The sequence below is a fragment of the Streptomyces sp. NPDC002701 genome (assembly GCF_042889045.1).
Classification (GTDB): Bacteria; Actinomycetota; Actinomycetes; order Streptomycetales; family Streptomycetaceae; genus Streptomyces.
This window is the reverse complement of record NZ_JBIAQL010000004.1, coordinates 582,025-697,367: the sequence shown is the minus strand read 5'-3', so window position 1 is coordinate 697,367 and position 115,343 is coordinate 582,025. Positions and strand designations below refer to the sequence as shown.

Below are 115,343 nucleotides of genomic sequence, written 5' to 3'. Positions count from 1 at the left end.
ACGTTCAGCTCGCGCCAATTCCTGAGCTGGCGGTCCAGCGGGATTCCGCGTTGCTCCAGGGGGTTGAAGGTCATCCGTGCCTCCAGGGCAGTTGATGGTGAGTACGCAGTCCCCCCGGATACGGAGATCAGTCTCCGAAAACAGCGGGGGAATGAGCGCCCGCCATGTTTGCCCTCGTGGCCGCCGGACGGCGGCTCCCGCGCCGCACCGGGACGCCGGTGGTCACCCGCCCGGCGGCACCTTTCCGGGGATCGTCACGCCGACCCCCGCCCGGTCGTTTGCGGTTGGCCCTGATGGGGACCCGGCGGCCCATGAGCACAGCAGTCGGGCACGGCCTCGCGGGACGTCTGAACGGTTTCCTCCGGGGCACGAAGCAGAACTATTCGGCGGGACACGAACGGCCTCTGGGCGGCTATCTGACCGCCATGGCCGGGTTCGGGGCGTACACGGCGGCCTGGGCGACGCTGGTACGGCTGCGTGGGCGTCCGCTGCCCGAGCGGCCCGCGCCCGAGGACGTCGTGCTGACGGCGGTGGCCGCCTTCCGGCTCAGCCGGCTGCTCAGCAAGGCCGCGGTGACCAGTCCGCTTCGGGCCCCCTTCACGCGGTACATCGGTCCGCAGGGCCCGGCGGAGCTGCACGAGGAGGCACGTACCGACGAGGGCAAGGACACGGTGGGGGAGCTGGTCACCTGCCCGTTCTGTACGAGCGTGTGGATGGTGTCGACCCTGACCGCCGGCCAGCTGCTCTGGCCCCGGGCCACCCGCACCGCCATGGGTGCGCTCGCCGCCCTGGCCGGGGCCGACGCGCTGCAGCTGACCTACGCGGCGCTGGTGGACAAGACCACGGGATGACCGGACACCCGGTGGGTGAGCACGGGGGCGACGGGTACCCGCCCGGCATGATGAAGCGAGCACTGTGGCAGGGCCTGGTCGCCGGTACCGCCGGAGGGGTCGTCATGACCCTCGGCGAGAAGATCGAGCAGGCCGTCACCGGCAGGCCCGACTCCCATGTACCCGCGCGGGTCCTCCAGCGCCTCACCGGCCTGCCCGAACGTCCCGGAACGCAGCCGCTGCCGGTGAACTGGCTCATGCACCACGGACAGGCCGCGCTCCTCGGCGTCCTGCGGTCGGTCATGGCCCAGGCCGGACTGCGCGGGCCGGTCGCGTCCGCCAAGTTCGCCGTCGTGCGTCTCACCAACGACCAGATCCTCGAGAACGCGACCGGCGTCGGCGCCCCGCCCGCCACCTGGCCCCGCCGGGAACTCGTCGTGGACGTCCTGCACAAGGCGGTGTACGCCTTCACCACCGGGCTCGTCGCCGACGCTCTCGCCGCCCGCGGCGGGCCCGGCCCCGGACAGCGCCACGCCGCCCTCCGCCCCGGCCGCCACTCCGGTGTGGGCCCCCTGCCGCGCGGGGACGCCCACGGCCGGTAGACACGCCCTCACGCGCGCGGGGGGTTCACGCGCCGCGGGAATCCGCGCAGGTGGTGGGGACCCGCTCAGTGGGCCCGGCCCGGTCCGTGGCGGCCCGCGCGGGAGCCCCGGTACGCGGCTCGCCGGGTCGCCTCCAGGGCACTGCCCGGACGGAACCCGGGAACGCTGTGCGCGTAGATGTCGAAGCCCGGACTCTTCTCCTGCTCCACGGGCAGCGCGCCGCCCACCGTCAGCACCGCGAACGCCCGCCACGCCCCGCCGGAGGTCTCGGCGCACAGGTCGAAGACGAGCGGGCCGGTGTCCAGTGCCGCGCGCAGTCCCGGCAGGTCGCCGCGCACCCGCCCCGGCCGGGTACGGCGGGGGAAGGCGGCCAGCGTGCGGTGGCGGCCGCCGACGCGGTACCGCAGGAGAGACGAGTACGGGCCGCCCAGCGCGTCCGCGCGCGGCTGCGGCACGTGCCGGGCGGTCCGGCCCCGCCCGCTGCTGGTGAGCAGCAGGTCGAGGGGCCGGCCCGGGCCGGCCGCCTCCTCCACCCGCACGGCAAGACCCAGTCCGTCGGGCAGCCGGCCGGGCAGACCGGCCGCCCGGGAGAGGCGGACCGTCGCGGCGTACCGGCCGGGCGTGTCCAGCCACGGCACACCCCACGGTTCACCCCCGGCGCCCACGACCTCCAGACCGGCCGTGCAGGTCAGCCCGTGCGGATGCAGGGCCGGGGCGCGGCGCAGCCGGGCCAGCAGCCGGAAACCGGCCTCGACGGCGGCGACCGCCCGGGTTGCCGCCGCCGTCCGCGGCGAGCCGGCGGCCGGGACGGCCGGGGCGCCGGCGCTCATGGACCGCGACAGCCGCTCTCCCACGTCGCACCCACTCCTCTTCTCGACCCTGTACGGGAACGTGCTCCTGCCTCCGGTCCCGTTCTCCGCGGGCCGGGCCGGGCCGAGTACCCCGGCCGGGTGCGGTCACTCGGCGTGGCGCCGCGCCGGACGGTTCCCAATGGCATCGGGGGCGATCCGGACGGAGCCTGGAGAGGTGGTGCGTCGCCCGGTACCGGGGTACTCGCGGCCGGTCCGGGCCTCGGCGGTGCGACGAGAGCCGGCGGCCGAACCGAGGCCGGGCCGACCTCGCGTCGGCCGGAAGGGAGTGGTCCATGCCTGGGACCATCGCAGAGCAGACCGTCGGGCAACTGGGCGGCGACAAGAGTGTCCTCGTACGGCAGCGCCGTGATCACGCCGAGATGGACCGGCTGATGAACCGGTACCAGACCCTCGACGACGGGGCGGAGCGCGACCGGATCCTCAAGCGGACCATCCAGCTCGTCTTCAGTCACGCCTTCGCCGAGGAGTCCGTGCTGTGGCCCGCCGTGCGGCGCTCCGTCGCGGAGGGGGAGGAGCTGACCTCCCTCGTCGAGGAGGAGCATCAGCAGATCAACGACCTCGTCTCCGTCATCGAGCGCCTCGCGCCCGGCGACCCTGAGCGCGAGGAACTGGTCGGGCGGGTCTTCGCCCTCGTCCGGCAGGACATCAGGGACGAGGAGGACCTCCTGCTGCCCCGGTTGCAGGACGCCATGGACGCGGCTCAGCTGCGCCGGCTCGGCGCCGCGTGGGAGGCGGTACGGCTGAGCGCGCCCACGCACCCCCACCCGGCCGTCCCACGCCGCCCGCCGGGCAACGCCCTCCTGGGGGTGCCGCTGAGCCTCTACGACCGCACGCGCGACGCACTCGGCCCCGGCGCGTCCGGAGCCCGGGGCAAGAAGGCGGCCGTCGGACTGGCGGGCGTGCTGCTCTGCGCCGCCCTGGCCGCGGGGCTGCTCCGCGGACGGCGGTGAACGGTCTCCGCAGATCATGCGACGCGAGGTCCTGGCGCGACAGTGACCACGGCGGGGTCGAAATACGACTGCCGTTGTCCGAAAGGGACTGATCCCACGGCTAGACTTGCAGCAACCGAACGGCCCTTGCCTGGCGTGTAGTTGATAGCAACGGGTGATCGCCCCGGCGGTGGACGACGACGGGGCGTCCGACGCGGTGTTCTCACCGCTGTCGGGCGCCTTCGCATGCGACAGGAGCACCGGCGTGGCGGGCGGCTCCGATCGTGTGGGCGGCGTCCGGGCGCTCATGTTCATGCTTCGAAGACAAGGGAGAACCGCCCCGATGGACCACCAGGACACAACGTCCCCGGACGTGAGCCCTGAGCGGCTGGTCGCCGATCGCTACCGTCTGCTGTCCCCCCTCGGCGAGGGCGGCATGGGAACCGTGTGGCGCGCCCGGGACGAGGTGCTGCGCCGCGAGGTCGCCATCAAGGAGGTGCGCGCTCCCTCCGGGCTCTCCGCCGAGAAGATCGAGCGCATGTACACCCGTCTCGAGCGGGAGGCATGGGCCGCGGCCCGGATCTCCGCCCGCAACGTGATCACCGTGCACGACGTGGTCACCGACGGCGGCCGTCCGTGGATCGTGATGGAACTCGTCCGCGGCCGCTCGCTCGCCGAACATCTGAGGGCGCAGGGCGCGTTGACCCCGCAGGAGGCCGCGAGGATCGGCGCCGAGGTGCTGAGCGCGCTGCGTGCCGCCCACGACGCCGACGTACTGCACCGTGACGTCAAACCGGCCAATGTCCTGCTCGCCGACGACGACAGGGTGATCCTCACCGACTTCGGCATCGCCATGGTGCAGGGCGACACCGCGCTCACCATGACCGGCGAGGTCGTCGGCTCTCCCGAATACCTCGCGCCCGAACAGGCGTTGGGCCGCTCCCTGGGCCCGGCGACAGACCTGTGGTCCCTCGGCGTCCTGCTCCACACGGCCGTCCAGGGCCGCTCACCCTTCCGGCAGGACAGCGCCCTGGGCACGCTGCGCGCCGTCGTCGACGACGAACCGCCCCTCCCGACCCGCGCCGGCCCGTTGACCGCCGTCATCGAGGGGCTCCTGCGCAAGGACCCCGCCGAGCGGACCTCCGCCGAGCAGACGGCGCGGGACCTGCGGCTCATAGCCGCCGGCGCCGCGCCCGACGCCGACACCACCGAGACGGGCACCACGCCGACGACCGTCGCCGCGCCGGCCGGTGACGTACGGCCGGAGCCGGACCTCACCTCGGCGGACACCTTCGCCGACACCACCGCCGACACCTTTGCCGACACGACCGCGGACACCTCGGCGGCGACCGCCGTCGACGCGCCCGCCGAGCGGGCGACCCCCGCACCGCCGACCGCTCCGCCCCACGACACGACGGCGGCCGGGGCCACGGCGATCGGGGCCACGGCTCCGCGCACCACCGACACACCCACCGTCCAGGTGCGGACCTCCGGACCCGCCGCCGCTCCCCCCGGCCACACGACGCCCGCCGCCGCGAGCGCTCCGTACACCGCGGAGGGACGCGCCTCGCCCCGGCCGCCGCGCAGCCGGCGTACGGGATACCTGCTGGTGGCGCTGGCGACGGTGTCCGCCCTGCTCCTGGGCGGCCTGGGGTACACCCTGCTGAACGACGGGGACGACGGCGGGGCGGACGCCAAGGACCCCGCCGCGAACACGGCGGACCAGGGCCCCTCCTCGCAGCAGGCACAGAACGGCGCTCCTTCCGCGGGTGACGGTTCCGCCGGGGAGGGCGACGGATCGGACGCCGGGGTACCGCCGGTGACGGTGTCGGTCGCCGGGACGAACACGACGTACTCGGGAGCCTGCCCGCCGTCGAAGGAGGAGGCGCCGGCGTTCACGGCCACCTTCACGGTGACGGAGCTGCCCGTGCGGTTCACCTACCGGTGGGTGTCGGCCGAGGGCGAGGTGGTCGACCGGACCTGGCGGGCCCTGTTCCTTCTCGGAGGGCGGCCCCCGCACCCACCGGCAGACGATCCGTGTGACGACGTACGCGCAGACGGGAACGCTGGCCGGCGCCATGGGCGTGGAGATCAAGTCCTCGGAGCAGACGATCTCCGACACGGTGCCCTTCACCCTGACGTGTGAGTGACGGACCCGGCGGCGTGGCCGCCGCCGGGTCCCTGAGTGTGCTGGTCCGGTTCGCGTCGGTGCCGGGACGACCGTGTGGTGCGGTCCCCCGGCACCGGGGCATGTCATCGAGGAGTTTGTGGTGTCGTCGGTCATCGTGGGACGCACGGGTCCCTTCAGTGGTCAGAGCGTGGTGCTGGGCACCGCGGCCCCCCTGCGGTTCGGACGCAAGAGCGACAACGATGTGATCATCGTCAGTACCAGTGCCTCCCGGCTGCACGCCGAGATCGTCGTGGAGAACGACGCGTTCGTCCTCCACGACCGCGACAGCAGGAACGGGACGTACGTCAACGACCGGCGCGTCACCCGGCATGTGCTGGAGCACGGCGACGTCATACGGATCGGTGACGAGACCTTCGCGTTCGAGACGCAGGAAGCCCTGGAGACGGTCATGGACCTCTCCCAGCTCGACATGCCGCGCACCGCGGTCGCCGCGAACCCGGGCACGCTCCGCGTCACCGTCGCCGGCGGCGGCCCGGTCGGCCTCGCCTTCGCCCTGATGATCGAGGACGCGCTGCCCGGGCGGGTGGCCGTCACCGTCTACGAGGGACGCTGGATCAAGTCCGGTTCAAAGGTGGCCTGGAAGGACGAGACACACGGCAACGTCCGCCGCCAGCAGGTCGTGACCATCCAGAGCCGGCAGTACCTCGCGCTCACCGAGGAGATGCGGTCCGCGCTGTTCTCCGACCCGGACCACTTCTCCGAGATGTGGCCCGTCGGACCGGACTCCGTCGACGGGAAACCTCCCCGGAACATCCGGATCGCCTACGTCGAGGACCAGCTGCTGGAGCTGGCCAACGCCAAGGCCGCCATCCGGCTCGTACCCAAGCGCTTCGATCCCGCGGAGCACGAGGGCCGGCTCGCCCAGGAACACGTCCTCGTGATCGGTGACGGCGGCCGGTCCCGCACCCGCGAGTACTACGGGGACCGCTTCGGCGCGGCCGACGCCTCCATCTACTCCCTCGACGGCGAGCACCTCCAGGACGTGGTGCTGGGACTGCGCGTCAAGTCGCCGCTCACGGACGAGATGAGCGTCCTGCTGACCGTGTCGCAGAACAGGTTCCTGCTCAACTCGCTGCGCGGCGAGGGCTTCCTGAACATGCGGCTCACCCGCGACGAGGCCAAGGCCGTGATCGGCATCGATCCCGTCCGGCAGGTCTTCGAGGAGTGCATCGCCGCGCGCCCGTGCGTCATGAGCCGCCAGGGGGAGGACAACGAGTTCGTCTGTCCCACCCACGGCACCCTCTTCCTGCCCGCCCTGCTGCGCGGGTCGGCCCTGTGGAAGCGGATCCGGGAGGGCCTCAAGCTGTTCGGCGTCGCCGAGGACGACCTCACCGCCATCACCTCGTTCCGGCTGGACATGGTGCAGCGCCCCCGGTTCACGGCGCAGCTCCACCGTTCCACCGCGACGACCCCGGGAACGTACGGCTTCCTGCTGGGCGACGCCGCCAACGCCATCCACTTCTGGCCCGGGCGCGGTCTCAACAGCGGCCTCGCCTCCGCCGTGTCCCTGGCCCGTTCGCTCAGCCGCGGATGGCAGGGCAGGCCGTTGCGCGACGCCGACTTCATCCGGCACGAGGCGGCGATGTCGATGCTGCAGTACCGGCACAAGAGCCGCGCCTGGAACGCCATGGTCACCACCGACGAACGGGGCGTCACCCGCGCCATCAAGGACATCATCGCCCGCAGCATGGAGCAGACGCCGCCCCCGGCGCGTACCGCCGAACCGGAGGACGCACGGCCCGATCTGGACGCGCTGCTGGAGCGCATGCTGGAGATACGCTCGCGCCTAGCGACCCGTCTGCCCGGCATGCCCACCGACGGGGAACTGCGCGACCACCTCGCCACGCTCGACCCGTCGACCCTGCGGACACTGCAGGAGAGCGGCGCGTGGGACACGCTGATCGTCGGTGGTGAGGAGGCCGACATCGACCTCTTCTACCAGTCGGACGCCCCCGTCTACGTGGCCCGCCCCACCGACCCACGGGTGCTCGGCGGTGAGGCCGGCCCGCAGGACCCCGCGGCCCTCAACCGGGCCTGACACGGCGAACCGGTCCGGCTGCGGACCCGGGCTGATCCCGGAGGAACGCCCTAGCCGGGGATCGGAGCCCGCCGCAGCAGGGCGAGGAGCGGCGCCGCCGGCAGGGGGTGGCGGGTGTGGCCGTACGGTCCCGTGGTCGTGGTGGCGGTGAGCAGCGCATTGAGCACCGCCTCCTCCACGGCGTCGAGGACGGCGACGAACAGCGGGTCAAGACGGTCGTCGGGCAGCACGGCGGGTCCCGCCGGGGTGCCCAGAGGGCGGGTGCCGAAGGCGATGCCGTAGTCGCCGCTTCCGTGGCCGTACGCCGCGCCGGCCCTGGCGAGTCCGTAGACGGCCCGTCGCGCCACGCGGGTCAACTGGCGGGCGTCCAACGGCGCGTCGGTGGCGGCCACGATCATGCAGGAACCGGCCTCCGGGCCCTGCCCCGGGTGCGGGTTCGGGCGCGGGTCCGCGTGGGACGGCCGCGGGTCCGTCGTCGGGACGCCTACGTCGGCGGCGTCACCGTACGGCCCGACACCCGGAGCGTGCCGCCGAAGTTGGCCTGGACGAGCACCCCGAGCGTCACCTCCCGGCCGGCCAGCGGCACCCGCCGCGACGAGGTGCCGACGCCGGCCTTGAACCCGAGCGCGGTCGTCCCGGTCCCCGCCCCGACGCAGCCCTCGGGGACGGGACCGCCGCACGCGGTGTCCAGTGCGGCCCGGACGTGCTCCGCACGGACCGGACGCGAGCGGATGTCGGACAGGAGCCCGTCGTTGCACTCCCCGACGACCGGGTTGAGGCTCTGTGCGCCGGCCCCCTCGGGCCGCTCCAGGACCCAGCCCACCAGGGCGTCCGCCACGCGGAAGGCGGACAGGGTCGAGGTGAGCAGGACCGGCGTCTCCAGCGCGCCGAGTTCGGCGAGCTGCGTGGTGCCGAGCAGTTTGCCGTAGCCGTTCCCCGTGAACACCCCGGCCGGCAGCGGACTTCCGGGGCCCACCCCGTCCGGCACGATCGCGGTGACACCGCTGTGCACGCGCGGCGGGTGGACCAGTGTGGTGTGTCCGACACGGACACCGGGCACGTCGGTCAGGGCGTTGTGCGCTCCCGTGGGGAGATCTCCGACGGCGAGACCCAGCTCACGGGCTCTGCGAGCGGCGGCGGGCGGGGGCGGGGGCGGCGCGGGCAGGGACTCGCTCATGACGGCACGCTATCGGGACCACGTACGCCCCTCGTCACCCACGTCGTTCCAGTCACTTACGTCACCTCGGTCACCCACGTCACCCCGGCCACTCACGTCACCCCGGCCACCTACGCCACCCACGTCATCCCGGCCATTCCGCTTCAGGTGCGTCCGAATGCCCCACGAGTGCGGAATCCTCTGTGTGCAGCGCGCCCGCACACAGACCGCCCGCCGCCAGAAGGACACGACGCCCATGAGAGCGACCGGACCACCCTGCGTCGACGGACTGCGCAAACGCCTCGGCAGCGAACTCTTCGCCCGGGTCGCGGGACCCGACGGCCCCCGCAACCGTGCCCGCATCCACGGCACGCCGGGCCCGCGCTGGTTCGGACCGGAGCGCCCCGTCCGCCGGGTGCACGGGGACGCGTCGATGTTCATCGGCGGCCTGTCGGCCCTGCTGCTGCAGTCGCTCCATCCGCTCGCGATGGCCGCCGTGGCCGCCCACTCCGGCTTCCGGGGCGACCCGTGGGGCAGGCTCCAGCGCACCAGCACGTTCCTGGCGACGACGACGTACGGTACCGCCGACAGCGCCCGGCTGGCCTGCGCACAGGTGCGCGCGGTCCACGAACGGGTGTCCGGGGTGACTCCGGAGGGCGCCTCCTACCGGGCCGGCGACCCCCATCTGCTGGGCTGGGTCCACGTCGCCGAAGTGGACAGCTTCCTGCGCGCCCACCAGCGCTACGGACGCCGCCCGCTGACGGCAGCGGAGTGCGACGGATACGTGACGGACATGGCGCGCGTCGCCGCCGCGCTGGGCGTCACCGATCCGCCGCGTGACCGGGCGCAACTCGCCGAACGGCTCGACGCCTACCGCCCGGAACTGCGGGCCACCCCGCAGGCGCGCGACGCCGCACGCTTCCTGCTGCTGAACCCGCCCGTGCCGCTGCCGGCCCGGCTGCCCTACGGGATACTCGCCGCGAACGCGGTGTCCCTGCTGCCCGCCTGGGCCGCCAGAGAACTCCGGCTGCCCCGGCTGCCGCTGGTCGAGGACCTGTGCGTACGGCCGCTCGGCTCCGCCATGACCTCGGCGGTCCGGTGGGCGATGACACCGCCGCCGCCCGCCGCCGGCTGAAGGCTTCCCCCGGAGCTGCCGCCGCGTGCACCGCCGCGCGACGGTTCCTACCGACGCGGTACGGGCGGATGTCACGAACGACGGCCGGGGAGGGGCGGTCCGCGGTCATGGGTGGTGTACTGCTCGCCGGCTCGGTGCTGGGGGACGTGCGACGCGGCGCGCACCGCAGGGACATGAGCCGGCATGCCCTGTCCGAGTGGGCCGCCCGCAACGAGGGGTTCTCGGGCACCACCTCGGCGGCGTTCACCGAAGAGGCAGCGGGGTGGGAACTGCGCGCGAGTCCCTGGTTCCGCGGTGAGCTGCTCGCCGTGGGCCGCCGGGAAGGCGTCGAGGTGGGCGTCGTCTGCTCCGTCGAGGACATGGGTGAGGCGGGCACGGCACTCACCGCGGTCCTGGTCCTGCTGCCCGAGCGACGGCCGGCCGAACGGCTGCGCCGGCACCGGGACATCCGCCGGCTGGACCTGCCGTACGACGTGGACTCGGTGGAGACGAGTGGCCGGGTGCTGCGCGTGTGGTACGAGGGCTGGCCGGTGTCGTACGCGGTGCTGGACAGGATGGCCGAGGCGGCCGTCCGCCTGGCACTGGACACGCACGACGTGTGACGCGGGCGCCGGCGGGCGGTGCCAGGAGTGTCCCGGTGCGCGTTCTCCGCGGTCAGGCCAGGGGCCGGGTCCCGTCGATGGCGATGCGCTGCCCGTGGCGCGAGTGCGGGAAGTAGTCCCAGGTGGCGTGGTGCTGGACACACCGGTTGTCCCAGAAGGTCAGGGTGTTCGCCTGCCAGCGGACCCGGCAGTGCAGCAGGTTCGTCCGGGCGATGTGGTCGTACAGCATGGTGAGGACAGCCGTGCTCTCGGCGGCGGAGAGCTGGGTGATGCGCGAGGTGTACGGGCCGTTGACGAAGAGGAGCTTGCGACCGGTGTCGGGGTGGCGCACCACGACCGGGTGTTCGTTGCGCGGCACGTCGTACTCGGCCGGGGGCAGTTGGCCCTCCGCGAGCCAGGGCCGGGCCCCGTCGTGGACGGCGGTCAGCCCGTCGAGGAACGTCTTCATCGCCGGTGACAGCATGTCGTAGGCGAGGTGCATGTTGGCGAAGAGCGTGTCGCCGCCGCTGCCGATCTCAGGGATCTCGGTGATGTAGAGCATCGAGCCGAGGGAGGGCTCGGCGTCGGCGGTCCCGTCGGCGTGCCAGCCGTTGCCGGCGACGGCGCGGGAGTCCTTGTTCGCACTGATCTTCAGGATGTACGGGTCGGAGCCGTCCTCGGGCAGCGCGACCGGGTGCAGCGGGCCGAAGAGGCCCGCGAACCGCTTGTGGTCGTCCGGGGTGAGGTGCTGGTCGCGGAAGACGAGGACGTGGTGGGTGAGGAAGGCGGTCCTGATCTCCTTCTGCTGGACGGGTGTCAGTTCCCCGGAGAGGTCGAGGCCGGATATCTCCGCGCCGAGGAGCGGCGTCAGCGGGTCGACGGTGAAGCTGCCGTAGGTCTCACGGGGTGCCGTCGTGATGCGTTCGACGGCGTCCAGGGTGAACTGGTCCACGGGGATCTCCGATGTGAGGGATGGCCGAGCGGGTGTTCCTGCTCCCGGGACCGGCGCCGAGGCCGCCCGGGGCGCCGCCCGGACGGTCGGCGTCGATCGTCCGCGCGATGCGCTGGACGTGCGGTCCGGTGACGATGTCGTAGTGCGTGGCGGACACGTGGTGCACACGGGCGGGGGCGGGGAGGAGCGCCGCCCACTCCTCGGCCGTGGTCGGGGCGGGCGGGGCGAGGGGCAGGCCGGCGGTGATCTCGGTGGCCAGCCACAGCACACTGGGTGTACGGGTCACGCGGGGCGCGGTGTGGCCGGTCATCGCGGCCATGTTCGCCCGGCAGCAGTGGGCGAGCCGCTCGGCGTAATCCTGCCCTGTTGCTGTTGCTGTTGCTGTTCCCGGTCCCGGTGGTGCCGACTGGCGGCCGTTGCCGAGCAGTTCGCGCTCGAAGACTGCGCGCAGGGTGTCCTCGTCCGGACCCGCCGGTCCGGCCGGTCCGACGACGCCGTCCAGGCGGTCCGGCAGCGGCGGGGCGTGCGGCGCGGGCGGATCCAGCAGATAGAGCCCCTCGAAGGGGCGCCCCTCCGCTTCGGCGGTCGCGGCCATGGCGTGGGCGACCAGCGCGCCGAACGACCAGCCCGCGAGCCGTAGCCGGGTCTGCGGGCTCGGGAAACGGGCGCGCAGCGCGGCGAGGTAGCGGCCGGCCCGCTCGGTCACCGACCAGTGCGGGAGGCCGGGGTCGCGCAGGGCGGGGTCGGGGATCAGACAGATCGTGGTGCGCCCGTCCAGCGCGGAGACCAGGGGCCTGTACGCCTGGATGTCGCCGCCGACCGGGTGGATCACACACAGGACGTCCCGGCCGTCACCGGTCTGCCAGGTCTCGATGGTCACCGGGTCGCCGCCGGCGGAGGGCTCCTCCTTCCGCGCGGGCCGGCCGAGGTGGGCGAGGAGGTCGTCGACGCTCACCCGGTGGCCGAGGCGCGACAGGTCGAGGTCGACCCCGTACAGCCGCTTCACCTCCGAGAGCAGGTCGAGCAGGGTGAGGGAGTCCGCGCCCAGGTCGTACAGGGATGCCGCCGGGTCGAGGGTGTCCGTACCGAGCAACTCCCGCGCAGCGGCCATGAGTTCGGCGGCGCTCGACGTCGCCGCGGCGCCGGCGGGTTCCCGCGCGGTCCGCGGACCGGGCTCGTAGAAGTACCGGGATGCCTCCCAAGGCGTGGTGGACACGAGCAGATGGGGCAACTGGAGGTCCACGGCGTCGGCGAAGACGCGCAGTCCGTCGTCCGTCGACAGCCCGGTCCGCAGGTGCGCCCGGTGACGCGGGTCGGCGCCGAGGGCGTCGCGCGCCATACCGGTCTCCCGCCACACGTCCCAGCCGACGCTCAGCCGCACGGTCGCCGGGGAGGTGTCACCGCCGTGGTGGGCGAAGGCGTCCAGCACTCCGTTCGCGGCCGTGTAGTCGAACTGGCCGACTCCGCCGAAGTGGGCCGACAGGGACGAGCAGTAGGCGGCGTACCGCGGCCGGTGACGGGTGATCAGCCGTTCGGTGAGCAGCGCGGCGCGCAGCTTCGCCAGGGTCGCGCCGCGCATGCTCTCGCTGTCCCGGCGGACCAGGAGGGCGCCGGCCGCGCTGCCCACGGCGTGCACGATGCCCTGCAGGCGGCCGGTGTGGGGCGCGAGGCGCTCCACGAGGTCGTCGAGGACTTCCTCGGCGAGGTCGGCCGCCACGAGGGTGACCCGCTCGGACCAGCGGTCGAGCCCGGGCGGCAGGTGGGGGTGTCGGGAGACCAGCACGACCCGTCCCCCGGTCCGTTCGAGCAGCCAGGTGGCGATGGCGGTGCCGATACCGCCGGTACCGCCGAGGACGAGATGCGTGCCGTTCCCCTCCATGAGCCAGGAGGAGGCCCCGGGTCCGGGGGACGCGAGGGGACCGGGGGACGCCAAGGGGTCGGCGCCGGTCGGGGAATCGGCGGAGACGTGCGGGAGAGGGCGCGGGACGGGGCGGACGACCGGCCGCCACCAGTAGCCACGGCGCAGGGCGAGCCGGCGCTCCGGGCCGCGGTCGGACCCCGTGTGCCGGTCGGCGAGGACGAGCGGCAGCAGGTGGGCCCAGCCGACCGGGTCGGCGTCGGGCAGGTCGATCCAGCGGGTGTCCAGGCCGAGTTCCTGCCGTGGCACCTCCACGGCGGCGCCCAGCAGCGCGAGTTCGGGACGCCCCACATCTCCCGTCACCGGCTGCGCGTCGTGGGAGAGCCACCAGATGCGTGGACGGGCGTCGGGCGGCAGGGGCGCCACCGCCTGGCACAGGGCGGCCGTGTGGTCGAGGCAGACGCGGCGCGCGTCCTCCGACGAGGCTTCGCCGACCGGTCCCTCGACGCCGAGGGGCAGCGCGTGCAGCCACTCGAAGCCGCCCGGGGCGTCCCGCCCGACGTCCTGGAGCAGGAGGGTCAGTGCGGCGGGGTCGGCGGGGTCGACCTCGTACCGGTCGGCGCCGAGCTGTGCGTAGGCCGGCCCGGCCGTGACGTGGACGACGCGGCTGTGGGCGCAGTGCAGGGCCTTCCAGTCGACCGGTGTCGAGGTGCCGTCGGTGACGACGACGACCGGCCGCCCGGACATGGAGCCGGTGTGGGGGACGGCCCGTCGCAACCGCGCCCACTCGCTCTGATACAGCCACTCCTCCTCGGGCGTCCTGGCGGGCGCCGTGTCGGCGACGGTGCCGGACGCCGGGGCCGGGGCAGTGCCGGCCGGGTCCTGCCGCTCGGCGCGGGGGAAGTCGTGCTCGGTGAGGGCGAAGGCGGGCGGCGGGAAGTCCCAGGGCGGGGGAGCGCTGCGGGGGCCCGGCGTGCGCGGATCACCGGTCGCCCCGGTCGCCCCGGTCGCCCCGGCCGTAGCGGTGGCGACGGGCTCCGTACCGTCCGCCACCGTCCGCAGCCATGCCACCGCGGCCGCGGCGTCCGGGCAGACGGCCGCGACACGGTGCGTGCGGGCCGGACGGCCGTCCTGGAGATGGCGCAGGACCTGCGCGTACGTCCGCGGAGCGGCGGCCAGGTGGTCGGCGATGCGCCGGGCGTCCGTACGCAGGGCGTGCTCGCTGCTGCCGGACAGCACCAGCTGATCCGTGCTCGCCGGTGTCCCCACCGGTCCTCGCGGCGCCGGTGCGGTGGCCGTGTACCGCTCCAGGATCAGGTGGGCGTTGGTGCCGCCGATGCCGAAACTGCTGACGGCGGCGACGCGCGGACGCCCGGGCGGCCAGGGCTGTGCGGTCGTGGGGATGCGGAAGGGGGCGGGATCGGCGCCGATCTCCGGGTTGAGGCGCCGGAAGTCGACGTTCGGCGGGATCACCCCGTGGTGGACGGCGAGGGCGGCCCGGACGAGGCCGACGACTCCCGCCGCCGCGCCGAGGTGACCGATCTGGCTCTTCACGGACGACAGGGCGCAGGAGGCGGAGTCGGGCAGGTCGAACGCCTGGCGCAGCGCGGCGACCTCCACCGGGTCGCCGAGCCGGGTGCCGGTGCCGTGCGCCTCGACGTATCCGATGTCGGCGCCGGTGCGGCCGCCGCGGCGCAGCGCGGTGCGGATGACCTCCCGCTGCCCGGACACGGAGGGCGCGCTGTAACCGAGCTTCGCCGCACCGTCGTTGTTGAGGGCGGACCCGGTGATGACCGCGTAGACGGTGTCGCCGTCGTGCTCGGCGAGGCTCAGCGGCTTGAGCACCACCACACCGACGCCGCTCGCTCCGACGGTGCCGGCGGCGTCGTCGCTGAAGGGCCGGCAGTGGCCGTCGGGCGAGAAGATGTGCTGCGGCCGGTAGGTGTACCCGTCCGTGAGCAGGGTGTCGACCAGGACCCCGCCGGCGAGCATGACGTCGGCCTCGCCCTGCCGCAGCAGTCCGGCCGCGACGTGCACCCCCACCAGCGAACTGGCGCAGGCGGCCTGCACGGTGAAGGCCGGACCGGTCAGGCCCAGGTGGTACGCCGCCTTGGTGGCGAGGAAGTCCTTGTCGTGGTGGAGGGCCAGGCGGAAGCCGTCCGGGAGGGCGGCCGGGTCGGCCTCCCGCAGCATGGACTGGAAGTACGTGTTCTCGCCGCAGCCCGCGATCAGGCCGACGCGCCGCTCCGCCGGGTCCGCGATGCCCGCGTGGGCGAGCGCCTCGACACAGCTCATCAGCAGGTGCCGCTGCTGCGGGTCCGTCAGTCGTGCTTCCTGCGGGCTGATGCCGAAGTGGCCGGGATCGAAGGAGAGGAGGCCGTCCATCTGGCTGCGGGCGCCCACGCGGCCGTCCGGCGCCGGGAAGTGCTCGATGCCGCGCCCGCCCGACTCGACCATGCGCCAGAACGACGCCAGGTCGGGGGCGCCGGGCAGCCGCACGGCCATCCCGATCACGGCGACGGGCTCGTCCGCGGGACCTTCCCGCCCGGCCGTGACAGGCGCCGCTCGCCGGTCCGGGGAGGACGTGTCGAGGAACCGGCTCAGGCTGCGCACGGTGACGTGCTCGAAGAGGTCGGCGACCGTGAAGGACAGGCCCAGGTCGACCCCGCAGCGCAGCTGGAACCGCATCAGGTCCAGACTGCCGGCGCCCGCGTCGGAGAACCGCTGGTCCGGCCGCACCGTCTTGCCCGTGATGGTGGCGAACAGCTCGCACAGCCGGTGTTCCTGCGCGGACCCGGTGGCATCGGTGGTGTCCGGAGCCCGCAGTTCGCGCCCCTGGGCGGTCACCGCACGGCGGTCGAGTTTGCCGCTCGGAGTGCGCGGCAGCGCGTCCACCCGGCGGAAGGACCGGACCCGGGCGAAGGGCGGCAGCTGACCGGTGAGGTGCGCGGCGAGATCCCGCGGGTCGGGGTCGTCGCCGCGGCACTGCACCAGGGCCACGAGGGAGTCGCCGTCCCGGGCCACCACGGCACCCATGACGGCGGGATGGCGCACGAGCGCGGCTTCGACGTGGCCCAGCTCCAGCCGGTGCCCGCTGAGCTTGATCTGGTCGTCGTCGCGGCCGTCGTGGTGCAGCAGCCCGTCGCCGTCGAAGTGCGCCAGGTCGCCGCTGCGGTAGAACGTCCCGTGGCCGGGCACGTCGGTGAACCTGGTGCGGTTGAGCTCCGTGTCGCCGAGGTAGCAGGGCGCGGCCATCGGACCGCCGATCAGCAGCTGCCCGACGGCCCCCGGCGGGAGCGGTGTGTCGTGGTCGTCGACCACCCGCAGGACCGCGCCGGCGACGGGGTGGCCGATGGCCGGGCGGGTGGGCCACAGCATCGGGTCGCCGTCGAGGCACAGGCCGCTGACCACATGGGTCTCGGTGGGCCCGTAGTGGTTGAACAGGCGGGCCCGCGTCAGGCCCGCGAACCAGCGGCGGATGGCGTCGGTGCACACGAGCTGCTCGCCTGCGGTGATCACCTCGCGCAGCCGGGACGGGAAGCGGCCCAGCCGGACGGCGTGCTCGGCCAGCAGCTGAAGCGCCACGCAGGGCAGGAAGAGCCGCTCGATGCCGGCCTGCTCCAACTGGTCGAGCAGGGCCGGCAGATCCTGCCGCCAGTCGGGGCGTACGAGGTGCAGGCGCCCGCCCGAGCACAGCGTCGTGAAGATCTCCTGGAAGGAGACGTCGAAGGACAGCATGGAGAACTGCTGGGTGACCGCGGCCCCGCGGAGTCCGCCCGCCTCGTCCTGCCAGTGCAGCAGGTTGCACAGGGTGAGGTCCGGTACGTCGACACCCTTGGGCGTGCCGGTCGAGCCCGAGGTGAACAGGGTGTAGAGCGGCCTCGCTCCCGTCTGAGGAACGGGGGCCGGTGTGGGCGGCGGGGCGGCGGACAGACCGATGACGTGGCGGGGCAGTTCGGGGGGCGCGATCGCGTCCACGTCCGCCTCGGCGCCGGGTGCGATCAGGACGCACAGGGGAGCGGCCGTGCGCAGGACGTGGCGCAGCAGGGCCGGCGGATAGGCGGGATCGAGGGGGACGACGGTGAGGCCGAGCCGCGCGGCGGCGAGGAGGGCCACCACGTGTTCGGCCGAGGGTGGGAGATGCAGTGCCACCCGGGCCGGCTCCTCCGGATCGGACGGCAACGGACGCAGGGCGGCCAGCTCGGCTGCCAACGCCCCGGCCCGGGCGTCCAGTTGGGTGTACGTGAGGGTGTGGTCGCCCGTCGTCAGCGCGGGTGCGTGCGGAGTTCGGCGTACCTGACGTGCGAAGCCCTCCGCCACGGTGGTGAACGCGGGCGCGCTCCGCGGGCCCCGCCCCGGCTCGGGGAGCGAGCGCCGGTAGGGCGCCACGAGGTCCGCCAGCGTGCCCCCGCCCTCGATCTTGTCCCCGTCCCCGTGCCCGTCCTCGGCTTCGGGCCCGTTGGGGGCCTCGGCGGTGAGCAGGTCGATCGCCCGGCGGAAGAGCTGGTGCGCCGACGCGACCAGTTCGGTGTCGAACCGCCCTGTCGCGTACTCCCACAGGCAGTCCAACCCGGTGTCCCGCTCGACGACGGAGAGCGTGAGCGCGCACTTGGTGCCGCTCGGCTGCACCCAGAGGGGACGCACCCGGCATCCCGGCAGGGACAGCGCGCCGAAGTCCGTGTTCTCCAGGACGAACATGTAGTCGAAGAGAGGGCCACCGCTGCCGAAGTCGTGGTTGGTCAGCACGTCCGTCAGCGTCACGTCCTGCCGGTCCAGGACCTGCTGGACGTCCGAGGCATGCCGGACGAGCTGCTGTCGCAGGTTCTCGCCCGGCTGGAGGCGCAGGGGCAGCAGCACGGTGTTGGCGAACATGCCGACGGTGGAGGCGAACTCGGTCACCGGCCGCCCCGCGACGGGACTGGCGACGAGGGGACGGGTCTGTCCCGTCACGCCGTACAGACTCCAGGAGAACGCGGCCAGCAGCAGCTGGAACCGGGTGAGCCCGAGTTCCGCACCGAGGCGGTCGAGGCGGGAGCGCCGGCCGGGGTCGAGCGACGCGGTCAGCAGCCGCGCCCCGCTGTCGGCGGAGCCCGTTCCGGCGGGCGGTGACACGGAGGGGCCGAGGTCCGCGTAGTGCCGGCGCAGGGCGGACCGCTGCTCCTCGTAGGAGGGCTCCAGGTGGCGGCGCCGCTGCCAGTGGGCGAAGTCGAGCGGGGTGTGTCCCGCGCCTTCCCCGGGTCCCTTGCCTTCCTCGGGGCCCTTGTCTTTCTCGGGTCCCTGGCCGGAGACCGGCGTGACGAAGAAGGTGAGGTCGCGGAAGAGGACGTTCAGGGACCAGCCGTCGACGGCGATGTGGTGCAGGTGCAGCAGGAGGACCGCGCCGCCCGCCGTGTGCAGCAGGGTCGCCCGCAGCATCCGCGCCTCGGCGAGGTCGAAGGGGGCGGCGAAGAACCGACGCGCCGCCGGCTCCCAGGCGTCGCCGGAGTCCTCGTCGTCGAGGGCGGGGGCGGGTTCCCACGGATCGAAGGGGGCCCCGACCTCCTGGAGAAGCCCCTCCGGGGTGGACCGGAAAGCCGTGCGCAACGCGGGGTGCTCGGCGACCAGCCGCGCGAGCGCATCGCGCAGGGCGTCCTCGTCGACGGTTCCCTCCAGGCGGAAGGCGAGCGGGACGTCGTAGGCGCGGCTGCGCGGGTCGCTCTGCTGCAGGAGCCACAGGCGCTGCTGCTCGGAGGTGGCCGGCGCGGAGCGGTCCCCGCTCGGGCCGGGCACCGGCGGTTGCTGCGCCGACGACCGCCGCGCCGGCGACTGCCGGGCGGCGGCGACGGTCTCCGTCAGCGCGGCGAAGTCCTCCCGCAGCACCAGTGACTGGGGAACGTCGACGCTCCAGCGGCGCCGGATCGCGAAGCGCAGGCGCAGCGCCTTGAGGGAGTCACCGCCGTTGGCGATCCAGCGGTCGTCGGGCCGCAGTCCGGGCACCCCGAGGACGCTCCCGGCCATCTCCAGCAGCTCGCGCTGGGCGTCGGTCGCATCGACGGCCGCGGCCGGGGGACGGCGCCACACGGGGGCCGCGGAGTCCAGCAGGGCGTCGTCGTCCACCTTGCCGTTGGCGTTGAGCGGCAGGGCGTCCACGAGATGGGTGCGGTGCGGGCGCATGTACGGCGGCAGACCGGCGGCCAGATGGCGTTCGTACTCGTCGTACGCCAGCTCGTCACCCAGTACCAGGTAGGCCAGCAGCTCGTGGGCGCCGTCCACGTCGTGCCGGGTGCGGACCCGGGCCTGGCGGACGGCGGGGTGCGCGGCCAGCCGCTGCTCGACCTCGCCGGGTTCGACGCGGAAACCGCGTACCTTCACCTGGCGGTCCGCCCGCCCGGCGAAGGTGAACAGCCCTTCGGCGTCACGGCGCGCGAGGTCGCCGGTGCGGTACCAGACGGCGCGGCCCGCGTCGTGCCAGGGCAGGGGCGCGAAGCGTCGTGCCGTCTCCTCGGGGAGCGCGCGGTAGCCCGTCGCCAGCCCGGTCCCGGACAGGTACAGCTCACCGATCTCGCCGACGTCCGCGACGCGTGAGCCGTCGGCGACCAGCAGGGCGTCCGTCGCGGGCAGGGGCCGGCCCACGGGAACGGTGTCGCCGTCGAAGTCGCGCGGCACGGGGTGGAACAGGGCGAAGGTCGAGGACTCGGTGGGTCCGTAGGCGTTGACGAGGCGGGTCGGGGTGCCGGGGTTGTCCCGGTACCAGCTCTTGATGCGGGTGGCGTTGAGCTGCTCGCCGCCTATCAGGACCTGCCCGACGGAGTCGAAGCAGTGCGGCGCGGTGTCGGTGACGGCGTTGAAGAGGGCCGTCGTGACGAAGAGGACGTCGATCCGAAGGTCCCGCAGGGAGGCGGCGAGCAGGTGAGGGCTCTGGACCTGTTCGTCGCTCAGGACGACACAGGTTCCGCCGGTCAGCAGCGGCACCCAGACCTCGAAGCTCAGGGCGTCGAAGGCCGGGTTCGACAGGCTCGCGAACCGCGCGCCCGCGGTGGGGGAGAGGAAACCGGGGTCGGCCAGGCGCATGATCCCCGCGTCCTTGACCTCGACCCCCTTGGGGCGGCCCGTGGTGCCCGAGGTGTAGAAGAGGAACGAGGTGGCCGCGTCCGTCGCGGGGGTGACCTCGTCGAGGGGTCCGACGTCCGTGCCGAGGAGGTCGGCGGCGTCCAGGACGCGACCGGGGGCCGCGCCGAACGCACCGCTCGTGCCGCGCGAGTCACTTGTGCCACTCGTGCCGTCGTGGACGAGGACGGCGGCCCCGGAGTCGTCGAGGATGTGGCGGCGGCGCCCGGCGGGACTCTGCGCGTCCACGGGCACCACGGTGGCACCGGCCCGGCGGATGCCGAGCATCACGCACACCAGCTGCCAGGAGCGCGGCAGGCAGACGGCGACGGCCTGCCCCGGACGGATTCCGTGCGCCCGCAGACCTCGTGCCACACGGAGAGAGGCACGCCCGAGTTCGGCGTAGTCGAGGGTGCGGTCCCCGTCCACCACGGCGGGGGCGGCGGGAGTGCGGCGGGCCCGGTCGAGGACGGCGGCGGCCAGCAGGACGCCAGAGGCGGGGGAGCCGGACATCATGCCTCCCCCGTGACGGCCGACGGGGAGTCGGCGGCGGTGACGGCCGACGTGTCGGTGGGCGCGGAGCGGGGTGCGGTGGCGAGCGCGGTGAGTTCGGCGCTGAGGACGGCGGCCACCCGTGGCGCGGTGCTGCTCTCCAGCACCTCCCAGTGGTCGCAGTCCAGTGGTTCGACGCGGAAGCCGCCCTCCGCGCGACGCCGCCAGAAGGCGCGCACCTCGGGCAGGGAGGCAGGGTCGGTGGTGGTGCCTCCCGTCGCCTGGACCAGGACGAGACGGGCCGGTGAAGGCGCCGGGAGGTGGTCCCGGGCCGTCATGCGGTTGTGGTTGTAGATCCGGAAGTACTGCTCGATCTGCTCGTCGTCGATCCCCGGATACATGCCGTTGAAGCGCACGAGCTTGTCCCGGAACTCGGACCTGTCGACGGGAGCGACGGCGGCGCGTACGTCCGCGTCCTCGGTGGCCTGGGTGTCCAGGAGCACGACACTCACGTCGGTGCGGCCGGCCCGTGCCAGACGCCGGCCCATCTCGTGCGCGACCAGTCCGCCGTAGGAGAGACCGGTGAGGACGAGCGGCCCGTCGTCGAACGGTGCCACGAGCCGCAGGTAGTCCTCGGCCATCGCCTTGACGCTGGGCAGGGGGTCCTCGCCGGGATTGACTCCGGGGGACTGGATCCCGTACAGGCCGACGTCCTCGGGCAGTGTCCTGGCCAGGGGGAGGTAGCAGAACGCGGTGCCGCCGGCGGGATGGACGCACACGACGTTCCCGCCGGCGCCGCCCTCGCGGAACTCGATGAGGTTGCTGGGAGGCCGTCCGGACCTGCCCCGGCGGATGAGGCCGCCCAGGTCCTCGATCGTCGGGTGGAGGATGACGTCGCGGACGGGAAGGGTGGTGCCGAACGCCTCGCGGATGCCGTGCGCCATCTTGATGGCCGACAGGCTGGTGCCGCCGACGTCGAAGAAGCCGTCGCGGATGCCGAAGTCCGGGTTCAGGAGGATGCCCCGCCATATCCGGTGCAGCGTCAACTCGATCTGGTCGCGGGGGTTCTCCGTGTTGACCTGGCCGGAGCCGGCCCCGGCCGCCGCGCGGAGCAGGGCGGCACGGTCCAGTTTCCCGTTCCGGCTCAGCGGCAGGACGGCCAGTTCGACGACGACCGCGGGAATCATGTAGTCGGGCAGCCGGTCCGCCAGGGCCGCGCGCCACTCGTGCGCAGGGCGAGCGGGCGAGTCGCCGCGCCCCACCGCCGCCACCAGCCGGGGTTCGGCATCGGTGTCCCGGTCGACCACCACGGCCGCCTCGCGTACCCCCGGCTGCGCGAGCAGCGCGGCTTCGATCTCGGCGGGTTCGATGCGGAAGCCGCGCAGCTTCACCTGGTCGTCGACGCGCCCCGCGTAGACGGCGTTGCCGTCGGGCAGGCGTCTGGCGAGATCGCCCGTACGGTAGACGCGCTCGCCCGGCAGGAACGGGTCGGGCAGGAACCTTTCGGCGGTCAGGTCGGGGCGGTGCAGGTAACCGGCCGCGAGACTCGCACCGCCGAGGTAGACCTCTCCGGCGACACCGACCGGCACCGGCTCCATGTGCTCGTCGAGGAGGTACATCCGGGTCCCGGCGAGCGGGCGCCCGATGGGGCACTGCCGGTCGAGCGGCTGAGGGTCGTGGTACGCGGTGCTGTAGAGCGTCGCCTCGGTGGGCCCGTAGCCGAAGCAGACCTTGAGGTCCGTGAGGTGCTCCCGCATACGGTGCAGCGCCGCCTCCGGCAAGGACTCCACGCCGGTCAGCAGCTGGCGCAGCGCGAGCCCGTCGAGCCGTTCGCCCGGCTTCTCGTCGATCCACCGGACGTAGGAGGGCGGCAGGAACGCCTGCACGATGCGGTGTTCCCGCATCCACCGCACGAGTTCCTCGGGGTCGCCGCGCAACTCCTCGGGTATGACGTGCAGTTCGGCGCCGGTCGTCAGCGGCAGCAACAGCTCGTGCACCGAGGCGTCGAAGCCGGTGCTCGACCACGCGGAGGTCGCCTCGCCCGGTGTCGCGCCCATCCGGGCCAGCCAGTTGTCGAACAGGTTGAGGACACTGCCCTGAGTGACGGCCACACCCTTGGGGCGGCCGGTCGAGCCGGACGTGTAGAGCACGTACGCCACCCGCTCCTCTTCCGGCGCCGTCGAAGGCGGGCCGGCCACCGGCCGCGCGGTGACGTCCGGCGGCGGGGTGATGTCCGGTGGCGTACCGGGGTCCGGTGGGAGGGCCGCGCCGGGCGGAAGGACCACGTCCGGCGGTGCGACGGCGTCGTCCGCCGATGCCTCGACCGTCGCCAGGTCCTGCCACGCGGCCGGCCTCCCGGCGGCGGGGAGGTCACTGAGCACCAGGACGGGAGCCGCGTCCTCGACCATCGCGGCGAGCCGGGCGGCCGGCTGGGCCGGGTCGAGCGGCAGATAGGCGGCACCCGTCCGCAGGATGCCCAGGACGCCCACGACAAGCTCGACGGAACGCCCGGTGTGCAACCCGACGACGGCCCCGGGGCGCGCACCCCGGCCGGCCAGGGCACGAGCGAGGCGCCCGGCCCGCGCGGCGAGTGTGGCGTAGTCGAGCCGCTCGTCGCCGCACACCAGCGCGGTCTGCGTGGGGCGGCACGCGACCTGCTCGTCGAACCGGGCCAGGAGCCCGCCCGGGCGGGACGGGGGCGCACCGGTGAGGGGTTCCCCGTTGGCGAGGTCCGTGAGGAGCAGGAGCCGTTCGCGGTCGTCCATCAGCCTCAGCGTGCCGACGGGCGCCTCGGGCCGGGCCGCCAGGTCGGTCAGCAGGTGCCGCAGCTGACGTACGAACCGCCGCGCGGTGTCCTCGTCGAACAACGCCGTCGCGTAGTCCAGGTGGCCCACGACACGCCCTCGCGACTCGGTCAGCGACAGCGCGAGGTCGAACTTCGCGGGCGCGTGCGGGATGTCGAGCGGAACCACGTCCAGGCCGGGCAGTTCCAGCAGTCCGCCCCGCTCGGGGACCCAGGCGCACATCGTCTGGAACAACGGGGTGTGCGCCGCGCTGCGTACCGGGTTGACGAGTTCGACGATGCGCTCGAAGGGCAGGTCCTGGTGGTCGAGCGCGTCGCGCAGCACACCGCGCACGTGCCCCAGGGCGTCCCCCGCCGTCACCGTGCGGGAGAAGTCGGCGCGCAGCGGCAGCGTGTTGACGAAGAAGCCGATGAGTCCTGCCACGTCCTTGTGCCGCCGGTTCGCCGTGGGAGTGCCCACCACCACGTCCGTACGGCCGCTGAGCCTGGACATCAGCAGGGCCCAGCCGGTCAGGACGGCGACGAACAGCGTGCCTCCGTGCCGCCGGGCCGACGCCCGCAGGGCCGCTGTCAGTTCGGCGTCCAGGGCGAACTCCACCCGGGCGCCGCGCAGATCCTGCCGGGCGGGGCGCGGCCGGTCGGTGAGCGGGCCGGAGAGCGGCGGGGCGCCGGTCAGCCGCTGCTGCCAGAAGGCGGCCTGTTCGGCGAGGTCACCCGCGAGGACACGCTCCTGCTGGGCGCGGGCGTGGTCGGCGTACTGCAGCGGGAGGGGCGGCAGCGGCGAGGGCCGACCCCGCAGCAACGCCGGGTACAGAGCGCTGAGTTCGCGCATCATCACGTTCATCGACCGACCGTCGAAGACCGTGTGGTGCATCGTCAGCAGCAGGACGTGGTGGTCGGCGGCCAGGGTGACGAGACGGCCCCGGGCGAGAGGGCCGCGCGCCAGGTCGAACGGGGCCGACGCCTCCCGCAGACGCAGGTCCGCGAGGTGCGCGGCCGCGTCCGGCAGCCCGCTGAGGTCGTCCGCGGCGAGGGCGAATCCGGTCTCCGGCGGATCGACGTGCTGGTGGATCTCCCCCTCGACGGCCACCAGGCGGGTGCGCAGGGTCTGGTGTCTGACGACGAGCGCGTCCAGGGCGCGGCGCAGGACGGCCACGTCCAGCGGGCTGCGGAGCGTGAAGGCGATGGACTCGTTGTACGCCTCGTTCCCGCCCGGGAGTTGGGCGAGGAACCACAGCCGTTGCTGGGCGAAGGAGGCCGGGACGAGTTCCGAGGTGGCCGGGTGGGCCCGTTCGGGGAAACCGGCGGCGGGGTGCCGGTGGTGTGCGGCGGCGTGGGGGGTGCGGTGCACGGACAAGACTGGTTCTTCCCGTCGTCAGGGTTACTGGTTCCGAGAGTCACGGTGGGAGCGCGGCCGACCGAGCGGTGCCGCGCCGGGCTGCTCTACGCCCGGATGCCGGGCGGAGTCGCGGCGCGCGAAACGGTCGGCGCAGGAAACGCGGCCGCTGAATCCGATGACGCGGAGAGAGCCGGCGGCGGAAAGGAGGACGAGACGGGGAGTACGCGGGGATCGGCGAGCGGGGCGCCTGTTGCGACAACGTTGCCAGGGGATAACGGCGACGTGGTCACTCCGTCGTGGTGCGGCAATCTTGCCACCAGCTTTCTGGCTCACGGCGCCCCACGGATGCGGAGACGTCGTCCGACCGGTGTGCCGGTCGGGCACATCGGGACGCACGGCGATAATTGATCAGCCGACCAGAACCTGTCAACGGCCTCCCGGTGGCCCGCTCCGATTTTGCGTCGTTCCTCCGCATTCCTGGGAGAGGGGCGATGGACAATCCAATGGAGTTCAATGGGGTCCAATGGATAAGAGAAGTCGGTAATCCATAAACCAGGAAGCGAATGTCTTTACTGGATTTTGACGGGCGAGAGGTGATTGTTTCCACAATGGTCACTGCAAGGGTTTCGACGGCGTGTCACCCGGTGCCCAGTGCGGACAGCGCCTCGCTCACCCCCGCGGCGCGCGGCGAGCCCAGGGCGCTGTAGAGGGCCAGCGCGTCCTGCCAGTGGCGGCGTGCCGCCGGCAGGTCGGCGCGGTCCTGGTGGATGCGGGCCAGCCCGATGTGCGCGCGGGCCTGCTCCTCCTTCTCCTCGATCTCGGTGGCCAGGGCGAGAGCGGCGCGATGGGCCGCGGCGGCCTCGTCCGGCCGGCCCGAACCGTGCAGGGCCTCACCGAGACCGTTGAGGCTGCCGGCCTCGCCGTAGCGCTCACCGGTTCGCTGGAACACGGCGAGGGCCGCCCTCTGGTGGCCGGCCGCCCGCTGGTGGTGGCCGAGACGGTGGTGCGCGTCGCCCAGGTTGCTGAGGGCGTGCGCCTCGCCCCCACGGTGGCCGAGCCGCCGGAACAGGGCGAGGGCCTGCTCGAAGTGGTCGGCCGCCGTGGCGTGCCGGTCGAGCCGCGACAGCACGATCCCGAGGTTGCCCAGGGCGCTCGCCTCGCCGAAGGTGTTCCCGAGGGTGCGGTACAGGGCGAGGGCCTGCCGGTGCTGTACCGCGGCGGTCTCGTAGTCGTCGAGCAACTCGTGCACGATGCCGAGGTTGTTGAGCGTGTCGGCCTCGCCGCCGACGTCGCCGACCTTGCGGAAGAGCACGACCGCCTCGCCGTGCCGGTCGGCGGCCTCGCGGTAGTGCCCCCGCAGTTCGTGCAGGACACCGAGGTTGGTGAGGTTGCGGGCCTCGGTCACCGGCAGCCCGACCTGCCGGCAGAGGTCGAGCGCCTCCGTGTGGTGCCTGACCGCCTCGTCGTACTGCGCCAGCCGCCGGTGGGTCGCACCGACACAGGTGCGCACCTCGGCCTCGCCGCGCCGGTCACCCGCGGCACGGGCGGCACGCAGGGCGTTGCCGTGCACGACGAGCGCGTCGGTGAAGAGCCCGCGGGTGTCGAAGTGCCGGTGCAGGGCGGTCGCGAGGCCCACGGCGTACTCGGCCCGGCCGCGCGCCGCCTCGGCGGCGGTGACGGCCGCGAGCACGCTGCGCTCGGCCGCCAGCCACTCCTGGGCGAGGTCCGCGGTGGAGAACGGCGGCAGCTCCGTCGAAGGGGCCCCCACCCGGGGCCGCAGGTGTCCCTCGGCCGGGAACAGCACGTCCATGGCGGCGCAGGACGCCGCGAGATAGTGGGTCAGCAGACGGTCGAGCGCGGCCTCGCGGTGGGTCCCCCCGTCATGCCGTTCGGCCTGCCAGGCCGCGTACACCCGCAGCAGGTCGTGCATGCCGTAGCGGCCGCGCCGGGTGGGCTGGATCAGATGGCCGCGGGCGAGCAGGTCGAGTGCCTGCCGGGTGTCGGCGACGGGGCGTCCGCACAGGGCGGCCGCCGCGTACACGTCCACGTCGGGTCCCGGGTGCAGCCCGAGGAGACGGAAGGTGGCGGCGGCTTCGGCGGGGAGGCGGTCGTAGGACCACGAGAAGACGGCGCGTACGGCCGCGCGGGGATCGTCGTCCGAGTCCAGCAGCTCCAACCGCGCCCGCTGGTCGTCGAGTTCGGCGGTGAGGTCGCTCAGCGGGGACGCCGGACGGGAGAGCGCCAGCTCCGCGGCGATGCGCAGGGCCAGGGGCAGCCGGCCGCAGCGCTCGGCGAGGACGGCGGCGGCCTGTGGTTCGGACGCGGCCCGGGCCCCGATCAGCGTGTGCAGCAGCCGTACGGCGTCCGCGGGCGGCAGCACGTCCAGGACGAGCCGGTGCGCGCCGTGCAGGGACACCAGGGAGCTGAGGGTGTCCCGGCTCGTCACGACGGTCCTGCACAGGGCCGCGCCGGGCAGCAGCGGGCGTATCTGCTCGCTGGACGAGGCGTTGTCGAGCACGACGAGCATGCGGCGCTCGCTCAGCTCGGTGCGGTAGCGGGCGGCCCGGTCGTCCAGGCGCAGGGGGATCTCGGGGCCCGGCACACCGAGGGCCACGAGGAAGCCGGTGAGGACGTCGGCTGCGGGCACCGGTTCGTCCGCGTCGTAACCCCGCAGGTCCGCGTAGAGCTGGCCGTCCGGGAACCGTTCGCGTGTGCGGTGGGACCAGTGGACGGCCAGGGCCGTCTTGCCGACTCCGGCGGTGCCGGACACGGCGGACACCACGACCGTGGTGGTGGGGCCGCCTTCGTCCTCGCCGGCGAGCAGGTGCCGGGAGAGTTCGTCCAGTTGCTCCTCACGTCCCGTGAACGCGCGGACGTCGGTGGGCAGTTGCGCGGGCCGGACGGGCGAGGTGCCTGTGCCGTCCGGGGGCGGGGCGGGTTCCGCGCCGTGAGCCGTCACGGGGCGGTCGCGCAGGGTGTCCTCGTAGGCCGCGCGGAGCTCCGCCCCCGGAACGGCGCCCAGTTCGTCGGCCAGCCGGCGGCGGACCTCGGCGTAGTGGTCCAGGGCCTCGGCGGTCCTGCCCGTCCGGGCCAGGGACCTGACGAGCAGGGCGGCGAGGGGTTCCGCCAGCGGGTACTCGTCCGCGAGGGACCGCATGCGGCCGATCGCCTGCGCGGTGCGTCCGGCGGCCGACTCGGCGCGGGCCCACAGGAGGGCGGCTTCGAGCCGCTCGTTCAGCCAGGCGGTCCGGGTCCGCTCGGCCCAGGCACCCGGCAGGTCGGCCAGCGGGGAGCCCCGCCACAGATCCAGGGCGTCCCGCAGGATCCGGCCGCACTCGGTGTCACCAGGACGCAGCAGGCGTGCCTGAGCGACGAGCGCACGGAAACGCAGCAGGTCGATGCTGTCGTCCGCCGCCTTGAGGAGGTAGCCGCCCGACACCCGCACCAGTTGCAGCGGCGGCTGCCCCGCCGTCGCGCCCGTGCGTCGCGCCGCCTCCTCCAAAACCCGCCGGATCCGGCTGACATGGGAGTACAGCGTCGAGCGGGCCGCGTCGGGCGGGGCGTCGTCCCAGACCCGGTCCACCAGGGAGCTCACGGTCAGCAGCCGCCCCGCGTCGGCGGCGAGCACCGCCAGGACCAGGCGCTGTCTGGGCTGTCCGAGGTCGACGGGGCGGTCGCCGGCCCACAGTTCCGACGGGCCCAGTAGTCGAAGCTCCACGTCCCCACCCACGATCGGCCGTTCTGCCTGCACGACCCCCCCCCGATCATGCCCAGGATTCCACACATACGGCGTCGGCGGTGCCGCGACCGTGATCGTTCCGTGCCGTGGGGCGCCGCGGCCCGACAAGGTTTCCGCAAGGTTCCTCCTGCAGTCTGTGCACAGCCGGTCGATCGGCCGGGCGGGTGGTTCCCCCTTCACGCCCGTGCCGGTCGGCCGGGCGCCGACGGGCCCGACGCAGCGTCAGGCCGGTCCAGGGTCTCCGCACGCCGCCGCTGAACGGGGGTCAGCGGCGGCGGAGCGGCCCAACTCCGCCGACCGCCCGCGCCGGCAGGTGCTCGTGCCGACCGCCGACTGCCCCGCCTGCCGCCCGTGCCGGCAGGTGCCCGTGCCGACCGCCGACTGCCCCGCCTGCCGCCCGTGCCGGCAGGTGCCCGTGCCGACCGCCGACTGCGCTGCCCGCCGCCCGCGTCGGCAGGTGCTTGTGTCGGCTGCCGACCGCCCCGGCAGGCGCCCCGTGCCGACCGTGACCGCGCTGGTAGGCGCACGTGCCGATCGCCGACCGTGCCGGCAGGCGCACGTGCCGATCGCCGCCCGTGCCGACAGGTGCTCGTGCCGATCGCCGCCCGTGCCGATAGGGGACCCGGCGGGCCGCCGACTGAGCCAACACACGACCGTGCCGATCGCCGACCATGCTGGCAGGTGTTCATGCCGGCTGCGTCGACACACGACTGTGTCGGCAGGCGATCGGGCCGGCACGCGATCGTGCTGGCAAGCGATCGGGCCGGCACACGACGGACCGGCACGCGATCGGGCTGGCAGGTACCCGTGCCGACGTGCGATCGTGCCGACGTGCGATCGTGCCGACCGCCGACCGCCGACCGCCGACCGCCGACCGCCGACCGCCGACCGCCGACCGCCGACCGCCGGCAGGCGACGGTGTCGACACACGCCCCTGTCGGCAGGTGCCCGTGCCGGTAAGCGGGCGTGCCTGCAGGTGCCCGTTGGCGTCGCAGACCGTCTGCCGGTGACGACCCCGACGCCGGCGACGATCCCGGCGCCGGTGACGATCCCGGTCGGGATCCCTTCGCCCGCCTGCTCTGCCGGTCGCCGGTGTGCGGCCCGCCCGGGGGCCCCTCCTGCGTGTTCCGCCGATGCGCGGCGGCCCCCGCACGCAGGCTCCGGGGTACGCGGCCCACCGATGCGCGGCTCCTCGTCGGTGGGCCGCGCCGCGTGACCCGTACCGTGGCCATCCGTCGCGCGGCGGCCCACCGGTCGGCCTCCCCGCGGCCCCACCTCGTCCCGCGTCGGCGCGTACCCGTGGGCAGGACGCAATAGTCCACACACGGCACGTCATTGTCCACATCCGTCGCTCTAGTCTCGCAGCGAGCCGACCGCGCGGCCCCGGCACAGCACCCCCACAGGTACGTCACTTCTCCAAAACCCCACGGACGGAGATCCACATGCGCAGGACGAGCGCACGGTTCACCCTGACCGGAGCCGCGGCGGCGAGTGCCGTCGCCATCGCCGTGATCGGAGCCACCACGGCGAGCGGCTCCACCACCGCGCCGTCGGAGCCGGCGGCTGCCGCTGCCGCCGCCCCCGTCGGATTCGGAGCCGGCACCACCGGCGGAGCGGGCGGAGCCACGGTGACCGTCACCGACGCCACCGCCTTCAAGACCGCCGTGCAGAGCAGCGCGGCCCAGATCGTCCGCGTCAACGGCACCATCGCGCTGAGCTCGATGACGAAGGTCGCCTCGAACAAGACGATCGTCGGCGTCGGCACCGCGGGCAAGATCACCGGAAGCGGGCTCAACGTCGCGAACGCGAACAACGTGATCATCCAGAACCTCTCGTTCTCCGGGTCCAACGACGACGCCATCAACGTCCAGTACTCGACGAAGGTCTGGATCGACCACAACAGCATCACCGGCGCGAAGGACGGGGCCGTCGACATCAAGCGCGCCTCGACGAACATCACGGTCTCCTGGAACCGTACCTACGGCCAGGACAAGAACATGCTGCTCGGCCACTCCGACGACAACAGCGGCGAGGACACCGGCAAGCTGAAGGTGACCTACGACCACAACTGGTTCGACGGCACCAACCAGCGCAACCCGCGCGTCCGCTTCGGCAACCCGGTGCACGTCCTGAACAACTACTTCAGCAACATCGGCTCCTACGGTGTGGCGTCCACCGAGAACGCGGGCGTCCTCGTGGAGGCGAACTACTTCGAGAACACCGAGGACACGTACCACCTCGGTGAGGGCGACTCCGGCCCGGGCTCGCTCGTGGCGAGGAACAACCACCTGGTGAACTCCACCGCGGGACAGACCGGTGGCTCCGTGGCGTCGATCCCGTACAGCTACACCGCGGAGTCGGCGTCCAGCGTCAAGGCGAGCGTCACCGCCGGTGCGGGCGTCGGCAAGATCTGACCGAGCCCTCCGCACAGCAGCACAGCAAGCACAGCAAGCATGGCACGACAGCACGGCACGGCACGGGACAGCCGACACGGCACAGCACAGCACGGGGCAGGACCGGTGACCGACGTGTCACCGGTCTTGCCCCGCGCCGGGACCTCCCTTACGTTGCCCTGGGCCTCGTCGGCACCGCAGCTCTCGGGGCCTCCCCGACGGAGGCCGGACGAAGGGGCGCCGATGGACCCGGCTCCACGCACCGCGGACGGTACGCCGCACGGGCCGAACCGGTCTCTGACCGTCGGCCTGCTCACCGCCAACATCCACTTGGGCGTCGGGGCGACGCTCTGGTCCGGGGCCTGTGCCGCCGCCGAACGCAACGACGTCAACCTGATCTGCTTCCCCGGCGGGAACCTCCGCCACGGGGACGTGGCCCGCAGCGAGTTGTACGACCTCGTCGGTCCGGCCCGGCTCGACGGCGTCGTCTGCTGGAGTTCCACCCTGGGCCTGCCTTCGGCGGGGCCTCGGACGCGGCGCCTGCTGCGGCGACTCGCCCATGTGCCGCTGATCAGCCTCAACCAGCCGCTCAGCGACCAGACCGACGTCCTGTCGATCGACTCCCACGCGGGCATGCGCAAGCTGGTCGGGCACCTCGTCGTCCAGCACGGCCGCCGGAAGCCGGCCTGCATCCACGGCCCCCTCGCCAACCCGGTCTCCGAGGAGCGCTACCGCGCCTGTGTCGACGCCCTGCGCCACCACGGCATCCGGAACGAACACGTGGGCGCCGCCGTCGACTTCGCCGCGGCGGCCGGCGCCTCGGCGATGCGGGTGCTGCTCGAGGCCCGCGGTCTGACCCCGGGCGTCGACTTCGACGTGGTGCTGGCCTGCAGCGACGTGCTCGCCGCGGGAGCACTGCGCTACCTCACCGAACGCGGCATCCGGGTCCCGGAGGACGTGGCGGTGGTCGGCTTCAACGACTCGCCCGAAGCCCGCCTCGGGGACCCGCCGCTCACCTCCGTGGCCCTGCCCTTCGCCGAACTGGGCGCGCTCGCCGTGGACACCCTCGTCGCCCGGCTGCGCGGCACCCGTCCGCCCGACCGCACCACCATCCCCGCCACGCTGGTGCCGCGCCGCTCCTGCGGCTGCCCCTACCCGACGTCGTACCGGCCCTCGCCCGTCCCTCCGGCGCCGGCCACCGCGCGACGGCCGGCGCCGGAGGGATGGGACGCCGTGGACGGCGTGCTGCCCTCCGCGGGCACCCGCCTGGCCGCGGCCTTCCGCACCGAACTCACCCGCGCCGGCGGTGACCAGCGCACCCCGGCGAACGGTGACGTACAGCTCGGCGAATTCCTCCCCCTGGTCGAGCAGTTGCTGCGCAGCAGTGCCGCGACACAGACCGAGGTCGACCGGTGGCACCAGGCGCTGGAGAGCGCTCGCCGCGGCGTCGTCGACATGCTGCCGGACGCCCTGCGCCGGTCCGGTGAGGTCCTCTTCGGGCAGGCCCGGCTCGTCGTGGCGGAGCGGTCGCGCGCCCTCCTCGAGTACGAACGCTGGTCGCAGACCCAACGGGCGCGCCGGCTGCGGGAGTTCGGGACGGCGCTGACCACGGTCGTGGACCTGGAGGGACTCTCGGACGTACTGGAGCGTCATCTGGGCCAGTCCGGCATACCGCACTGCCGGATCGTGCTGTACGAGCGCGGCGCCGACGCCACCGGTCCGGCCGCCGTGGGCATGGCGCGCCCCCTGCTCGCCCGTGCCGAGGCCCGTCGGGAATCCGGGCCGGCGGGTCCGCTCGGCGGCCCCGCGTTCTCGTCGGCCCTGCTGCTGCCCGACTCCCTGCTGCCCCGCGACGGACGGTTCACGCTGGTGCTCGAACCCCTGCACATCGGGGAGGAACACCTGGGGGTCGCCGTGTTCGAGGCGACGTCCACGCAGGCCGCGTACCACGACGGGGCGCTCTACCGGGAACTGGGCGACCAGATCAGTGCCGCGCTGAAGGGCATCGGGCTCTTCGACGAGGTGCGGCGCGCACGGGACGCCGCGGAGCAGGCGAGCAGGTTCCAGACACGGCTGCTGACCCATGTCACCGACGAGTTGCGTACTCCGGTGGAGGCCATGCTGCACCGCTCCGGTGACCCCGGGGCGGCCCTCATGGAGGTCCGGCGGGACGCCGTGAGCGTGCTGCACCTCATGGAGAACCTCCTCGACCTCGCGCGTTCGGAGGCCGGCGACCTCCTGCTGACCAGGCGGCTCCTGGATCCGCTGCCGGCCCTCGCGCGGGCGTGCGCGACGGCGGCCCCCGCCCTGCCCGCGGGCCTCACCTGGCGGCTCGACCTGCCCGCGCGGCTGCCCTCGGTGTGGGTGGACGAGCCTCGGTTCCGGCAGATCCTGCACAACGTGCTGATCTCGGCGGCGGCCCGTACGAAGGCCGCGCCGCCCTGCGTGACGGCGGCCCTCGGCCCGGCCGGCGTGCGGATCACGGTCGCGGTCCCGGACGCCTGCGCACCGTTCCCGCGCCCGGGGCAGCTCCTGGACGTCGGGGTGACGACGGCCCGGCGGCTGACCATGATGCACGGGGGAGCGCTGACCGTCGCCGACAGCATGGGCCGGGCCCGGTACGTCCTGGAGCTGCCTCTGCCGTCCCCGGACGGGCAGGCGCACCTGGCCGGCGTCGGCGAGGCCCCCCTGCTCGTCGTCACCCCCGGGGAACTCGGCGCGGACGTACGCGAGCACGCCGCCCGCCACGGCCTGGAGGTGGTACGGACCGACGCCGCGCACGACCCCATGCCGTCGGTGGCGCGCCGGACGCCCGGAGCCGTCGTGTGGGACGCCCAGCCCGACCGGCCGCAGGAGTGGCGTGCGGTGCAACGGCTGTACGACCATCCGGCGCTGCGCCACACGCCGTTCGTGCTGTTCGGCGCCGAGGGCACCGATCTGCCGCAGGCCCTGCGCGCGCTGCGGCCCGACGGATTCGCCGAACCGGTGATCGTCGCGGGCGGCTCGCAGGAGTCCCGGGAGACGCTGCGGCGGCTGGCCGAGACGGCCCTGCCGGACCATCCGGTGCGGGTCTCCACGGACGCGACGACGCTGCTGGCACTGGTCGCGGACGAGACCCCGCGGCTGGTGCTGCTGGAGCGGGCCCTGCCCGACATGCAGGGACTGGACGTGGTGGACCGGCTGCACGACGGCTCGGGCCGGGCGGTGTGCCCCGTCGTCATCGCCGACCACGAGGGCATGACGGCGGCGGACGCGCGGCGCGGCCGCCAGCACCCGGCGCTGCTCATGCTCGACATGGACGTCTTCGCGCCGCCCGAGGCGGCCGCGCTCGTCCGTGAACTGGCGGGCCACGACTGCCGGTTGCCGCCGCGCACCAGGGACGTCCTCGACGAGGCCCTGGTCTTCCTGCACGAGCACTGGCGGCGGCCGATCTCCCGCTGGCAGGTCGCGCAGGCCGCGGGTGTCAGCCCCGACCACCTGGGCAAGCTCTTCCAGCAGCGGTACGGCCTGACGGTGTGGGAGTACCTCACCCGCCTGCGCATCCGGCGAGCGGCCGAGCGCCTGCGGTCGAGCAACGACAGCGTGCAGAGCGTCGCCCGCGCGGTGGGCTTCCGCGACCGCGCGTACTTCAGCCGGGTGTTCCGCAGGGTCACGGGCGCGGCCCCCCACCACTACCGGGAGAAGCCCCCCACTGCGGAGGCCCCCCGGGACACCCTCACCGGACCGGGCCGCCGCTGACCTGCTCCGGCCCCATACGTGGCCCGGTGGGTGACACCGCCGGCGAGTGCACCCGAATCGCCCGTATGGGAACGGGCCGCCCGCGGTAGGCATGGTGCGTGCAGACCTTTCTCCCGTATCCCGATTTCACCCGGTCCGCCGCGGTCCTGGACCAGGCCCGCCTGGGCAAGCAGCGGGTCGAGGCCCTGCAGGTGCTGCGCGGTCTGACCGTGCCCGGCTACGGATGGCGGCACCATCCCGCGGTCCGCATGTGGATCGGCTACGAGGAGGCGCTGGTCCGCTACGGTCTCGACATGTGCGCCATGTGGGTGGCCGAGGGACGTGCCGACACCTGCGCCGCCACGCTCGTCACCGACTTCACCAAGTACCGTCCCGGTGCCACGGTACGGGTCCAGGAGCAGCTCGCCGAGGATGGGGAACTGCCGCCCTGGCTGGGAGAGCCGGCCTTCCACCGCAGCCACCGGTCGGCACTCGTGCGCAAGGCACCGGAGTTCTACGCCCCGCTCTTCCCGGACGCCCCCGACGACCTGCCCTACTTCTGGCCGGCCTCGGACCGGGTCGCGCCGTAGCCCCGCGGCCGGCCCGCCGACGCGGGGGCACTGTCGGCTCCCCATTGTCTCCGCAGGTGTCCCCGCGCCGGTTCGTCCTCCCTCGCCGGAGCGCGCGGGAGTCGCTCCAGGACGGTGGGAGGGCGTCTGCGCCGGGGCCCCTGTGTCCGCTGCGAGGATCCGGGGGCACCGAGGCGTGTCTGCACCCGTTCATGGTGGCCGCGTTCGCGCAGATGAAGGCGCTGTCGCGGCAGGAGGGCGACCCGGCCGCGGTGTCCCGGCCGTTCGACGCCGCCCGCTCGGGGTTCGTGATGGCCGAGGGCGCGGCCGTCCTGGTCCTGGAACGTGCCGGATTCGCCCGGGCGAGGGGCGCCCGCGTGCACGGCGCGGTGGCCGGCGCCTCCGTCACCTCCAGCGCCGGGCACATCTCGGCGTCCGACACCGAGGGGCAGGTGGCGGCGGTGCGGGCGGCCCTGCGGGACGCGGAACTGGGACCGCGCGACATCGGCCACGTGCACGCCCACGCCACCTCGACGCCGGGCGGCGACCTCGCGGAGGCCGACGCGATCGCGAAGGCCCTCGGCGAGCACCCCGTGGTGACCGCGACCAAGTCCATGACCGGGCACATGCTCGGCGCCTCGGGCGCCTTCGGGGCCATGTCCGCGCTGCTGTCGCTGCGGCACGGGGTCGTTCCGGCGACCCGGAACCTCGACGAACTCGACCCGCGCGTCCGGCTGGACGTGGTCAGCGGCGAGAACCGTACGAGGTCGTTCCGGCGTTCACGGCGGCCGGCCCGGGCACAGCGGAAGACCCGAGGCGCGCCTACCTGACGCGGGTGTCCAGGCGTTCCACCTCCCGTGCGGCGCCGTGGGCCGCCCGTTCGGCCTCGGCCACGGCGTCGGCCGCCGCCCGGCCGCTCTCCTCGGCCTCCCACTGTGCCCCCTCGGCCGCCTGCAACTCCTCGTTGGCCTCCCGCAGTTGCTCCTCGGCGGCGGACACCCGCTCGCGTGCCCGGTCGTGCCGGTCATGTGCCCGGTCCAGGACCGCGTCCGCGTCCTCCTGTGCCCTGTGCCGCTCACGAAGCAGCCGGTCGGCGGCCTCGGCCGCGCTGCGGGCCCGGGCGAGTTGTTCCTGCCGGCGGCGGCGCCGCTCGGCGAGTTCGTCCTCCGTCCGCTTCCGGGCGGCCTGCTGGGCCGTCCGCTGCACCGCCTTCTGTGCCGCCTTGCGTCCGGTCGGGGCCGGGGCCGGCCTCCGTCGGGTGCCGGTGGCCTTGGCGTCCGTGGACGGGAAGGCCGCCGGGGGTGTGAGGGCGCCCGTGAGGCAGCCGGCGGCCCACCGGTCCGCCGCGTCCTGGTCCGCGAGCACGGCGTGCAGGGTGGCGGCGACGTCCTGCCGCGCCGTGTCCGACAGGGGGTGCCCGGCGTCCCGGGCGAGCGCGGCGGCCTGTCGGGACAGGGCCGAGACGATACGGCCGCGCTGCCCGGACAGCTCCTTGATGCCGTCGGCGTCCAGGGTCCCGTAGGCGTCGCGCAGCGCCTGGCCCAGCTCCAGGAACCGCCGGCTCTCCGCCGGGTCGGACCGCAGCAGCAGGTTGGCGGCATAGGCCGCGAGGGTGGGACGCCGGGCGGCGTGGATCAGGCGGGCATCCTCCGCGCGCCCGTCCGTCCTGGCGGCGACAGCCAGCTCTTCACGACGGGACACGAAAGCGGGCGGCGGCGTGGCGTAGAGCTCGTACAGGAGTGCCTGTACGTCGTGCTCCTCGCGGCCCCGCGCGTTCTTGCGCTGCATGGTCCTCAGACTCCGACGAGCCGGGCCGCAGCGCACCTCGGACGGCGGGCGCTCGGTGGAGGCAGGTGTCAGATCCGCCAGGAGCGGAGCACGTCGGCGACCTCGTAGATGCTCAGCCGGGTCTCGCGGACCTTGCGGATCAGGTCGGACAGGGCCCCGTAGGGAGGGTCGATGCCTTCCCCGGACTGGTCCATGTACTGGCCGCTGACGAAGGCCGCGAAGAGGCTGTTGCGGTGGGGGAGCGGCTCGAGACGCACGATGGTGTGCAGGAGCGCGGCCGCGCGCCACGCCGTGTCCGGATTGGACGTGGCGAGGGTCGGCATACGCGTCTTGTGGCGCGCCACGGCCGCGACGAGGGCCGAGTAGTCGGTGACCGACACATCGTCGTCGTCGAGGGCGGCGTCCTGGACGTCCAGGAGCCAGGGGACATCGATGTACAGGATCTCGCTCATCAGGCGGCGGTGGCTCCCTCGCCGCGCTGCGACGGGGGAATCTCGTCGGGGAACGCCTCGTCGAACTCGGCGCGCAGCCGGTCCGCCCACGAGGCGGCGCCGGCGACGAACCGCTTGCGCTGCATCTCACGGACACCGAGGTCGTGCATGTACTGCTTGAGGCTCTTGCCCTCGGCTGCGGCCGCCGCGCGCACGCCTTCCATTTCTTCCTCGGTGAAGGTCACATTCAGTGATGGCATGCCGCCATGGTACCTACTCGGTACCTTCTTGTCGCCGCCGGGGTGCGTGGTCCGGTCCGTCCGCGTCGAGCTCGGCGAGGTGCTGTTCCCATCGCCGGCGGCGCTCGTCCTGGGACTGGTCCCACCATGGTGTGCCGCGTTCCCCCAGCGCGATCTTCGCGTGGTTCACGCGCGCGCGTGCCAGTCGCTCGGCCTGGGCGTCGCCGGCGGTGGTCGCCGAGCGTACTGCGCGGCGGGCCGCCATGAGGTGGTGTCGCAGCCGGGACGCGATCTCCTCGGGGAGGGAGGGGTCCGTGGCCCGCCACTTCCGTCCCTTGATGACGACGTGATGTCCGTCGGGAGTCTTCTCCGGCATGCCGTGCGCGTTCACAGACCGATTGTGTCCGCTCGTGGGTCTCCCCGCGCGAGGTGGGTCTCGGACGTCCGCGCCCTCGGTCTGGCGCACTACGCCGCCCGTGGCGTGCTGGAGCACGTCCTGGCACGGCACGGCGCCACGTTCCAGCAGCAGCTCACCCTGCGCGCCGCCGTGGCCGCCGACGCCGGAAGACCTCGTGAAGCAGGTCCGTCACGCACTCAAGGCCGATCCGGCCGACATCCAGGTCACTGTCGAAGAGCTGCTGGCCAGGGAACTGCTCGTCGCGGACGGCACGCACCTTCGTCCCACGGACGCGGGACGCGAACTGATCGCCGCCGTCGGCCCGGAGACGGCCCCGCTCAGCGCCGGCATCTGGGGCGGCATACCCGCCGAGGACCTGGCTGCCACCGGCCGCGTCCTCGCCCTCGTCACCGAATGCGCCAACGCGAACTCGCGGCGCTGACCGCGTGACGTCCCCGCCGGTGCCCCTTTAAGGCGCGGGCTGGGGCGGAGCCCCGTCTTTTAAGGGGCGCGGGGAACTGCGCGGGCAACCCCCACCGGGCCCGCACCCTTCCGCGGCATCACCGTGGCGCGGCAGCCCTCGGCGAACCTTCGGCGCGACGCGCATGCAGCCGCGGCGCAGACGGTGGTGGCTGCGCCGCGGCCGGGGGGCGGGAGGCGGGAGGCGGTCACGAGGACCGCGGGGGTTACGCGCCGGCCGGTGGCGTCTGCTGCACGACCTCGAAGGACCACAGCGTGGACCCGCTCGCCGCGGGCCTGGGACGCTCGCCGCCCTCCGTGCCGCCACCCTCCGTACCGCCGCCGCCCGCGCCGCCGCCCTGGTGGGCCGCCTTCATGGGGCCCTCCATCCACGCCTTGAAGGACTCCTCGTCACGCCACCGCGTGTAGACGAGGTAGCTGTCGGTGCCCTCGACCGGGCGGAGGAGCTCGAACCACTCGAAGCCGTCGGAGTGCTCGACGGTGCCCGCGCGGGACGCGAAGCGCTTCTCGAGGGTCTCCCGCTGCTCGGCCGGGACGGTCAGGACGTTGATCTTGACTACGCTCATGGATCCATCCTGCCGCAGACCCGCCCGGAGCCGGACGATCGGGTCCCCTCCGGGCGGGCGTCCGGCCTGCCGGTCCGGTGTCAGTGCCCGCCTATACGGTGTGAGCAGTGGGACTCGCCGGGAAGAGCGCGGGCCCGCCCTGGGGAGGGGTCTGTCATGTCTACCGGGTCCGTGTCGACGACGTATCTGGAGCTGTCGCAGGAAGACGGCACCGCGCACAAGTTCTACGAAGTGGTCGTCGACGGCGTCGTAGTGACGGTCCGGTACGGGCGCATCGGTGCCTCCGGGCAGACGCAGACGACGACGTTCCCGACGGCGGACAAGGCGCGGTCCGCCGCCGCGAAGAAGGTGGGGGAGAAGGTCCGCAAGGGGTACGCCCCGGCGGTCGCCGGACAGCGCGCGCCGCGCGCGGTGACCCGGCGTCAGGTGACCTCGGCGCCCTCCACCGCGCGCGCCGTGGCCCCCGTGCTGTGGCGGTTCCGCACCGGCTCGTCGGCGTTCGGCATCCATGTCGACGACGACCGCTGCTGGGTCGGCAATCAGGCGGGCGACGTCTTCACCCTGGACCACGACGGCGGCGTCCTGGCGCGCTTCAGTCTGCCGGACGGTGTGAAGTGCCTGGTCGCCGACGACTTCTGGATCTACGCGGGATGTGACGACGGGCGGGTCTACGACCTGTCGTCCAAGCTGCCGTTCGCGGCGTACGACGTCGCGGCGGACGTCGACATCTTCTGGCTGGACATCCACGAGGGCGTCCTGAACGTCTCGGACCGCGAGGGCCGGCTCACCGTCATCGACCACGAGGACGAGCACCAGTGGGCCCGCCGCAGCCAGGGCGAGCACGCCTGGATGGTCCGCGCCGACGACCGCGCCGTCTACCACGGCCACCAGCGCGGGGTGAGCGCCTACGCGCCCGACGGGAGCGGCGAGTTGTGGCACACACGGACCCGCGGCGGCGTCCTGTTCGGCTGGCAGGAACAGGACGCCGTGTTCGCGGGAACCGCCCACCACGTGGTCCAGCGGCTGTCGAAGGCGACCGGCACGGTCGAGGCCACCTACGGCTGCGACAGCGCGGTCTACTCGTGCGCGACCTCGCCCGGCGGGCGGTTCGTCTTCGCCGGTGACGCGGCCTCGTCGGTCTACTGCTTCGACCGGGACGGCACCCGTCTGTGGAAGCTCGGCACGGGCGGCGGTTCGGCGCTGTCGATGCAGTACCGCGACGAGCGGCTGTACCTGGTGACCACGGACGGCTCCCTCGTGTGCGTGGACGCGAGCGAGGCGGCCATCTCGGCGGCCCAGCAGGGCACGGTGCCGGTGGCGCGGGACGTCAAGCTCGCCGCGGCCCTGCCGACCTACGCGCCGGCCACGGCCGCCGCCGCGATGCCGAGTGTCTCCCGGGCGCCCGCCGGGGCGATCGTCGTCGAGTGTGTCCAGACGACCGGCCGGCTGCGCGTCCACGTGGTGTCGGAGGGCTACGACCCGTCGTGGAACGTCCAGTTCCCGCGCACGATACGAGAGCCCGGCGCCCGCTACGTCGTGGACGCCCTGCACCCGGCGGCCGGTGGCTTCTACCGCGTCCGCGGTGAGATCCGCCGCCTGCTCTGACCGCAACCGCCCCGCGCACAGCGGCCGTCGGCGCGGGAAACCGACTTTGTCCCGAGTGGGGAAAAAGTGCCGAGATCTTGTGCGTAATGGGTTACGGAGTTCAACAAAGCTCGCTAACTTCCTTGAAATGAACCGGTCACACACCTGTGGCCGGTGAGGACGGCGCGACGGCGCGCGCCTGTGCACCGCTGGCAGCCCGGCGAGGGCTGCTGTCATCCCACCCCACTCTGGGAGAGCTCTGTGCGCATGAAACCGCTCAGACACAGACGTGTCCGCTATCTGCTGACCGCCATGGCCTGCGCCGTCGGCTGTCTGCTGCCCATGTCCCCGGCCGCCGCCGCCCGGCCCGCGGATCCGGCCGCCGGAACCGAGGCGGCCGCCGTCGAGTACCAGCAGGTCACGCTCGCCAAGGGCGTGGCCGAGACGGGCGAGCCCATGACGCTCGCGGTGCTGCCGGACCGCTCGGTCCTGCACACCTCCCGGGACGGCACGCTCCGGCTGACGAACGCGGCGGGGACCACCTCCGTCGCGGGCAGGCTGGACGTGTACAGCCATGACGAGGAAGGTCTGCAGGGCGTCGCCGTGGACCCCGGCTTCGCCTCCAACCGGTACATCTACCTCTACTACGCGCCCAAGCTCAGTACGCCGGCCGGTGACGCGCCGGCCGACGGCACGGCCGCCGACTTCGCCCCGTTCGACGGGGTCAACCGGCTCTCCCGGTTCGTCCTGAAGACCGACGGCACGCTGGACCTGGCCGCAGAGAAGAAGATCCTCGACGTGCCCGCCTCCCGCGGTCTCTGCTGCCACGTGGGCGGCGACATCGACTTCGACGCGGCCGGGAACCTGTACCTGTCCACCGGCGACGACACCAACCCGTTCGCCTCGGACAGTTACACCCCGATCGACGAGCGCGCCACCCGCAATCCCGCCTTCGACGCCCAGCGTTCCTCGGGCAACACCAACGACCTGCGCGGCAAGGTCCTGCGCATCAAGGTCAACGCCGACGGGTCGTACGCGATCCCGAGCGGCAACCTCTTCGCGCCGGGCACCGCGAAGACCCGTCCCGAGATCTACGCGATGGGCTTCCGCAACCCCTTCCGGATGAGCGTCGACAAACCCACGGGCATCGTCTACCTCGGCGACTACGGCCCCGACGCCGGCACCGCCAGCCCCACCCGCGGCCCCGGCGGACAGGTGGAGTTCAACCGCATCACCAAGGCGGGCAACTACGGCTGGCCCTACTGCACCGGCAAGAACGACGCCTACGTCGACTACAACTTCGCCACCGGTGCCTCCGGCTCCGCCTTCAACTGCGCGGCGCCCACCAACAACTCACCGAACAACACCGGCCTCACCACCCTGCCGCCCGTCCAGCCCGCCTGGATCCCCTACGACGGCGGGTCCGTCCCGGAGTTCGGCAACGGCTCGGAGTCCCCGATGGGCGGTCCGGTCTACCGCTACGACGCCGCCTCCACCTCCGCGGTGAAGTTCCCGCAGGAGTTCGACGGCGACTACTTCGCCGGCGAGTTCGGCCGCCGCTGGATCAAGCGCATCGAGGCCGGCGGCGACGGCACCGTGCAGTCCATCAACTCCTTCCCCTGGAGCGGCACCCAGGTGATGGACATGGCCTTCGGCCCCGACGGCGCCCTGTACGTCCTCGACTACGGCACCGGCTACTTCAGCGGCGACGCGAACTCCGCGCTGTACCGCATCGAGCACGTCACCGACGGGCTCGCCCCGACCGCACAGGCGAAGGCGAACATCACCTCGGGCAAGGCACCGCTGGCCGTGTCGTTCTCCTCGGCCGGCAGCGCCGACCCGGACGGCGGCGCCCTCACCTACGCCTGGACCTTCGGCGACGGCGGCACCTCCACCGCCGCCAACCCCTCCCACACCTACACGGCCAACGGCCAGTACACGGCCACCCTGAAGGTCACGGACGCCACCGGCAAGTCCGCGACCGCGTCCGTGCAGGTCACGGTGGGCAACACCGCGCCCACCGTGCGGCTCGACCTGCCCCTGGACGGCAGCATCCACGACTTCGGTGACGCCATCCCGTTCAAGGTGACGGTGACCGACCCCGAGGACGGCACGATCGACTGCACCAAGGTGAAGGTCACCTTCATCGTCGGACACGACAGCCACGGCCATCCGCAGACCTCGGCCACCGGATGCACCGGCACGCTCCAGACCCTCGCGGACGGCGAGCACGACCCCAACGCCAACATCTTCGGCGTGCTCGACGCCGAGTACACCGACAAGGGCGCAGGCGGCCAGCCCGCGCTGACCACCCACGACCAGCACGTCGTCCAGCCCAGTCACCGGCAGGGCGAGCACTACGGCGGGTCCTCCGGTGTCGACGTCGTCTCCCACGGCCCCGCACACGGCGGGAAGACCGTCGGCAACATCGACAACGGCGACTGGATCTCCTTCCAGCCGTACGCCCTCGGCAACGCGACGCGGTTCACGGCCCGGGTCTCCTCCGCGGGCGCGGGCGGCACCATCGAGGTCCGCGCCGGTTCCACCACCGGCACCCTGCTCGGCACGGCGACCGTGCCGGTGACCGGCGGGTGGGAGACCTTCCAGGACGTGACGGCCGGCCTGAGCAACCAGCCCGCCGGCTCCACCTCCCTGTACCTCGTCTTCAAGGGCGGCAGCGGCGCGCTGTTCGACGTGGACGAGTTCTCCTTCACCACCTCCGGGGGCGCCACCCGCTCGGGTGAGGTGAAGGGCGTGAACGGCAAGTGCCTGGACATCGACAACGCCCAGACGGCCGACGGCACCAAGGTGCAGATCTGGACGTGCAACGGCTCGGAGGCACAGAAGTGGACGAGTCCGTCCGACGGCACGCTGCGGGTACTGGGCAAGTGCCTGGACGTGTCCGGCGGGGCGTCGGCCGACGGTACGAAGATCCAGCTGTGGACGTGCAACGGCTCGGGTGCGCAGACCTGGGCGGCCCAGTCGGACGGCACGGTCCGCAATCCGCAGTCCGGCAAGTGCCTGGACGCCTCGGGCGGTACCTGGAACGACGGAACAGCGGTCCATCTGTGGACCTGTCACACAGCCGCCAACCAGAAGTGGACCCTGCCGTAGGAGGGAGGAGACCCATCATGCGTACCTATCTGAAAGCGGCCCTCGGCCTGTTCGCCGCCGCCACGCTCTGCCTGACCCCGCAGGCGACGGCGCTGCCCGGCACGGTGACACAGTCCGTCACCGGTTCCGCCCCGGGTTCCGTCACCGAGTCCGTCTCCGGTGCCGGCACCGCGCAGACACGCGCGGCGGCCGACCCGGCGTACAGGATTCTCGTCTTCTCGAAGACGGCGGGCTTCCGCCACGACTCGATCGACGAGGGCATCGCGGCCCTGCGCGGCCTCGGCACCGCGAACAACTTCACCGTCGACGCGACCGAGGACGCGGCGGCCTTCACGACGGGCAACCTCGCCCAGTACAAGAGCGTCGTCTTCCTGTCGACGACGGGCGACGTGCTCAACGCCGCCCAGCAGACGGCCTTCGAGGGATACGTCAAGGGCGGCGGCGGGTACGTCGGCATCCACGCCGCCGCCGACACCGAGTACGACTGGCCCTTCTACGAGGGCCTGGCGGGCGCCCTGTTCCACTCGCACCCGGCCATCCAGTCCGCCACCGTGGACGTGGAGGACAGGGCCCACGACGCCACCGCCCACCTGGGCAGCACCTGGCAGCGCACCGACGAGTGGTACAACTACCGCACCAACCCCCGCACCACGGCCCGTGTCCTGGCCTCGCTCGACGAGTCCAGCTACTCCGGCGGGAACATGTCGGGCGACCATCCGATCGCCTGGTGCAAGGACTATCAGGGCGGCCGGGCCTTCTACACCGGCGGTGGGCACACCGACACGTCGTACGCCGAGCCCGCCTTCCGGCGGCACCTCCTCGGCGGCATCCGCTGGGCCTCCGGGATGACCGACGCCGACTGCCGTCCGGAGACCGGCTACACGTCCCTGTTCGACGGTTCCTCCACCAGCGGCTGGCGGCAGGCCGGTCCGGGACAGTTCAGTCTCGCGGACGGCACCCTCACCTCCGTGGGCGGGATGGGGCTGTTCTGGCACTCCGCCCGGGAGTTCACCGGCGACTACTCCCTCAAGCTCGACTGGCGGATGGCCGGAGACGACAACTCCGGTGTCTTCATCGGCTTCCCGGCCTCCGACGACCCGTGGACGGCGGTGGACAACGGCTACGAGATCCAGATCGACGCCACCGACTCCGCCGACCGCACCACGGGCTCCGTCTACGGCTTCAAGTCCGCCGACCTGGCCGCACGGGACGCGGCGCTGAATCCGCCCGGGGAGTGGAACACGTACGAACTCCGGGTCACCGGCGAGCGGTTGGAGATCTTCCTCAACGGCCGCAAGATCAACGACTTCACCAACACCGACCCCGCGCGGAGTCTTCGGCAGGGGCACATCGGTCTCCAGAACCACGGGGACGGCGACGACGTGTCCTTCCGCAACATCCGCGTCAAGCAGGGCGGTGGCCAGGACCCCGGCCCCCGCTCGGGTGAGGTGAAGGGCGTGAACGGCAAGTGCCTGGACATCGACAACGCCCAGACGGCCGACGGCACCAAGGTCCAGATCTGGACGTGCAACCAGTCCGGTGCCCAGAAGTGGACCGTTCCCGGTGACGGCACGCTGCGGGCGCTGGGCAAGTGCCTGGACGTGTCCGGCGGGGCGTCGGCCGACGGTACGAAGGTCCAGTTGTGGACGTGCAACGGTTCGGGTGCGCAGACCTGGGCGGCCCAGTCGGACGGCACGGTCCGCAATCCGCAGTCCGGCAAGTGCCTGGACGCCTCGGGCGGTACCTGGAACGACGGGACGGCGGTCCATCTGTGGACCTGCCACACAGCCGCCAACCAGAAGTGGACCCTGCCCTGACCGACTGACCGACTGACCGACTGACCGACTGACCGACTGACCGACTGACCGACTGACCGACGCGGACAGCCCGCCCCGCTCACCGAGGTGAGCGGGGCGGGCTGTCCGTCGAGCCACGGGGTCCCGCGCGCGTCTCAGGGACGGGGGCGGGTGGCGGTGTCGAGGTAGAAGGCGTCGATGCTCTGGACGGCCTGCTCGAACTCCTCCAGATTGACGGGCTTGGTCACGTAGGCGTTGGCATGACTGCTGTACGCGCCGGTGACGTCGTCCGGAGCGGTGGACGTGGTGAGCACGACCACGGGGATCGACTGCAGGTCGTCGTCGGACTTCAGGACCTTGAGCAGGTCGCGGCCGTTCATCCGGGGCATGTTCAGGTCGAGGACGATGAGGTCGGGCCGCGGGGTGCCCGGGGTCCGCAGGTGTTCCAGTGCCGCGACTCCGTCGGTGACCTGGACCAGGTTGCGGGCCCCACGCTCGGAGAGGGCTTCCTCGATGAGCATCGCGTCGGCAACGTCGTCTTCGACGAGCAGGACGTCGAAGGGGCGGATGGGGCTGGTCATTGTCGGATGCTCCGTGGGTTTCTCGTGGGAGTGGTGAAAAAGCCCCGGCCAGCGGCGCCGGGCGCCCTGCCGGGTCATGCCGCAGGCGGCGCCGATCTGCGGGTAGCCGGCACCCGCTCGGGCGGCGGCCACGGCCGCTTCCTGCTGCAGCCGTTCGGTGGCCTGCTTGAGGTGATCCAGCACATGAAGCAGGGCCAGGGCCTGCGCCGGGTCGTCCGGTGTCGGGGGTGACGGGGCGTCCAGGAGCCGGCGGGCAAGGCGCTGCGCGAGATGGCCGACCGCCGCGTCCGTGAGGGCGGCCGTCTCCCGCGGAGTGATCCGCGACACGAAGTCCTTGCCAGGCATACCCGGCACTCTAGGTCCCACAGGAGCGCCGCGACAACAAGGGTTGTCGCGCTCTAAAGTGTGCTGCCCCAACTTTCACGGCCACTGTCACAGCGAGGAGCCCACAGAATGACCGGCGATGAACGGCAATCGCGTACGCGAGGGCTCTCCGCGTGGACGACCAGGCGGTGGCTTCGCGTGGGGGTGGCCGCGTCCTTGGTGGTTCTGGCCCTGCTCGGAGCGGCGGGCGCATGGGTTCTGCAGCGGACCCAGTCGATCAGCGAGGAGCTGGTCGACGTGCGCTCTCCCGCGCTGACCGTCGCGATCCGCCTGGAGGCGGCCGTCCTCAACCAGGAGACGGGCATCCGCGGCTACGGGCTCACCGGCACGACGGACTTCATCACCCCCTACCGGCAGGGACTCGCCGAGCAGAAGGCGAACCGCGCGGAGCTCGCCGAGCTGCTGCGCGACGACTCCGCGGGCCTGGCGGACCTGAAGGCCGTGCAGGACGCCGTGACCACCTGGCAGGAGAGGATCGCCCGGCCCGTCGCGGCCGAGCCGCCCGGCTCCCCGTCGCCGCTGGCGAGTGAACGGGCAGCGGAGGGCAAGGCGACCTTCGACGTCGTACGGGCCGCCCTGAGCGACCAGCAGGAGCGGCTGCGCGCGGACAGCGCCCGCGCGAGGGACGACCTGCTGTCCACGATGACCCTGCGGAACTGGGTGTTCAGCGCCATCGCGGTGCTCATCGTCGTCCTCACGGCCCTGATCTTCGAAGGGCTGCGGCGCGGCATCAACAGGCCGCTGGAGCGGCTCGGCGCGGACGCCCGGGCGATCTCCGGCGGTGACTTCGAGCACCCCATCACCCCGACCGGTCCTGCGGACCTGCGGCGCCTCAGCGTCGAGATCGACTTCATGCGGCGGCGTCTCGTACGGGAACTGGCCGTCAGTGAGGAGACCCGGCTGCGGCTGGACGCGCAGGCCGCCGACCTCCAGCGCTCCAACGCGGAGCTGGAGCAGTTCGCGTACGTGGCCTCCCACGATCTCCAGGAGCCGCTGCGCAAGGTCTCGAGCTTCACCCAGCTCCTCCAGCGGCGCTACGGAGGCCAGCTCGACAGCCGGGCCGACCAGTACATCGACTTCGCGGTCGACGGCGCGAACCGCATGCAGGTTCTCATCAACGACCTGCTCGACTTCTCGCGGGTCGGGCGGCTGCACAACGCCCATCAGAGCGTCGATCTGGACAAGGTGCTGGAGAGGACCCTGTCCGCGCTCAGCGTCGGCATCGAGGAGGCCGGGGCGGTGATCACCCACGACCCGCTGCCGACCCTGGTCGCGGACCCCACCCAGCTGGGCATGCTCTGGCAGAACCTCATCGGCAACGCCGTCAAGTTCCGCCGCCCGGGCGTGGCCCCGAAGATCCACATAACGGCGGCCGAAGAGGACGACCTGTGGCGGTTCACGGTCACCGACAACGGCATCGGCATCGCCCCGGAGTACACGGACAAGATCTTCGTGATCTTCCAGCGGCTGCACACCAAGGACGCCTACGCCGGCAGCGGCATCGGCCTCGCGATGTGCAAGAAGATCGTCGAGTTCCACGGCGGGACCATCGCCGTCGACCCGACGTACCACGACGGGGCACGCTTCACGTTCACCCTCGCCCCCCAGCCGCCGGAGAACGGCGACCTCGTCACCCTGCCGGAGGCCGTCCGCTCCGACGCGGAGCCGGCCCGATGACCTCGGCCACGACCGCCGCCCCGGAGTCGGCCCCGGGCGAGCCGATGTACCGGATCCTCCTGATGGAGGACGACCTGGGCGACGCCCTGCTCGTGGAGGAACTCCTGCACGACACGGGACTGCGCTTCGCGCTGACCACCCGGACCACCCTGGCGGAGGCGCGCCTCGAACTGGTCGGCACCCCGATCGACTGCGTGCTCCTCGATCTGCACCTGCCCGACGTGTCGGGCATCGACGCGGTCCGTGCCGTCCGGGCCCTGGCCCCGCACACCGCGGTCATCGTCCTGACCGGGCTCTCCGAGGACCGCGCGGGCACCGACGCGATGGCCGCCGGGGCCCAGGACTATCTCGTCAAGGGGAAGGTCGAGGCGGACCTGCTGCAGCGGACGCTGCGCTACGCCGTCTACCGGAGCCAGACCGAGCGGGCGAGCGCCGAGGCCCAGGCCATCCGGCTGCGGGCGGAGGAGAACGCCCGTCTGGAACGCGGTCTGCTGCCCCAGCCGATCCTCGACACCTCCACGGTGCGGGTGACGTCCCGCTACCTGCCCGGTGCCACCATGGCCCTGCTCGGCGGGGACTTCCTCGACGTGGTGGAGGGGGACGACGGACTGCTGCACGCCGTGGTCGGCGATGTCAGCGGCCACGGCCCCGACGCCGCCGCGCTCGGTGTCTGCCTGCGCATCGCCTGGCGCTCCCTCGTACTCGGCGGACACCGCGGGGACGAGCTGCTGCACCTGATGGAACGCATCCTGGTCGCCGAGCGCGGTGACCAGCAGCTGTTCGCCACCTGCACCCTGCTCACCCTCGACCAGGACGCCGGCACCGCGACCCTCCATCTCGCGGGCCACCACGAACCCCTCCTCACCACGGCCGAGGGGACGTTGGAGCTGACCGCCGCGCACGGCATCGCGCTGGGCATCGTTCCCGGGGTCCGCAGCTGGCCCTCCACGGTCATCCCGCTGCCGAGCGCCGGGGCACTGACCCTCTACACCGACGGCCTCACCGAGGGCCACAACGGGACGAAGGGGGAGCGGCTGGGGGTCGAGGGACTGCTCACGCTGATCGAGGACCTGCCGTCGGCGGACCCGGCGGACCCGGCAGCTCTCGTGGACCTTCTCATCAGGGAGACCCATGCGCTGAACGCCGGACGGCACTCCGACGACCTGGCCGTGCTCCGGCTCGACTGGGGGAGCCGGCCCACCCGGTCCTGACAGCAGCCGGCCCCCGGGGGCGACCGGTTCCCGAGGTCTACCCGCCCCGGAGGACCTTGTCGCCTATGTCGTCGAGGTCGGTCGCCACGGGGATGCAGCCCAGCGCGGTGACGTGCAGGAGGTGCCGGATGCGCGGCTGGTCGACGATCAGCCGGACACTGCCGCCGCGGGAGCGCGCGCGGCAGTGGGCGCGGTGCAGGAGGTTCAGCCCGCTGGAGTCGATGAAGGTCACCGGCCGCAGGTCCACGAGGACGTGCGGGGCCTGTTCGCCGGTGGCGGCGTCCAGGTCGGCGGTGATCCGGGCGGCGCTGTGCAGGTCGATCTCCCCGTGCACCTCCACCACCGTGGCCGCGCCGAGCCGGAAGCGTCGTGCGTGGGCGCCGGGCACGTTCGTGACCGGGAGGGGACAGCAGTCGTGCAACGGCATGAGGGCCTCATCGTGGATGTCATCCTGGCCGCCATCCGCTGCGTCACGGCCGTGCGGAGGCGGCGCCTTCCGGTTGTTGCAGGCCGACGGGGGCAAGGTCGCCGCACTCGCAGCGTAGGACGCACCGGCCGCGCAGAAACGATGCATCCATGCGAAATGTCACCCGATCGGGTGAGTGACCATCGGATCACGCGACATATGTCGCCCAGCGCCGTATAAGCGTGGCGAACGTGTTCGTTACGATCGGGCCGTGACTGTGAGCAGAGAGCCGATGAGCCGCCGGGAGCGTCCTGCCAAGCCCGCGCTGTCCCGGCAGTGGATCGTGGACACCGCCGTGCGGATCATGCGCGCCGACGGGCTGGAGAAGGTCACCATGCGCAGACTGGCGCAGGAGCTGGACACCGGTCCGGCCTCGCTCTACGTCTATGTGGCCAACACCGCCGAACTGCACGCGGCCGTGCTGGACGCCCTGTTGGGCGAGGTCGACCTCGGGCGGGAGGGGGAGGACGGCGACTGGCGCGAACAGCTGGTGGCCGTGCTGACGTCCTACACCCTGGTGCTGTTCCGGCATCCGCAGCTCGCCCGGTCGGCCCTCGTGGCGCGTCCCAGCGGCGAGAACTACCTCCGCCTGGTGGACCGCGTCCTGGGCCTGCTCGCGCGCGGCGGAGCCCCCGTCGAGCAGGTGGCCTGGGGTGTCGACCTGCTGCTGCAGACCGCCACCGCCACCGCCGCCGAGCACTCGACCCAGGAGCAGGATCCCGCCGCGCGGGACGACTGGGACGCGCTCACCCGGGCGCTGCACGCCGCGGACGGGTCCACCCATCCGGCGATCAAGGCCCACATGCCCGCTCTCATCAGTGGTGCCGGTGGGCGGCTGGCCTGGGGCTTCGACGTACTGATCAACGGCATCACGTGCACACCCGTTCCCCGTACCGACGGCTGATCCGCCGCTGAGCCGCTCTTCGTAGACGCCGCCTCCCGCCCGTACCGGGCCGCACTCTCTGCCACCCATGGGCGAACTTGTTCGTGACGAACATGTTCGTTACGGTGGGAGTGTCCGGCCGAGCGGCAGCGGGATCCGCCCCTGCGCGCCCGGACCCACACTCCAGGAGGCCACAATGCGCAGCCATCACCCCATCGCGATCATCGGCGCGGGCCTGGGCGGTCTCACCACCGCCCGGGTCCTGCACGCCCACGGCATCGAGGCGGCCGTCTTCGACCTCGAACCCTCGGCGCAGGCCCGCACCCAGGGCGGCATGCTCGACATCCACGAGGAGAACGGCCAGCGGGCGCTGCATGCCGCGGGCCTCTTCGAGGACTTCCGGAAGCTCATACACGAGGGCGGCGAGGCGATGCGCCTGCTCGGCCCGGACGGCACCGTCCACGTGGACGAGAGCGGCGACGAGAGCCGGGGCCGCCCCGAGGTGGACCGCGGAGACCTGCGGGAACTCCTGCTGAACTCCCTTCCCCACGACACGATCCACTGGAACAGGAAGGTCACCCGTGCCCGCCCCTTGGACGGCGGACGGCACGAGGTGACCTTCGCCGACGGCTCGGTCGTCACCACCGACCTCCTGGTCGGCGCCGACGGGGCCTGGTCGCGCGTCCGGCCGCTGCTCTCGGACGCCCGGCCCGCCTACACCGGGATCTCCTTCGTCGAGACCGACCTGCTGGAGGCCGACGTCCGCCACCCGCGCAGCGCCGCGGTCGTCGGCCGCGGGTCCTTCTTCTGCCTCGGTGACCGGCGTGCCCTGCTCGCACACCGCGAGACCGACGGCAGCCTGCACGTCTACACCGCACTGCGGGCCGACGAAGGCTGGCTCGACACCATCGACTTCGGTGACACCGCCGCCGCCAAGGCCGCGGTCCTCACCCACTTCGAGGGCTGGGACGAGAGTCTGCGCGCTCTCGTCGCCGACGCCGACGGCACGCCGGTGCCCCGCCGCATCCACGCCCTGCCGGTCGGGCACCGCTGGGACCGCGTCCCGGGGGTGACGCTGCTCGGTGACGCCGCCCACCTGATGTCCCCCTTCGCCGGGGAGGGCGCCAACCTGGCCATGCTCGACGGAGCCGAACTCGGTCTGGCGCTGGCCGCCCACCCGGGCGACACCGAGGCCGCGCTCACCGCGTACGAGGAGGCGCTCTTCCCGCGCGGCGAGGCGTCCGCCACCGACTCCGCCACCAGCCTGGAGACCATGTTCGGCGAGCACGCACTGGAGCGTATGACCGAGTTCTTCCGCCGGCACGCGAGCTGACCGGGACTCCAGAAGTCATGGACGCGCGGCCAGGGGGAAACCGGCCGGGCATGGACGCAACGACAACGACGCGCGTACGGCGCCTGGTTGCCCTCGCGGCGGTCGTTCCGCTCGTCGGGGCCTGCGGCGGAGGCCACCAGGGCGGCAACGGGAAGGACGGCGCCTGGGCGGTCGGGGCCCGGCCGGTCCTCGCCGGGGGTGCCGACCTCGTCATCAGCACCGACAACGGGGTGCGGCTGAGGCCCGCCGACGGCGACCGGGCCGGCGTCGACCGGCACATCCGGCACACGTGGTCCCACCGGAACGACACCTGGGTGCTCGACCTGTCCTGCCCGCCACGGGACACGCACGGCCGGGAGTGTCCCCGTATGCCCGAGGTCGACGTCCCGGCGGGCACGTCCGTCACCGTCTCCGCCCGCAACGCCGGGATCGACGCGGCCGGTGTGTCCGCCGCACTGGACCTCACGACCGTCAACGGCGATGTGACCGTGACCAGGTCCGGGCACGAGGACGCCGCCGTGCGGCTGACGACCCGTAACGGATCCGTGCGCGCGGGCACCCTGCGGGCCGGCACGCTGCACGCCGAGACCGTGAACGGCGACGTGACGCTCGACTGCGCTACGGCCCCGGGCGGGGTCGGCGCCCTCTCCACCAACGGCTCGGTCCGGATCACCGTGCCACGCGACGCGCCCGCCTACCGCGTGGCGGCGACCACCGACAACGGCCGCCCGTCGGTCGGCGTCCCCACCGCCGGCGGGGACGAGCACCACAGCATGACGCTCACCACCGTCAACGGAGACGTGACCGCCGCCCTCCGGTGAAGCCGCCCTGTCCCCCCGCTCCGGGGCTCGGCCGAGCCTAGGGGTGGGTACACCTGTGGTCAGGGGTCCGCAACCGGTGCCGGGGCGGGGGCCGGGAGTGCGAAAGTGGTGGCTGCCACGTGGCGGGTGCCGCGGTGTGCACAGGTGACGCGGTACGGGAAAGGGGCGTTGAGCGAGATGGACGTGCAGGCCGGTGTGGTGGCCGCGGTGAGGGGCCTGGGCCTGGCGCTGTTGTCGATGGTGTGTTCGCTGGTGCTGTTCTGCCTGACGGTGGTCTCGCTCGCGCTGCTGCCGCTGGGGGTGGGGGTCCTCACCACACCGTGGCTGACGGACCTGGTGCGGGCCAACGCCGACTTACGGCGGCGGCTGGCCGGGACGTGGTGCGGGGTGGACATCGACGTGCCCTACCGGCCGATGCCGCCGGTGGAGAGCGGACTGGTCGGGCAGGTGCAGCGCTGCCGCTGGCTGCTGAAGGACCCGGCGACCTGGCGGGACCTGGCGTGGATGATCTTCGACCCGATCGTGGGGTTCACGCTGGGCGTCCTCGCGGTGGGGCTGGTGGGGTACGGGCTGCTGGGGTTCGTGCTGGCGGCCGGACTGTGGCGGCCGCTGAGCGGTGTGGGCTACTGGTACGGGTTCATCCCGGTGAACGACCAGCTCGACGGACTGGCGGCGGCGGGACTCGGAGCGGTGCTGATGGCGACGGGGGTGCGCTACAACCCGGCGATCCTGCGCGCGCACGGTCTGCTCACCCGGGCGTTCCTCGCGCCGGACCACGAACGCGAACTGCAGATACGCATCGAGCGGCTCCAGGAGTCCAGGGCGGACGCGGTGGACGTGTCCGCGGCCGAACTGCGGCGCATCGAGCGCGACCTGCACGACGGGGCGCAGGCCCGGCTGGTCGCGGTGGGGATGAGCCTCGGCACCATCGAGCACCTGCTGCGCACGAACCCGGAGAAGGCCGCGCAGTTGGTGGCCGAGACCCGTAAGTCGTCGGTGGAGGCGCTGGAGGAACTGCGGCAGCTGGTGCGGGGCATCCACCCGCCGGTGCTGGCCGAACGGGGACTGGGGGACGCGGTGCGGGCGCTGGCCCTGCGCAGCCCGGTGCGGTGCGAGGTCGGCATCGAGCCCATCGGGCGGATGGCCGCGCCGGTGGAGGCCGCCGCGTACTTCTCGGTGTCGGAGATGCTGACCAATGTGGCCAAGCACGCCCAGGCGGACCGGATCTGGATCGACATGCGCCACGAGGAGGGCATGCTGCGGATCACGGTGACCGACGACGGCAGGGGCGGCGCGGACCCGGCGGGAGGCACTGGGCTCACGGGCCTCGAACGCAGGCTCGCCGCCTTCGACGGGATCCTCGCCCTGAACAGCCCTCCGGGTGGCCCGACCACCGCGACGATCGAGCTGCCCTGCGAGGTGCTCGCCCGGCCGTCCTGACCGGCCCCGACGCGCCCTGGCCGGCCTCTGTACGGAGCAGAGGCCGGCCAGGCGGGTCAGGCGGGCGACTCAGTCGGACAGGATGAGGCGGGAGATCTCGGCGATGACCTCGCCGGCCCGCGGCGTCAGATAGAAGTGGTTGCCCTGGAACACCTTCAGGGCGAACTCGCCTTCGGTGTGGGCGCGCCAGTCCTCGGCCTCGTCCACCGTGGTCAGCGGGTCGGCATCGCCCATGAAGGCGAAGATCGGACAGGTCACACGCGGAGTGCCGGCCGGATGGTAGGTCTCGATGGCCTGGTAGTCGGCCCGCAGGGTCGGCAGGACCAGGCGGCGGGTCTCGGGATCGGCGAAGACGGCCGGGTCGGTGCCGTTGAGCGCCTTGACGGAGGCGATGAGTGCCTCGTCGTCCTGACGGTGGACCGTCTCACCGCGGAACCGGGACGGTGCGCGCCGGCCGGAGACGATGATCCCCGCGGGGGACCGGCCCAGCTCACTCTCCATCAGCCGGCCCACCTCGAACGCGATCGCGGCGCCCATGCTGTGGCCGAAGAGCCAGGTCTGCTCCAGCCCGTCACGCGGCAGCTCGCGGAAGACACGCGCGGCCAGGGTGCGGATGTCGGTGACGGGCGGTTCCGTGTGGCGGTCCTGGCGCCCGGGGTACTGGACGGCGAGGACCTCGACCTTCCCGGCGAGCGCCCGTGAGACGGGGAAGTAGTAGCTCGCCGCACCGCCCGCGTGCGGGAAGCAGATCATCCTGGGGACCGCCTGGTCCGCCGGATGGAAGTCGCGAATCCAGATCGAGGCGCTGTAGGGGGAAGTGACAGACATCGAGCAGTCCTCGTTCTCGGATAGGTCCGACTGAAGCCTCCGCCTCAGAGCTGCCCCCAGCCTTCACGCCCCACAGGACGGGCGGAAGCCCTTAATCGCCCCTATACGCCGAGTGGCGGCGCCCGGACCCGGGGCGCCGGCACAGCCGGCGCGGTCCGTAAAGAGCGGCGTCGGGACAGGTGGAAACGGCCGGACACGATAGGGGCGAGCAGGGGTTGGGGCCCTACATCACCCTGCGTAGCGTTCCCGGCAAGCACGCGTCGAGGCGAATCGACGCCTTTCGACCCGGGGTGGCTTTGTGGGTGACCAGGAAAAGCTTCTTGACTACCTCAAGCGCGCGACTACGGACTTGCGTGCAGCCCGTAGGCGCATCGCTGAGATCGAGCACCGTGAGCGGGAACCCATCGCCGTCGTCGCGATGGCATGCCGCTATCCGGGCGGCGTGACCTCGCCCGAGGGCCTGTGGGACCTCGTGGACAAGGGCGTCGACGCGGTGTCGGCGTTCCCGTCCGACCGCGGCTGGGACGTCGAGGACCTCTACGACCCCGAACCCGGCAAACCGGGGAAGTCGGCGGCCCGCGAGGGCGGATTCCTCTACGACGCGGGCGACTTCGACGCCGAGCTCTTCGGTATCAGCCCGCGCGAGGCCACCGAGATCGACGCCCAGCAGCGGCTGCTTCTCGAAGTGTCCTGGGAGGTGCTGGAGCGCGCCGGCATCGACCCCACCACGCTCAAGGGCAGCCCGACCGGCGTGTTCGCCGGGGTCATGTACCACGACTACGCGGGCGGCAGCAACGGCGGAAGCCTCGTCTCCGGCCGTGTCGCCTACACCCTGGGCCTGGAGGGCCCCGCGGTGACCCTCGACACCGCCTGCTCCTCCTCGCTGGTCGCCCTGCACATGGCGATCCAGTCGCTGCGTTCGGGAGACAGCTCCCTCGCGCTCGCCGGCGGCGTGACGGTGATGTCGACCCCCGAGATGTTCGTCTACTTCAGCGAGCAGCGCGGCATGGCCGCGGACGGCCGTTGCAAGTCCTTCGACGCCTCCGCCAACGGCATCGGCTGCTCCGAAGGCGCCGGAATGCTCCTCCTGGAGCGGCTGTCCGACGCGCGCCGCAACGGTCACCCCGTACTCGCGGTGATCCGCGGCACCGCGGTCAACCAGGACGGCGCGAGCAACGGCCTCACCGCTCCCAACGGCCCCGCCCAGCAGCGCGTGATCAGGCAGGCCCTGACCAACGCGGGCCTGTCGGCGGCCGACGTGGACGTCATCGAGGCACACGGCACGGGAACGACGCTGGGTGACCCGATCGAGGCACAGGCCCTGCTGGCGACGTACGGGCAGGGGCGTACGGAGTCGCTGTGGCTCGGGTCCATCAAGTCGAACATGGGTCACACGCAGGCCGCGGCCGGGGTGGCGGGCATCATCAAGATGGTGCAGGCCATGCGGCACGACACCATGCCCAGGACGCTGCACGTGGACGAGCCGACGCCCCAGGTGGACTGGGAGGCGGGCGACGTCCGGCTGCTGACCGAGGCACGGGCGTGGCCGCCCGGTGAACGTCCCCGCCGCGCCGGCGTGTCGTCCTTCGGGATCAGCGGCACCAACGCCCACGTCATCGTCGAAGAGGCGCCCGCGGCCGAGGAGGAACCGGTGGAACGCCGGGAGCTGCCGGCCGTACCGCTGGTGATGTCCGCCAGGACACCCGCCGCGCTGCAGGCACTGCTCGACCGCATGGCCGCCGTCGACCAGGACGCGCTCGACGTGGCCTACTCGGCGGCGACGGGCCGGGCCGCCCTCGAACACCGCGCCGTACGGGTCGGGTCCGAGACCGTCATCGGCTCGGTCAGCGAGGGCAAACTGGCCTTCCTGTTCACCGGCCAGGGCAGCCAGTGGGTCGGCATGGGCCGCGAACTGTACGAGACGTTCCCGGTGTTCGCGGCGGCGTTCGACGAGGTCTGCGCCCTGCTCGACGTGCGCGAGGTGATGTGGAACGACGAAGAGGCCCTCGGCCGCACGGAGTTCACCCAGCCCGCGATCTTCGCCCTCGAAGTGGCGCTGTTCCGGCTCGTGCAGTCGTGGGGCATCAGGCCCGACCTGCTGGCCGGGCACTCCATCGGGGAGCTCGCGGCCGCACACGTCGGCGGCGTGCTCACCCTGGAGGACGCCGCCCGGCTGATCGAGGCACGGGGCCGGCTGATGCAGCAACTGCCGCCCGGCGGGGCCATGGTGGCCGTGCAGGCGGCGGAGGAGGAGGTCGTACCCCTCCTCGGTGACCGCGTGGGCATCGCGGCCGTCAACACACCGGACTCCGTGGTCATCTCCGGCGCGGAGGAGGCGGTGTCCGCGGTCGTCGAGCTGTTCACCGGCCGCAGGACGAGCCGGCTCAAGGTCTCGCACGCGTTCCACTCCCCACTGATGGACCCGATGCTGGACGACTTCCGGAAGGTCGCCGAGAGCGTCACCTACCACGAGCCGGTCATCCCGCTCACCAAGGACGTGGGATCGGCCGAGTACTGGCTGCGGCACGTGCGGGACACGGTGCGGTTCGCCGACGACGTCCGCGACCTCAAGGACCGGGGCGTCACACGGTTCCTCGAGATCGGACCGGACAGCGTGCTCACGGCGATGGCGGGACAGAACGCCGACGGCACGATGGCGGCCACGCTGCGCCGCGACCGCCCCAGCACGGAGAGCCTCTTCACCGGCGTCGGAAGACTGTTCACCGCCGGAGTCCCGGTCGACTGGAACGCCGTGTTCGAAGGACGCGGAGCACGGCGCGTCGACCTGCCGACCTACCCCTTCCAGCACAAGCGCTACTGGCGCACGACGGAGACGAGTCTCGCCTCCGCGGGACTGGAATCCGTCGAGCATCCGCTGCTGGGCGCGGGCGTCGCCCTGCCCGACGGCGGCGGGGTCGTGTTCACCGGACGGCTCTCCCCGGCCTCCCAGCCCCGGCTCGCCGACCACGACGCCCTCGGCGTCATCGTGGTGCCCGGTGAGGTCTTCCTGGAACTGGCGCTGTTCGCCGGAGAGCGGACGGGCCGCGGCCGGATCGAGGAACTCGACGTCCACGCGCCGCTGGTCCTCGCCGACACCGAGGACACCGTGACGCTGCGCGTGCTGGCCGACGAGGCCGGAACCGTCAGCGTGCACGCGCGCCGCGACGACCACGCTCCCTGGATCAGGCACGCCACCGGCACCCTGGCCACCGAGGCCGGCGAAGCCCTCTGGCCGCGCGACGACGAGACGTACACCGCACTGCTCGACGACGCCGCACAGACCGCCGGCCTCGCCCTGGACGGCGGGCGGACCCTGGCCCACGCGTGGCGCGGAGCGTCGGTGCGCCTCGACGAGCAGGGCACCCCGGTCCTGTCGGTGGAGTCCGTCGAGACCCGCCCGGTCACCACGGACGAGGTACGGGCACACACCGCCGGCCGCGAACCCCTCTTCCACCTCGACTGGGTCACCGCCCCGGCGCCCGCCGCCGAGACCGGCAGCCACACGCTCTACGAGTGCCCGCCGCTGGACGAGGCCGCGCCGGAAGGCTTCCGTACGCTCACCGCCGGGGTCCTCGCCGTCATCCAGCAGTACCTCGCCGACGGGGAGTCCGCACCCGAGAAGCTCGTGGTCGTCACCCGCGGCGCCGTCGACGGCGACGACCTCGCACACGCGGCCGTATGGGGCCTGGTGCGCGCGGCGGAATCGGAACACCCCGGCAGGTTCGTCCTGGTGGACCTGGACGCCGACGCCGAACTCCCCGAGGAGGCGCTGCGCCTCGACGAGCCCGAGATCTCCGTCCGCGGCGGCGAGATCCGGGTCGCGAGGCTGGCCCGCGTCACCGCGACGGGCGGCGGAACCCCGGAGTGGGGCGCGCACGGCACGGTCCTCGTCACCGGTGGACTCAACGGACTCGGCGCCCTGACCGCCAGGCACCTCACCGCCGAGCACGGCGTCAAGAAGCTCCTGCTGACCAGCCGGCGCGGCATGGACACACCCGGCGCCGCCGAACTGGTCGCGGACCTGACCGGGTCGGGCGCCGAGGTGGAGGTGGCCGCCTGCGACGTCACCGACCGGGACGCCCTGGCCGCACTGCTCGCCGAACACCCCCTGACGGCCGTCGTGCACTCGGCCGGTGTACTGGACGACGCGCTCATCGGCGCGCTCACGCCCGACCGGCTGGACGCGGTCATGCGGCCGAAGGTCGACGCGGCCTGGCACCTGCACGAACTCACCCGCGACCACGACCTCTCGGCGTTCGTGATCTTCTCGTCCGTGGCCGGCACGCTCGGCGGCGCCGGACAGGGCAACTACGCCGCCGCCAACGCCTGGCTGGACGCCCTCGCCCGGCACCGGACCGCCAGGGGACTGCCCGCGCTGACCCTGGGCTGGGGTCCCTGGACCGAGGTCGGCGGCATGGCCGACCGTCTGGACGACGCCGAACTGCAGCGGCTCACCCGCACGGGCATGCCGCCGCTGTCCCCGGCCGAGGGACTGGCGCTGCTGGACACCGCGCTCCTGCCCGGTCTCCCCGCGGCGATGCTCCCGGTCCGCTTCGACCTGGCGACGATGCGGTCGCTGGCCGAGTCGGGAACGCTCTCCGCCGTCTTCGGCGGTCTGGTACGCGTCCAGGCCCGCCGGGCCTCCGCCGGCAGGGCGTCGTGGGAGCGACTGGCCCAACTGGACGAGGCGGAGCGCAAGAAGTTCCTCCTGGAGCTGGTGCGCGAGCACGTCGCCCGGGTCCTCGGACACGGCGGAGCCGACGAGGTGGAACCGCACCGCGCGCTCAACGAGCTCGGCCTCACCTCGCTGGGAGCGGTCGAGCTGCGCAACGGCCTCAACGCCGACAGCGGGCTGTCACTGCCTCCGACGCTGGCCTACGACCACCCGACCTGCCTCGCGATCGCCGAGCTCGTGTACGACGGCCTGCGTCCGGCGGAGACCGACCTGGCGGCACCGCTGCTGGCCGAGCTCAACCGGCTGGAGGCCGCCGTGGCCGAACTCGCCTCGGACGACGAGGCCCACGCCAAGGTCACGGCGCGGCTGGAGGCGCTGTCGCGGCGGGCCAGGGACGCGCGGAGCGGGACGGAAGAGCCGGCCGCCGAGCTGGTGCCCGACTCGGACGACGAACTGTTCGCGGTGCTGAACAAGGAACTGGGCCTGTCCTGACGGACCTCGCCTCTGCTTGTGGACTTTCACGGATGGGTTGATGACGATGTCGAAGGACTCCAACGACGACAGGCTTCGCGAGTATCTGCGGCTTGCCACCGGTGAGTTGCAGCAGACTCGGCGCCGTCTGCGCGAGGTGGAGGACCGCGAGCGGGAGCCGATCGCGATCGTGGGGATGGCGTGCCGCTTCCCCGGTGGCGCGGTCTCGCCGGAGGGCCTGTGGGACCTGGTCGCCGACGGCCGGGACACGGTGGGCGAGTTCCCCACCGACCGGGGCTGGGACCTGGAGCGGCTCTACGACCCGGACGGCACCGGCGAGAACACCAGCTACGTCAACCGGGGCAGCTTCCTCCCCGACGCGGGTGACTTCGACCCGGAGTTCTTCGGGATCAGCCCGCTCGAGGCCGCGGTCATGGACCCGCAGCAGCGGCTGCTCCTGGAGGCGTCCTGGGAGGCGGTGGAGCGGGCCGGCATCGACCCCTCCTCGCTGAAGGGCAGCGCCACCGGCGTGTACGCGGGGCTGGTCTACCACGACTACCCGAGCAGCGCCGTCACCGGAGCGCTGGTCTCCGGCCGGGTCGCCTACACCCTGGGCCTGGAGGGCCCCGCGGTGACGGTCGACACCGCCTGCTCGTCCTCGCTGGTCGCGCTGGACCTGGCCGTCAAGGCCCTGCGGTCCGGCGAGTGCTCCCTCGCGCTGGCCGGCGGCGTCGCGGTCATGTCGTCACCCATCACGTTCGTGGAGTTCAGCAGGCAGCGCGGCCTGTCGCTGGACGGGCGCTGCAAGGCGTTCGCCGCGGCGGCCGACGGCACCGGCTGGGGCGAGGGCGTCGGCATGCTGGTGCTGGAGCGCCTGTCGGAGGCCCGGCGCAACGGCCACCAGGTGCTGGCGGTGGTACGGGGCACGGCCACCAACCAGGACGGTGCCAGCAACGGCATCACCGCGCCCAACGGCCCGTCCCAGCGCCGCGTGATCCAGCAGGCGCTGGCGAACGCCGGCCTGTCGACGGCCGACGTGGACGTGGTGGAGGCACACGGCACGGGCACCACGCTGGGTGACCCCATCGAGGCGCAGGCACTGCTCGCCACCTACGGGCAGGACCGTCCCGACGGAAAGCCGCTGTGGCTGGGATCGGTCAAGTCGAACATCGGCCACACGCAGGCCGCCGCCGGCGTCGCGGGCATCATCAAGATGGTCCAGGCGATGCGGCACGGCCTCATGCCGAGGACCCTGCACGTGGACGAGCCGTCACCGAAGGTGGACTGGACGGCGGGCGAGGTCCGGCTGCTGACCGAGGCCCGCCCCTGGCCGGCCGGCGAGGAACCGCGCCGCGCCGCCGTGTCGTCGTTCGGGGCCAGCGGCACGAACGCCCACATCATCCTGGAGGAGGCCAAGCCCGTCGAGGACGCGGCGGAGCCGGAGGAGCGCCGGGACCTCCCCGCCGTACCCGTCGTGGTGTCGGCCAGGACCCCCGAAGCCCTCCAGGCACAGATCGAGCGCGTCACCGCGGTCGAGCGGAGCGCACTCGACGTGGCGTTCTCCGCGGTGACCGGCCGGGCCACCTTCGAACACCGCGCCGTCCTGATCGGCTCCCAGCACATCGTCGACGTGGCCCGTGAAGGCCGCCTGGCGTTCCTGTTCACCGGACAGGGCAGCCAGCGCCTGGGCATGGGCCGGGAGCTGTACGAGACGTTCCCGGTGTTCGCGGACGCCTTCGACGAGGTGTGCGGTGCCCTGGACCTGCCGCTGAAGCACGTCGTGTGGAGCGACGAAGAGGCCCTGCACCGTACGGAGTTCACGCAGCCGGCGATCTTCGCCGTCGAGGTGGCGCTGTTCCGCCTGGTCGAGACGTGGGGGATCACGCCGGACCTCCTGGCCGGTCACTCGATCGGTGAGGTGGCGGCGGCGCATGTCGCGGGTGTGCTGAGCCTCGGGGACGCTGCGCGGCTGATCGTGGCGCGGGGCCGGCTGATGCAGGCACTGCCCTCGGGCGGAGCCATGGTGGCGATCCAGGCCACCGAGGAGGAAGTCACCCCGCATCTCACCGACGAAGTGAGCGTCGCGGCCATCAACACCCCGACGTCCGTGGTCGTTTCGGGTGCCGAGGACGCGGTCGCGGCCGTGGTCGGGCACTTCGCCGACCGCAAGACGTCCCGCCTGAAGGTCTCGCACGCGTTCCATTCCCCGTTGATGGAGCCGATGCTGGAGGAGTTCCGGCAGGTCGCCGAGTCGGTGACGTATCAGCAGCCGAAGATCCGCCTCACCAAGGACATGGGGTCCGCGGAGTTCTGGGTGCGGCACGTCCGCGACGCGGTGCGGTTCGCCGACGACGTGACCCGCCTGCGGGACGAGGGCGTGGACCGGTTCCTGGAGATCGGCCCCGACGGCGTACTGACGACGATGGTCGACGGAGCGGTGGCCGCGGCCACCCTCCGTCGCGAACGCCCCGAGACCGCCACGCTTCTTGAGGCCGTGGGACGGCTGTACGCGGTCGGCGTTCCGGTGGACTGGAAGGCGGTGCTCGCCGGCCGCGGCGCCCGCCAGGTGGAACTGCCCACCTACCCGTTCCAGCGCCGGCGCTTCTGGCTGGTCGACGAGGCGACGAACACCGATCCGGCCTCCATGGGCCTGGGCGCCGCACGGCATCCGCTGCTGGGCGCGACGGTCATGATGGCGGACTCCGACCAACTGGTGTTCACCGGACGCCTGTCGACCGCCTCGCAGCCGTGGCTCGCCGACCACGTCGTCGGCGACACGGTCGTCTTCCCGGGCACCGGGTTCGTGGAACTGGCGGTGCGCGCGGGCGACGAGGTCGGCTGCGGGCGCGTCGAGGAACTGGCCGTCGAGACGCCACTGGTGCTCCCGGAGCGCGGCGGTGTGGCCGTCCAGGTCGTCGTCGGGGCCGCGGACGCCTCCGGCTGCCGTGCCGTGACGGTCTACTCCCGCGACGAGAACGCCATCGACACGCCCTGGACGCGGCACGCGGTCGGGCTGCTGGCCGCGAGCGTGACCGGCGGGACCGCGCTGACCCAGTGGCCGCCGGCCGACGCCGAGCCGGTCGACCTGGACGGCTTCTACGGCCGGCTCACCGACGCGGGCCTGTCCTACGGGCCCGCCTTCCAGGGGCTCAAGGCTGCCTGGCGACGCGGCGACGAGGTGTTCGCCGAGGCCGGCGTGCCGGAGAGCGTGGAGGCGGGCGCCTTCGGGCTGCACCCTGCCGTCTTCGACGCGGCGGTGCGCGCGTTCGCGCTGTCCGGGGCGGCCGGGAACGACACGGCTCTCCTGCCGTCCTCCTGGCGAGGAGTGGAACTGCACGCGTCCGGTGCGGGCACGGTGCGGGTCCACGTCACCCGCCTCCCCGACGGCGACGTCACCCTGGCGATCGCCGACGCGACCGGCGAACCCGTCGCGACCGTCGAGTCCCTGACACTGCGCCCGCTCTCGGCACTGGCGACGCCGCACACCGACTCGCTCTACCGCGTCACCTGGACGCCGGCGGAGTCGGGCGGTTCCGTGCTTGCGGACGAAGAGGTGTCCGCCGGCGCGTCTGCCGATGTGGAGGTGCTGCGCGTCGGTGGTGCCGGTGGCGTCGGCGGGGTTTCCGAGGGTTCCGTGGCTCTGGCTGTCGGGGAGGCCCTTGGGGCGTTGCAGTCGGCGGTGTCGCGTCTGGTGGTGGTCACGCGGGGTGCGGTGTCGGTGGCGGGTGAGGATGTCACCGGTTTGGCCGGGGCCGCGGTGTGGGGTCTGGTGCGCAGTGCGCAGTCGGAGGATCCGGGGCGGTTCGTGCTGCTGGACCTGCCCGGCGGCGACACCGGTGCGGCCATGGACGCCGATGCCGAGCGGGTCGCGGTGGAGCGGGCGCTGGCGACCGGTGAGCCGCAGGTGGTGATGCGCGACGGCGTGGCGTACGTGCCGCGGCTGGCCCGCGTGTCGCACGCGGCTGCGACTGCGGGTACGGACGCGGAGTCGGTGCCGTCGTCGGTGTTCGGTGACTCCGTGCTGGTGACGGGTGCGTCGGGTGCGCTCGGCGGCCTGGTCGCGCGGCATCTGGTGACCGAGCACGGTGTGGGCCGACTGCTGTTGGTGAGCCGTCGTGGCGCGGACGCGCCGGGTGCGGCCGAACTGGCCGGGGAGTTGACCGGTCTGGGCGCCGAGGTCGAGTTCGCCGCGTGTGACGTGGCGGACCGCGCAGCCGTGGCGGGACTGCTGGAGAGGCGTTCGCTCAGTGGTGTCGTCCACGCGGCGGGTGTCCTGGACGACGGACTGATCGGGTCCCTGACCCCGGAGCGTGTGGAGCGCGTGCTGCGTCCGAAGGCGGACGCGGCCTGGCATCTGCACGAGCTGACGCGCGAGATGGACCTGTCGGCGTTCGTGCTGTTCTCCTCCGCGTCCGGAGTTCTCGGCGTGGCGGGCCAGGGCAACTACGCGGCGGCCAACGCCTTCCTGGACGGCCTCGCCGCGCACCGGCGTGCCCAGGGCCTGACCGCCCAGTCCCTCGCCTGGGGACCCTGGAGCCAGGCAGCAGGCATGCTCGGCACCCTGAACGAGGCCGACCGGTCCCGGATGGAGCGGGGCGGCATCCTTCCCCTGTCCAACCGCGAGGGCCTCACGCTCCTCGATGCCGCGGCGCGGACGGCCGAGCCCACCGCGCTGCCGTTGAAACTGAACCTCGCGGCGGTCCGCGCCAGCGGCTCGGTACCGGAGGTGCTGCGCGGTCTGATCCCCGTGGTCACGCGCGGTACCGCGCGCACCCGCTCCGACGCGGACGGCATCCGCCGACAGCTCATGGGCCTCGCCGAGGACCGGCGACTCGACATGCTGCTCACCCTGGTCCGTACGCAGTCCGCCCTGACCCTCGGCTACGCCGGACCGGAGGCGGTCGGCCCGGAACGTACGTTCCGGGACCTGGGGGTCGACTCGCTGGCGGCCATGGAGCTGCGCAACGGGCTGGGCCGGGCGACGGGCCTGAAGCTGCCCTCGACGCTCGTGTTCGACTACCCCACCCCCGCCGTCCTCGCGCGCCATCTGCTGGACGAGATCTCGGGAACCGTGCACACGGGACACGTCACGGCGGCCGTGACCGTGGCCGACGACGACCCGATCGTCATCATCGGCATGGCGTGCCGCTACCCCGGCGGGGTGTCCTCGCCGGAGGACCTGTGGCGGCTGGTGGCCGACGGCACGGACGTGGTCTCGGGCTTCCCCACCGACCGTGGCTGGAACCTGGAGCGGCTCTACGACCCCACCGGCACCCGGCCGCACACCAGCTACGTCGACCAGGGCGGGTTCCTGTACGACGCGGCGCAGTTCGACCCCGGCTTCTTCGGGATCGCGCCGAACGAGGCGCTCATGATGGACCCGCAGCAGCGTCTGCTGCTGGAGGCGTCCTGGGAGGCGCTGGAGCGTGCGGGCATCGACCCGACGACACTCAAGGGCAGCGCGACCGGTGTGTTCACCGGAATGACCTACCACGACTACGCCCACAACAGTGCCACCGGCGCCATCGCCTCGGGCCGCGTGTCCTACGTCCTCGGGCTCGAGGGCCCGGCGGTGACGATCGACACCGCGTGCTCCTCCTCGCTCGTCGCGCTGCACTGGGCCGCCCAGGCGCTGCGGTCGGGAGAGTGCTCGCTCGCCCTCGCCAGCGGGATCGCCGTGATGGCGACGCCGGAGAACTTCATCGAGTTCAGCGAGCAGCGCGGACTGGCCTCGGACGGACGCTGCAAGTCGTACGCGGCGGCGGCCGACGGCACCGGCTGGGGCGAAGGCGTGGGCATGCTGCTGGTCGAGCGCCTCTCCGACGCCCGGCGCAACGGCCACCCGGTGCTGGCGGTCGTGCGGAGCACGGCGGTCAACCAGGACGGCGCAAGCAACGGCCTGACCGCTCCCAACGGCCCCGCCCAGCAGCGGGTGATCCGGCAGGCCCTCGCCAACGCGGGCCTGTCGGGCGCCGACGTGGACGTGGTCGAGGGCCATGGCACGGGCACCACCCTTGGCGACCCGATCGAGGCGCAGGCGCTGCTGGCCACGTACGGCCAGGAACGTGCCGAGGGCCGGCCGTTGTGGCTGGGGTCGATCAAGTCGAACATGGGCCATACGCAGGCCGCGGCCGGCGCCGCAAGCATCATCAAGGTCATCGAGGCGATGCGCCACGGCGTGATGCCGAAGACGCTGCATGTGGACGAGCCGACTCCGCAGGTGGACTGGGAGGCTGGCGAGGTCCGGCTGCTGGCGGAGGCGCGGGAGTGGCCGTCCGAGGGCCGTCCGCGTCGTGCGGCGGTGTCGTCGTTCGGGATCAGCGGCACCAACGCCCACGTCATCATCGAGGAGGCGCCGCCCGTCGAGGAGCAGGCGCCGCCGGTGGTCACCGTCACGGGGCCCGTCGCCTGGCCGCTGTCGGCCGACGGCCCGGAGGCACTGCGCGAGCAGGCCGGGCGGCTCCTCGCCCACCTGGAGGGCCTGCCGGACGCGGCTGCCGCGGACGTGGGCCTGTCGTTGGCGACGGAGCGAGCGGCCCTCGGCCACCGTGCGGTGATCGTCGGGGACGACCGCCCGGCACTCCTCGCGGGCCTCACCGCACTCGCCGACGGAAGCCCTTCGCCTGCGGTGGTGACCGGCGAGCGGCGAGAAGGCCAGTTCGCGTTCCTGTTCACCGGGCAGGGCAGTCAGCGCCTGGGCATGGGCCGGGAGTTGTACGAGACGTTCCCGGTGTTCGCGGCGGCGTTCGACGCGGTGTGTGACGCGCTCGACCTGCCGCTGAAGGACGTGGCGTGGGGCGACGAGGAAGCGCTCAACCGTACGGAGTTCACGCAGCCGGCGATCTTCGCCGTCGAGGTGGCGTTGTTCCGCCTGGTCGAAGCGTGGGGTCTGAAGGCGGACTTCCTGGCCGGTCACTCGATCGGTGAGGTGGCGGCGGCTCATGTCGCGGGTGTGCTGAGTCTGGAGGACGCTGCGCGGCTGATCGTGGCGCGGGGCCGGCTGATGCAGGCACTGCCCTCGGGCGGAGCCATGGTGGCGATCCAGGCCACCGAGGCGGAGATCACCCCGCATCTCACCGACGAAGTGAGCGTCGCGGCGGTCAACACCCCGACGTCCGTGGTCGTTTCGGGCGCCGAGGACGCGGTCGCGGCCGTGGTCGGGCACTTCGCCGACCGCAAGACGTCCCGGCTGAAGGTGTCGCACGCGTTCCACTCGCCGCTGATGGAGCCGGTGCTGGAGGAGTTCCGGCAGGTCGCCGAGTCGGTGACGTATCAGCAGCCGAAGATCCGCCTCACCAAGGACATGGGGTCCGCGGACTTCTGGGTGCGGCACATCCGTGACGCGGTGCGCTTCGCCGACGACGTGACCCGCCTGCGGGACGAGGGCGTCAGCCGGTTCCTGGAGATCGGGCCGGACGGGATCCTCGCCGGGATGGCCCGGCAGACCATGCCGGACGCCGTCGTGGCGGCCACGCTGCGCCGTGAGCGGTCCGAGGCCACGACCCTGCTGTCCGCTGTCGGACAGCTGCACGTGAGCGGCGCGTCGCCCGACTGGAGCGCCGTGTTCGCCGGACGCGGGGCGCGGCGGGTCGACCTGCCCACCTACGCCTTCCAGCGGCAGTCGTTCTGGCTGGAGTCGGGACGCGGCGCGGAGGAGTCCGGCCATCCGTTGCTGGACGGTGTCGTGGTCGTCGCGGGCGCGGACCAGGTGGTGCTGTCCGGACGCCTGTCGGTGGGCTCGCAGCCCTGGCTGGCCGACCACGTGGTGGCCGAAGCAGTGGTCTTCCCCGGCGCCGGATATGTGGAGCTGGCGGTCCGCGCGGGCGACGAGGTCGGCTGCGGCCGGGTCGAGGAGCTGACGATCGAGGCACCGCTGGTGCTCGACCGGCGGACGGCGACGGCCGTACAGCTGGTGGTCGGCGCGGACGACGGTTCGGGCCGCCGGTCCATCGAGGTGTACGCCCGCGGCGAGGACGAGCTGTACGCGTCCTGGGTGCGGCACGCTGCCGGAACGCTGGCCGCCGCGACCGGCGCCCTCACCGAGGACCTGTCCCAGTGGCCCCCGGCCGAGGCGGTCCCGGTGGACGTGTCGGGCCTGTACGCGGGCCTGGCCGAAGCCGGAGTGGAGTACGGGCCGGTCTTCCAGGGGCTGAAGGCCGCCTGGCGGCGCGGTGACGAGGTGTTCGCCGAGGTGGCGTTGCCGGCGGCGGTGGACCGGTTCGGTCTGCATCCGGCACTGCTCGACGCGGCACTGCACGCGATTCCGCTGCTGCTGGACGGCGACCGTGTGGTGCTGCCGTTCTCGTGGGCGGGAGTGGAGCTGCACGCCACGGGGGCCGACACCCTGCGGGTACGGGTGGCGTCGACGGGTGCGGACCAGGTGCGGCTGGACGCGGCGGACGGCGCGGGCCGGCCGGTGGTGTCCGTGGACACCCTGATGCTGCGGGAGCTGTCCGCGCAGTCACTGGCGCGGGTCGACTCGCTGTACCAGGTCGAGTGGACGCCGATGGCCTCGGGCGGCGGTGTGGTCACCGGCGCGAAGGTCTGGCGTGCCGAGGACGACGACGTACTGTCCGCACTGAGTTCCCTGCTGGAGGTGCTGCAGACGGAGAGCGGCAGCCTGGTGGTGGTGACCCGGGGTGCCGTGTCGGTGGCGGGCGAGGACATCACCGACCTGACCGGCGCCGCGGTGTGGGGCCTCGCACGCAGCGCGCAGTCCGAGGATCCCGGACGTGTCGTCCTGCTCGACCTGCCCGATGCCGCCGACGCCGCGGAGATCGAGGCGGGCGTCGCACTGGCCCTGGCGACCGGAGAGCCCCAGGTGGCGGTCCGGGACGGCAAGTGCCTCGTGCCGCGCCTGCGGGCGGTGACCGGTTCCGGCGCGGGAGCGGAGACGGTGCCGTCGACGGTGTTCGGCGACGCGGTGCTGGTGACGGGTGCGTCGGGTGCGCTCGGCGGCCTGGTCGCCCGGCACCTGGTGACCGAACACGGGGTCAAGCACCTGCTGTTGGTCAGCCGCCGTGGTGCGGACGCACCGGGTGGGGCCGAACTGGCCGGGGAGTTGACCGGTCTGGGCGCCGAGGTCGAGTTCGCCGCCTGTGACGTGGCGGACCGCGAGGCGGTGGCGGGGCTGTTGGAGGGGCGTTCGCTCAGTGGTGTCGTCCACGCGGCGGGTGTGCTGGACGACGGGCTGATCGGCTCGCTGACGCCGGAGCGCCTGGCGCGCGTGCTGCGGCCCAAGGCGGACGCGGCCCGCTACCTGCACGAGCTGACGCGCGAGATGGACCTCTCCGCGTTCGTCATGTTCTCCTCCGTCGCCGGTGTGCTGGGCGGACCGGGGCAGGGCAACTACGCCGCCGCCAACGCCTACCTGGACGCGCTCGCGGTGCACCGGCGGGCGCAGGGCCTGGCCGCCCAGTCGCTGGCCTGGGGCCTGTGGGCGACCGAGGCAGGCATGGGCGGCGACATGCTGGAGGAGGACCGGGAGCGGTTGAACCGGGCCGGCATGGTGGGCATCACGCCCGGCCAGGGCCTCGAACTCCTCGACGTGGCCGGCTCGCTGGACGCCTCGGTGCTGGTCCCCATCAACCTGGACGCCCGGACCCTGGAGGCCAACGAGCTGCCGCCGCTGCTGCGCGGCCTGGTGCGCGGTGCCTCCACACGGCGTGCCGTGTCGGCCGCCGGAGCGGGCGGCGCCGACGCGCTGCGGCAGCAGCTGGCCGGGCTGTCCGCCGACGAGCAGCAGGAGGAGCTGCTGACGCTCGTACGTACGCACGCCGCCGCCGTGCTGGGACACGCGGGCCCGGAAGCGGTCGAGCCGGAGCGGGCCTTCAAGGACCTGGGCTTCGACTCGCTCGGAGCGGTGGAGTTCCGCAACACGCTCAACTCCGCCACCGGTCTGCGACTGCCTCCCACGCTCATCTTCGACTACCCCAACGCCCGGGTCCTGGCCGAACACCTGGTCACGGAAGTGGCACCCGACCAGGGCGACGACACCGCGGGCCACGAGGACCGGATCCGCCGCCTGCTGGGGACGATCCCGCTCACCCGGCTCCGTGACGCGGGGCTGATGGACACCCTGCTCGAACTCGCCGGTGCCGCCCCCGCGACCGCCACCACCACGGACGAGCCCGAGTCGGAGCAGGACTCGATCGACGAGATGGACACCGATGCCCTGATCAGCATGGCCCTGCAAGACACCGATCTCGACGACGCCGCGCGACAAGCCTGAGGACACAATGCCCGACAACGATCAGAAGCTCGTGGCGGCGCTGCGCGCGTCGCTCAAAGAGACCGAGAACCTCCGTACCCGCAACCGTGCTCTGCAGGCCGCCGCCAGCGAGCCGATCGCGATCGTCGCTGTGAGCTGTCGTTACCCCGGTGCGGATTCGCCGGAGGCGTTGTGGCAGCTGGTGGCCGACGGCGAGGACGCCGTCTCCTGGTTCCCCACCAACCGTGGCTGGGACGAGGCGGCGATCTACGACCCGGAGCCCGGGCTGCCCGGCAAGACGTACACCCGTGAAGGCGGATTCCTGTACGACGCCGGGGAGTTCGACCCCACCTTCTTCGGCATCGCGCCCAACGAGGCCCTGGTCATCGACCCGCAACAGCGGTTGCTGCTGGAGGCGTCCTGGGAGGTGCTGGAGCGCGCGGGCATCGACCCGACCTCGCTCAAGGGCACCGCGACCGGTGTGTTCGCGGGGATGATGTACCACGACTACACCTACAACAGCAGTACCGGTGCGATCGCCTCGGGCCGAGTGGCGTACACGCTGGGCCTCGAAGGTCCGGCGGTCACGGTCGACACCGCGTGCTCGTCCTCGCTGATCGCCCTGAACCAGGCCATCCAGGCCCTGCGGTCGGGGGAGTGCACCCTCGCCCTCGCGGGTGGTGTGACCGTCATGGCGACCCCCGAGACGCTCGTCGAGATGAGCCTCCAGCGCGGCTTGTCGGCGGACGGGCGCTGCCGGTCGTACGCGGCGGCGGCCGACGGCACGGGCTGGGCCGAGGGTGTGGGCATGCTGCTCGTCGAGCGGCTCTCCGACGCCCGCCGCAACGGGCACCCGGTGCTGGCGGTGGTGCGGGGCATGGCCACCAACCAGGACGGCGCCAGCAACGGCCTCACGGCCCCCAACGGCCCGTCCCAGCGCCGGGTGATCCGGCAGGCACTGGCCAACGCCCGGCTGTCCGCGGACCAGATCGACATGGTCGAGGGACACGGCACGGGCACCACGCTGGGTGACCCGATCGAGGCGCAGGCGCTGCTCGCCACCTACGGCCAGGACCGTCCTGACGGAAAGCCGTTGTGGCTGGGGTCGATCAAGTCGAACATCGGGCACACGCAGGCGGCGGCCGGTGTGGCGGCCATCGTCAAGGTCATCGAGGCGATGCGGCACGGTGTGATGCCGAAGACGCTGCACGTGGACGAGCCGACTCCGCAGGTGGACTGGGAGGCGGGTGACGTCCGGCTGCTGACGGAGGCGCGGGAGTGGCCCTCCGAGGGCCGTCCGCGTCGTGCGGCGGTGTCGTCGTTCGGGATCAGCGGCACCAACGCCCACGTCATCATCGAGGAGGCGCCGCCCGTCGAGGAGACGCCCGCCGAACGACACGAGCTGCCTGCCGTTCCGCTGGTCGTGTCGGCCCGGACGCGCGAGGCGCTGCAGGCGCAGATCGAGCAGCTCACCTCCCTCGACGGGGACGAACTGGACGTGGCGTACTCCGCCGCCACGGGGCGGGCCGCCCTTGAGCACCGCGCGGTGCTGGTCGGATCCGAGACGGTGACCGGCACGGTCACCGAGGGCAAGCTGGCGTTCCTGTTCACCGGGCAGGGCAGTCAGCGCCTGGGCATGGGCCGGGAGCTGTACGAGACGTTCCCGGTGTTCGCGGACGCCTTCGACGAGGTGTGCGGTGCCCTGGACCTGCCGCTGAAGGACGTGGTCTGGGACGACGAAGAGGCCCTGCACCGTACGGAGTTCACCCAGCCGGCGATCTTCGCCGTCGAGGTGGCGCTGTTCCGGCTGGTCGAGGCATGGGGCCTGAAGGCGGACTTCCTGGCCGGTCACTCGATCGGTGAGGTGGCGGCGGCTCATGTCGCCGGTGTGCTGAGTCTGGAGGACGCTGCGCGGCTGATCGTGGCGCGGGGCCGGCTGATGCAGGCACTGCCGTCCGGTGGGGCGATGGTGGCGATCCAGGCCACGGAGGAAGAGGTCACCCCGCATCTCACCGACGAGGTGGGGATCGCGGCGGTCAACACCCCGACGTCCGTGGTCGTTTCGGGTGCCGAGGAGGCGGTGGCGGCCGTGGTCGGGCACTTCGCCGACCGCAAGACGTCGCGGCTGAAGGTGTCGCACGCGTTCCACTCGCCGCTGATGGAGCCGATGCTGGAGGAGTTCCGGCAGGTCGCCGAGTCGGTGACGTACCAGCAGCCGAAGATCCGCCTCACCAAGGACATGGGGTCGGCGGACTTCTGGGTGCGACACGTCCGCGACGCGGTGCGGTTCGCCGACGACGTGACCCGCCTGCGGGACGAGGGCGTCAGCCGGTTCCTGGAGATCGGGCCGGACGGCGTACTGACCGCCATGGTGCAGCAGATCGACGAGGGGACCGTGGCGGCCACCCTGCGCCGGGACCGCCCCGAGGTGACGAGCCTGTTCACCGCGATCGGGCGGCTGTTCACCGTGGGAGCCCGGGTCGACTGGGAAGCCGTGTTCGGCGGGCGCGGGGCGCGGCGGGTCGACCTGCCCACCTACCCCTTCCAGCGGCAGATGTTCTGGCTCGAGTCGGCACGTGTCCTGGAGGAGTCCGGCCACCCGTTGCTGGACGGCGTGGTGGCCGTCGCGGGTACGGACCAGGCGGTGCTGTCCGGACGCCTGTCGGTGGGCTCACAGACCTGGCTGACCGATCACATGGTGAGCGGCGCCGTCCTCTTCCCGGGCACCGGCTTCGTCGAACTCGCGGTGCGCGCGGGCGACGAGGTCGGCTGCGGCCGGGTCGAGGAGCTGACCATCGAGGCACCGCTGGTGCTGGACCAGCGCGCGGCGACGGTCATCCAGCTGGTGGTCGGGCCGGACGACGGTTCGGGCCGCCGGTCCGTCGAGGTGTACGCCCGCGGCGAGGACGAGCCGTACGCGTCCTGGGAACGGCACGCCGCCGGAACGCTGGCCACCGCAACCGGCGCACAGGCCCGGGACCTGACCCAGTGGCCGCCGGCCGGTGCCGAGCAGGTCGGCCTCGACGGCTTCTACGGCCAGCTCGACGAGGCGGGCCTGTCGTACGGGCCGGCCTTCCAGGGGCTGAAGGCCGCCTGGCGGCGGGGCGACGAGGTGTTCGCGGAGGTGGCGCTCTCGGGAGCCGTGGACCGGTTCGGTCTGCACCCGGCGCTGCTGGACTCGGCGCTGCACGCGATTCCGCTGCTGTCGGACGGCGAGCGCGTGGTGCTGCCGTTCTCGTGGGCGGGAGTGGAACTGCACGCCACCGGCGCCGACACCCTGCGCATACGCCTGGTGTCGACGGGCCCGGACCAGGTGACCCTGGACGCGGCGGACGGCTCCGGGCAGCCCGTCGTGTCCGTGGCCGCGCTGACGCTGCGCGAGATGTCCGCGCAGTCCCTCGTGCGGGTCGACTCGCTGTACCAGGTGGAGTGGACCCCGGCGGCTCAGACCGGCGCGCTCGGCGAGCCGAGCGGGTTGGTGTCGGCGGACGGAGACGTGTCCGCTGGGGCGTCTGCCGATGTGGAGGTGCTGCGGGTCGATGACACCGGCGGGGCCTCCGTGGCCTCGGCCGTCAGCCAGGTGCTGGTGGCGTTGCAGTCGGCGGTGTCGCGTCTGGTGGTGGTCACGCGGGGCGCGGTGTCGGTGGCGGGTGAGGATGTCACCGGTTTGGCCGGGGCCGCGGTGTGGGGTCTGGTGCGCAGTGCGCAGTCGGAGGATCCGGAACGGTTCGTCCTGCTGGACCTGCCCGGCGCCGACACCGGTGCGGCCACGGACGCCGATGCCGAGCGGGCCGCGGTGGAGCGGGCGCTGGCGACCGGTGAGCCGCAGGTGGTGATGCGCGACGGCGTGGCGTACGTGCCGCGGCTGGCACGTATGGCGAACGCGGCTGCGACTGCGGACGCGGAGTCGGTGCCGTCGTCGGTGTTCGGTGACTCCGTGCTGGTGACGGGTGCGTCGGGTGCGCTCGGCGGCCTGGTCGCGCGGCATCTGGTGACCGAGCACGGTGTGGGCCGGCTGCTGTTGGTGAGCCGTCGTGGCGCGGACGCGCCGGGTGCCGCCGAACTGGCCGGCGAACTGACCGGTCTGGGCGCCGAGGTGGAGTTCGCCGCGTGTGACGTGGCGGACCGTGCAGCCGTGGCGGGACTGCTGGAGGGGCGTTCGCTCACCGGTGTGGTGCACGCGGCGGGCATCCTGGACGACGCACTCATCGGGTCCCTGACCCCGGAGCGTGTCGAACGCGTCCTGCGCCCGAAGGCGGACGCGGCCTGGCATCTGCACGAGCTGACGCGCGAGATGGACCTGTCGGCGTTCGTACTGTTCTCCTCCGCCGCCGGCGTGATCGGCGGACCGGGCCAGGGCAACTACGCGGCGGCCAACGCCTTCCTGGACGGACTCGCCGCCCACCGGCGTGCCCAGGGCCTGCCCGCCCAGTCCCTCGCCTGGGGCCTGTGGTCGACGGAGTCCGGCATGGGCGGGGAGCTGGTGGAAGGCGACCGGCAGCGGCTGAACCGTGCCGGCATGGAGGGCCTGTCGCCCGACCAGGGCCTGCAGCTCTTCGACGTGGCCAGTGCGTCGGCCGCGACGGCGCTGGTCCCCATGAACCTGGACGTCAGGACCCTGGACGCCGAAGACGTACCGTCGCTGTTGCGGGGCCTGGTGCGCAGCAGCGCCGTACGGCGTGCGGTGTCGGCGCAGGGTGGGGGCGAGACGGACGCGCTGCGACAGCGGCTGGCCGGACTGACCGACGCCGAACGGTACGAGGAACTGCTGACGCTCGTACGCACGCATGCGGCCGCCGTCCTCGGACACGCGAGCGCGGAGGCCATCGAGCCGGAGCGGGCCTTCAAGGACCTGGGCTTCGACTCGCTGGGCGCGGTCGAGTTCCGTAACGCGCTCAACGCCGTCACGGGGCTGCGGCTGCCGCCCACCCTGATCTTCGACTACCCCAACGCCCGGGTGCTGGCCGAGCACCTGGTCACGGAAGTGGCACCCGCGGCCGCGTCGCAGCGGGACTCGGTCAACGTGCTGGACGACCGTGCTCTGCAGGCCGCCGCGAACGAGCCGATCGCGATCGTGGCGATGAGCTGCCGCTATCCCGGTGCGGATTCGCCGGAGGCGCTGTGGCGGCTGGTGGCCGACGGCGAGGACGCCGTCTCCTGGTTCCCCACGGACCGTGGCTGGGACGAGGCGGCGATCTACGACCCGGAGCCCGGGCTGCCCGGCAAGACGTACACCCGTGAAGGCGGATTCCTGTACGACGCCGCGGAGTTCGACCCCACCTTCTTCGGGATCGCGCCGAACGAGGCGTACGTGATCGATCCGCAGCAGCGGCTCCTGCTGGAGGCGTCCTGGGAGGTGCTGGAGCGCGCGGGTATCGATCCGACCTCGCTCAAGGGCAGCCCCACGGGTGTGTTCGCGGGGATGATGTACCACGACTACACCTACAACAGCAGTACCGGAGCGATCGCCTCGGGCCGGGTGGCGTACACGCTGGGCCTCGAAGGCCCGGCCGTCACCGTCGACACCGCGTGCTCGTCCTCGCTGATCGCCCTGAACCAGGCCATCCAGGCCCTGCGGTCCGGCGAATGCTCGCTCGCCCTCGCGGGTGGTGTCACGGTCATGGCCACCCCCGAGACGCTGATCGAGTTCAGCCGCCAGCGGGGACTGGCGTCCGACGGACGCTGCAAGTCGTACGCGGCGGCCGCCGACGGCACGGGCTGGGCCGAGGGTGTGGGCATGCTGCTCGTCGAGCGGCTCTCCGACGCCCGCCGCAACGGGCACCCGGTGCTGGCGGTCGTCCGGGGCATGGCCACCAACCAGGACGGCGCCAGCAACGGCCTGACCGCTCCCAACGGCCCGTCCCAGCAGCGCGTCATCCGACAGGCACTGGCCAACGCCCGGCTGTCCGCGGACCAGATCGACATGGTCGAGGGACACGGCACGGGCACCACACTGGGTGACCCGATCGAAGCCCAAGCGTTGCTGGCCACGTATGGCCAGGAACGTGCCGAGGGACAACCGTTGTGGCTGGGGTCGATCAAGTCGAACATCGGGCACACGCAGGCGGCGGCCGGTGTGGCGGCCATCGTCAAGGTCATCGAGGCGATGCGGCACGGTGTGATGCCGAAGACGCTGCATGTGGACGAGCCGACTCCGCAGGTCGACTGGGAGGCGGGCGAGGTCCGGCTCCTCACCGAGGCGCGGGAGTGGCCGTCCGAGGGGCGCCCGCGTCGTGCGGCGGTGTCGTCGTTCGGGATCAGCGGCACCAACGCCCACGTCATCATCGAAGAGGTACCGGCCACCGTCGAGGAGACGCAGCCCGTCGGTGAGGAAGTACCACCCGCCTCCACGGCGACGGTCACGGGTCCCGTTCCGTGGATCCTGTCGGCCGGCGATCCGGAGGCGCTGCGCGAGCAGGCCGAGCGGCTCCTGTCCCACCTGAGGGAACGGCCCGACCTGACGTCCGCGAACGTGGGCCTGTCGTTGGCGACGGGACGCGCGGTCCTCGAACACCGTGCGGTCGTCGTCGCCGAGGACGGTCCGGATCTGGTCACGGGCCTCACCGCGCTGGCCGAGGGACAGGCGTCACCGTCCCTGACCACCGGCAAGCGGCGCGAGGGCAGGTCGGCGTTCCTGTTCACCGGGCAGGGCAGTCAGCGCCTGGGCATGGGCCGGGAGTTGTACGAGACGTTCCCGGTGTTCGCGGCGGCGTTCGACGCGGTGTGTGACGCGCTGGGTCTGCCGCTGAAGGACGTGGCGTGGGGCGACGAGGAAGCGCTCAACCGTACGGAGTTCACGCAGCCGGCGATCTTCGCCGTCGAGGTGGCGTTGTTCCGCCTGGTCGAAGCGTGGGGTCTGAAGGCGGACTTCCTGGCCGGTCACTCGATCGGTGAGGTGGCGGCGGCTCATGTCGCGGGTGTGTTGAGTCTGGAGGACGCTGCGCGGCTGATCGTGGCGCGGGGCCGGCTGATGCAGGCACTGCCCTCGGGCGGGGCGATGGTGGCGATCCAGGCCACGGAGGAAGAGGTCACCCCGCATCTCACCGCCGAGGTGGGGATCGCGGCGGTCAACACCTGGACGTCGGTGGTGGTTTCGGGCGCCGAGGACGCGGTCGCGGCCGTGGTCGGGCGCTTCGCCGACCGCAAGACGTCGCGGCTGAAGGTGTCGCACGCGTTCCACTCGCCGTTGATGGAGCCGGTGCTGGAGGAGTTCCGGCAGGTCGCCGAGTCGGTGACGTATCAGCAGCCGAAGATCCGCCTCACCAAGGACATGGGGTCTGCGGACTTCTGGGTGCGGCACATCCGTGACGCGGTGCGGTTCGCCGACGACGTGGACCGCCTGCGGGACGAGGGTGTCAGCCGGTTCCTGGAGATCGGGCCGGACGGGATCCTGGCGGGGCTGGCGCGGCAGACGGTGCCGGACGCGGTCGCGGTGGCCGCGTTGCGGCGGGAGCGGTCCGAGGCGACGACGTTGTTGTCCGCTGTCGGACAGCTGCACGTCAGTGGCGCGTCGCCCGACTGGAGCGCCGTGTTCGCCGGACGCGGGGCCCACCGCGTCGACCTGCCCACCTACGCCTTCCAGCGCAAGCGCTACTGGCTGTCGGGACCGGCGACCGCGAACGGTGGCAACGCGGCGTCCATGGGACTCACCGCACTCGAACACCCCCTGCTCAGCGCCGAGATCGCGGTGCCGGGCTCGGAGACGGTGGTGTTCACGGGACGCCTGTCGACGGACACCCAGCCCTGGCTGGCCGACCACGCGGTGTTCGGCGCCACACTGCTGCCCGGTACGGCCTTCGTCGAACTGGCCGTGCGCGCCGGCGACCAGCTCGGCTGCGCCGTCCTCGACGAGCTGACGCTGAACGCGCCGCTGATCCTGCCCGAGTCGGGCGGGGTACGGCTGCGGCTGACAGCCGGCGAACCGGCCGACGGCACGGGGAAGCGTCCCCTCACCCTCCACTCGCGTGCCGAGTCGGCCGACGAGGACACGGCCTGGACCCTGCACGCGGAAGGCACACTGGCTCCCGAAGGGGTTGCCGCTCCTGCCGTCTCCGCCGCCTGGGACCTGACGCAGTGGCCGCCGCCCGAGGCCGAGGAGCTCGTCCTCGACGACGCGTACGAGCACCTCCAGGACTTCGGGTTCGCCTACGGCCCGGTGTTCCAGGGACTCAAGGCGGCCTGGCGCGTCGGTGACGAGACGTTCGCCGAGGTGGCCCTCGGCGAAGAGGCCGGAGCCGAGCCGTTCGTGCTGCATCCGGCCCTGCTCGACTCCGCCCTGCACGCGTTGATGCTCACCCCGGGCGACGAGGACGCGGCAGCCCTGCCCTTCGCCTGGAAGGGAGTGCGGCTGCACGCGTCCGGCGCCACCGCCGCACGGGTCCGGCTGGTCCCGAAGGGGAAGGGCGAACTGGCGATCCACCTCGCCGACCTCCAGGGACGACCCGTGGCGACCGTCGAGTCCCTCGTCACCAGGGAGGTCTCGGCCGAACAGCTGGCACCGGCGCGTACGGGGCCGGGCGACTCGCTCTTCCACGTGGCGTGGACGCCCGTCGTCCAGGCGCCCGACGCCCCGGTGTCCGCCGACGAGGCCGACTGGGCGACGGTGGCCGACCTGTCGGACCTCGCCGGGCCGGTGCCCGCCACCGTGGCGCTGACGCTCCCCGCAGGCACGGGCGACCTCGCCGCGGACGTCAGAACAGTCACCGGTCACACGCTCCGGGCGCTGCAGACCTGGCTCGCCGAGGAACGGTTCGCCGACCGCAGGCTCATCGTGGTCACCCGCGACGACGACCTCGCCCAGGCCGCGGCGTGGGGCCTGGTGCGGGCCGCCCGCGCCGAGGACCCCGAGCGCTTCGCGCTGCTGGAGACGGACGGCGACGAGCGGACGGCGATCGCCCGGGCCGTCGCGTCCGGCGAGTCCGAACTGCGCTTCCTGGACGGCGACCTCCTGCTGCCCCGCCTGGCACGCACCCAGCCGCTCCCGGACGAGGAGACGTCCGCCTGGGACAGGCCCGGAACCGTACTGATCACCGGCGGCACCGGCGGGCTCGGGGCGCTGATCGCCCGCCATCTGATCGTCGGGCACGGCGTCCGTGACGTGCTGCTGACCAGCCGCCGGGGCCTGGACGCGCCGGGCGCCGAAGAGTTCCGTCAGGAGCTGACCGGCCTCGGCGCGACCGTCGAGATCGCCGCCTGCGACGTGGCGGACCGCGACGCCCTGCGCGAACTGCTGTCGGGCCGGACCCTGAACGCCGTCGTGCACACGGCCGGCGTGCTGGCCGACGGCCTGATCGGCACCCTGACACCGCACAGCCTCGACCAGGTGCTGCGGCCCAAGGTGGACGGCGCGCTCAACCTGCACGACCTCACCCGCGACCAGGACCTCGGCGCCTTCGTGCTGTTCTCCTCGGCGGCGGGCGTGCTCGGTGCGCCAGGCCAGGGCAACTACGCCGCCGCCAACACGTTCCTCGACGCGCTCGCCGTACGGCGCCGCTCCGAAGGACTGCCCGCACAGTCCCTGGCCTGGGGCCTGTGGGACGGCGGCGGGATGGGCGACAGCCTCAGCGAGGTGGACCTGCGGCGCATGCGCCGCCAGGGCACGCCCGCCCTGACACCGGACGACGGACTGGCGCTGTTCGACACCGCGACGGCCCGTCCCGAGCCGCTGCTGGTGCCGATGGGCCTGGACCTGCGGGTGCTGCGCAGCGGAACCGCCGGCGAACCCCCCGTGCTGCTGCGCGGCCTGGCCCCGGTCACCCGGCGCGGTGCGGCGGGCGGCGGCGTGGGCGCCGACCCGCAGGCGCTGCGGCGCGAACTCGCGAACCTGCCCGCCGACCAGTGGGAGGACGTGGTGCGCGACCTGGTGCTGAACATCGCCGCCGTCGTGCTCGGACACGACGACGCCGAGGCGGTCGACCCCGACCGTGACTTCCTGGAGTCCGGGTTCGACTCGCTCTCCGCGATGGAACTGCGCACCGCGCTCAACACGGCCACCGGGCTGAAGCTGCCCACGATGGCGGTGTTCGACAACAAGAACCCGGCCGGCCTGGTCCGCGCCGTCACGGAGGAACTGGCGGCGGGGCCCTCCCCGGCCGACTCCGCCGACCCCTCCCCGACGGACGAGGACGAGACCGTCACCGAACTGTTCCGGCGGGCCGTGCGCGCCGACGACAGCTCGGGAGCGCTGACGCTGCTGTCGGCGGTCGCCGCGCTGCGCCCCCGGTTCACCTCCTCGAAGGACCTCGACCGGCTGCCGAGGACGGTGCAACTGGCCGACGGACCGCAGCGCCCCCGGCTGATCTGCCTGGCGACGCCCATGGCGGGCGGCGGTGTGCACCAGCACGCGCGGCTCGGCGCCGAGTTCCGGGACATCCGGCACGTGTCGGCGCTGCCGCTGCCCGGATTCCAGCGCGGTGAACCGCTGCCGGAGTCCTCCGAGGCGCTGTCCCGGGTCCTGGGAGAAGCCGTACTGGCGGCGGCGGAGGGGGAGCCCTTCGTCCTCCTCGGCTACTCCTCCGGCGGCATCATCGCCCACGTCCTGGCCCGTCATCTGGAGCAGACGGTCGGCACACCGCCCGCCGGGCTGATCCTCGTCGACACCTTCCGCGTCGAGGACACGGCGATGGACGTCGGGTTCGGCCGCCTCATGGGGGAGGTGCTGGAGATGGAGTCCACCTTCGGCCGTTACGACGCGTCACGGCTGTCGGCGATGCCGCACTTCTTCAAGGTGCTGGAGGACTTCGAACCCGTCCCGCTGGCCGTGCCGACACTGTTCGTCCAGGCATCCGAGCCGTTCGTCGAACCGCCCGAGGGGGTCGACCCGGCCGACATGCTGGCCCGGCCGTGGGATCCCGAGCACACCGTGCGCACCGTGAAGGGGCACCACTTCACGCTCGGGCAGGAACACGCTCCGGAGACCGCCCGCGCCATCGAGGAGTGGCTCGTGACGCCCCGCTGAGGCCGGCCGGCATCAACGTTCCCCCGGAAGAAGTGCACGCCGCGTGCGGGGGACGCGGCACCACTGGCGAGACCGACCCGAACATAGGTGGTTGAAAGACATGGCGCCCACGCCCACGGCCAAGGGAACCGTTCCCTTCCGGGAGTACAAGACCTGGTACCGCATCACCGGCCGCCCGGGATCGGGCCGCCCGGCGCTCGTCGTCGTGCACGGGGGCCCCGGCTCCACCCACGACTACCTCCTGGGCATGTCGGTCTTCGCCGAACAGGGCTGGCCCGTGGTGCACTACGACCAGCTCGGCAACGGGGGATCCACCCACCTGCCGGACGCCGACCCCGGCTTCTGGACCCCCCAGCTGTTCCGGGACGAACTCGAGAACCTGCTGACCCGGCTCGGCATCGCCGACAACTACATCCTGTTCGGGCAGTCGTGGGGCGGTCTCCTCTGCGCCTGGCACGCCTCAAGCCGCCCCGCCGGACTGCGCGGACTGGTCATCGCCAACGCCCCGGCCTCGTACAAGCTGTGGCTCTCCGAGATGGACGTGCTGCGCTCCCAGCTGCCGCCGGGCGTGGACGACGTGCTGCGGCGGCACGAGGCGGCCGGCACCACCAGCAGCGACGAGTACATCGAGGCGATGCTGGTCTTCTACAGTCGGCACGTCTGCCGCGTCGAACCGTGGCCCAGCGAACTCATGGCCTCGTACCTGGAGGCCGTCACCGACCCGACGGTCTACCGCACGATGAACGGCCCCAACGAGTTCCACGTCATCGGCAGCCTGCGCGACTGGTCGGTGATCGAGTACCTGCCCGACATCGACACCCCCACCCTCGTCCTGTCGGGCCGCCACGACGAGGCCACCCCGGTCACCGTGCGCCCCTTCCACGACCTCATACCGAACGCCCGCTGGGAGATCCTCGAGGAGTCCAGCCACAACCCGCACCTCGAGGAACCGGAACGGTTCTACGACGTGCTCGGCACATTCCTCGAATCGGTCCACGCGGACGGCGCGCGGACCACGACCGTGAGCGGGAGCTGAGACGACGATGGATGCCAACGTCGAGGAGATCGTCGAGGCGCTGCGCGGCTCGCTCGTCGAGAACGAGCGGTTGCGGCAGGACAACGAGACCCTGCGCACCGCCGTGGACGAGGCCACCGAGCCCATCGCGATCATCGGTATGGCCTGCCGTTTCCCCGGCGGCGTCGAATCGCCGGAAGAGCTGTGGGCGCTGGTCGACGAGGGCCGGGACGCCATCGGCCCGTTCCCCGACGACCGGGGCTGGGACCTGAGCACCCTGTACGACCCCGAACCCGGCAAGCCCGGCAAGAGCTACGTCCGCCACGGCGGGTTCCTGCACGACGCCGCGCTGTTCGACCCCGAGTTCTTCGGCGTCAGTCCGCGCGAGGCACTCACCATGGACCCCCAGCAACGGCTGCTGCTGGAGATCACCTGGGAGTCGATGGAACGGGCCGGCCTCGACCCGGTGTCGCTGCGCGGCAGCCGCACCGGTGTGTTCGCCGGCGCGATGTACCACGACTACGGCATCACCAGCAGCGACGGCAGCCTCGTCTCCGGCCGGGTCGCCTACACCCTCGGCCTGGAGGGCCCGGCGGTCACCGTCGACACGGCCTGCTCCTCGTCGCTGGTGGCACTCCAGTGGGCGTCACAGGCCCTGCGGTCGGGGGAGTGCACCCTCGCCCTGGCCGGCGGCGTCAGTGTGATGGCCACCCCCGAGACGTTCATCGAGTTCAGCGAGCAGCGCGGCCTCTCGCCCGACGGCCGCTGTCGCTCCTTCGCCGGCTCCGCCGACGGCACCGGCTGGAGCGAGGGCGCGGGCGTCCTGCTGCTGGAGAAGCTGTCCGACGCCCGCCGCAACGGGCACCCCGTGCTGGCCGTCGTACGCGGTACGGCCGTCAACCAGGACGGGGCGTCCAACGGCTTCAGCGCGCCCAACGGCCCCTCCCAGCGCCGGGTGATCCAGCAGGCGCTCACCGCGGCCGGGCTGACCCCCGCCGACGTCGACGTCATGGAGGGGCACGGCACCGGCACCTCGCTCGGTGACCCGATCGAGGCGCAGGCGCTGCTGGCCACGTACGGGCAGAACCGCGAAGAGCCCCTGTGGCTGGGGTCGATCAAGTCGAACATCGGTCACCCGCAGGCCGCCGCCGGAGTCGCGGGCGTCATCAAGATGGTCGAGGCCATCCGGCACGGCCGGCTGCCGCGAACCCTGCACGTCGACGAGGCGTCGCCGCAGGTGGACTGGGAGGCCGGCAACGTCCGCCTGCTCACCGAGGCACAGGCATGGCCCGACACCGGCCGTCCGCGCCGCGCCGCCGTCTCCTCGTTCGGCGTCAGCGGCACCAACGCCCACGTCATCATCGAGCAGGCGGACGCCCCGTCAGAACCGGTCACGCCGCGCCCGGCCTCCGTGGCGCCCGTACCGCTGCCGCTGTCCGCCAGGACCGAAACCGCCCTGCGTGCCCAGGCCCGGCAGCTCGCCGCACACCTCCGCGCCACCCCCGGTCTCGACCTCGTGGACGTGGGCCACACCCTGGCCACCACGCGCGCCGGGCTCGGCCGCCGGGCCGTCGTGGTCGGCCGCGACCGTACGGAGACACTCGCCGCGCTGGACGCGCTGGCACAGGACGCCCCCCTCGGAGCCGCCGCCCGCACGACCGGGCTGACCGCCTTCCTGTTCACCGGACAGGGCAGCCAGCGGCTCGGCATGGGCCGGGAACTGCACGAGGCGTTCCCCGTGTTCGCGCACGCCTTCGACGAGGTGTGCGCGCAGCTCGACCCCGCGGTGCGCGAGGTCGTGTGGGGCGACGAGGAGGCCCTCGCCCGTACGGAGTTCACCCAGCCGGCCATCTTCGCCGTCCAGGTGGCGCTGTACCGGCTGTACGAGTCCTGGGGCGTACGGCCCGACTTCGTGGCCGGTCACTCCATCGGCGAGCTGGCCGCCGCACACGTCGCCGGCGTGTTCTCCCTGCCGGACGCCGCCGCGCTGATCACGGCGCGCGGCCGGCTGATGGGCGCGCTGCCGCCCGGCGGCGCGATGGTGGCCGTCGAGGCCACCGAGGAGGAAGTCCTCCCGCTGCTGGGGGAGGGCGTCGGCATCGCCGCCGTCAACGGTCCGACCTCCGTGGTGCTCTCCGGTACCGAGGACGCCGTCACCGCCGCCGTGGAGCGCCTCGGCGAGCGCAGGACCAACCGGCTGAAGGTCTCGCACGCCTTCCACTCGCCGTCGATGGACCCGATGCTGGAGGACTTCCGCCGGGTCGCCGAAGGCGTGACCTACACCGAGCCGCGGGTGCCGGTCGTCTCGGCGGGCGAGGTGACCGACCCGGACCACTGGGTGCGGCACGTACGCGAGGCCGTGCGGTTCGCCGACGCGGTGGCCCGCCTGGAGGCCGAGGGCGTCACCCGCTACCTGGAACTGGGGCCCGACGGCGTCCTGACCGCCATGGCCCGTCAGTGCCTCACCACCACCGCCGACACCGCCGTGCTGGTGCCGGCCCTGCGCCGGCGCGAGCCCGAGCCGGTCGCCGCCCTCACCGCCCTGGGCCGCCTGCACACCGCGGGACTGCGCGTCGACTGGGCAGGCGTCTTCGACGGACGCGGCGCACGCCGCACCGACCTGCCCACCTACCCCTTCCAGCGCGCCCGCTACTGGCTCGACAAGCGCGGCCTCGGCGGCGACGTCACCTCCGCCGGCCTGGGCCGGCCCGACCACCCGCTGCTCGGCGCGATGGTGCAGCTGCCCGGCACCGACGGTGTGGTGTTCACCGGACGGCTCTCCGCCGGAGCCCACCCCTGGCTGTCCGACCACACCGTGGCCGGCTCCGTCCTGCTGCCCGGCACCGCCTACGTGGACCTGGCCGTACGGGCCGGTGACCAGGTGGGCTGCCGCCGGATCGAGGACCTCGCCCTGGGCGTGCCGCTGATCCTGCCCGAACACGGCGGAGTGCACATCCAGGTCGCGGTCGAGGCGCCCGACGCCTCGGGACGCCGCCCGGTGTCCGTGTACTCCCGCGCCGACGACGCCCCGCTCGACCGCGAATGGGTCCGGCACGCCCAGGGCACCCTGGCCCCCGCCGGGGCCGAGCCGCCCGCGGAAGCGGCCGGCTGGCCGCCGCGCGACGCCGAAGCCCTGCGGGCCGACGGGCTCTACGAGCGGCTGGAGTACGGGCCGACGTTCCACGGACTGCGCTCGGCGTGGCGGCGCGGCGACGACGTGTTCGCCGAGATCAGCCTGCCGGAAGGCGTCGACGCCACCGGCTACGGCCTGCACCCCGCCCTGCTCGACTCGGCGCTGCACGCGCTCGACCTGGTCGACGAGGACGCGAAACTGCTCCCGTTCGCCTGGTCGGACGTCACCGTGCACGCCGAGGGCGCCACGACCGCGCGGGTCCACCTGAACATGCGGGGCGACGAGGCGGTGGCGCTGGAACTGACCGACGTCACGGGACGCCCCGTCGCGTCCGTCGGCACGGTGGCACTGCGGCCCTTCACCGCCGACGACCTCGCGTCGGCCCAGGTCCACGTCGCGGACGCCCTGTTCCGCGTGGAATGGGTCCCGGCGACGGCCGGCCAGACGCCCGCCGACGCCTCCGGGGCGGTCGTCCACCACTGCCCGCCGACGGCCGGCGACACCCCCTCCGCGGTGCGCGCGGTGACGGCCGGCGTGCTCGCGGCCGTCCAGCAGGCCCTCGACGACGACACCCTCCTCGTCGTCGTCACCGACGGCGCCACCGACGGCACCGACCTCGGCCATGCCGCGGTCCAGGGACTGGTCCGCGCCGCCGAGGCGGAGAACCCCGGCCGTTTCGTCCTGGTCGACACCGACGCCCCCGTCGAGCCGGACACCCTCGTGGCATACGGCGAGCCCGAACTGCGCGTCCGCGACGGCGAGGTGCTGGTGCCCCGGCTGGCCCGCGTGCCGCTCGGCGAGGACACCACCGCCGACGAGGACACCACCGCCGGTGAGGACCCCGTCTGGGACACCGGACGGACCGTCCTGATCACCGGCGGAACCGGCGCCCTCGGCGCGGCCGTCGCCCGCCACCTCGTCACCCGGCACGGAGTGCGGCACCTGCTGCTGACCGGCCGCCGGGGCCCACAGGCCCCGGGAGCCGCCGAACTCACCGCGGAACTCACCGAGTTGGGCGCCGAGGTCGAGGTGGCCGCCTGCGACGCGGCCGACCGCGACGCGCTGGCCGCACTGCTCGAAGGCCGGACCCTCGGCGGGGTCGTGCACGCGGCCGGCGTACTGGACGACGGCGTGATCGCCTCGCTGACGCCCGAGCGCGTCGACCGGGTGCTGCGCCCGAAGGTCGACGCGGCATGGCACCTGCATGAACTCACCCGCGACCAGGGACTGAGCGCGTTCGTGCTCTTCTCGTCCGTCGCCGGTGTCCTCGGTTCCCCGGGACAGGGCAACTACGGCGCCGCCAACGCCTTCCTCGACGCCCTCGCACGCCACCGGCACGCCGCCGGACTCCCCGCCCTGTCGCTGGCCTGGGGACCGTGGGCCGGGGGCGGCATGGCGGACGGTCTCGACCAGGGCGGCCTGAGCACCCTGGCCCCCGCGGAGGGCCTCGCGCTGTTCGACGCCGCCGCCGGCGCCGAAGAGCCCGCGGTGGTACCCGTACGGTTCGACCCGGCGGCCTTCGACACGCCCCCGCCGCTGCTGCGCGGCGTCGTCCGCGGCCGGGCGCGCCGCGTACTGGACGCCGGTGCGCCCGCGACCGACACCCTGCTGCGGCGGCTGGCCGGGCTCGACGACGAGGAACGCGTCGCCGAACTCGTCGGCATCGTCCGCTCCCAGGGCGCCGCCGTCCTGCGGCACGCCGGAGCCGACGCCGTCGACCCCGACCGCACCTTCCGCGACCTCGGGTTCGACTCCCTCACCGCGATCGAACTGCGCAACCTGCTGGGCGCCGTCACCGGACTGCGCCTGCCCGCCACCCTGGTCTTCGACTACCCGACCCCCGTCGACCTGGCCCGGCACCTCCTGGCGGAGCTGTCCGGAGCCGTACCGCGGACGTCCGTCGTCTCCGCCGCGGCCGCCGCGGACGACGACCCGATCGTCATCGTCGCCATGGCCTGCCGCTACCCGGGCGGCGTGGACTCGCCCGAAGGGCTGTGGACGCTCGTCGACGAGGGCGTCGACGCCATCTCGGAGTTCCCCGCCGACCGCGGCTGGGACGTCGAGGGCATTTACGACCCCGAACCGGGCAAGCCCGGCAGGACCTATGTGCGCGACGGCGGGTTCCTGCACGACGCCGCCGAGTTCGACCCGGACTTCTTCGGCATCAGCCCGCGCGAGGCCCGTGACATGGACCCGCAGCAGCGGCTGCTCCTGGAGGTGTCCTGGGAGGCGCTGGAGCGGGCCGGGATCGTCCCCGCCACGCTGAAGGGCAGCCCCACCGGGGTGTTCGCGGGCGTCATGTACTACGACTACGCCGGCGGCACCGGCGGCGGCAGCCTCGTGACGGGCCGCGTCGCCTACACCCTCGGCCTCGAAGGCCCCGCGGTGACCGTGGACACGGCCTGCTCCTCGTCGCTGGTCGCCCTGCACTGGGCGGCGCAGGCGCTGCGCACGGGCGAGTGCTCCCTGGCGCTCGTCGGCGGTGTGACCGTCATGGCGACGCCGCAGACGTTCATCGACTTCAGCGAGCAGCGCGGCCTGGCCGCCGACGGACGCTCCAAGTCCTTCTCGTCCACCACCGACGGCACCTCCTGGGGCGAGGGCGCCGGCGTCCTCGTGGTCGAGCGGCTGTCGCGGGCACGCGCGAACGGGCACCCCGTCCTGGCGGTGGTCCGGGGCAGCGCCCTGAACCAGGACGGCGCCAGCAACGGCCTCACCGCCCCCAACGGGCCGTCGCAGCAGCGGGTGATCCGCCAGGCGCTGGCGAACGCCGGTCTGGCGGCGGCGGACGTGGACGCCGTCGAGGCACACGGCACGGGCACGACACTGGGCGACCCGATCGAGGCCCAGGCGCTGCTCGCCACCTACGGCCAGGACCGTCCCGAGGGCCGCCCGCTGTGGCTGGGCTCGGTCAAGTCGAATCTGGGGCACACCCAGGCGGCGGCCGGCGTGGCCGGAATCATCAAGATGGTGCAGGCCATGCGGCACGCGAAACTGCCCAGGACCCTGCACGTGGCGGAGCCGACCCCGCAGGTGGACTGGGAGGCCGGCGACGTCCGGCTGCTCACCGAGGCGCAGGAGTGGCCCGACGACGGCCGCCCGCGCCGCGCGGGAGTGTCCTCGTTCGGCATCAGCGGAACGAACGCCCACGTGATCATCGAGGCGGCCCCGACGGCCGAGGACGAGCCCGGCGAGCGCCGGGAACTGCCCCTCGCCCCGATCGCCGTCTCGGCGAAGTCCCCCGAGGCACTGCGGGCCCAGATCGAGCGGATCAGCGCGTTCGCGGCGGACCACGACCCGCTCGACGTGGCGTACTCCGCGGCGACCGGGCGCGCCACGCTCGAACACCGTGCGGTGCTCCTGGGCTCGGAGGTGATCACCGAGGTCGGCGGCGACGGCAGGCTGGCGTTCCTGTTCACCGGCCAGGGCAGCCAGCGCCTGGGCATGGGACGGGAGCTGTACGACGTCTTCCCCGTCTTCGCGGCGGCGTTCGACGAGGCGTGCGAGGCGACCGGGCTGCCGCTCAAGGACGTGGTGTGGGGCGACGAAGAGGCCCTGCACCGGACCGCGTACACCCAGCCCGCGATCTTCGCCCTGGAGGTCGCCCTCTACCGCCTGGTGCGGTCCTGGGGGATCAAACCGGACTTCCTGGCCGGACACTCGATCGGCGAACTCGCGGCGGCCCACGTGGCGGGGGTCTTCGACCTCCAGGACGCGGCCCGCCTGGTGGTGGAACGGGGCCGGCTGATGCAGGCGCTGCCGCCCGGCGGCGCGATGGTGGCGATCCAGGCCACGGAGGAGGAGGTCACCCCGCTGCTCACGGCGGACGCGGGCCTCGCGGCCGTCAACAGCCCCTCCTCGGTGGTCGTCTCGGGCGCCGAGGACGCGGTGACGGCGATCGCCGAGCACTTCACCGACCGCAAGAAGAGCCGTCTGACCGTCTCGCACGCCTTCCACTCGCCCCTGATGGACCCGATGCTGGCGGACTTCCGCGAGGTCGCCGAGAGCGTCACCTACCACGAGCCGGAGATCAGGCTCGTCAAGGACGTGGCGTCGGCCGCGTACTGGGTGGGGCACGTGCGCGACGCGGTCCGCTTCGCCGACGACGTCAGCCGGCTGCACGACGAGGGCGTCACACGGTTCCTGGAGATCGGCCCGGACGGCGTCCTGACCGCCATGACACAGCAGAACGTCGAGGGCACGACCGCAGCCGCCCTGCGCCGCGACCGCCCCGAGACGGAGAGCCTGTTCACCTCGGTGGCACGCCTGTACGCCGGGGGAGTGCCGGTCGACTGGAGCGCCGTCCTCGCCGGGCGCGGTGCGCGGCGCGTCGATCTGCCCACCTACCCCTTCCAGCACACTCCGTACTGGGTGACCGAGGAGCCCAAGGCCGTCGCCGGACTCGACCTGGTCGAGCACCCGCTGCTGACCGCGAAGGTCGTGCTGCCGGACACCGGCGGAGCCGTGTTCACCGGGCGGCTCTCCCTCGACACCCACCCGTGGCTCGCCGACCACGACGTGCTGGGCACCCTGCTGCTGCCCGGCACCGGACTCGTCGAACTGGCCCTGCAGGCCGCCGAACAGGTGGACTGCGCGGCGATCGACGAACTGACCCTCGAAGCGCCCCTCGTCGTCCCCGAGAAGGGCGGGGTCGCGGTGCGGATCGTGGTCGGCGGTCCTGACGGCTCCGACGCGCGTACCGTCGAGATCTACTCGTCCCTCGACGACGAGACCTGGACCCGCAACGCGACCGGTGCCATCGCCCCGGCCGGCGGACCGCCGGCCGGCGACCTGAGCGTCTGGCCGCCGGAGGGCGCCACCCCGCTCCCGGTGGAGGGCGCCTACGAGCGGCTGCTCGCCCGCGGTTACGACTACGGGCCGACCTTCCAGGGCCTGAAGGCGGCCTGGCGGCGCGGCGCCGACGAGGTGTTCGCCGAGGTCGCGCTCCCCGAGGACGCGGACGCGGCCCGGTTCGGACTGCACCCGGCGCTCCTGGACGCGGCGATGCACGTCGGGCTGATCGAGGACGGCGAGGACGAGGCACCGGAACTGCCCTTCTCCTGGAACGGCGTCACGCTCCACCGGGCCGGCGCCTCGGCACTGCGCGTCCGGCTGGCGCGCACCGAGGGGGAGGACGGCTCGACGGTGCTGGTCGCCGACTCGACCGGCGCGCCCGTCCTCACCGTGGACGTCCTGGCCGCCAGGCCCGTCTCGGTCGAGCAACTGCGGGCCGGCGGCGACCACCGCGAGTCGCTGTTCACCGTGGCCTGGACCCCGGCCGCCGCTCGGTCCGTACCGCAGACGCCGTTCGTGGTGTACGAGGCCCCGCGGGCCGAGGGCGACACACCCGAGGCCGTCCGCACGGTCACCGACGCGGTGCTGGCGCGGATCCAGGAGTGGCTCGCGCTGGAGCACGGCGGCGACGAGAAACTCGCCGTCGTCACCCGCCGCGCGGTACCGGCCGAGGGCACGGCCGTCGACCTGGGGCAGGCGCCCGTATGGGGCCTGGTCCGGGCCGCCGAGGCGGAGAACCCCGGCCGGTTCGTCCTGGTCGACCTCGACGACGAGGCCACCGTCCCGCCCTTCGTGGACGAGCCCGAGATCGCGGTCAGGGCCGGCGAGATACTCGTCCCGAGGTTCGCCCGCGTTCCCGCCGCGGCCGTCGACGAGGCGCGCAGCCCCTGGGACCCGGCGGCGACGGTGCTCGTCACGGGCGGCACCAGCGGTCTGGGTGCCCTGGTCGCCCGGCACCTGGTGACCACGCACGGCGTACGGCGGCTGGTCCTCACCAGCCGCCGGGGCGGGAGCGCCCCCGGTGCGGCCGAACTGCGCGCCGAACTGGCGGCCCACGGAGCACGCGTCGACATCGAGGCGTGCGACGTGGCCGACCGCGCCGCGGTGGCCGCGGTCCTGGCCCGGCATCCCGTCGACGCGGTCGTGCACGCGGCCGGCGTCGTGGACAACGGCCTGGTCCGGGGACTGACGCCGGAGCGCATGGCGACGGTCCTGCGGCCCAAGGTGGACGGCGCCTGGAACCTGCACGAGCTCACGGCCGACCGCGAACTGTCGGCGTTCGTACTGTTCTCGTCGCTCGGCGGTTCCCTGCTGGCCGCCGGACAGGGCAACTACGCCGCGGCCAACGTGTTCCTCGACGCGCTCGCCGAGCACCGCCACCGGGCCCGACTGCCCGCGACGTCACTGGCGTTCGGGCTGTGGGAGGCCGAGACCGGACTCGGCGAGCTGGAGGAGGCCGACCTGCACCGGATGCGGCGCATGGGCCTGCCCGCCCTGTCCCAGGAGGAGGGCCTGGCGCTCCTGGACGACGCACTGCGTACGCCGGAGCCCGCGCCGGCGCCGTTCCACCTGGACACGGCGGTCCTGCGGACCCGTGACGCCGACCGGATCCCGGCCCTGCTGCGCGGCCTGGTGCGTGCCCAGCGCCGCCGCGCAGGCGGCCCCGTCACCGCAGGCGGCGGGGACGACGGCGCGGAGCTGCGGCGCACGCTGGCGGCCCAGCCGGACGACGTCGAACGCGACCGCGTCCTGGTGGACCTGGTCCGCGCCCAGGTCGCGACGGTGCTCGGCCACGCCGACGCCGACGCGATCCGGCCCGACCGGGCGTTCAAGGACCTCGGCTTCGACTCGCTCACCGCCGTGGAACTGCGCAACGGCCTGCGGTCGGCGACCGGGCTGAAACTGCCCGCCACCCTCGTCTTCGACCACCCGACGCCCGCCGCGGTCGCCGACGAGCTGCGCGCGCGGCTGACCGGCGACCCGGAGCCCGCCGGCGCGCCGCTGGAAGCGCAACTGGCGCACCTGGAGGAGCTCCTGACGTCGGCGACACCGGACGCCGAGGCATACGGCAGGGTCGCCGACCGGCTGCGCGCACTGACGGCCGGCTGGCTCGAGACCCACCGGCCGACCGAGAACGAGGAAGCGGATCTGGACTCGCTCTCGGCAGACGAACTGTTCGACGTCCTCGACGACGAACTGGACACACGGTCCTCGCGGTAGACGCGCCAGGGACCGGACCATCAAGGATAAAAAGGGGAACCACCTCATGACCACCGAAGCGACCGACCGGCACCAAGAGGCCGAAGAGGCCCTGATGGGGCTTCTCATGCCGCCCCACCCCATCGACCCGTTCCCCTTCTACGAGACGCTCCAGTCGGTGAACCGGGTCCACAACAGCACCGGCCTCGGGGTGTGGGCGCTGTCCGGACACGCCGAGATCACCGAGTTCCTGAAGCGGCCCGACGTGCACAGCGGCGCCCGGATCGCCGGGCAGATGCGCCCGGACTGGGCCGACCACTCCTCGCTGCGCCTCTACCTGAAGTCGATGGTCACCCTCAACCAGCCCGACCACAGCCGGGTCCGCGTCCTGGCCAGCCGGGTCTTCACCCCCAGCAAGATCAAGACGATGCAGCCCGCGGTGGAGCGGCTGACCCGCAACCTCATCGAGGGTCTCGCCGAGCGGTCGGCCGGCGGGGAGGCCGTCGACCTCGTCGAGCACCTGGCCACGCCCTTCCCGGTCGCGGTCATCTGCGAGATGCTCGGCATGCCCTTCGAGGACGGCGAGCGCCTCTGGGCCCTGGCCGACGACTGGTCGCAGGTGTTCGCCGGCATGTTCCCCGAGGAGGTCCTCGCGACCGCCGACGCCGCGGCCGACGAGCTGTCCGCCTACTTCCGCGCGGAGATCAACGCACGGCGCACCAACCCGCGCGACGACCTGCTGACCGGCCTGGTGAAGGAGTCCGACGGCGGCCGCCTCGACGAGGAGGAGCTCATCGCGCTCGTCCTCTTCCTGTTCACCGCGGGCTTCTCGGCCACCACCAACCTCATCGCGGCCGGCGTGGCCGGGCTCCTGGACCACCCCGACGAGCTGGCCCGCTGGCGTGAGGACCGGAGCATCACGCCCACGGCCATCGAGGAGCTGCTCCGCTACAGCACGCACAACACCGCGTCGAGCCGGTTCACCACGCAGCCGGTCACCATCGGTGACACGGAGATCCCCGAGGGCGTCCTCGTGCTGGCCCTGCTGGCCGCCGCCAACCGTGACCCGCTGCGGTTCCCCGACCCGCACCGTCTGATCCTGACCCGCGAGGACGGCCCCCACCTGAGCCTGAGCGCCGGAGCGCACTACTGCTTCGGCGGCACGCTCGCCAAGATGGAGGCCATGGAACTCTTCCCGGCACTGATGGACGCGTTCCCGAAGATCGAGCTGGCCTCGGCGCCCGAGCGCCGCGGCGTCATGGGCCTGACCAGCTACGCCACGCTCCCCCTGAGCCTCGGCCGCTGACCGTCTTCCGTCACCGGGGAAACCCGCGGTACCCGTAGCAACCGCAGAACGAAGAGTCCCCGCGCGATCGTCGCGCGGGGACTCTTCTGTCACGCAGGGGCGGTTCTCACTCCGCGGCGGGAGCGGGAACGGCCTCGGGCCTGGTCTCGGCCTCTACCTCGGCCTCGCTCTTGGGTCCGGCGGCGGGCGCCGCGTCGCTGCCGGGGGCCTTCACCCGGCGCATGAGCAGCACGGTCCCGACGGCGCCCGCCAGCATGACCACGCTGCCCGCAACGGCGGCGATGTTCACGCCGTCGGTGAAGGCTTCCGCCGCGGCGTCCAGCAGGGGCCGGCCGGTTTCCGAGGGAAGGTGCTGGGCCACCTCCGCCGCGCCCCCGAGCGACCCCTCGGCGGCGTCGGCGGCCTCGGACGGGAGCCCCTTCGTCGAGTCGGCGATCTCGTTGGTGTAGACGGCGGCGCCGATGCTGCCGAGGATCGCGACGCCCAGCGCCCCGCCGAGCTGGTTCGCCGTCTCCGGCAGCGCGGCGGCCGCCCCCACGCGCTCGGGCGGAGCCGCCGAGACGATCAGGTCCGCCGTCATGGGCATCGCGAGACCCACCCCGGCCGACACCACGGACGAGCCGATGACCGCGAGGGCCAGCGGCGAATCGGTGCGCAGCTGCGTCATGATCGCGAATCCCACCGCCGCGACGACCAGGCCGGCGGCGATGATGTGCCCGGGACGGATCGTCTTGGCCAGGGGGGCGACGACCGAGGTGGTCACCACCACCGCCAACGGGGCGGGCAGGGTCCACAGACCGGCCTCCAGCGGACTCAGCCCGTACACCAGCTGCACCCACTGGGTGGCGAAGAACAGGAAGCCGACCAGCGCGAACATGGCCACCACGTTGACGCCGACGGACGTGCTGAACCCGCGGTTGCGGAACATGCCCAGGTCGATCAGCGGGTTGGCGGCGGAACGCTGGCGCATGACGAACAGCACGCCCAGAGCGATCCCGACGGCCATGACGGCCACGTTCTCGTAGGTGAGGCCGTCGGCGGCGAGTTCCTTGATGCCGTAGACGATCGGGAGCACGGTGGCCAGGGACAGCACGGCACCGAGGAGGTCGAAGCGGCCGGCGTCGGGAGCGCGGTACTCCGGCAGGAGCAGGGGACCCAGGACGAGGATCAGCACCGTGACCGGGATGTTGATGAGGAAGACCGACCCCCACCAGAAGTGCTCCAGCATGAACCCCGACACGACAGGGCCGACCGCTGCGCCGCCGGACAGGCCCGCCGTCCACAGCGCGATGGCGGTACGGCGCTGGCCGGGATCGCGGAACATGTTGCTGATCAGCGCGAGGGTGGACGGCGCGAGCACGGCACCGGAGACACCGAGGACGGCGCGCGCGACGATCAGGAGGAGGGAACTGTCCGCGTAGGCGGCGGCCAGGGAGGAGGCACCGAACACGAAGGCGCCGATCATCAGCAGCAGCCGGCGGCCGATCCGGTCGCCGAGGGTGCCCATCGTGAGGAGCAGTCCCGCCAGCATGAACGCGTAGATGTCCACGATCCACAGCTGCTCTGTGGCGCTCGGTTCCAGCGTCGCGCTGAGGAAGGGCAGCGCGAAGTACAGCACGGTCATGTCCATCGACATCAGAAGGACGGGGACGATGAGGACGGCTAGGCCGACCCACTCCCTTGCGCTCGCTCGGTCGTGACTCACGGACTCGACTCCAGATCTGTGTAAGTCGTTACGAGTCGGCCCGGGAGGCGGAGCGCGCCCCGGCCGACGTGGGGGACCTGCCCGACGACCTGATCGGACGGTGCGAGCCGGCCTGGACACGAGTGATCAAGCTGTTCGAACGGCACGGCACCCGCCGGTCGGGGCCGTCCGGTTCGACGTTCTCTCATGGTTCTCGACCGGCGGGTCATGCGTCGAAGCGCCCCCGGCGCACAGGGACGTGCACGGCGGGGGCGCTACGGATCAGGGGCGGCCGTCCGACAGCGCGGCGGCCTCCCGGGCCAGCCGGGCCCGGTCCACCTTGTTGTTGGCGTTCAGCGGGAACTCCGCCACGTGCAGGAACGCCTTGGGCAGCATCGCGTCGGGGAGGTGGGCGGACAGCGACTGGCGCAGCGCCGCCGCCGGGACCCGCTCACCGGTGTAGTAGAGGACCAGTTCCAGCCCGCCGTTCGGCGCCGGACGGGTCACGGCGGCGGCGTTCTGCACGCCCGGGTACTGCCGGACCTCGTGGTCGATCTCGGCCAGTTCGACCCGGAAGCCCTGGATCTGGACCTGGGCGTCGAGGCGGCCCAGATAGACCAGCTCACCGTCGGCCAGTTGCCGTACCCGGTCGCCCGTCCGGTACCAGCGGCGGCCGTCCCGCTCCAGGAACCGGCCCCGGTCGTCCTCGGGGTCCAGGTAACCGAGCGTCATCTGCGGCCCGGCGATGCACAGTTCGCCCTCCGTCGCCGACTCGGTGCCCTCGTCGAGCAGCAGGTGGTCGTGGCCCTCGTGCACCCGGCCGATCGGGACGACCCCGTTCACCGCCAGCTCCGGTGAGGTGTCCGGGGACCAGCGGTGCCCGGTGATGGTCACGGTGCCCTCGGTCGGCCCGTACAGGTTCTCGATCTTCGACTGGGGTGCGGCGACCTGCCAGGCGGCGGCGTCCTCGCACAGCAGCGCCTCGCCCGCGAAGAAGCTCCACCGCAGGGTGGGCATCGACCCGGGGGTCAGACCGCCCATCCGCTCTATGAAGGAGATGCCGCTGGGGGTGGAGAACCACACGGTCATCTGCCGCTCGGTGAAGAACGCCGGCAGGTCCCGGTGGGCGGCCGGGGGAACGGCGTGCAGCGCGGCCCCGCTGCCCCAGGCGCAGAACATCTCGAACATCGCGCAGTCGAAGTTGAGGCCGACGTTCTGGCAGAACACGTCGTCGGGGCCGAAGTCGTAGCGCTTGTCCAGCAGGGTGAAGTAGTGGTCGTTGGCCGCGTGCGTGATCGGCACGCCCTTGGGGCGGCCCGTCGAACCCGAGGTGAAGAGCACGTACGCGACGTCGGACGGCTGCACGGCCACCGGCGTGTCCAGTGCGAGGGCGGGCGCGGACTCGTCCAGGACGGGCAGGTCCAGTCCGGTCTCCGCGAGCGCGGTCCGGCCGACCGGGTCGGCGATGACCGAGGAGACACCGGCGGCGACGAGCATCCGGCGGGTCCGCTCGGCCGGGAAGCGCGGGTTGAGGGGTACGACCGTGAGGCCGGCGTACATCGCCGCCAGGATCCCTACGTACGCGAACGGGCTCTTGTCCGCCAGGACGGCCACGGCCCGCTGCGGCTGCGGGGCCATGGTCAGCAGCGCCCCCGCCCTGCGCAGCGCCAGTTCGTGCATCGCCTCGTACGTCAGGCTCTCGGCGTCCACGCGGACCGCGGTCCGGCCCGGCGACAGCTCCAGGCCGCGCAGAAAACGTTCGTGCAGACCGCGTCCGGAGACGGCAGATTCGATCATTGTCCTTGCTCCGCGGGAAGAAAAGGGGTGGATAGGGGTGCCGACCCGTACGGCGTGAGGCTTACGTTGGCCGCGAAGTCGACTATTCGGCGAACGCCGCCAGAAACACGGGAGCACGTATGTGGGACAATTCTTTCGAGGAAATTCTGCGCAAGAATCTTCCTCTCCTTGAACCGGAGGACGAGCTCACCGCCGACCTGAGCCTGCGTGATCACGGACTCGATTCCATGGGAATGGTCGCGACACTGTCCGCGCTGGAGTCCGCGTACGGTGTGCGTTTCGTCGACGACGCTCTCGGCCTCGACAACTTCGCCACCCCCGCGACCCTCTGGAAGACCCTGTCGGACATGCGCTGACCCGGTGTCCGTCCGGGCTATGCGATCGTGCTGCGCCGGCGCGGTCGCATAGCCGTGTCCGGCCGCACCGCCACGACCTTGAACGCGTCGGTCATGACCTCCACCCGGCCCCACAGGGCGTCGTGCCCGGCCACGTGCACCTTCTCGACGCCCAGGCCCTTGAGGGTCTCGGTCACGAGGGGCCACCGCACCGTGCGGGTCACCGCGTTCAGCAGCAGCGACCGTACGCCGTCCGCCGTGCGCACCAGTGATCCGTCGTGGTCCGACACGATGACGGTGCCGGGATCGGAGAACGGGGCCTTCGCGACGATCTCGGTCTCGATCTCCTCGCGCAGGTCCTGGAAGAGCGCCGAGTGCATCGGGGGCCGCATGACGTACAGCGGCAGGCCGCCCGCCGCCCGCAGCCGCTTCTCCAGCCACTCCACCGTCTCCTCGCGCACCGACAGCATGTGGAAGTCGTGGTCGACGTGGCAGGCCACCTCGTTCCACTCGCCGCGCGCGTCCAGCTCGGCACGGATCTCGCCGAGCCGGTCGACGGGGACGCGCGCGAACGACTGGGTGACGATGTCGCGGTGCCGCCGGGCGAAATAGGCGTCCACCCGACGGCCCCAGTCGACGGTCAGCGTGACGGCCTCGGCGAACGGCAGCGACCCGGACTGCACCGCCGCCGGGATGCCGCCGAAGCTGGCGCCGGCGCAGGCGAGGGGTGCCTCGTCCTGCTCGGCGACCGCGCACTCGGCCAGCGCCAGGCAGGAGACCAGGAAAGCGAGGCGCGTCGGCTCGGGGTACGCCCCCTGGTCGCCCCGGGTCTCGGCCTCCCGGTACCGGTCCACCAGGGAGTACCCCAGTGCCCGGTCCGCCTCGGCGACGAACCGGCGTGCCACGGGATGGGCCACCAGAAAACGCGCCAATTCGGCGAACCGCGTCGGGCCGATTCCGGGAAAGATAATCGCCGACATATTCTCGCCCTCTCTGTCTGTCACGTCCGGGGCCTGTCGTCTTGAAAGCCAGACGGCTCGATCCTACTGTTTCCGGACCAGTCTTGTTGCCCCCTCATGACGGCATAACCCCTAAGGCCCCCTAGTTCGACGGTGATCGGCCAGGGGTTCTTGTGGGGTGTAAAAACACCCTGTTAGAAACAGCCTGGCATAGGTTAAAGACACCGAATGGAAGGGTGGCCCATGAGTCCGAATGGAGCGCGTCCGGCTCGGGCGCACGCGTCGGTGGACAACCTGCGGACGTACCTGCTGGCGGCCGCCCGGAAGGCCCCCGACCGGCCGGCCGTCATCCAGGTGTCGGCCGACGGCGGTTCGGAGACGATCACCTACGGCGAACTGGAACGACGCACCGACCGCTACGCCGAGGCGCTCGGCGCCCTCGGCCTCGACGTCGGCGACCGCGTCATCCTGGAGTCCGACACCGACGCCGACGCCGTGGCGCTCCTCCTGGCCTGTGCCACCCTCGGGCTGCCGTTCGTCCCGGTCAGCCCCGAGGCGCCCGACGAGCGGCTCCTGACGGTCATCGACAGCGCCGAACCCGCGCTGTACGTGCAGTCCGTGCGCGGGCAGCGCGACGGCATCCCCGAGTCGGTCGGCACGGCCCGGTTCGGCCCCGACGGCCTCACCGTGGAACGGCCGCCCCTGCCGCGGGTCCGCCGCCGGCGCACGGTGACGCCCATCGACACCGCGTACATCACCTTCACCTCGGGCACGACGGGCCGGCCCAAGGGTGTGGTCATGAGCCACCGCGGGGTCATCGCGTTCCTGCGGGGCGCGGAGGCCGCCGAACTCATCACCTCCGAGGACCGGGTGGCGAGCACGGCGCCGCTGCAGTTCGACTTCGCGCTGTTCGACATCGGCTTCACCCTCAGCCACGGCGCCGCCCTGGTGCCCGTACCGCGCGACCGGCTCAACTGGCCCCGCCGCTTCCTGTCGTACCTGCGCGAGACCGGGGTGACCCAGGTCGACAGCGTGCCCTCGGCCTGGCGCCCGGCGCTGCAGCACGAGCCCGGTCTGCTCGCCGAGATCGGCGAGGAGGGCACCCTGCGCAGCATCGTGTTCACGGGGGAGAACTGGCCGCTGGACGAGCTGAGGCGCCTTCAGGAGCTGTGGCCCAAGGTCCGCTTCACCAACGGCTACGGGGCCACCGAGACGATGGCCGCGTCCATCACCGAGGTGCCCAACCCGCTGCCCGCCGAGACCGAGCGGCTGTCGATCGGCTACGCGGTCGCGGGCGCGGAGATGATGCTCGTCGCACCCGACGGGACTCCCGTGGACGAGCCCGGCGTGCTGGGCGAGATCTACCTGCGCACCCCCTCGCTGTTCACCGGCTACTGGCGCGACCCGGAGGCCACGCGCGCCGTCGTCGTCCCCGACCCGCTCGACCCCGCGTCGGGACAGCTGGTCTTCAAGACCGGCGACCTGGCCTCGGTGGGGACCGAGGGCGAGCTGTACTTCCACGGCCGGGCCGACTCCCAGGTACAGATCCGCGGCAACCGCGTCGAACTGGGCGAGGTGGAACGCCGCATCAGCCAGATCCCGGGCATCACCGGCGCGGTCGCGATGCTCCTGCCGCGCGAGAACGACGACCCGTGGCTGCACGCGTTCGTCACCCACGCCCCCGACGGTCCCCGGCCGTCCACCAAGGACGTCATCGCGTTCTGCCGCGCCGGACTGCCCCGCTACATGGTGCCCCACCGGCTGCACACGGTGGACGAGTTCCCGCTCACCGTCAACGGGAAGGTCGACCGTGCCGTCCTGACCGCCCTCGCGACGTCCTGACCACCCCGATGGCCTCCACGCCTCATCTTCGTTGCGGAGTATGCACATGACCGAGCAGTCAAGGGCCGCGATGCTGGAACTGGTCCTGGCGGAGACCGCTGCCGTGCTGCGGGCCGCCGACCCCGACGCCTACGGGGACGGGACCACCGGCGTGGCGGCCGACCGCCCGTTCCTCGCGGTGGGCCTGGACTCGCTGGGCCTGGTCCAGCTGCACAGGCGGCTCACCGCCGAACTGGGCGTGCAGCTGCCCGTCACCGTCGGGTTCGACCACCCGACGCCGACGGCCCTGGCCCGCCACCTGGTGGAGGTGGTGCACGGCACCACCGACGGGGCGGGTGCCCAGGACCAGGCCGCCGTCCTGCCCGCGGCGTCCGCGGCGCACGACGAGCCGATCGCGATCGTCGGCATCGGCTGCCGCTACCCGGGCGGGGTGAACTCGCCCGAGGACCTGTGGCGGCTGCTGGCCGACGAGACCCATGTGCTCACCGACTTCCCCGACGACCGGGGCTGGGACCTGGACCGTCTGTACGACCCCGACCCGTCCGTGGCCGGGACCAGCTATGTGAAGCGCGGCGGATTCCTCCCGGACGCCGCCGACTTCGACGCGGACTTCTTCCAGATCAACCCCAAAGAGGCGCTCGCCATGGACCCCCAGCAGCGGCTGCTGCTGGAGACCTCCTGGGAGGCCCTGGAACGCGCGGGCATCGACCCGGGCCGCCTGCGCGGCACCGCGTCGGGCGTGTTCATCGGCGTGGAGCCGCACGAGTACGGGCCCCGCACGCACGAGGCCCCGGAAGGTCTCGACGGCTACCTCATGGGCGGCAACCTGCCCAGCGTCGTGTCCGGCCGCATCGCCTACACGCTCGGCTTCGAAGGACCCACCCTCACCGTCGACACGGCCTGCTCGGGCTCGCTCACCGCACTCCACCTGGCGGTGCAGTCCCTGCAGCGCGGCGAGTGCGGGCTGGCGCTGGCGGGCGGCGTCACCGTGATCTCCAGCCCCGGCACGTTCACCACGTTCAGCCGTCAGCGCGGGCTGGCACCCGACGGACGCATCAAGGCGTTCGCCGCGTCGGCGGACGGCACCTGCTTCGCCGAGGGCGCGGGCGTGTTCGTCCTGGCCCGGCTCTCGGACGCGCTCCGTGACGGACACCAGGTGCTGGCCGTGGTCCGCGGCACCGCCATCAACCAGGACGGTGCGAGCGTCAGCCTCACCGCACCCAACGGCCTCGCCCAGCAGCGTGTCATCCGCAGCGCTCTCGCCGACGCCGGCCTCGTCCCCGAGGAGGTCGACGCGGTCGAGGCCCACGGCACCGGCACCATGCTCGGCGACCCCATCGAGGGCCAGGCCCTGGTCGCCGCCTACGGACGCGGACGCTCACCCGAGAAGCCCCTGTGGCTGGGATCGGTGAAGTCCAACATCGGACACACCGGCGCCGCGGCCGGAGCCGCCGGCATCATCAAGATGGTCCAGGCCATGCACAACGGCACCCTGCCGCGCACCCTGCACGTCGACGAGCCGACCACCCACGTCGACTGGTCCGAGGGCACCGTCCGGCTGCTGACCGAGCCCGTGCCCTGGCAGCCCTCGGACACCCCGCGCCGGGCCGGCATCTCCTCGTTCGGCGCGAGCGGCACCAACGCCCACGTCATCATCGAGGAGCCGCCCGCCGTCGCCGGCGACAGCGCCGGGGCACCCGACACCACGGCCGCGCCCGCCGCCGACCGCCCCGTACCGGTCGTCCTGTCGGCCCAGGGCGAGGAAGCACTGCGCGGCCAGGCCGAACGCCTTCTGAGGACCGTCGACGAGGCGTCCCTCACGGACATCGCCTACTCGGCCGCCACCACCCGCGCCGCCCTGCGCGACCGTGCCACCGTCGTCGCCGCCGACCGCGACGAACTGCGCCGCGCCCTGACCGCGCTCGCCGAGGGCACCACCGCGCCCGGAGTGCTCACCGGCACGACGCTGGCCACCGGCAGGACCGCGTTCCTGTTCACCGGCCAGGGCAGCCAGCGACCCGGCATGGGCCGTGAACTGGTCCGCGCCTTCCCGGTGTTCGCGAAGGCCCTCCAGGAGGCCGCCGACCACCTCGACCTGCATCTCGACGAACCGCTCGGCGACGTCCTCTTCGCCGAACCCGGCTCTCCGCAGGCCGACCTGCTCAACCGGACCCGGTACGCGCAGGCCGCGCTCTTCGCCGTCGAGGTGTCGCTGTTCCGCCTGGTCGAGTCCTGGGGCGTCACCCCGGGTCTGCTCGCCGGACACTCCATCGGCGAGATCGCCGCCGCACACGTCGCCGGTGTCATGACCCTGGCCGACGCGGCCCTGCTGGTCGGCGCCCGCGGCACGCTGATGGACGAACTGCCGGGCGGCGGCGCGATGGTCGCCGTCCAGGCGGCGGAGGCGGAGGTCGCCCCGTACCTGACGGACGGGGTGGCCGTCGCCGCCGTCAACGGCCCCTCCGCGATCGTGCTCTCCGGCGAGGAGGACGCCGTACTGGCCGTCGCGGCCCGCTTCTCCGAGCAGGGACGCAAGACGCGCCGGCTGCGCGTCTCGCACGCGTTCCACTCGCCGCTGATGGACCCCATGCTCGACGACTTCCGCCGCGTCGCCGAGACCCTGACCTACCTGCCGCCGAGCATCCCCGTCGTGTCCAACCTGACCGGCGAGCCCGTCGAGGCGTTCGACGCCGACTACTGGGTGCGGCACGTGCGCGAGCCCGTGCGGTTCGCCGACGGCATGCGCTGGCTGGAGTCCCACGGCGTGGACACCTACCTGGAACTGGGCCCCGACGGGGTCCTGTCGGCGATGGGACGCGACTGCCTCACCGACGACGGCGCCGGCGCCGCGTTCGCCACGCTGCTGCGCGACGGGCACGGCGAGGAGCGCCAGGCCGTCACCGCGCTCGGCCTCGCGCACGCCCACGGCGTCCCGGTCGACTGGGAGCGCTTCTTCGCCGGCCGCGGCGCCCGCCGGATCCCGCTGCCCACCTACTCCTTCCAACGCAAGCGGTACTGGCTGGACGCCGGAAGCGCCCCGGGGGCCACGATCGGGCACCCGATGCTCGACACCGCCGTCGCGCTCGCGGGCACCGACACCCTGGTCCTGACCGGCCGGCTGTCCACCCGGTCCCAGTCGTGGCTGGCCGACCACGTCATCGCGGGCGTCGTCCTCGTACCCGGCACCGGTCTGGTCGAACTGGCCGTCCGGGCCGGTGACGAGGCGGGCTGCGGCCTGCTGGAGGAGCTCACCCTCGAGACGCCGCTGGCGCTGACCACGGACGCCGGGGCGGAGGTCCAGGTCGTCGTCGGCGCGCTCGACGCGACGGGCCGCCGCAGCGTCGAGATCCATTCGCGCCCCGCGCAGAGCGAGGAGGAGTGGACCCGGCACGCCAGCGGTGTGCTCGCCGAACAGGGCGAGGGCCCGGCGGCCGACACGGACGTGTTCACCCAGTGGCCGCCGGCCGACGCCGAGCCGATCGACGTCGCGGAACTCTACGAGCGCCACATCGACCAGGGATACGGCTACGGGCCGGCCTTCCAGTGCGTGCGCGCCGCCTGGCGCCGCGGGGACGAGGTCTTCGCCGAGGTCTCCCTCGGCGACACGGAGGGCGAGCGGTTCGGACTGCACCCGGCCCTCCTGGACGCCTCCCTGCACCCCGTCGAGGGACCGGAGGACGAGGGCCAGGTCCGGCTCCCGTTCGCCTGGCTCGGCGTCGAACTGCACGCCGCCGGCGCCACGGACGTCCGCGCCCGGCTCGTCCGGACCGCCCCGGACGAGGTCTCGGTCGAACTCGCCGACCCCACCGGCGCACCGGTCGCCACCATCCGCTCGCTCGTTCAGCGGCCCGTGGCGATGGACGGCGTACGGCCCTCGGGCGCACGGGACGGCTCGCTGCTGCACCTGGAGTGGACCCGGATCGACGTCCCGTCCGCACCGGACGCCGACGCGGCGGAGTTCCACCTCGAGTTCCTTCCCGCCTCCTTCCCCGGTACCCCCGTCGAGGCCGGCCGAGCGGCGACGCTGCACGTCCTCCAGCTGATCCAGGACGCGCTGCGCGACGACACCCGCCTGGCGATCGTCACGCGTGACGCGCCCGACGACCCGGCGTTCGCCCCGCTGTGGGCCCTGACGCGCTCCGCGCAGGCCGAGAACCCCGGCCGGTTCGTGCTCATCGGCACGGACCGCGACCTACCCGAACACGACCTGCGTGCCGCCCTGTCCACCGGCGAGCCGCAACTGATCCTGCGCGACGGCGCGGCCCTCATGCCGCGCATGGTCCGCACGCCCGAACCGCAGGACCCGCGCCCCGTCGCCTGGGATCCGGACGGCACGGTGCTGATCACCGGCGGCACCGGCGGCCTGGGCGGCCTCGTCGCCCGCCACCTCGCCGCCCGGCACGGGGTGAAGCACCTGCTGCTCACCGGCCGCCGCGGCCCCGACGGACCCGGCATGGCCGAACTCGTCGCCGAACTCGCCGAGTCGGGCGCCGAGGCGGCCGTGGTGACCTGTGACGTCGCCGACCGCGAAGCCCTGGCGGCGCTGCTGGCGACGATCCCCGAGGGACGTCCCCTGACCGGAGTGGTCCACTGCGCCGGCGTCGTCGACGACGGACTGGCCGCGACGCTCACCCCCGAGCAGGTCCGCACCGTCTTCCACGGCAAGGCGGACGGCGCCTGGCACCTGCACGAGCTGACCCGTGACCTCCCGCTCGCCGCGTTCGTGCTGTTCTCCTCCGCGGCCGGCGCCCTGGGAGGACCGGGCCAGGGCAACTACGCCGCCGCCAACGCCTTCCTCGACGCGCTGGCCGTCCACCGCGTCGCCCAGGGCCTGCCGGCGACGTCCCTCGCCTGGAACCTGTGGGCGGGCGGCGCGGGCATGGGAGGCCGTCTGGACGAGGTGACCCTGCGCCGCGCCGAGCGCTCCGGTCTGCCCGCCCTCGGCATCGAGGAGAACCTCGCCCTCTTCGACCGCGCCCTCGCCGTCGCCGAACCGGCCATGGTGCCGCTGCGCATCGAGGCCGCCGCGCTGCGCGCCCGGCCCGAGGGCATTCCGCAGGTGCTGCGCGGCCTGGTCCGCGCCCCCGTCCGCCGCAGCGCCGCGGTCGCGGGCGCCCCCGGCGGCGCACTGGCCGACCGGCTGGCCGGGAAGCCGGACGCCGAACGCGAGCGGATCGTCTCCGAACTGGTCCGCACACAGATCGCCACGGTCCTCGGCCACCAGAGCGGCAACGCGATCGACCCCCGCCGGGCCTTCACCGAACTGGGCTTCGACTCGCTGACCGCCGTCGAACTGCGCAACGCGCTCGGCACGGCCACCGGACTGCGGCTCACCTCCACCCTGATCTTCGACCACCCCACCCCGGGCGCCCTGATCGAGCACGTACTCGAAAAGGTCAGCGGTACCACCCCGGCCGCCGCCGTCCCGTCGCGGGCCACCGCGCGGACCGCCGTGGACGAGCCCATCGCGATCGTGTCGATGGCCTGCCGCTACCCGGGCGGGGTGACCTCCGCGCAGGACCTCTGGCAGCTGGTCGCCGACGGCACCGACGCGATCGGTCTCTTCCCCGAGGACCGGGGCTGGAACACCGACGAGATCTACGACCCCGAGCCCGGCAAGCACGGCACCACCTACACCCGCGAGGGCGGATTCCTCTACGACGCCGCCGACTTCGACCCCACCTTCTTCGGCATCAGCCCGAAGGAGGCCCAGGCGATGGACCCCCAGCACCGGCTGCTCCTGGAGACCGCCTGGGAGGCCGCCGAACAGGCCGGTATCGATCCGCACTCCCTGAAGGGCACCTCCACCGGCGTGTTCGCCGGTGTCATGAACCACGACTGGACGACCCTCTCCGCCACCGTGCCCGAGGACCTCGCCGGCTTCACCGCGGGCGGCGGCATGGGCAGCGTCGCCTCCGGCCGCATCGCCTACACGCTCGGGCTGCAGGGCCCCGCGGTCACCATCGACACCGCGTGCTCCTCCTCCCTGGTGGCCATGCACTGGGCCATGCAGGCACTGCGCCAGGGCGAGTGCACGTTCGCCCTCGCGGGCGGCGTCACCGTGATGGCCACCCCCGAGACGTTCGTCGGGATGAGCCTGCAGAGCGGACTGTCCGCCGACGGCCGCTGCAAGGCGTACAGCGCCGACGCGGACGGCACCGGCTGGGGCGAGGGCGCCGGACTGGTGCTCCTGGAACGGCTGTCGGACGCGCGCCGCGCCGGACACCCGGTGCTCGCGGTGCTCCGCGGCTCCGCGATCAACCAGGACGGCGCGTCCAACGGACTCTCCGCGCCCAACGGCCCGGCCCAGCAGCGTGTCATCCGGCAGGCCGTGGCCTCCGCCGGCCTGACCCTCGCCGACATCGACGTGGTCGAGGGCCACGGCACCGGCACCACCCTCGGCGACCCGATCGAGGCCCAGGCGCTGATGGCCACGTACGGACAGGAACGCGCGAACGACGACCCGCTGTGGCTGGGGTCGGTCAAGTCCAACATCGGGCACACCCAGGCCGCCGCCGGCGTCGCGGGCGTGGTCAAGATGGTGATGGCGATACGCAACGGCGTGCTGCCCCGCACCCTGCACGCCGCCACGCCCTCCCCGCACATCGACTGGACCGAGGGCGCCGTCGAACTGCTCGACGAGGCCAGGGAATGGCCGGCGCACGGCCGCCCGCGCCGCGCCGCGGTCTCCTCGTTCGGGGTCAGCGGCACCAACGCCCACGTGATCATCGAGGAGGCGCCGCCGGCCGGCCCGCGGGAGCCGCGCGGTGAGCGGCCCCCGGTCCTGCCGCTGACGCTGTCGGCGGCGTCCACCGAGGCCCTGCGCGCCCAGGCGGCGCAGCTCGCCGCCCACCTGCGCGGACACGAGGACGTGGACGACCTGGACGTCGCCGCCTCGCTCGTCCGCGGCCGCGCCGCCCTGGAGCACCGGGCCGTGATCGTGGACTCCGACCGCGACAGCCTGCTCGCCGGGCTCGACGCGCTGGCGAGCGCCAAGTCACCCGCCTCCCTGGTGGAGGGCGTACAGCGCGGCGACTCGCGCGCGGTGTTCGTCTTCCCCGGCCAGGGCTCGCAGTGGCAGGGCATGGGCGTGGAACTGCTCTCGTACTCGCCGGCCTTCGCGAGCCGGCTCGGCGAATGCGCCAAGGCCCTCGAACCGTACGTCGAGTGGGACCTGCTCGACGTGCTGCACGGCGCGCCCGGCGCACCGCGCCTGGACGACGTCGACGTGGTGCAGCCCGTGCTGTGGGCGGTGATGGTGTCGCTCGCCGAGGCATGGCGCGCCGCCGGCGTCGAACCCGCCGCCGTCGTCGGCCACTCCCAGGGCGAGATCGCCGCGGCCTGTGTCGCCGGCGCGCTGTCGCTGGAGGACGGCGCGCGCGTCGTCGCGCTGCGCAGCCGCATCATCCGCCAGGACCTCGCGGGCCGGGGCGGCATGATGTCGGTGGCCCTGCCCGCCGACCGGACGTCCGAGCTCCTGGCCGACTTCGACGGCCGCCTCCAGCTGGCCGTCCTCAACGGTCCCGGCTCCGTCGTCGTGTGCGGCGAACCGGAGGCCCTCGACGAACTGCGGACCCGGCTGGACACCGACGGCGTCCAGGCCCGCCGCATCCCGGTGGACTACGCCTCCCACTCGGTGTTCGTGGAGGAGATCCGCGACAGGCTGCTCACCGAGCTGACCGGCCTGGCGCCGCAGACCTCGCCGGTGCCGTTCTACTCCACCGTCACCGCGGGGATCCTGGACACCGCCGGCCTCGACGCCGAGTACTGGTACACCAACCTGCGTCGGCCTGTCCGCTTCGAGGAGACCACGCGAGCCCTGCTGGACGACGGCTTCGAGATCTTCGTCGAGGCCAGCCCGCACCCCGGCCTGCTGTCCGGGCTGGGCGAGACCGCCGAGTCGGCCGGCGTGCCCGCCGCGCTCATCGGCACGCTGCGCCGCAAGGACGGCAGCCCGCGCAAGTTCGTCACCTCGCTGGCCGAGGCATACGTACGGGGCGCGGCCGTCGACTGGGAGACCCGGTTCGCCGGCACCGGCGCCCGGCGCGTGGACCTGCCCACGTACCCGTTCCAGCGCAGGCGCTACTGGCTGGAGGCCGCCGAGAACACCGGCGACCCGCTGGCCAACGGACAGGTCTCCGCCGACCACCCGCTGCTGGGTGCCGCGGTGTCGGTCGCCGGGACCGGGGGAGTGCTCCTCACCGGCCGTCTGTCGCTCTCCGGTCAGCCGTGGCTGGCCGACCACGCCATCGGCGGCACCGTCCTGTTCCCCGGCTCCGGCTTCGTGGAACTGGCCGTACGCGCCGGTGACGAGGTCGGCCGGGGACGCCTGGACGAGCTGACCCTGGAGGCGCCGCTCGTCCTGCCCGAGCGCGGCGGCGTGGCGATCCAGGTCGTCGTCGGCCCGGACCTGCGCACCGTCTCCGTCCACTCCCGCTCCGAGGACGCCCCCGCGGACGGCGCCTGGACCCGGCACGCCCAGGGCACGCTCGCCGAGACCGGCCCCGAGCCGGCGCACGAGCCGGCCCCCTGGCCGCCCGCGGACGCCGAACCCGTCGACCTCACCGGGTTCTACGAGCCCGCCTCCGACGACGGCCTGCGGTACGGGCCCGTCTTCCAGGGCCTGCGCGCGGCCTGGCGCTCCGGCGACGAGGTCTTCGCGGACATCGCGCTGCCCGAGCACAGCGCCGCCGAGGCCGGACGGTACGGACTGCATCCCGCGGTGCTCGACGCCGCGCTGCACGCCACCGCGCTGCTCGCCACCGACGCCGGGCGGATCACGCTCCCGTTCCTGTGGACGGGGGTCGACCTGCACGCCGCGGGAGCCGCCGAGCTCAGGCTGCGGATGACCCGCCTCGGCGAGGACGAGGTCGCCCTGCGCCTGACCGACACCGCGGGCCGTCCCGTGGCCGCGGCCGAGTCCCTGGTCCTGCGTCCGGTGGCCGCCGGCGGACTGACGCGCGCGGACGTCTCCCACGACTCCCTGTTCGAACTCGACTGGGCCCCCGTCGAGCCGGCCGGCACCGCGACCGCGACGGTCGTGTACCGCTGCGAGGGCGGCACCACCAAGGAGGCGGTGTACGAGCGGACCGGCGCCGTACTGGACGTCCTCCAGTCCTGGCTCGCGGAGGACCGCGACGACGCCGTGCTCTCGGTCGTCACCCGGGGCGCCGTGTCGGTCGGCGGCGAGGACGTCACCGACCTCGCCGGAGCGGCGGTGTGGGGGCTGGTCCGCAGCGCCCAGACCGAGAACCCCGGCCGCGTCGTGCTGATCGACCTGGACCCCGACGACGCCGGCCACGCCACGGTCGACCCCGGTCTGCTGGTGGCCACCGGCGAGGCACAGATCGCCGTGCGCCGCGGCAGCCTCCACCGACCGCGCCTGACCCGGGTGAGCGGTGAGGGGACCAGGTCCGGCGCCCCGTCCACCGTCTTCGGGGACCGGCCCGGCACCGTGCTGATCACCGGCGGCACCGGAACCCTGGGCAGCCTGGTGGCCCGCCACCTGGTCACCGCCCACGGGGTCACCGAGCTGCTGCTCACCAGCCGTCGCGGCCCCGACGCACCGGGGGCCGCCGAACTCACCGCCGAACTCACCGGCCTCGGCGCCCGCGTGGAGGTGGCCGCCTGCGACGCCGCCGACCGCGACGCGCTGGCCGCCGTGATCGAGGGCCGTGTCCTGGCCGGGGTCGTGCACACCGCGGGCATCCTCGACGACGGCATCATCTCCTCGCTGACACCGGAGCGGATGGCCGCGGTGATGCGTCCCAAGGTGGACGCGGCTCTCAACCTGCACGAGCTGACCGCAGGCCAGGACCTCTCGGCGTTCGTGCTCTTCTCGTCCGCTGCGGGGGTCACCGGAGGCGCCGGACAGGGCAACTACGCCGCGGCCAACTCCTTCCTCGACGGCCTCGCCGCCCACCGGCGCGCCCACGGCCTGCCGGCGCAGTCGCTGGCCTGGGGACTGTGGGAGGAGGCCAGTGGCATGACGGGGGCGCTCGACGCGTCCGACGTGGCCGGCATGGCGCGCGACGGCGTCCTGCCCATCGCCTCGCACCAGGGTCTGGAACTGCTCGACGCCGCCGGATCCCTCGACCGGGCGTTCCTGTCGCCCGTCCGGCTCGACCTGTCGGGTCAGCGCCGGTCCGACGTGCCGTACGTGCTGCGCGACCTGGTACGCGGTCCGGCCCGGCGGGTCGTCGAGGCCACCGTGGCCGCCCAGGAACCCGCGGAGAGCCTGCGCGACCGGCTGGCCGCCCTGTCGCCGGCCCGGCGGGAACAGACGCTGCTCGACATCGTCCGTACCCAGGCCGCCGCCACCCTCGGCTTCGCCGACGCCGACGAGGTCGACGCGGAACGGTCGTTCCGCGACATGGGCTTCGACTCCCTGGCCGCCGTGAAGTTCCGCAACAGCCTCGGCGAAGCCGTCGGGGAACGCCTGCCCGCGACCCTCGTCTTCGACCACCCGACCTCGCTCGTCCTCACCCGGCACCTGCTGCAGACGCTGGCGCTCGGTGAACCGGAGACGGCCCCGGAACCGGAGCCGGCCGAGGATGTCGAGGACCGCACCGCGGCCATCCAGAACATGAGTCTGGCCGAGCTGCTCCGTACCGCGCGAGGATCAGGAGATCCGTCATGACCCAACTGCTCGATGCCACCGACGAGGGTGTCTTCACCACGGACAAGGAGCTGCTGCACCGCGTCCTGACCCCGTACCGGGCCAAGAAGTGCGAGTACCTCACCTCGGCCACGGTCAGCGTGAGGGACAACGGCCGTGAGGGCAAGGTGCTCACCGCCGAGTGCTCCTTCATGATCCCCGAGTCCTGCTACATCGACGACACGGGCCACTTCAACTCGGTCGAGTTCAACATCTGCTTCAACCAGATGTCCTACTACCTGATGGCCAAGGCGGTGAAGGAGTCACTGATCGAACCGTTCTCCCGGTGGACGCTGGAGCAGTTCTGGGACCGCCAGCTCGCCGACGTGTTCATCACCGACTTCCGCAGCAGCTTCCGCAACGCCATGAACGGCCGAAACTTCCGGGGCCAGCTGGAGATCATCGACATCGCGGACTGGGACGGGAACGACCTGCGCGACGCCCTGATCATGCTGCGCACCCGGGCGCGTTACTGGGACGAGCAGGGCGGCGAGAGCCACGGCGAGATCGCCGCGGCCATCACCAACCCGCCCGAGAACTGATCCGGTCCGGCCCACCGCGGAGGAAGCGACGATGAGCAGCACGAAAAAGCCGGGGCTTCCCGAGGGAGCGCGGCAGGTCGACATCGAGCACATCTACAACCGGCTGGCCGACCGCGGTCTGCGGTACGGCCCGGCCTTCCGCAACCTGCGGAGCGTGTGGTCGCACGGCGAGGAGGTCTACGCCCACGCCGGTCTCGAGAACGAGTCCGGCGGCGACGACTACCTCCTGCACCCGGCGCTGTTCGACGCCGCGCTGCAGGCCGCCCTGATACCGGGTCTCGACGACGAGGGAGGCACGTTCCTCCCCTTCGCACTGCGCGGGATCCGGCTCCACCGGGCGGGCGCCAGCGCCGTCGACGTCCACACCGTGCCGAACGAGGGCGGCATCTCCCTCGCCCTCACCGGCGCTGACGGCGAACCGGTCGTCACCGTCGGCACCCTCGTCAGGCGGGCCGTCTCCGCCGACCAGCTCGACGCGGCCGGGCAGCGCACCCGCCTGCTGCGCGTCGTCTGGAAGACCGTCGAGCAGCAGACCGCCGCCTCGGACCAGACGCACTGGGCGTTCCTCGGCACCGACCACATCGGTGTCACCGGCGCGCTGAAGTCCGTCTGCCGGTCGTTCGACTCCTACCCCACACTGGCCGCCCTGGACGCCGCGCTCCGCGAGGGCGCGGCCGTGCCCGACGTGGTCGTGGTCTCGTGCACGGACCAGGACTCGCCGGTGCGCTCCGCCGCACAGCGCGCCCTCATGCTCGTGCAGGAGTGGTCGGCCGACGACCGCCTGGCCGCGTCCCGTCTGCTGCTGGTCAGCAGCGGTGCCGTCGCCTCCCGCAGTCAGGAGGACCTCTCCGACCTGCCGGGCGCGGCCGTCTGGGGGCTGGTGCGCAGTGCCCAGTCCGAACACCCCGGCCGTTTCGTCCTCGTGGACATCGACGTCCCCGACGACTCCGGCCGCGCTCTCGTCGCCGCGGCGGCCTCCGGCGAACCACAGCTCGCCGTGCGGCACGGTGCCCTGTTCCGGCCCCGCCTCGTCCGGTGCCCGCCGCCGTCCCGGCGCGCCGGCCTCTCCGGAACCGTCGTCATCACCGGCGGCACCGGTGCGCTGGGCCGGCTGCTCGCCCGTCATCTGGTCACCCGCCACGGTGTCGAGCACCTCGTCCTGCTCAGCCGCCGGGGTCCGGACGCGCCCGGGGCCGCCGACCTGGACACCGAACTCACCGGGCTCGGCGCCAAGGTCGACATACTGGCCTGCGACGTGACCGACCGGTCGTCACTGGAGCGCGTCCTGGCGGACGTTCCGGCGCCCTCCGCCGTCATCCACACCGCGGGCCGGCTGGCCGACGCCGCGGTCGACACCCTCACCCCGCACCGGCTCGACCAGGTACTGAGCCCCAAGGTCGACACGGCGCTGCACCTGCACGACCTGATCCAGGACCCGGACTGCGTGTTCGTGATGTTCTCGTCCGTCGCGGGGCTGGTCGGCAACGCCGGACAGGCCAACTACGCGGCCGCCAACTCCGTACTCGACGCGCTCGCGCAGCGCCGCCGCACCCTCGGGATGCGCGGCCTCTCCCTCGCCTGGGGCCTGTGGGAGAGCGAGGACGGCATGGGATCCGAGCTGTCCACCGCCGACCTCAACCGCATCAAGCGCTCCGGCTTCGCGCCGCTCAGCCACGACCAGGGCCTGGCCCTGTTCGACGCGGCCCTCGCCGGCGACGAGGCCGTCCTGTCCCCGGTACGGCTGAACGAGGCGGCCCTGACCGGACACGTCCCGCCCATCCTGGCCGACCTGGCGCCCGCCGCCGCTCCCTCCGCCAGGTCCAGCGACGCGCTGCACCTGCGTCTGACCGACCTGCCGGAGGCCGAACGTGATGCCGCCGCCCTGGAGTTCGTCCGCGAGTCCGCGGCCGCCGTCCTCGGCTACGACAGCCCCGACGACATCGAGGCCGACCGGGAGTTCAACGCCGTCGGCCTGGACTCCATCGGCAACCTCGAACTGAGCCGCCGTCTGGCGGCCGGTACCGGACTGCAGCTGCCGGCGACCGTCGTCTTCGATCATCCGACCCCCGCAGCGCTGGCTGCGCATCTGCGGCGACTTCTGCAGGAGAATGGATCATGAAAACCGTTGTTGTAGGCGGCGGGGTCATCGGCCTGGCCACCGCGTGGCGGGCCGCGCGCCTGGGCGTCACCGTCACCGTGATCGACCCGGCTCCCGCCTCCAAGGCGTCCCACGCCTCCGCGGGCATGCTGCCGCCCGGCCACGAGCAGCTCCTCAGCCAGGAGCACGTCCTGCGCCTGTGCATGACCTCCCGTGACCTCTTCCCGTCCTTCGCGGCCGAGCTGGAGGAGTTCGCCCCTTCGGGCTTCCGGCGCGACGGCGTCCTGGACGCCGCCTTCGACGAGGACGCCCTGGGCGGCCTCGAACGGCAGGAGGCCCTCCAGGACACGCTCAAGATCCGCACCGAGCGCCTCTCCCCGAAGGAGATCGGCGAACTCGAGCCGAACCTCGCCCCGGCCCTCGGCGGACTGCTGTCCCCCGACGACGGCTCCGTGGACCCGCGCGTGCTCAACGCGTCCCTGATCACGGCCATCGAGGCCCTGGGCGGTACCGTCGTCCGCCGCAGTGTCGTGCGCGTCGGTGACCACGTCGTCACCCTCGACAACGGCGACACGGTCGCCTTCGACCGTGTCGTCCTGGCCGCCGGCTGCTGGACGCACCAGATCGAGGGCCTGCCCGAGGGCGTCATCCCGGAGATCCGCCCCGTCAAGGGCCAGATCCTGCGCCTGCACTCGAACCCGCCGGTGCTCAACGTGACGACCCGCGCCTTCTCCAAGGGCACCTCGCTCTACCTGGTGCCCCGCCTGGGCGGCGAACTGGTGGTCGGCTCCACCTACGAGGAGCGCGGCTACGACGAGACCGTCACCGCCGACGGCACCCGCGGGCTGCTGGAGCGGGCCGCCCAGGTGATCCCCGGTGTGGGCGCCCTCCGCTTCGCCGAGATCACCGCCGCGCTGCGCCCCGGTTCTCCCGACGAGCTGCCCGTCATCGGCCCGACGACCGTCCCCGATGTCTACCTGGCCTCCGGCCACTTCCGCATGGGTGTCCAGCTGACGCCCGTCACCGCGGACGCCATGGCGGCCTACCTCACCGACACGGAGCCCGACCCGGTGGTACTGCCCTTCACCCCGCTCCGCTTCTCCTGACCGCTCAGGCGGCACGCCTTCACGACTTCGCCCTCCTCCCCGATGCGGGGAGGAGGGCGAAGTCGTGTGCCCGGCCGCGCCGGACCCCCGGAAGAGGGTCGCCGTCCAGCAGGTCCCCGACACCGGTACGGGCCGGCGCCCCGGCCACCTGCGGGACCCCAAGTCCCACGCCCGCTGATCCGGCCCGGCCGAGGCACACACCCCCGCCCGACGCCGAACACACATACCCGGCCCCTCGGCCCCTCGGCTCCTGGCCTCCTGG

The 115,343-nt window shown here is 72.9% G+C and carries 48 protein-coding genes and 3 pseudogenes (1 of these 51 running past the window's edge); 33 read left to right on the top strand and 18 right to left on the bottom strand.

Features of this window, described 5'->3' with window-relative positions; all coding sequences use genetic code 11:
• A protein-coding gene (locus tag ACFYXC_RS15295; protein WP_388906862.1) for a hypothetical protein crosses the window boundary here: on the bottom strand, positions 1-74 show its 5' portion. It extends 1,126 nt beyond the left edge of the window; only the first 74 of its 1,200 coding nucleotides appear in the window; it begins with the start codon at positions 72-74; its stop codon lies off the left edge, out of view.
• Positions 75-311: 237 nt separating this feature from the next.
• Between ACFYXC_RS15295 and ACFYXC_RS15290 the strand changes: the two genes are divergently transcribed.
• Both ACFYXC_RS15290 and ACFYXC_RS15285 read left to right on the top strand, forming a co-directional pair.
• Positions 312-851 carry a DUF1360 domain-containing protein gene (locus ACFYXC_RS15290; protein WP_389551381.1) on the top strand — a complete coding sequence of 180 codons (540 nt, stop codon included), beginning with the start codon at positions 312-314 and terminating at the stop codon, positions 849-851.
• Between the two features lie 47 nt (positions 852-898).
• Complete coding sequence (locus ACFYXC_RS15285; protein ID WP_389551378.1) at positions 899-1,432, top strand: hypothetical protein; 534 nt, start codon at positions 899-901, stop codon at positions 1,430-1,432.
• A 65-nt stretch (positions 1,433-1,497) separates the two neighbouring features.
• Here ACFYXC_RS15285 and ACFYXC_RS15280 read toward each other — a convergent pair whose 3' ends face one another.
• Positions 1,498-2,286, bottom strand: a complete 789-nt coding sequence (locus tag ACFYXC_RS15280; protein ID WP_389551375.1) for a phosphodiesterase — start codon at positions 2,284-2,286, stop codon at positions 1,498-1,500.
• A 290-nt stretch (positions 2,287-2,576) separates the two neighbouring features.
• Here ACFYXC_RS15280 and ACFYXC_RS15275 point away from each other — a divergent pair, with 290 nt between their 5' ends.
• The 3 genes from ACFYXC_RS15275 to ACFYXC_RS15265 all read left to right on the top strand — a co-directional run bounded on the left by ACFYXC_RS15275 (position 2,577) and on the right by ACFYXC_RS15265 (position 7,462).
• On the top strand, positions 2,577-3,254 hold the full coding sequence (locus tag ACFYXC_RS15275; RefSeq protein ID WP_389551372.1) for a hemerythrin domain-containing protein: 678 nt from the start codon (positions 2,577-2,579) through the stop codon (positions 3,252-3,254).
• Positions 3,255-3,576: 322 nt separating this feature from the next.
• A complete protein-coding gene (locus ACFYXC_RS15270; RefSeq protein ID WP_389551370.1) occupies positions 3,577-5,379 on the top strand; it encodes a serine/threonine-protein kinase in 1,803 nt (600 codons plus the stop codon).
• Positions 5,380-5,503: 124 nt separating this feature from the next.
• On the top strand, positions 5,504-7,462 hold the full coding sequence (locus tag ACFYXC_RS15265; protein ID WP_388906877.1) for an FHA domain-containing protein: 1,959 nt from the start codon (positions 5,504-5,506) through the stop codon (positions 7,460-7,462).
• A 50-nt stretch (positions 7,463-7,512) separates the two neighbouring features.
• Here the strand turns inward: ACFYXC_RS15265 and ACFYXC_RS15260 are convergent.
• Positions 7,513-8,639 (bottom strand): annotated as a pseudogene (locus ACFYXC_RS15260) (P1 family peptidase).
• 235 nt (positions 8,640-8,874) lie between these two features.
• Here ACFYXC_RS15260 and ACFYXC_RS15255 point away from each other — a divergent pair.
• Both ACFYXC_RS15255 and ACFYXC_RS15250 read left to right on the top strand, forming a co-directional pair.
• Positions 8,875-9,753: an oxygenase MpaB family protein gene (locus ACFYXC_RS15255; protein WP_389551366.1), complete on the top strand. Its 879-nt coding sequence runs from the start codon at positions 8,875-8,877 to the stop codon at positions 9,751-9,753.
• A gap of 68 nt (positions 9,754-9,821) precedes the next feature.
• A complete protein-coding gene (locus tag ACFYXC_RS15250; protein ID WP_389551363.1) occupies positions 9,822-10,355 on the top strand; it encodes a hypothetical protein in 534 nt (177 codons plus the stop codon).
• Positions 10,356-10,407: 52 nt separating this feature from the next.
• On the opposite strand, the gene ACFYXC_RS15245 is transcribed toward ACFYXC_RS15250, so the two are convergent.
• From ACFYXC_RS15245 to ACFYXC_RS15230, 4 genes are all read right to left on the bottom strand, one after another.
• Positions 10,408-11,286 carry a TauD/TfdA dioxygenase family protein gene (locus ACFYXC_RS15245; RefSeq protein WP_389551361.1) on the bottom strand — a complete coding sequence of 293 codons (879 nt, stop codon included), beginning with the start codon at positions 11,284-11,286 and terminating at the stop codon, positions 10,408-10,410.
• Positions 11,234-20,746, bottom strand: a complete 9,513-nt coding sequence (locus ACFYXC_RS15240; RefSeq protein WP_389551358.1) for an amino acid adenylation domain-containing protein — start codon at positions 20,744-20,746, stop codon at positions 11,234-11,236. The genes ACFYXC_RS15245 and ACFYXC_RS15240 overlap by 53 nt, the downstream gene beginning before the upstream one ends.
• Positions 20,743-24,876, bottom strand: a complete 4,134-nt coding sequence (locus ACFYXC_RS15235; RefSeq protein ID WP_389551355.1) for an amino acid adenylation domain-containing protein — start codon at positions 24,874-24,876, stop codon at positions 20,743-20,745. Before ACFYXC_RS15235 ends, ACFYXC_RS15240 begins: the two co-directional genes overlap by 4 nt.
• Positions 24,877-25,501: 625 nt before the next feature.
• Positions 25,502-28,582: a tetratricopeptide repeat protein gene (locus ACFYXC_RS15230; protein ID WP_389551352.1), complete on the bottom strand. Its 3,081-nt coding sequence runs from the start codon at positions 28,580-28,582 to the stop codon at positions 25,502-25,504.
• 1,463 nt (positions 28,583-30,045) lie between these two features.
• Here ACFYXC_RS15230 and ACFYXC_RS15225 point away from each other — a divergent pair.
• From ACFYXC_RS15225 to ACFYXC_RS15210, 4 genes are all read left to right on the top strand, one after another.
• Positions 30,046-31,017 carry a polysaccharide lyase family 1 protein gene (locus ACFYXC_RS15225; protein WP_389551349.1) on the top strand — a complete coding sequence of 324 codons (972 nt, stop codon included), beginning with the start codon at positions 30,046-30,048 and terminating at the stop codon, positions 31,015-31,017.
• A gap of 222 nt (positions 31,018-31,239) precedes the next feature.
• Entirely contained in the window at positions 31,240-34,734 is a 3,495-nt protein-coding gene (locus ACFYXC_RS15220) for a substrate-binding domain-containing protein (RefSeq protein ID WP_389551346.1), read from the top strand.
• A 98-nt stretch (positions 34,735-34,832) separates the two neighbouring features.
• Complete coding sequence (locus ACFYXC_RS15215; protein WP_389551344.1) at positions 34,833-35,303, top strand: MSMEG_6728 family protein; 471 nt, start codon at positions 34,833-34,835, stop codon at positions 35,301-35,303.
• 56 nt (positions 35,304-35,359) lie between these two features.
• Positions 35,360-36,112 (top strand): beta-ketoacyl-[acyl-carrier-protein] synthase family protein, encoded by a 753-nt coding sequence (locus ACFYXC_RS15210; RefSeq protein WP_389551341.1) that lies wholly within the window; start codon positions 35,360-35,362, stop codon positions 36,110-36,112.
• Here ACFYXC_RS15210 and ACFYXC_RS15205 read toward each other — a convergent pair.
• The 4 genes from ACFYXC_RS15205 to ACFYXC_RS15190 form a co-directional block, all read right to left on the bottom strand.
• Positions 36,105-37,070, bottom strand: coding sequence for a hypothetical protein (locus ACFYXC_RS15205; RefSeq protein ID WP_389551338.1), 966 nt, complete (start codon positions 37,068-37,070; stop codon positions 36,105-36,107). The two genes, ACFYXC_RS15210 and ACFYXC_RS15205, sit on opposite strands and share 8 nt — an antisense overlap.
• Positions 37,071-37,138: 68 nt before the next feature.
• Positions 37,139-37,522: a toxin Doc gene (locus ACFYXC_RS15200; protein WP_389551335.1), complete on the bottom strand. Its 384-nt coding sequence runs from the start codon at positions 37,520-37,522 to the stop codon at positions 37,139-37,141.
• Positions 37,522-37,761 (bottom strand): hypothetical protein, encoded by a 240-nt coding sequence (locus ACFYXC_RS15195; protein ID WP_189743006.1) that lies wholly within the window; start codon positions 37,759-37,761, stop codon positions 37,522-37,524. Before ACFYXC_RS15195 ends, ACFYXC_RS15200 begins: the two co-directional genes overlap by 1 nt.
• Positions 37,762-37,774: 13 nt before the next feature.
• On the bottom strand, positions 37,775-38,131 hold the full coding sequence (locus ACFYXC_RS15190) for a hypothetical protein (RefSeq protein ID WP_389551332.1): 357 nt from the start codon (positions 38,129-38,131) through the stop codon (positions 37,775-37,777).
• 181 nt (positions 38,132-38,312) lie between these two features.
• Between ACFYXC_RS15190 and ACFYXC_RS15185 the strand changes: the two genes are divergently transcribed.
• Complete coding sequence (locus ACFYXC_RS15185; protein ID WP_389551329.1) at positions 38,313-38,579, top strand: hypothetical protein; 267 nt, start codon at positions 38,313-38,315, stop codon at positions 38,577-38,579.
• 244 nt (positions 38,580-38,823) lie between these two features.
• Here the strand turns inward: ACFYXC_RS15185 and ACFYXC_RS15180 are convergent, their stop codons facing one another.
• The gene (locus tag ACFYXC_RS15180; protein WP_389551326.1) at positions 38,824-39,183 is read right to left on the bottom strand and encodes an antibiotic biosynthesis monooxygenase family protein; all 360 of its coding nucleotides are present in this window, start codon (positions 39,181-39,183) and stop codon (positions 38,824-38,826) included.
• A 156-nt stretch (positions 39,184-39,339) separates the two neighbouring features.
• Here ACFYXC_RS15180 and ACFYXC_RS15175 point away from each other — a divergent pair, with 156 nt between their 5' ends.
• The 3 genes from ACFYXC_RS15175 to ACFYXC_RS15165 all read left to right on the top strand — a co-directional run bounded on the left by ACFYXC_RS15175 (position 39,340) and on the right by ACFYXC_RS15165 (position 45,698).
• Entirely contained in the window at positions 39,340-40,788 is a 1,449-nt protein-coding gene (locus ACFYXC_RS15175) for a WGR domain-containing protein (protein ID WP_389551323.1), read from the top strand.
• Between the two features lie 246 nt (positions 40,789-41,034).
• The gene (locus ACFYXC_RS15170; protein WP_389551320.1) at positions 41,035-43,881 is read left to right on the top strand and encodes a PQQ-dependent sugar dehydrogenase; all 2,847 of its coding nucleotides are present in this window, start codon (positions 41,035-41,037) and stop codon (positions 43,879-43,881) included.
• Between the two features lie 17 nt (positions 43,882-43,898).
• Positions 43,899-45,698 carry a ThuA domain-containing protein gene (locus ACFYXC_RS15165; protein ID WP_389551317.1) on the top strand — a complete coding sequence of 600 codons (1,800 nt, stop codon included), beginning with the start codon at positions 43,899-43,901 and terminating at the stop codon, positions 45,696-45,698.
• A gap of 134 nt (positions 45,699-45,832) precedes the next feature.
• Here ACFYXC_RS15165 and ACFYXC_RS15160 read toward each other — a convergent pair whose 3' ends face one another.
• Positions 45,833-46,603, bottom strand: coding sequence for a response regulator (locus ACFYXC_RS15160; RefSeq protein WP_388906944.1), 771 nt, complete (start codon positions 46,601-46,603; stop codon positions 45,833-45,835).
• Positions 46,604-46,711: 108 nt separating this feature from the next.
• Between ACFYXC_RS15160 and ACFYXC_RS15155 the strand changes: the two genes are divergently transcribed.
• On the top strand, positions 46,712-48,319 hold the full coding sequence (locus ACFYXC_RS15155; RefSeq protein ID WP_389551314.1) for an ATP-binding protein: 1,608 nt from the start codon (positions 46,712-46,714) through the stop codon (positions 48,317-48,319).
• Positions 48,316-49,530 carry a PP2C family protein-serine/threonine phosphatase gene (locus ACFYXC_RS15150; RefSeq protein WP_388906950.1) on the top strand — a complete coding sequence of 405 codons (1,215 nt, stop codon included), beginning with the start codon at positions 48,316-48,318 and terminating at the stop codon, positions 49,528-49,530. Before ACFYXC_RS15155 ends, ACFYXC_RS15150 begins: the two co-directional genes overlap by 4 nt.
• 37 nt (positions 49,531-49,567) lie before the next feature.
• Here ACFYXC_RS15150 and ACFYXC_RS15145 read toward each other — a convergent pair whose 3' ends face one another.
• Complete coding sequence (locus ACFYXC_RS15145) at positions 49,568-49,957, bottom strand: STAS domain-containing protein (protein WP_389551311.1); 390 nt, start codon at positions 49,955-49,957, stop codon at positions 49,568-49,570.
• A gap of 250 nt (positions 49,958-50,207) precedes the next feature.
• On the opposite strand from ACFYXC_RS15145, the gene ACFYXC_RS15140 reads away from it, so the two are divergent.
• From ACFYXC_RS15140 to ACFYXC_RS15125, 4 genes are all read left to right on the top strand, one after another.
• Positions 50,208-50,900 (top strand): TetR/AcrR family transcriptional regulator, encoded by a 693-nt coding sequence (locus ACFYXC_RS15140; RefSeq protein WP_388906955.1) that lies wholly within the window; start codon positions 50,208-50,210, stop codon positions 50,898-50,900.
• A 175-nt stretch (positions 50,901-51,075) separates the two neighbouring features.
• A complete protein-coding gene (locus ACFYXC_RS15135) occupies positions 51,076-52,212 on the top strand; it encodes an FAD-dependent oxidoreductase (protein ID WP_389551308.1) in 1,137 nt (378 codons plus the stop codon).
• Between the two features lie 50 nt (positions 52,213-52,262).
• Positions 52,263-53,033, top strand: coding sequence for a DUF4097 family beta strand repeat-containing protein (locus tag ACFYXC_RS15130; protein ID WP_389551305.1), 771 nt, complete (start codon positions 52,263-52,265; stop codon positions 53,031-53,033).
• 177 nt (positions 53,034-53,210) lie between these two features.
• Positions 53,211-54,473, top strand: coding sequence for a sensor histidine kinase (locus ACFYXC_RS15125; RefSeq protein ID WP_388907561.1), 1,263 nt, complete (start codon positions 53,211-53,213; stop codon positions 54,471-54,473).
• A gap of 69 nt (positions 54,474-54,542) precedes the next feature.
• Here the strand turns inward: ACFYXC_RS15125 and ACFYXC_RS15120 are convergent, their stop codons facing one another.
• The gene (locus ACFYXC_RS15120) at positions 54,543-55,301 is read right to left on the bottom strand and encodes a thioesterase II family protein (RefSeq protein ID WP_389551302.1); all 759 of its coding nucleotides are present in this window, start codon (positions 55,299-55,301) and stop codon (positions 54,543-54,545) included.
• Positions 55,302-55,641: 340 nt separating this feature from the next.
• Here ACFYXC_RS15120 and ACFYXC_RS15115 point away from each other — a divergent pair.
• The 6 genes and pseudogenes from ACFYXC_RS15115 to ACFYXC_RS15090 all read left to right on the top strand — a co-directional run.
• Positions 55,642-60,468: pseudogene (locus tag ACFYXC_RS15115) on the top strand (SDR family NAD(P)-dependent oxidoreductase); the annotation flags it as partial.
• 40 nt (positions 60,469-60,508) lie between these two features.
• Entirely contained in the window at positions 60,509-70,678 is a 10,170-nt protein-coding gene (locus tag ACFYXC_RS15110) for an SDR family NAD(P)-dependent oxidoreductase (protein WP_389551300.1), read from the top strand.
• 7 nt (positions 70,679-70,685) lie between these two features.
• The gene (locus ACFYXC_RS15105) at positions 70,686-81,614 is read left to right on the top strand and encodes an SDR family NAD(P)-dependent oxidoreductase (RefSeq protein ID WP_389551297.1); all 10,929 of its coding nucleotides are present in this window, start codon (positions 70,686-70,688) and stop codon (positions 81,612-81,614) included.
• A 100-nt stretch (positions 81,615-81,714) separates the two neighbouring features.
• Positions 81,715-82,650: a proline iminopeptidase-family hydrolase gene (locus tag ACFYXC_RS15100; RefSeq protein WP_388906970.1), complete on the top strand. Its 936-nt coding sequence runs from the start codon at positions 81,715-81,717 to the stop codon at positions 82,648-82,650.
• 112 nt (positions 82,651-82,762) lie between these two features.
• Positions 82,763-92,776 (top strand): annotated as a pseudogene (locus tag ACFYXC_RS15095) (SDR family NAD(P)-dependent oxidoreductase); the annotation flags it as partial.
• Positions 92,777-92,822: 46 nt separating this feature from the next.
• Positions 92,823-94,061: a cytochrome P450 gene (locus ACFYXC_RS15090; protein WP_388906972.1), complete on the top strand. Its 1,239-nt coding sequence runs from the start codon at positions 92,823-92,825 to the stop codon at positions 94,059-94,061.
• Positions 94,062-94,167: 106 nt separating this feature from the next.
• On the opposite strand, the gene ACFYXC_RS15085 is transcribed toward ACFYXC_RS15090, so the two are convergent.
• Positions 94,168-95,766, bottom strand: a complete 1,599-nt coding sequence (locus tag ACFYXC_RS15085) for an MFS transporter (RefSeq protein ID WP_389551293.1) — start codon at positions 95,764-95,766, stop codon at positions 94,168-94,170.
• 261 nt (positions 95,767-96,027) lie between these two features.
• A complete protein-coding gene (locus tag ACFYXC_RS15080; RefSeq protein WP_388906976.1) occupies positions 96,028-97,542 on the bottom strand; it encodes an AMP-binding protein in 1,515 nt (504 codons plus the stop codon).
• Positions 97,543-97,661: 119 nt separating this feature from the next.
• Between ACFYXC_RS15080 and ACFYXC_RS15075 the strand changes: the two genes are divergently transcribed.
• Positions 97,662-97,898 (top strand): acyl carrier protein, encoded by a 237-nt coding sequence (locus tag ACFYXC_RS15075; protein ID WP_388906979.1) that lies wholly within the window; start codon positions 97,662-97,664, stop codon positions 97,896-97,898.
• A 17-nt stretch (positions 97,899-97,915) separates the two neighbouring features.
• On the opposite strand, the gene ACFYXC_RS15070 is transcribed toward ACFYXC_RS15075, so the two are convergent.
• Positions 97,916-98,857, bottom strand: a complete 942-nt coding sequence (locus ACFYXC_RS15070) for an ACP S-malonyltransferase (protein ID WP_389551290.1) — start codon at positions 98,855-98,857, stop codon at positions 97,916-97,918.
• Between the two features lie 222 nt (positions 98,858-99,079).
• Between ACFYXC_RS15070 and ACFYXC_RS15065 the strand changes: the two genes are divergently transcribed.
• The 5 genes from ACFYXC_RS15065 to thiO are packed head-to-tail and all read left to right on the top strand — an operon-like array spanning position 99,080 to position 115,081.
• Positions 99,080-100,678 (top strand): AMP-binding protein, encoded by a 1,599-nt coding sequence (locus ACFYXC_RS15065; RefSeq protein WP_388906984.1) that lies wholly within the window; start codon positions 99,080-99,082, stop codon positions 100,676-100,678.
• Positions 100,679-100,724: 46 nt separating this feature from the next.
• Positions 100,725-111,317, top strand: a complete 10,593-nt coding sequence (locus ACFYXC_RS15060) for an SDR family NAD(P)-dependent oxidoreductase (RefSeq protein WP_389551287.1) — start codon at positions 100,725-100,727, stop codon at positions 111,315-111,317.
• The gene (locus tag ACFYXC_RS15055) at positions 111,314-111,877 is read left to right on the top strand and encodes an FcoT family thioesterase (protein WP_388906986.1); all 564 of its coding nucleotides are present in this window, start codon (positions 111,314-111,316) and stop codon (positions 111,875-111,877) included. The genes ACFYXC_RS15060 and ACFYXC_RS15055 overlap by 4 nt, the downstream gene beginning before the upstream one ends.
• 31 nt (positions 111,878-111,908) lie before the next feature.
• The gene (locus ACFYXC_RS15050) at positions 111,909-113,996 is read left to right on the top strand and encodes a type I polyketide synthase (RefSeq protein WP_389551284.1); all 2,088 of its coding nucleotides are present in this window, start codon (positions 111,909-111,911) and stop codon (positions 113,994-113,996) included.
• A complete protein-coding gene (gene thiO / locus ACFYXC_RS15045; protein WP_389551281.1) occupies positions 113,993-115,081 on the top strand; it encodes a glycine oxidase ThiO in 1,089 nt (362 codons plus the stop codon). Before ACFYXC_RS15050 ends, thiO begins: the two co-directional genes overlap by 4 nt.
• Positions 115,082-115,343: the final 262 nt, after the last annotated feature.

Coding starts and splice junctions, on each gene's coding strand:
- ACFYXC_RS15290 (WP_389551381.1), top strand. CDS start 312: ATGAGCACAGCAGTCGGGCACGGCCTCGCGGGACGTCTGAACGGTTTC.
- ACFYXC_RS15285 (WP_389551378.1), top strand. CDS start 899: ATGATGAAGCGAGCACTGTGGCAGGGCCTGGTCGCCGGTACCGCCGGA.
- ACFYXC_RS15275 (WP_389551372.1), top strand. CDS start 2,577: ATGCCTGGGACCATCGCAGAGCAGACCGTCGGGCAACTGGGCGGCGAC.
- ACFYXC_RS15270 (WP_389551370.1), top strand. CDS start 3,577: ATGGACCACCAGGACACAACGTCCCCGGACGTGAGCCCTGAGCGGCTG.
- ACFYXC_RS15255 (WP_389551366.1), top strand. CDS start 8,875: ATGAGAGCGACCGGACCACCCTGCGTCGACGGACTGCGCAAACGCCTC.
- ACFYXC_RS15250 (WP_389551363.1), top strand. CDS start 9,822: ATGTCACGAACGACGGCCGGGGAGGGGCGGTCCGCGGTCATGGGTGGT.
- ACFYXC_RS15240 (WP_389551358.1), bottom strand. CDS start 20,746: ATGATGTCCGGCTCCCCCGCCTCTGGCGTCCTGCTGGCCGCCGCCGTC.
- ACFYXC_RS15225 (WP_389551349.1), top strand. CDS start 30,046: ATGCGCAGGACGAGCGCACGGTTCACCCTGACCGGAGCCGCGGCGGCG.
- ACFYXC_RS15220 (WP_389551346.1), top strand. CDS start 31,240: ATGGACCCGGCTCCACGCACCGCGGACGGTACGCCGCACGGGCCGAAC.
- ACFYXC_RS15205 (WP_389551338.1), bottom strand. CDS start 37,070: ATGCAGCGCAAGAACGCGCGGGGCCGCGAGGAGCACGACGTACAGGCA.
- ACFYXC_RS15200 (WP_389551335.1), bottom strand. CDS start 37,522: ATGAGCGAGATCCTGTACATCGATGTCCCCTGGCTCCTGGACGTCCAG.
- ACFYXC_RS15195 (WP_189743006.1), bottom strand. CDS start 37,761: ATGCCATCACTGAATGTGACCTTCACCGAGGAAGAAATGGAAGGCGTG.
- ACFYXC_RS15180 (WP_389551326.1), bottom strand. CDS start 39,183: ATGAGCGTAGTCAAGATCAACGTCCTGACCGTCCCGGCCGAGCAGCGG.
- ACFYXC_RS15175 (WP_389551323.1), top strand. CDS start 39,340: ATGTCTACCGGGTCCGTGTCGACGACGTATCTGGAGCTGTCGCAGGAA.
- ACFYXC_RS15170 (WP_389551320.1), top strand. CDS start 41,035: ATGAAACCGCTCAGACACAGACGTGTCCGCTATCTGCTGACCGCCATG.
- ACFYXC_RS15165 (WP_389551317.1), top strand. CDS start 43,899: ATGCGTACCTATCTGAAAGCGGCCCTCGGCCTGTTCGCCGCCGCCACG.
- ACFYXC_RS15160 (WP_388906944.1), bottom strand. CDS start 46,603: ATGCCTGGCAAGGACTTCGTGTCGCGGATCACTCCGCGGGAGACGGCC.
- ACFYXC_RS15155 (WP_389551314.1), top strand. CDS start 46,712: ATGACCGGCGATGAACGGCAATCGCGTACGCGAGGGCTCTCCGCGTGG.
- ACFYXC_RS15150 (WP_388906950.1), top strand. CDS start 48,316: ATGACCTCGGCCACGACCGCCGCCCCGGAGTCGGCCCCGGGCGAGCCG.
- ACFYXC_RS15145 (WP_389551311.1), bottom strand. CDS start 49,957: ATGCCGTTGCACGACTGCTGTCCCCTCCCGGTCACGAACGTGCCCGGC.
- ACFYXC_RS15135 (WP_389551308.1), top strand. CDS start 51,076: ATGCGCAGCCATCACCCCATCGCGATCATCGGCGCGGGCCTGGGCGGT.
- ACFYXC_RS15130 (WP_389551305.1), top strand. CDS start 52,263: ATGGACGCAACGACAACGACGCGCGTACGGCGCCTGGTTGCCCTCGCG.
- ACFYXC_RS15125 (WP_388907561.1), top strand. CDS start 53,211: ATGGACGTGCAGGCCGGTGTGGTGGCCGCGGTGAGGGGCCTGGGCCTG.
- ACFYXC_RS15120 (WP_389551302.1), bottom strand. CDS start 55,301: ATGTCTGTCACTTCCCCCTACAGCGCCTCGATCTGGATTCGCGACTTC.
- ACFYXC_RS15110 (WP_389551300.1), top strand. CDS start 60,509: ATGACGATGTCGAAGGACTCCAACGACGACAGGCTTCGCGAGTATCTG.
- ACFYXC_RS15105 (WP_389551297.1), top strand. CDS start 70,686: ATGCCCGACAACGATCAGAAGCTCGTGGCGGCGCTGCGCGCGTCGCTC.
- ACFYXC_RS15100 (WP_388906970.1), top strand. CDS start 81,715: ATGGCGCCCACGCCCACGGCCAAGGGAACCGTTCCCTTCCGGGAGTAC.
- ACFYXC_RS15090 (WP_388906972.1), top strand. CDS start 92,823: ATGACCACCGAAGCGACCGACCGGCACCAAGAGGCCGAAGAGGCCCTG.
- ACFYXC_RS15080 (WP_388906976.1), bottom strand. CDS start 97,542: ATGATCGAATCTGCCGTCTCCGGACGCGGTCTGCACGAACGTTTTCTG.
- ACFYXC_RS15075 (WP_388906979.1), top strand. CDS start 97,662: ATGTGGGACAATTCTTTCGAGGAAATTCTGCGCAAGAATCTTCCTCTC.
- ACFYXC_RS15070 (WP_389551290.1), bottom strand. CDS start 98,857: ATGTCGGCGATTATCTTTCCCGGAATCGGCCCGACGCGGTTCGCCGAA.
- ACFYXC_RS15065 (WP_388906984.1), top strand. CDS start 99,080: ATGAGTCCGAATGGAGCGCGTCCGGCTCGGGCGCACGCGTCGGTGGAC.
- ACFYXC_RS15060 (WP_389551287.1), top strand. CDS start 100,725: ATGACCGAGCAGTCAAGGGCCGCGATGCTGGAACTGGTCCTGGCGGAG.
- ACFYXC_RS15055 (WP_388906986.1), top strand. CDS start 111,314: ATGACCCAACTGCTCGATGCCACCGACGAGGGTGTCTTCACCACGGAC.
- ACFYXC_RS15050 (WP_389551284.1), top strand. CDS start 111,909: ATGAGCAGCACGAAAAAGCCGGGGCTTCCCGAGGGAGCGCGGCAGGTC.
- thiO (WP_389551281.1), top strand. CDS start 113,993: ATGAAAACCGTTGTTGTAGGCGGCGGGGTCATCGGCCTGGCCACCGCG.